The 109,763-nt window shown below is 62.9% G+C and carries 110 protein-coding genes, 2 pseudogenes and 1 riboswitch (2 of these 113 cut by a window edge); of the genes and pseudogenes, 60 read left to right on the top strand and 52 right to left on the bottom strand.

Going from position 1 to position 109,763, the window contains the following annotated elements; translation table 11 throughout:
* Nucleotides 1-249, bottom strand: partial view of a FecR family protein gene (locus tag LHFGNBLO_RS28435; protein WP_258602595.1) — the beginning only. Its footprint begins 282 nt before the window's first position; the window shows 249 of its 531 coding nt (coding positions 1-249); its start codon is at nucleotides 247-249; its stop codon lies beyond the left edge, outside the window.
* Nucleotides 250-799: 550 nt separating this feature from the next.
* Between LHFGNBLO_RS28435 and LHFGNBLO_RS28430 the strand changes: the two genes are divergently transcribed.
* A complete protein-coding gene (locus tag LHFGNBLO_RS28430; RefSeq protein ID WP_258602594.1) occupies nucleotides 800-1,054 on the top strand; it encodes a DUF680 domain-containing protein in 255 nt (84 codons plus the stop codon).
* Nucleotides 1,055-1,246: 192 nt separating this feature from the next.
* On the opposite strand, the gene LHFGNBLO_RS28425 is transcribed toward LHFGNBLO_RS28430, so the two are convergent.
* The gene (locus LHFGNBLO_RS28425) at nucleotides 1,247-2,635 is read right to left on the bottom strand and encodes an FAD-binding oxidoreductase (RefSeq protein ID WP_258602593.1); all 1,389 of its coding nucleotides are present in this window, start codon (nucleotides 2,633-2,635) and stop codon (nucleotides 1,247-1,249) included.
* Between LHFGNBLO_RS28425 and LHFGNBLO_RS28420 the strand changes: the two genes are divergently transcribed.
* The 14 genes from LHFGNBLO_RS28420 to LHFGNBLO_RS28355 all read left to right on the top strand — a co-directional run bounded on the left by LHFGNBLO_RS28420 (nucleotide 2,625) and on the right by LHFGNBLO_RS28355 (nucleotide 17,859).
* Entirely contained in the window at nucleotides 2,625-2,906 is a 282-nt protein-coding gene (locus LHFGNBLO_RS28420; protein ID WP_258602592.1) for a hypothetical protein, read from the top strand. The two genes, LHFGNBLO_RS28425 and LHFGNBLO_RS28420, sit on opposite strands and share 11 nt — an antisense overlap.
* Before the next feature lie 342 nt (nucleotides 2,907-3,248).
* Nucleotides 3,249-4,154 carry a restriction endonuclease gene (locus tag LHFGNBLO_RS28415; protein WP_258602591.1) on the top strand — a complete coding sequence of 302 codons (906 nt, stop codon included), beginning with the start codon at nucleotides 3,249-3,251 and terminating at the stop codon, nucleotides 4,152-4,154.
* A gap of 202 nt (nucleotides 4,155-4,356) precedes the next feature.
* Entirely contained in the window at nucleotides 4,357-4,887 is a 531-nt protein-coding gene (locus LHFGNBLO_RS28410; protein WP_258602590.1) for a sensor histidine kinase, read from the top strand.
* Between the two features lie 18 nt (nucleotides 4,888-4,905).
* Complete coding sequence (locus LHFGNBLO_RS28405) at nucleotides 4,906-5,355, top strand: hypothetical protein (protein ID WP_258602589.1); 450 nt, start codon at nucleotides 4,906-4,908, stop codon at nucleotides 5,353-5,355.
* A 145-nt stretch (nucleotides 5,356-5,500) separates the two neighbouring features.
* The gene (gene minC, locus LHFGNBLO_RS28400) at nucleotides 5,501-6,235 is read left to right on the top strand and encodes a septum site-determining protein MinC (protein WP_258602588.1); all 735 of its coding nucleotides are present in this window, start codon (nucleotides 5,501-5,503) and stop codon (nucleotides 6,233-6,235) included.
* A 73-nt stretch (nucleotides 6,236-6,308) separates the two neighbouring features.
* A complete protein-coding gene (minD, locus tag LHFGNBLO_RS28395; protein WP_258602587.1) occupies nucleotides 6,309-7,124 on the top strand; it encodes a septum site-determining protein MinD in 816 nt (271 codons plus the stop codon).
* Nucleotides 7,121-7,393 carry a cell division topological specificity factor MinE gene (minE, locus tag LHFGNBLO_RS28390; RefSeq protein ID WP_258602586.1) on the top strand — a complete coding sequence of 91 codons (273 nt, stop codon included), beginning with the start codon at nucleotides 7,121-7,123 and terminating at the stop codon, nucleotides 7,391-7,393. Before minD ends, minE begins: the two co-directional genes overlap by 4 nt.
* A 499-nt stretch (nucleotides 7,394-7,892) precedes the next feature.
* Entirely contained in the window at nucleotides 7,893-10,091 is a 2,199-nt protein-coding gene (locus tag LHFGNBLO_RS28385) for a diguanylate cyclase (protein WP_258602585.1), read from the top strand.
* A gap of 369 nt (nucleotides 10,092-10,460) precedes the next feature.
* Entirely contained in the window at nucleotides 10,461-11,540 is a 1,080-nt protein-coding gene (locus LHFGNBLO_RS28380; RefSeq protein ID WP_258602584.1) for a histidine kinase dimerization/phosphoacceptor domain -containing protein, read from the top strand.
* Between the two features lie 404 nt (nucleotides 11,541-11,944).
* On the top strand, nucleotides 11,945-13,603 hold the full coding sequence (locus tag LHFGNBLO_RS28375) for an outer membrane protein (RefSeq protein WP_258602583.1): 1,659 nt from the start codon (nucleotides 11,945-11,947) through the stop codon (nucleotides 13,601-13,603).
* A gap of 455 nt (nucleotides 13,604-14,058) precedes the next feature.
* Nucleotides 14,059-14,340 carry a hypothetical protein gene (locus tag LHFGNBLO_RS28370; protein WP_258602582.1) on the top strand — a complete coding sequence of 94 codons (282 nt, stop codon included), beginning with the start codon at nucleotides 14,059-14,061 and terminating at the stop codon, nucleotides 14,338-14,340.
* A gap of 185 nt (nucleotides 14,341-14,525) precedes the next feature.
* A complete protein-coding gene (locus tag LHFGNBLO_RS28365; protein ID WP_258602581.1) occupies nucleotides 14,526-15,407 on the top strand; it encodes an EamA family transporter in 882 nt (293 codons plus the stop codon).
* Between the two features lie 17 nt (nucleotides 15,408-15,424).
* A complete protein-coding gene (locus tag LHFGNBLO_RS28360; protein WP_258602580.1) occupies nucleotides 15,425-16,531 on the top strand; it encodes a sugar-transfer associated ATP-grasp domain-containing protein in 1,107 nt (368 codons plus the stop codon).
* Nucleotides 16,532-16,902: 371 nt separating this feature from the next.
* The gene (locus LHFGNBLO_RS28355) at nucleotides 16,903-17,859 is read left to right on the top strand and encodes a hypothetical protein (protein ID WP_258602579.1); all 957 of its coding nucleotides are present in this window, start codon (nucleotides 16,903-16,905) and stop codon (nucleotides 17,857-17,859) included.
* 411 nt (nucleotides 17,860-18,270) lie between these two features.
* On the opposite strand, the gene LHFGNBLO_RS28350 is transcribed toward LHFGNBLO_RS28355, so the two are convergent.
* The 3 genes from LHFGNBLO_RS28350 to dinB form a co-directional block, all read right to left on the bottom strand.
* On the bottom strand, nucleotides 18,271-18,366 hold the full coding sequence (locus tag LHFGNBLO_RS28350) for a putative RiPP precursor (RefSeq protein ID WP_258602578.1): 96 nt from the start codon (nucleotides 18,364-18,366) through the stop codon (nucleotides 18,271-18,273).
* 283 nt (nucleotides 18,367-18,649) lie between these two features.
* The gene (locus LHFGNBLO_RS28345; RefSeq protein WP_258602577.1) at nucleotides 18,650-19,093 is read right to left on the bottom strand and encodes an SRPBCC family protein; all 444 of its coding nucleotides are present in this window, start codon (nucleotides 19,091-19,093) and stop codon (nucleotides 18,650-18,652) included.
* A 99-nt stretch (nucleotides 19,094-19,192) separates the two neighbouring features.
* On the bottom strand, nucleotides 19,193-20,440 hold the full coding sequence (gene dinB, locus LHFGNBLO_RS28340; protein ID WP_258602576.1) for a DNA polymerase IV: 1,248 nt from the start codon (nucleotides 20,438-20,440) through the stop codon (nucleotides 19,193-19,195).
* Nucleotides 20,441-20,612: 172 nt separating this feature from the next.
* Here dinB and LHFGNBLO_RS28335 point away from each other — a divergent pair, with 172 nt between their 5' ends.
* On the top strand, nucleotides 20,613-21,026 hold the full coding sequence (locus tag LHFGNBLO_RS28335) for a YkvA family protein (protein ID WP_413774652.1): 414 nt from the start codon (nucleotides 20,613-20,615) through the stop codon (nucleotides 21,024-21,026).
* 47 nt (nucleotides 21,027-21,073) lie between these two features.
* Here LHFGNBLO_RS28335 and LHFGNBLO_RS28330 read toward each other — a convergent pair whose 3' ends face one another.
* Nucleotides 21,074-21,895: an alpha/beta fold hydrolase gene (locus LHFGNBLO_RS28330; RefSeq protein ID WP_258602574.1), complete on the bottom strand. Its 822-nt coding sequence runs from the start codon at nucleotides 21,893-21,895 to the stop codon at nucleotides 21,074-21,076.
* Between the two features lie 297 nt (nucleotides 21,896-22,192).
* Here LHFGNBLO_RS28330 and LHFGNBLO_RS28325 point away from each other — a divergent pair, with 297 nt between their 5' ends.
* The 4 genes from LHFGNBLO_RS28325 (at nucleotide 22,193) to LHFGNBLO_RS28310 (ending at nucleotide 24,762) form a co-directional block, all read left to right on the top strand.
* Complete coding sequence (locus tag LHFGNBLO_RS28325) at nucleotides 22,193-22,675, top strand: MarR family winged helix-turn-helix transcriptional regulator (RefSeq protein WP_258602573.1); 483 nt, start codon at nucleotides 22,193-22,195, stop codon at nucleotides 22,673-22,675.
* Between the two features lie 111 nt (nucleotides 22,676-22,786).
* The gene (locus tag LHFGNBLO_RS28320; protein ID WP_258602572.1) at nucleotides 22,787-23,023 is read left to right on the top strand and encodes a hypothetical protein; all 237 of its coding nucleotides are present in this window, start codon (nucleotides 22,787-22,789) and stop codon (nucleotides 23,021-23,023) included.
* Between the two features lie 251 nt (nucleotides 23,024-23,274).
* Nucleotides 23,275-24,162: a hypothetical protein gene (locus tag LHFGNBLO_RS28315; protein WP_258602571.1), complete on the top strand. Its 888-nt coding sequence runs from the start codon at nucleotides 23,275-23,277 to the stop codon at nucleotides 24,160-24,162.
* Between the two features lie 192 nt (nucleotides 24,163-24,354).
* The gene (locus LHFGNBLO_RS28310) at nucleotides 24,355-24,762 is read left to right on the top strand and encodes a hypothetical protein (protein ID WP_258602570.1); all 408 of its coding nucleotides are present in this window, start codon (nucleotides 24,355-24,357) and stop codon (nucleotides 24,760-24,762) included.
* Nucleotides 24,763-24,964: 202 nt separating this feature from the next.
* Here the strand turns inward: LHFGNBLO_RS28310 and LHFGNBLO_RS28305 are convergent, their stop codons facing one another.
* A complete protein-coding gene (locus LHFGNBLO_RS28305) occupies nucleotides 24,965-25,573 on the bottom strand; it encodes a cysteine hydrolase family protein (protein WP_258602569.1) in 609 nt (202 codons plus the stop codon).
* 735 nt (nucleotides 25,574-26,308) lie between these two features.
* On the opposite strand from LHFGNBLO_RS28305, the gene LHFGNBLO_RS28300 reads away from it, so the two are divergent.
* The gene (locus LHFGNBLO_RS28300; protein WP_258609935.1) at nucleotides 26,309-26,530 is read left to right on the top strand and encodes a hypothetical protein; all 222 of its coding nucleotides are present in this window, start codon (nucleotides 26,309-26,311) and stop codon (nucleotides 26,528-26,530) included.
* Between the two features lie 463 nt (nucleotides 26,531-26,993).
* Here LHFGNBLO_RS28300 and LHFGNBLO_RS28295 read toward each other — a convergent pair whose 3' ends face one another.
* Both LHFGNBLO_RS28295 and LHFGNBLO_RS28290 read right to left on the bottom strand, forming a co-directional pair.
* Nucleotides 26,994-27,983 carry a glycosyltransferase gene (locus LHFGNBLO_RS28295; RefSeq protein WP_258602568.1) on the bottom strand — a complete coding sequence of 330 codons (990 nt, stop codon included), beginning with the start codon at nucleotides 27,981-27,983 and terminating at the stop codon, nucleotides 26,994-26,996.
* A gap of 121 nt (nucleotides 27,984-28,104) precedes the next feature.
* Entirely contained in the window at nucleotides 28,105-28,389 is a 285-nt protein-coding gene (locus LHFGNBLO_RS28290) for a hypothetical protein (RefSeq protein WP_258602567.1), read from the bottom strand.
* A 152-nt stretch (nucleotides 28,390-28,541) separates the two neighbouring features.
* Here LHFGNBLO_RS28290 and LHFGNBLO_RS28285 point away from each other — a divergent pair, with 152 nt between their 5' ends.
* A complete protein-coding gene (locus LHFGNBLO_RS28285; RefSeq protein ID WP_258602566.1) occupies nucleotides 28,542-28,856 on the top strand; it encodes a hypothetical protein in 315 nt (104 codons plus the stop codon).
* A 31-nt stretch (nucleotides 28,857-28,887) separates the two neighbouring features.
* Here LHFGNBLO_RS28285 and LHFGNBLO_RS28280 read toward each other — a convergent pair whose 3' ends face one another.
* The gene (locus LHFGNBLO_RS28280; protein ID WP_258602565.1) at nucleotides 28,888-29,241 is read right to left on the bottom strand and encodes a DUF982 domain-containing protein; all 354 of its coding nucleotides are present in this window, start codon (nucleotides 29,239-29,241) and stop codon (nucleotides 28,888-28,890) included.
* Between the two features lie 210 nt (nucleotides 29,242-29,451).
* On the opposite strand from LHFGNBLO_RS28280, the gene LHFGNBLO_RS28275 reads away from it, so the two are divergent.
* The 3 genes from LHFGNBLO_RS28275 to LHFGNBLO_RS28265 all read left to right on the top strand — a co-directional run bounded on the left by LHFGNBLO_RS28275 (nucleotide 29,452) and on the right by LHFGNBLO_RS28265 (nucleotide 30,476).
* Nucleotides 29,452-29,784, top strand: coding sequence for a DUF1236 domain-containing protein (locus LHFGNBLO_RS28275; RefSeq protein WP_258602564.1), 333 nt, complete (start codon nucleotides 29,452-29,454; stop codon nucleotides 29,782-29,784).
* 147 nt (nucleotides 29,785-29,931) lie between these two features.
* Nucleotides 29,932-30,150: a hypothetical protein gene (locus tag LHFGNBLO_RS28270; RefSeq protein ID WP_258602563.1), complete on the top strand. Its 219-nt coding sequence runs from the start codon at nucleotides 29,932-29,934 to the stop codon at nucleotides 30,148-30,150.
* 74 nt (nucleotides 30,151-30,224) lie between these two features.
* Nucleotides 30,225-30,476, top strand: a complete 252-nt coding sequence (locus LHFGNBLO_RS28265; protein ID WP_258602562.1) for a DUF2934 domain-containing protein — start codon at nucleotides 30,225-30,227, stop codon at nucleotides 30,474-30,476.
* Nucleotides 30,477-30,600: 124 nt separating this feature from the next.
* Here the strand turns inward: LHFGNBLO_RS28265 and LHFGNBLO_RS28260 are convergent, their stop codons facing one another.
* Nucleotides 30,601-30,951: a hypothetical protein gene (locus tag LHFGNBLO_RS28260; protein ID WP_258602561.1), complete on the bottom strand. Its 351-nt coding sequence runs from the start codon at nucleotides 30,949-30,951 to the stop codon at nucleotides 30,601-30,603.
* A gap of 169 nt (nucleotides 30,952-31,120) precedes the next feature.
* A riboswitch (TPP riboswitch) is annotated at nucleotides 31,121-31,234 on the top strand.
* On the opposite strand from LHFGNBLO_RS28260, the gene LHFGNBLO_RS28255 reads away from it, so the two are divergent.
* The 4 genes and pseudogenes from LHFGNBLO_RS28255 (at nucleotide 31,225) to LHFGNBLO_RS28240 (ending at nucleotide 34,683) form a co-directional block, all read left to right on the top strand.
* Complete coding sequence (locus tag LHFGNBLO_RS28255; RefSeq protein ID WP_258602560.1) at nucleotides 31,225-31,833, top strand: Ykof family thiamine-binding protein; 609 nt, start codon at nucleotides 31,225-31,227, stop codon at nucleotides 31,831-31,833. It overlaps the preceding riboswitch by 10 nt.
* A 316-nt stretch (nucleotides 31,834-32,149) precedes the next feature.
* Nucleotides 32,150-32,932, top strand: coding sequence for an ABC transporter permease (locus LHFGNBLO_RS28250; protein WP_258609934.1), 783 nt, complete (start codon nucleotides 32,150-32,152; stop codon nucleotides 32,930-32,932).
* Nucleotides 32,929-33,689, top strand: a pseudogene (locus LHFGNBLO_RS28245) (ABC transporter ATP-binding protein). Before LHFGNBLO_RS28250 ends, LHFGNBLO_RS28245 begins: the two are co-directional and overlap by 4 nt.
* Nucleotides 33,682-34,683 carry an ABC transporter substrate-binding protein gene (locus LHFGNBLO_RS28240; protein ID WP_258609933.1) on the top strand — a complete coding sequence of 334 codons (1,002 nt, stop codon included), beginning with the start codon at nucleotides 33,682-33,684 and terminating at the stop codon, nucleotides 34,681-34,683. Before LHFGNBLO_RS28245 ends, LHFGNBLO_RS28240 begins: the two are co-directional and overlap by 8 nt.
* Nucleotides 34,684-34,851: 168 nt before the next feature.
* On the opposite strand, the gene LHFGNBLO_RS28235 is transcribed toward LHFGNBLO_RS28240, so the two are convergent.
* Entirely contained in the window at nucleotides 34,852-35,511 is a 660-nt protein-coding gene (locus tag LHFGNBLO_RS28235) for a helix-turn-helix transcriptional regulator (protein ID WP_258602559.1), read from the bottom strand.
* Between the two features lie 81 nt (nucleotides 35,512-35,592).
* Here LHFGNBLO_RS28235 and LHFGNBLO_RS28230 point away from each other — a divergent pair, with 81 nt between their 5' ends.
* The 4 genes from LHFGNBLO_RS28230 to LHFGNBLO_RS28215 all read left to right on the top strand — a co-directional run bounded on the left by LHFGNBLO_RS28230 (nucleotide 35,593) and on the right by LHFGNBLO_RS28215 (nucleotide 38,708).
* On the top strand, nucleotides 35,593-35,958 hold the full coding sequence (locus tag LHFGNBLO_RS28230; protein WP_258602558.1) for a hypothetical protein: 366 nt from the start codon (nucleotides 35,593-35,595) through the stop codon (nucleotides 35,956-35,958).
* Nucleotides 35,959-36,044: 86 nt separating this feature from the next.
* Nucleotides 36,045-36,704, top strand: a complete 660-nt coding sequence (locus LHFGNBLO_RS28225) for a GcrA cell cycle regulator (RefSeq protein WP_258602557.1) — start codon at nucleotides 36,045-36,047, stop codon at nucleotides 36,702-36,704.
* A 316-nt stretch (nucleotides 36,705-37,020) separates the two neighbouring features.
* Nucleotides 37,021-37,878, top strand: coding sequence for a YdaU family protein (locus LHFGNBLO_RS28220; protein WP_258602556.1), 858 nt, complete (start codon nucleotides 37,021-37,023; stop codon nucleotides 37,876-37,878).
* Between the two features lie 242 nt (nucleotides 37,879-38,120).
* Nucleotides 38,121-38,708 carry a DUF6456 domain-containing protein gene (locus tag LHFGNBLO_RS28215; protein WP_258602555.1) on the top strand — a complete coding sequence of 196 codons (588 nt, stop codon included), beginning with the start codon at nucleotides 38,121-38,123 and terminating at the stop codon, nucleotides 38,706-38,708.
* 168 nt (nucleotides 38,709-38,876) lie between these two features.
* On the opposite strand, the gene LHFGNBLO_RS28210 is transcribed toward LHFGNBLO_RS28215, so the two are convergent.
* From LHFGNBLO_RS28210 to LHFGNBLO_RS28185, 6 genes are all read right to left on the bottom strand, one after another.
* Nucleotides 38,877-41,036, bottom strand: coding sequence for a cellulose synthase (locus tag LHFGNBLO_RS28210; protein WP_258602554.1), 2,160 nt, complete (start codon nucleotides 41,034-41,036; stop codon nucleotides 38,877-38,879).
* The gene (locus tag LHFGNBLO_RS28205; RefSeq protein WP_413774651.1) at nucleotides 41,033-42,088 is read right to left on the bottom strand and encodes a glycosyl hydrolase family 8; all 1,056 of its coding nucleotides are present in this window, start codon (nucleotides 42,086-42,088) and stop codon (nucleotides 41,033-41,035) included. Before LHFGNBLO_RS28205 ends, LHFGNBLO_RS28210 begins: the two co-directional genes overlap by 4 nt.
* Nucleotides 42,085-44,421: a cellulose biosynthesis cyclic di-GMP-binding regulatory protein BcsB gene (locus LHFGNBLO_RS28200; protein ID WP_258602552.1), complete on the bottom strand. Its 2,337-nt coding sequence runs from the start codon at nucleotides 44,419-44,421 to the stop codon at nucleotides 42,085-42,087. The genes LHFGNBLO_RS28205 and LHFGNBLO_RS28200 overlap by 4 nt, the downstream gene beginning before the upstream one ends.
* The gene (bcsA, locus tag LHFGNBLO_RS28195; RefSeq protein WP_258602551.1) at nucleotides 44,418-46,613 is read right to left on the bottom strand and encodes a UDP-forming cellulose synthase catalytic subunit; all 2,196 of its coding nucleotides are present in this window, start codon (nucleotides 46,611-46,613) and stop codon (nucleotides 44,418-44,420) included. The genes LHFGNBLO_RS28200 and bcsA overlap by 4 nt, the downstream gene beginning before the upstream one ends.
* A gap of 194 nt (nucleotides 46,614-46,807) precedes the next feature.
* A complete protein-coding gene (gene bcsN, locus LHFGNBLO_RS28190; RefSeq protein WP_258602550.1) occupies nucleotides 46,808-47,878 on the bottom strand; it encodes a cellulose biosynthesis protein BcsN in 1,071 nt (356 codons plus the stop codon).
* Between the two features lie 205 nt (nucleotides 47,879-48,083).
* Nucleotides 48,084-48,215 carry a hypothetical protein gene (locus LHFGNBLO_RS28185; protein ID WP_258602549.1) on the bottom strand — a complete coding sequence of 44 codons (132 nt, stop codon included), beginning with the start codon at nucleotides 48,213-48,215 and terminating at the stop codon, nucleotides 48,084-48,086.
* Between the two features lie 193 nt (nucleotides 48,216-48,408).
* Between LHFGNBLO_RS28185 and LHFGNBLO_RS28180 the strand changes: the two genes are divergently transcribed.
* Nucleotides 48,409-49,290, top strand: coding sequence for a transglutaminase family protein (locus tag LHFGNBLO_RS28180; protein WP_258602548.1), 882 nt, complete (start codon nucleotides 48,409-48,411; stop codon nucleotides 49,288-49,290).
* 195 nt (nucleotides 49,291-49,485) lie between these two features.
* Here the strand turns inward: LHFGNBLO_RS28180 and LHFGNBLO_RS28175 are convergent, their stop codons facing one another.
* Both LHFGNBLO_RS28175 and LHFGNBLO_RS28170 read right to left on the bottom strand, forming a co-directional pair.
* On the bottom strand, nucleotides 49,486-51,435 hold the full coding sequence (locus LHFGNBLO_RS28175) for an acyltransferase family protein (protein WP_258602547.1): 1,950 nt from the start codon (nucleotides 51,433-51,435) through the stop codon (nucleotides 49,486-49,488).
* 179 nt (nucleotides 51,436-51,614) lie between these two features.
* Nucleotides 51,615-53,594 carry an acyltransferase family protein gene (locus tag LHFGNBLO_RS28170; RefSeq protein ID WP_258602546.1) on the bottom strand — a complete coding sequence of 660 codons (1,980 nt, stop codon included), beginning with the start codon at nucleotides 53,592-53,594 and terminating at the stop codon, nucleotides 51,615-51,617.
* Nucleotides 53,595-53,998: 404 nt separating this feature from the next.
* Between LHFGNBLO_RS28170 and LHFGNBLO_RS28165 the strand changes: the two genes are divergently transcribed.
* The gene (locus LHFGNBLO_RS28165; protein ID WP_258602545.1) at nucleotides 53,999-54,541 is read left to right on the top strand and encodes a hypothetical protein; all 543 of its coding nucleotides are present in this window, start codon (nucleotides 53,999-54,001) and stop codon (nucleotides 54,539-54,541) included.
* 81 nt (nucleotides 54,542-54,622) lie between these two features.
* Here LHFGNBLO_RS28165 and LHFGNBLO_RS28160 read toward each other — a convergent pair whose 3' ends face one another.
* Nucleotides 54,623-54,898: a hypothetical protein gene (locus tag LHFGNBLO_RS28160; protein WP_258602544.1), complete on the bottom strand. Its 276-nt coding sequence runs from the start codon at nucleotides 54,896-54,898 to the stop codon at nucleotides 54,623-54,625.
* A gap of 166 nt (nucleotides 54,899-55,064) precedes the next feature.
* Nucleotides 55,065-55,256 carry a hypothetical protein gene (locus tag LHFGNBLO_RS28155; RefSeq protein WP_258602543.1) on the bottom strand — a complete coding sequence of 64 codons (192 nt, stop codon included), beginning with the start codon at nucleotides 55,254-55,256 and terminating at the stop codon, nucleotides 55,065-55,067.
* A 257-nt stretch (nucleotides 55,257-55,513) separates the two neighbouring features.
* Here LHFGNBLO_RS28155 and LHFGNBLO_RS28150 point away from each other — a divergent pair, with 257 nt between their 5' ends.
* The 3 genes from LHFGNBLO_RS28150 to LHFGNBLO_RS28140 all read left to right on the top strand — a co-directional run bounded on the left by LHFGNBLO_RS28150 (nucleotide 55,514) and on the right by LHFGNBLO_RS28140 (nucleotide 56,828).
* Nucleotides 55,514-55,687 carry a hypothetical protein gene (locus LHFGNBLO_RS28150; RefSeq protein ID WP_258602542.1) on the top strand — a complete coding sequence of 58 codons (174 nt, stop codon included), beginning with the start codon at nucleotides 55,514-55,516 and terminating at the stop codon, nucleotides 55,685-55,687.
* 51 nt (nucleotides 55,688-55,738) lie between these two features.
* The gene (locus LHFGNBLO_RS28145) at nucleotides 55,739-56,221 is read left to right on the top strand and encodes a pyridoxamine 5'-phosphate oxidase family protein (protein ID WP_258602541.1); all 483 of its coding nucleotides are present in this window, start codon (nucleotides 55,739-55,741) and stop codon (nucleotides 56,219-56,221) included.
* A 118-nt stretch (nucleotides 56,222-56,339) separates the two neighbouring features.
* Nucleotides 56,340-56,828, top strand: coding sequence for a nucleoside deaminase (locus tag LHFGNBLO_RS28140; protein WP_258602540.1), 489 nt, complete (start codon nucleotides 56,340-56,342; stop codon nucleotides 56,826-56,828).
* Between the two features lie 462 nt (nucleotides 56,829-57,290).
* On the opposite strand, the gene LHFGNBLO_RS28135 is transcribed toward LHFGNBLO_RS28140, so the two are convergent.
* The 7 genes from LHFGNBLO_RS28135 to LHFGNBLO_RS28105 form a co-directional block, all read right to left on the bottom strand.
* Nucleotides 57,291-57,581 carry a hypothetical protein gene (locus LHFGNBLO_RS28135; RefSeq protein WP_258602539.1) on the bottom strand — a complete coding sequence of 97 codons (291 nt, stop codon included), beginning with the start codon at nucleotides 57,579-57,581 and terminating at the stop codon, nucleotides 57,291-57,293.
* Between the two features lie 134 nt (nucleotides 57,582-57,715).
* The gene (locus tag LHFGNBLO_RS28130; protein WP_258602538.1) at nucleotides 57,716-58,186 is read right to left on the bottom strand and encodes a hypothetical protein; all 471 of its coding nucleotides are present in this window, start codon (nucleotides 58,184-58,186) and stop codon (nucleotides 57,716-57,718) included.
* Nucleotides 58,187-58,892: 706 nt separating this feature from the next.
* A complete protein-coding gene (locus LHFGNBLO_RS28125; protein ID WP_258602537.1) occupies nucleotides 58,893-59,453 on the bottom strand; it encodes a group I truncated hemoglobin in 561 nt (186 codons plus the stop codon).
* Between the two features lie 95 nt (nucleotides 59,454-59,548).
* Complete coding sequence (locus LHFGNBLO_RS28120; protein ID WP_258602536.1) at nucleotides 59,549-59,758, bottom strand: hypothetical protein; 210 nt, start codon at nucleotides 59,756-59,758, stop codon at nucleotides 59,549-59,551.
* A gap of 106 nt (nucleotides 59,759-59,864) precedes the next feature.
* The gene (locus LHFGNBLO_RS28115) at nucleotides 59,865-60,032 is read right to left on the bottom strand and encodes a hypothetical protein (RefSeq protein WP_258602535.1); all 168 of its coding nucleotides are present in this window, start codon (nucleotides 60,030-60,032) and stop codon (nucleotides 59,865-59,867) included.
* A 427-nt stretch (nucleotides 60,033-60,459) separates the two neighbouring features.
* Nucleotides 60,460-60,792 carry a response regulator gene (locus tag LHFGNBLO_RS28110; protein ID WP_258602534.1) on the bottom strand — a complete coding sequence of 111 codons (333 nt, stop codon included), beginning with the start codon at nucleotides 60,790-60,792 and terminating at the stop codon, nucleotides 60,460-60,462.
* A gap of 25 nt (nucleotides 60,793-60,817) precedes the next feature.
* Complete coding sequence (locus LHFGNBLO_RS28105) at nucleotides 60,818-61,879, bottom strand: HWE histidine kinase domain-containing protein (RefSeq protein WP_258602533.1); 1,062 nt, start codon at nucleotides 61,877-61,879, stop codon at nucleotides 60,818-60,820.
* A 292-nt stretch (nucleotides 61,880-62,171) separates the two neighbouring features.
* Between LHFGNBLO_RS28105 and LHFGNBLO_RS28100 the strand changes: the two genes are divergently transcribed.
* The gene (locus LHFGNBLO_RS28100) at nucleotides 62,172-62,348 is read left to right on the top strand and encodes a hypothetical protein (protein WP_258602532.1); all 177 of its coding nucleotides are present in this window, start codon (nucleotides 62,172-62,174) and stop codon (nucleotides 62,346-62,348) included.
* A 1,020-nt stretch (nucleotides 62,349-63,368) separates the two neighbouring features.
* On the opposite strand, the gene LHFGNBLO_RS28095 is transcribed toward LHFGNBLO_RS28100, so the two are convergent.
* A complete protein-coding gene (locus LHFGNBLO_RS28095) occupies nucleotides 63,369-64,439 on the bottom strand; it encodes a sensor histidine kinase (protein ID WP_258602531.1) in 1,071 nt (356 codons plus the stop codon).
* A 145-nt stretch (nucleotides 64,440-64,584) separates the two neighbouring features.
* On the opposite strand from LHFGNBLO_RS28095, the gene LHFGNBLO_RS28090 reads away from it, so the two are divergent.
* Nucleotides 64,585-64,752 (top strand): hypothetical protein, encoded by a 168-nt coding sequence (locus LHFGNBLO_RS28090; protein WP_258602530.1) that lies wholly within the window; start codon nucleotides 64,585-64,587, stop codon nucleotides 64,750-64,752.
* Nucleotides 64,753-64,899: 147 nt separating this feature from the next.
* Nucleotides 64,900-66,877, top strand: a pseudogene (locus LHFGNBLO_RS28085) (AI-2E family transporter).
* 695 nt (nucleotides 66,878-67,572) lie between these two features.
* Here LHFGNBLO_RS28085 and LHFGNBLO_RS28080 read toward each other — a convergent pair.
* Entirely contained in the window at nucleotides 67,573-67,848 is a 276-nt protein-coding gene (locus LHFGNBLO_RS28080) for a hypothetical protein (RefSeq protein WP_258602529.1), read from the bottom strand.
* Nucleotides 67,849-68,154: 306 nt separating this feature from the next.
* Here LHFGNBLO_RS28080 and LHFGNBLO_RS28075 point away from each other — a divergent pair, with 306 nt between their 5' ends.
* From LHFGNBLO_RS28075 to LHFGNBLO_RS28050, 6 genes are all read left to right on the top strand, one after another.
* Nucleotides 68,155-69,039 (top strand): AraC family transcriptional regulator, encoded by an 885-nt coding sequence (locus LHFGNBLO_RS28075; protein ID WP_258602528.1) that lies wholly within the window; start codon nucleotides 68,155-68,157, stop codon nucleotides 69,037-69,039.
* A gap of 262 nt (nucleotides 69,040-69,301) precedes the next feature.
* A complete protein-coding gene (locus tag LHFGNBLO_RS28070; protein ID WP_258602527.1) occupies nucleotides 69,302-70,366 on the top strand; it encodes a sugar ABC transporter substrate-binding protein in 1,065 nt (354 codons plus the stop codon).
* 91 nt (nucleotides 70,367-70,457) lie between these two features.
* Nucleotides 70,458-71,291, top strand: coding sequence for an ATP-binding cassette domain-containing protein (locus LHFGNBLO_RS28065; RefSeq protein WP_258602526.1), 834 nt, complete (start codon nucleotides 70,458-70,460; stop codon nucleotides 71,289-71,291).
* Entirely contained in the window at nucleotides 71,288-72,547 is a 1,260-nt protein-coding gene (locus tag LHFGNBLO_RS28060; protein WP_258602525.1) for a sugar ABC transporter permease, read from the top strand. The genes LHFGNBLO_RS28065 and LHFGNBLO_RS28060 overlap by 4 nt, the downstream gene beginning before the upstream one ends.
* Nucleotides 72,548-72,626: 79 nt before the next feature.
* Nucleotides 72,627-73,355: an SDR family oxidoreductase gene (locus LHFGNBLO_RS28055; RefSeq protein ID WP_258602524.1), complete on the top strand. Its 729-nt coding sequence runs from the start codon at nucleotides 72,627-72,629 to the stop codon at nucleotides 73,353-73,355.
* 136 nt (nucleotides 73,356-73,491) lie between these two features.
* Nucleotides 73,492-75,120 (top strand): FGGY-family carbohydrate kinase, encoded by a 1,629-nt coding sequence (locus tag LHFGNBLO_RS28050; RefSeq protein ID WP_258602523.1) that lies wholly within the window; start codon nucleotides 73,492-73,494, stop codon nucleotides 75,118-75,120.
* A gap of 106 nt (nucleotides 75,121-75,226) precedes the next feature.
* On the opposite strand, the gene LHFGNBLO_RS28045 is transcribed toward LHFGNBLO_RS28050, so the two are convergent.
* The 7 genes from LHFGNBLO_RS28045 to LHFGNBLO_RS28015 are packed head-to-tail and all read right to left on the bottom strand — an operon-like array spanning nucleotide 75,227 to nucleotide 82,327.
* The gene (locus LHFGNBLO_RS28045) at nucleotides 75,227-76,159 is read right to left on the bottom strand and encodes a phosphatidate cytidylyltransferase (protein ID WP_258602522.1); all 933 of its coding nucleotides are present in this window, start codon (nucleotides 76,157-76,159) and stop codon (nucleotides 75,227-75,229) included.
* Nucleotides 76,160-76,165: 6 nt separating this feature from the next.
* Complete coding sequence (locus tag LHFGNBLO_RS28040; RefSeq protein ID WP_258602521.1) at nucleotides 76,166-76,834, bottom strand: lysophospholipid acyltransferase family protein; 669 nt, start codon at nucleotides 76,832-76,834, stop codon at nucleotides 76,166-76,168.
* 8 nt (nucleotides 76,835-76,842) lie between these two features.
* Nucleotides 76,843-77,277, bottom strand: coding sequence for a hypothetical protein (locus tag LHFGNBLO_RS28035; RefSeq protein WP_258602520.1), 435 nt, complete (start codon nucleotides 77,275-77,277; stop codon nucleotides 76,843-76,845).
* Nucleotides 77,274-78,605, bottom strand: a complete 1,332-nt coding sequence (locus LHFGNBLO_RS28030) for a serine/threonine protein phosphatase (protein ID WP_258609932.1) — start codon at nucleotides 78,603-78,605, stop codon at nucleotides 77,274-77,276. The genes LHFGNBLO_RS28035 and LHFGNBLO_RS28030 overlap by 4 nt, the downstream gene beginning before the upstream one ends.
* 35 nt (nucleotides 78,606-78,640) lie before the next feature.
* Entirely contained in the window at nucleotides 78,641-80,419 is a 1,779-nt protein-coding gene (locus LHFGNBLO_RS28025; protein WP_258609931.1) for a bifunctional alpha/beta hydrolase/class I SAM-dependent methyltransferase, read from the bottom strand.
* Nucleotides 80,420-80,457: 38 nt separating this feature from the next.
* On the bottom strand, nucleotides 80,458-81,060 hold the full coding sequence (locus tag LHFGNBLO_RS28020) for a CDP-alcohol phosphatidyltransferase family protein (protein ID WP_258602519.1): 603 nt from the start codon (nucleotides 81,058-81,060) through the stop codon (nucleotides 80,458-80,460).
* A gap of 16 nt (nucleotides 81,061-81,076) precedes the next feature.
* Nucleotides 81,077-82,327 carry a flavin-containing monooxygenase gene (locus tag LHFGNBLO_RS28015; RefSeq protein ID WP_258602518.1) on the bottom strand — a complete coding sequence of 417 codons (1,251 nt, stop codon included), beginning with the start codon at nucleotides 82,325-82,327 and terminating at the stop codon, nucleotides 81,077-81,079.
* 242 nt (nucleotides 82,328-82,569) lie between these two features.
* Between LHFGNBLO_RS28015 and LHFGNBLO_RS28010 the strand changes: the two genes are divergently transcribed.
* From LHFGNBLO_RS28010 to LHFGNBLO_RS27985, 6 genes are all read left to right on the top strand, one after another.
* Entirely contained in the window at nucleotides 82,570-83,571 is a 1,002-nt protein-coding gene (locus tag LHFGNBLO_RS28010; RefSeq protein WP_258602517.1) for a sugar phosphate isomerase/epimerase family protein, read from the top strand.
* A 47-nt stretch (nucleotides 83,572-83,618) separates the two neighbouring features.
* Complete coding sequence (locus LHFGNBLO_RS28005) at nucleotides 83,619-84,671, top strand: substrate-binding domain-containing protein (RefSeq protein WP_258602516.1); 1,053 nt, start codon at nucleotides 83,619-83,621, stop codon at nucleotides 84,669-84,671.
* 184 nt (nucleotides 84,672-84,855) lie between these two features.
* Nucleotides 84,856-86,379, top strand: a complete 1,524-nt coding sequence (locus LHFGNBLO_RS28000; protein WP_258602515.1) for a sugar ABC transporter ATP-binding protein — start codon at nucleotides 84,856-84,858, stop codon at nucleotides 86,377-86,379.
* Entirely contained in the window at nucleotides 86,380-87,357 is a 978-nt protein-coding gene (locus LHFGNBLO_RS27995; protein WP_258602514.1) for an ABC transporter permease, read from the top strand. It abuts the gene before it with no gap.
* Nucleotides 87,354-88,229, top strand: a complete 876-nt coding sequence (locus LHFGNBLO_RS27990; RefSeq protein WP_258602513.1) for a MurR/RpiR family transcriptional regulator — start codon at nucleotides 87,354-87,356, stop codon at nucleotides 88,227-88,229. Before LHFGNBLO_RS27995 ends, LHFGNBLO_RS27990 begins: the two co-directional genes overlap by 4 nt.
* Nucleotides 88,226-89,116: a ribokinase gene (locus LHFGNBLO_RS27985; RefSeq protein ID WP_258602512.1), complete on the top strand. Its 891-nt coding sequence runs from the start codon at nucleotides 88,226-88,228 to the stop codon at nucleotides 89,114-89,116. Before LHFGNBLO_RS27990 ends, LHFGNBLO_RS27985 begins: the two co-directional genes overlap by 4 nt.
* 21 nt (nucleotides 89,117-89,137) lie before the next feature.
* Here LHFGNBLO_RS27985 and LHFGNBLO_RS27980 read toward each other — a convergent pair whose 3' ends face one another.
* Both LHFGNBLO_RS27980 and LHFGNBLO_RS27975 read right to left on the bottom strand, forming a co-directional pair.
* A complete protein-coding gene (locus LHFGNBLO_RS27980) occupies nucleotides 89,138-91,252 on the bottom strand; it encodes a catalase (protein WP_258602511.1) in 2,115 nt (704 codons plus the stop codon).
* A 270-nt stretch (nucleotides 91,253-91,522) separates the two neighbouring features.
* The gene (locus LHFGNBLO_RS27975; RefSeq protein ID WP_258602510.1) at nucleotides 91,523-91,804 is read right to left on the bottom strand and encodes a DUF4242 domain-containing protein; all 282 of its coding nucleotides are present in this window, start codon (nucleotides 91,802-91,804) and stop codon (nucleotides 91,523-91,525) included.
* Nucleotides 91,805-91,971: 167 nt separating this feature from the next.
* Here LHFGNBLO_RS27975 and LHFGNBLO_RS27970 point away from each other — a divergent pair, with 167 nt between their 5' ends.
* Entirely contained in the window at nucleotides 91,972-93,681 is a 1,710-nt protein-coding gene (locus LHFGNBLO_RS27970) for a BTAD domain-containing putative transcriptional regulator (RefSeq protein ID WP_258602509.1), read from the top strand.
* A 114-nt stretch (nucleotides 93,682-93,795) separates the two neighbouring features.
* Nucleotides 93,796-94,254, top strand: a complete 459-nt coding sequence (locus LHFGNBLO_RS27965) for a GNAT family N-acetyltransferase (RefSeq protein ID WP_258602508.1) — start codon at nucleotides 93,796-93,798, stop codon at nucleotides 94,252-94,254.
* Nucleotides 94,255-94,287: 33 nt separating this feature from the next.
* On the opposite strand, the gene LHFGNBLO_RS27960 is transcribed toward LHFGNBLO_RS27965, so the two are convergent.
* The 4 genes from LHFGNBLO_RS27960 to LHFGNBLO_RS27945 all read right to left on the bottom strand — a co-directional run bounded on the left by LHFGNBLO_RS27960 (nucleotide 94,288) and on the right by LHFGNBLO_RS27945 (nucleotide 98,751).
* The gene (locus LHFGNBLO_RS27960; protein WP_258602507.1) at nucleotides 94,288-94,767 is read right to left on the bottom strand and encodes a hypothetical protein; all 480 of its coding nucleotides are present in this window, start codon (nucleotides 94,765-94,767) and stop codon (nucleotides 94,288-94,290) included.
* Nucleotides 94,768-95,000: 233 nt separating this feature from the next.
* The gene (locus tag LHFGNBLO_RS27955) at nucleotides 95,001-97,295 is read right to left on the bottom strand and encodes a xanthine dehydrogenase family protein molybdopterin-binding subunit (protein WP_258602506.1); all 2,295 of its coding nucleotides are present in this window, start codon (nucleotides 97,293-97,295) and stop codon (nucleotides 95,001-95,003) included.
* The gene (locus LHFGNBLO_RS27950) at nucleotides 97,292-98,275 is read right to left on the bottom strand and encodes an FAD binding domain-containing protein (RefSeq protein ID WP_258602505.1); all 984 of its coding nucleotides are present in this window, start codon (nucleotides 98,273-98,275) and stop codon (nucleotides 97,292-97,294) included. The genes LHFGNBLO_RS27955 and LHFGNBLO_RS27950 overlap by 4 nt, the downstream gene beginning before the upstream one ends.
* Nucleotides 98,272-98,751: a (2Fe-2S)-binding protein gene (locus LHFGNBLO_RS27945; RefSeq protein ID WP_258602504.1), complete on the bottom strand. Its 480-nt coding sequence runs from the start codon at nucleotides 98,749-98,751 to the stop codon at nucleotides 98,272-98,274. Before LHFGNBLO_RS27945 ends, LHFGNBLO_RS27950 begins: the two co-directional genes overlap by 4 nt.
* A gap of 391 nt (nucleotides 98,752-99,142) precedes the next feature.
* Between LHFGNBLO_RS27945 and LHFGNBLO_RS27940 the strand changes: the two genes are divergently transcribed.
* Nucleotides 99,143-99,787 carry a TetR/AcrR family transcriptional regulator gene (locus tag LHFGNBLO_RS27940; protein WP_258602503.1) on the top strand — a complete coding sequence of 215 codons (645 nt, stop codon included), beginning with the start codon at nucleotides 99,143-99,145 and terminating at the stop codon, nucleotides 99,785-99,787.
* 77 nt (nucleotides 99,788-99,864) lie between these two features.
* Here the strand turns inward: LHFGNBLO_RS27940 and LHFGNBLO_RS27935 are convergent, their stop codons facing one another.
* The 4 genes from LHFGNBLO_RS27935 to LHFGNBLO_RS27920 all read right to left on the bottom strand — a co-directional run bounded on the left by LHFGNBLO_RS27935 (nucleotide 99,865) and on the right by LHFGNBLO_RS27920 (nucleotide 103,174).
* Nucleotides 99,865-100,872 (bottom strand): hypothetical protein, encoded by a 1,008-nt coding sequence (locus tag LHFGNBLO_RS27935; RefSeq protein ID WP_258602502.1) that lies wholly within the window; start codon nucleotides 100,870-100,872, stop codon nucleotides 99,865-99,867.
* A 254-nt stretch (nucleotides 100,873-101,126) separates the two neighbouring features.
* Nucleotides 101,127-101,399, bottom strand: coding sequence for a hypothetical protein (locus LHFGNBLO_RS27930; protein ID WP_258602501.1), 273 nt, complete (start codon nucleotides 101,397-101,399; stop codon nucleotides 101,127-101,129).
* A gap of 247 nt (nucleotides 101,400-101,646) precedes the next feature.
* The gene (locus LHFGNBLO_RS27925) at nucleotides 101,647-102,534 is read right to left on the bottom strand and encodes a DUF2182 domain-containing protein (RefSeq protein ID WP_258602500.1); all 888 of its coding nucleotides are present in this window, start codon (nucleotides 102,532-102,534) and stop codon (nucleotides 101,647-101,649) included.
* Between the two features lie 7 nt (nucleotides 102,535-102,541).
* Nucleotides 102,542-103,174, bottom strand: a complete 633-nt coding sequence (locus LHFGNBLO_RS27920) for a DUF1326 domain-containing protein (RefSeq protein WP_258602499.1) — start codon at nucleotides 103,172-103,174, stop codon at nucleotides 102,542-102,544.
* Between the two features lie 278 nt (nucleotides 103,175-103,452).
* Between LHFGNBLO_RS27920 and LHFGNBLO_RS27915 the strand changes: the two genes are divergently transcribed.
* From LHFGNBLO_RS27915 to LHFGNBLO_RS27900, 4 genes are all read left to right on the top strand, one after another.
* On the top strand, nucleotides 103,453-104,808 hold the full coding sequence (locus tag LHFGNBLO_RS27915; RefSeq protein ID WP_258602498.1) for a selenium-binding family protein: 1,356 nt from the start codon (nucleotides 103,453-103,455) through the stop codon (nucleotides 104,806-104,808).
* Nucleotides 104,805-105,176: a 2Fe-2S iron-sulfur cluster-binding protein gene (locus LHFGNBLO_RS27910; RefSeq protein ID WP_258602497.1), complete on the top strand. Its 372-nt coding sequence runs from the start codon at nucleotides 104,805-104,807 to the stop codon at nucleotides 105,174-105,176. The genes LHFGNBLO_RS27915 and LHFGNBLO_RS27910 overlap by 4 nt, the downstream gene beginning before the upstream one ends.
* 5 nt (nucleotides 105,177-105,181) lie before the next feature.
* Nucleotides 105,182-105,631 carry a CoA-binding protein gene (locus LHFGNBLO_RS27905; RefSeq protein ID WP_258609930.1) on the top strand — a complete coding sequence of 150 codons (450 nt, stop codon included), beginning with the start codon at nucleotides 105,182-105,184 and terminating at the stop codon, nucleotides 105,629-105,631.
* A 276-nt stretch (nucleotides 105,632-105,907) separates the two neighbouring features.
* The gene (locus LHFGNBLO_RS27900; protein WP_258602496.1) at nucleotides 105,908-106,786 is read left to right on the top strand and encodes an ankyrin repeat domain-containing protein; all 879 of its coding nucleotides are present in this window, start codon (nucleotides 105,908-105,910) and stop codon (nucleotides 106,784-106,786) included.
* A gap of 43 nt (nucleotides 106,787-106,829) precedes the next feature.
* On the opposite strand, the gene LHFGNBLO_RS27895 is transcribed toward LHFGNBLO_RS27900, so the two are convergent.
* The 4 genes from LHFGNBLO_RS27895 to LHFGNBLO_RS27880 all read right to left on the bottom strand — a co-directional run.
* A complete protein-coding gene (locus LHFGNBLO_RS27895) occupies nucleotides 106,830-108,059 on the bottom strand; it encodes an NAD(P)-binding domain-containing protein (RefSeq protein WP_258602495.1) in 1,230 nt (409 codons plus the stop codon).
* A gap of 59 nt (nucleotides 108,060-108,118) precedes the next feature.
* On the bottom strand, nucleotides 108,119-108,676 hold the full coding sequence (locus tag LHFGNBLO_RS27890; RefSeq protein ID WP_258602494.1) for an OsmC family protein: 558 nt from the start codon (nucleotides 108,674-108,676) through the stop codon (nucleotides 108,119-108,121).
* 106 nt (nucleotides 108,677-108,782) lie between these two features.
* Nucleotides 108,783-109,109 carry a hypothetical protein gene (locus LHFGNBLO_RS27885; protein WP_258602493.1) on the bottom strand — a complete coding sequence of 109 codons (327 nt, stop codon included), beginning with the start codon at nucleotides 109,107-109,109 and terminating at the stop codon, nucleotides 108,783-108,785.
* Nucleotides 109,110-109,195: 86 nt separating this feature from the next.
* Nucleotides 109,196-109,763 carry the 3' portion of a DUF899 domain-containing protein gene (locus tag LHFGNBLO_RS27880; RefSeq protein WP_258602492.1) on the bottom strand. 182 nt of this gene lie beyond the right edge of the window, so 568 of the gene's 750 nt are visible here — the last part of the coding sequence; the start codon falls outside the window, past its right edge; it ends in the stop codon at nucleotides 109,196-109,198.

Raw genomic sequence — 109,763 nt, 5'->3', positions numbered from 1 at the left:
CAGCAGCGCCTTGCGCCGCAACCTGACCGCATCGGCATTGCCGTTTCCATCGCGGTCCACCAGCGTAAAACGAGCGCCATCCTCGACAATGATGGTAAGGCCCTCCTGGCATCGCAGAATCTGTCGAGACGTACCCGCCACCGGCTCGAACGTGCACCCTGCGTCCTGGGCGAGCGCGGTATCGACCCAGAACACACCGGCAAACAGGCCAGCCACCAGGCTGCGGAAATATCGGCCCCTTGCGGTCATGAACCCCTCCTTGCTTATGCGAAAATCGCGGCAGGAAAATCCTGGAACCGGCACTTGCAGCCATTGCCCTTGGGGTGCCGGCCGGCAATCCTAGCACGATAAGCTGCTCCGACACCAAAAGGCCACGCCGTCGGCCGGGATGCTGATATCGGCGAGACGGCAGGATGGCGAGGAACCCAGGTTCTGAGAAAGCCGCCCCCGCCATCGCGGACCGCAGACAACCTTCCCGGAACCGCGTATATTTCCGGGGTCGAGCCGGCCCTTTATGGCGTTTCGCAGCGCTCCCTGGCTGATTTCAACGCAAAATCCCACACTTTCGGCGGTTCTTACCACGCCGGCTACCACGCCCGCGCAAACGCCACCCCCCTATGAAGTGGCCCTCGGCGCACCAATGGACCAAGACGGCCGTGCGCTGAACAACCTGCCACCGCAAATCCACTGAGATAGCGGTTGGTGGGTTTGCCCAAAGGGGCATGAAATGACGGCCAATGCGGGTGCGGGGCACGGCGTATTGAGGCCGAATGTCAACTTTTAGAGATGGAGAATTGAAATGAAGAAGATCATTCTTACCACTGCCGCGTTCCTGTTTGCCTCCGGCATGGCTTTTGCCGGCAGCGACCACTATGGCTCGGGCTTCGTCCCTGGCGCCGATGCCTATCCGAGCACCGGCAACCATTCGATGTCGTCCGACAGCGGTTACACGGTCGACCTGGGCAGCACGGCGAGCATCGGCACTGCCGAGAGCGCAACGGGCGGGCATTCGATCCCCGCACCGGGCTATGGCCAGGGCATCTGGGGCCGCTGATAGGCGCTGATGACAAAGTCGGCCAGCACGGCCGACATGTGACTTCCAGGCGGCGGGCTTGCCCGCCGCCTGGAATTGTTTTCGCGGCCGGCGGAGCAAGATCCTCGCCGGTCTTGAACCGTGGCCGGAGTTCCTCTCCCCCGCTTCCGCGGGGGCGAGGAACCCAGGTTCTGCGAGCTCGGCCCTCCGGCGTCACTCGCTGGAAATAACCTTGCCGGGATTGAGCATATTGCTGGGATCAATCACGCCCTTGATGGCGCGCGCCATCGCCTGCTTCACCGGATCGGCGTAGCGCTCGTAGGCGTCTCGCTTTTCGATGCCGACGCCGTGCTCGGCCGAAAACGATCCGCCGCTTTCGCGCAGGTCCGCATAGAGCACGTCCTCGATCGCCTCATGCAGCGCATGCGAAACCGGTCCGTCGGTGTTGATCGAAATATGCAAATTGCCGTCGGCAAGATGGCCGAACACATAGGGCGCATAGGAAGCGTCGATGCGCTTGAGGCCGGCTTCGATGCGCGCGACATAGGCGTCTATGTCGCCGCCGGGCACCGACACGTCGAAGGACGGCGGCAAATGGTGCATGCGCTCGATCATCTCGGTCTCCTCGCGCAGCCGCCAGATGGTCGAGGCCTGGGCTTGCGAGCTGGCGACCAGCCCATCGATGATGCCGGCCTCCTCCCAGATCGCCGCCAGCCCGTCCTCCAGCGCTGATGTTGCGCCCTCGATGCTGTCGGCGCCGAGTTCCAGCACCAGCAGGCAAGGCGCGTCGAGCGGCAGCTGCCCGGGCGCGAAGCCGAGCATCCTGTTCATGGCGATGGCGAAGCGGTGCCACAGGATCTCGGCGGCGCGCAGGCTGGCGCCTGTGCTCCCGAGGAAATGACGCACGATGCGCTGCGCGCTGGCCGCAGCCGGCACGCCGACGAGCGCCGTGGCACTGGCGCCCGCCACCGGATCGAGCCTCAGGGCGACACGGGTGACGATGCCGAGCGTGCCCTCGGCGCCGATGAACAAATGTTTCAAATCATAGCCGGCGCTGGTCTTGAGCACGCGGGTCAGGTCGGAAAACACGCTTCCATCGGGCAGCACCGCTTCGAGGCCGAGCACCCGATGGCGCATCGTGCCATTGCGAAAGGCCATGATGCCGCCGGCATTGGTGGAAACCATGCCGCCGATGGTGCAGCTGCCGCGCGCGGCGAGATCAATGCCCGGATCGAGGCCCTGCGCCAGCGCTGCCTCCTGCAGCGTGCTGAGCGGCGTGCCTGCCTGCACGATCGCGACGCGCGCGAGCGGATCGATCTCCTCGACGCGGTTCATCGCTCCGAGGTCGCAAATGATCTGGCCGGGAACGGTGGAGGCCGCACCCGTGAGCCCGGTGCGCCCGCCCTGGGCGACGAGGCTCAGCCCATGCGCGGCACAAAACCCCACCAGCGCCACCACCTCGGCGATATCGGCGGGGCGCACAAGGGCGGAGGCGCCGAAATTGCGCTGGTCGAAGCCGGGATCGCGGCCGGCGAGCTCGGCCTGGTCCCAGACCTTGCCGGTCACCTTGCGCAGTTCGGTGATCAGTGTCGTGTCGTTCACGCGTTCAAGCTCCATCATAGCGCTGGCGCACCGCTATCACGCCCGGGCGACGCCGAACATGGATTTGCGCGCCTGGCGGGGCGGCGGTAATGCCGTGCCGGAAGGTGCCTATTGGTGCGTCCTATGGCAAGGTGCTGGAGGGACGGACTGGCTGCTGGCGCTGGCAAGGCAGGAGCGGTTTGCGTGCCGGCGGTGCGCGAGGGAGGTAGCCTACGGCTTGCTCGCCAGTGTCATGATCGCGACCGCCCGCGAGGTCCAACTCGCGCTGTGAGGGGTGGCGCGCACGATGCACCGCTGACGAATCGTCATGCCGCCCGGCGTCGGAACAAGTAGTATTTCCCGCCGGCGGGAACCACACTGCAGAAAATGGCCTGGTTGGCGTGATGGGTGGTTGTTGATCCAAAGAGGACGTTTGCTCGCCACAGCGAATTCGCACCCTAGTCCTACAAGGGGTGGATGTGAGCGATAGGCGGAGTACTGAATCAAAAGGTGCACCAATGGAACATAGCGCACCAAATGTCGAACACGACTAGCTGGCAGAAGGGCGGCTCAGGGGTAAAGGGGTGCCTTGACCTAGCTGGTCAAGGTCGCGATGCTGCGCTAGTGCTTGACGATGAAAATTTCCGATCTATCACCTAGTCAATTTGAAAACCTGACCTTCGATCTCCTTCAAGCTGCAGGCCTAAAAAGCCTAGTTTGGCGAACACCCGGTGCTGACGGCGGACGGGATATCGAAGGTGTATTCGAAGCCGCGGACTTTAGTAATTACTATCACCACCAGCGATGGTATATCGAGTGCAAATTATATAGCTACTCTTTAGATTGGCCAACTGTTTGGAAAAAAATTTCGTACGCTGATAGTCGTGGTGCTGATTTTTTACTGATTGTCACAAACTCAAACCCTTCTCCTGCGTGCGAGACTGAGATATCAAATTGGAATGCCAATAAGAATAGGCTAATAGTACGCGCGTGGCGTGGGTATGAATTGGATTACATTTTATCAAATTACCCAGCTGTGGCCGGAAAATACGGCCTAATTGGTAAATCTATTGATGCCGAACTAAGCCTTCAGGGTGTTATGCTAGAGGTCATGAAAACCGCCCAGGCCTCGCATGTGGCTCATCAGTTGGGTCAACCAGTTTCTACGCCATTGGAGGCCGGCGCCGCACTTGCAGAACTAGTCTCTGCGCGCCAAGATCAGCTACGAACATACGGAAGAATTGTTTCGTCAAAAACCATAGCTGCTCCTCCTGATTTCGACTGGCTCCGATGGACCGGACCTCTAGAAAACTGGGAAGAGGTCGGGATAAGGTCATTGTTGACCATGGTGCGGTACATCACCGGATCGGAGACTGTGGTCGCCCGTTCCGAAGGTGCTAGTGTCGAATTGGTTTTCCAGGAGGCCCGATTTCCTGTGACCCCAACAGGGGAGAAGACGCTCGCTGCTGTCGCTCTCTGGGCGAACATCGAGCTGACCAGTCTATCGAACGAAGGCGCGATGTTAAACAAACGCGGCTGACGAGTGGTAGGAGAAGATATTTGCCCCAACCTGTTGAACCTGAGAACAATCTCGACCTTACACTCTTAGCTAATTTCGTACATCAGGTGGTAAACCCGTTGAATGGCGTGGCCGGAACTCTAGATAATCTGGCAGAAGGTCTCATAAAGGGGGAGTCTCGGAAAGTACAGCGCCTAAATGCTGCCCGCGCGCAACTTGAGCAGTGCATAACGCTTATCCGGAACCTTTGTTCCTAGCCCAAGGCAGCGGGGGAGTTGCCAAAGACGATCGCCGCAAGATCGTGCTGCCGCAAGTCATAATCGAGTCGGCAATGTTCTTTCAAGAAGATGGAAGGTCGAAGGGAATTGAAATAAATCTAAGTGATCGGGCGACGCAAAATACGATAAGTGGTCATCCGGAATTGATTCGACAAGTTCTTATGAATATTTTCGACAATTTCATAAAGTATGGAAAAAGAAACAACGGTGTGGAGGTGGATCAGAGAATTCAAAAGTCAACTGGTATGGCCATCATTGAAATACGCGGGTTGTCGGAAATACCTTTAGACCAGTCCGATCTTAAAAAGATAGGGACGCTCGGATTTCGTGGTCAAAATGCCAAAAGAATTGTCGCGTCCGGAAGCGGTTTAGGGATTTACATATGTAAAAAGATTATCCAGGAGCAGGGCGGAAGCCTCTACATAGAAGCCGGCGCGTTAGGAAAAATGCTTTTCGTCATAAAGCTGCCAATCTGACAAGTATAGGATATCTTGATGGCAAAAACAACAAAATCTGACACAATTGTTTTGGTCGATGATGAAATCCATAATATGAGTTGGATGATAGACTATCTCGAGGCGGATGGTGTCAAGACTGTAATTGCTTCAAACGTGAATGACGCTCTTGTGGTTCTTGACAAAGAGATTTACCGAGCCGTCATCGTAGACTTAAATATCCCGGTCCTCGAGCCGATCGTTGGCAGCGTCACCGCGAAAGGCGATGTGTACGGAAGATATCCAGGGCTCTACGTTGCTTACTACGCGCGAAACAAGGGACATCGTGGCAAGCAGGTGGTTATCTATTCGGTACATCGCGACGCAGCGGTCTCAGAGGAAGCCGCAAGGATTGGATGTACGTATATTATTAAGGGTCGTCCAAAGGAGATAAAGCGAGAGCTTGAAGAGGTCTTGAGCTTTGATCCGACAACCCCTGTCTGTGACTAATAAAGCCCCAAATTGCGCGTGGCAGACTTTCGAATTCCTGCGACAGGCTGTCAGCCCTCCCGACGCACGCAAACACCCCCTCGCATTAACCTTTCGTTAACCATGCCCGGCCTAGCGTTTACCTATCAGTAAGGAATCGCTGTCCGTGACCTTCGCCGCTCCCGTCGAGACCAAATCCATTCGCTTTCGCGCCCGCTCCTTCGTCGCCTTCACGCTGACGCCGGAGGCGCCTTTGGACGTTTGGCTGGAGAGCCTCGATCGCTGGATCGGCAACTCGCCGGGTTATTTCGCCGGCCGCCCGGTGCTGCTTGATCTCAACACCTTGAAGCCCGATGTCGGCGAGATCGAATCGCTGGTCGGCGTGCTTGGCCGGCGCGGCATCCGCATCTATGCCGTCGAGCTTGACGGCCATGCAGAACTCGGGGCCAATTTGCCGCCGGTGCTCGTCGGCGCCAAGGAGGCGACCACTGACGGCCTGCTGGTGCAGCCCGGCCGCAAGGCCGCCGTCGAAGAGACGGGCAAGGCGGAAGTGGGCAAGCCGCAAGAGCCGCTCGCCACGTTGATGATCAAGGCGCCGATCCGCTCGGGGCAGGCGGTCTATCATCCGCATGGCGATGTCATCGTGCTCGGCTCCGTCGCCTCCGGTTCGGAGATTATCGCCGCCGGCTCCATCCACGTCTACGGCACGCTGCGCGGGCGTGCCTCGGCCGGCGCGCTCGGCAATGCCGCGGCGCGCGTCTTCTGCCGCAAGAACGAGGCCGAGCTGCTGTCGGTCGACGGCTGGTATTGCACCTCTGAGGAGATGGAACCGTCCTCGCGTGGCAAGGCGGTCCAGGCCTTTCTCGACAATGGCGCGCTGCGCATCGCCCCATTCAACTGACAAAAAGTTCACCTGACATCTGACGACAAACTGACAATCCGGCAATGCAACGAACAGTAATGGAGGCGTTTTCATGGGCAAGGTAGTGGTGGTCACCTCGGGCAAGGGGGGCGTCGGCAAGACGACCTCGACGGCGGCCCTGGGTGCTGCGGTCGCCAAGACCGGCAAGAAGGTGGCCCTCGTCGACTTCGACGTTGGCCTGCGCAATCTCGACCTGATCATGGGCGCCGAGCGCCGCGTGGTGTTCGACCTGGTCAACGTCATCCAGGGCTCGGCAAAACTCTCGCAGGCGCTGATCCGCGACAAGCGGGTCGAAACGCTGTTCCTGCTGCCGGCCTCGCAGACGCGCGACAAGGATGCGCTGACCGAGGAAGGCGTCGGCGAGGTCATCGACAAGCTGCGCTCGGTGTTCGACTACGTCTTCTGCGACAGCCCGGCCGGCATCGAGCGCGGCGCCCAGTTGGCCATGCGCTTTGCCGACGAGGCGGTCATCGTCACCAACCCGGAAGTGAGCTCGGTGCGCGATTCCGATCGCATCATCGGCCTGCTCGACGCCCGCACCATGAAGGCCGAGAAGGGCGAGCAGATCGCCAAGCATGTGCTGGTCACGCGCTACGATGCAGCGCGCGCCGCACGCGGCGAAATGCTCTCGATCGACGACGTGCTGGAAATCCTGTCGACGCCACTGCTCGGCATCATTCCCGAAAGCCAGGATGTGCTGCGCGCCTCCAACCTGGGTTCGCCGGTGACGCTCTCGGATCCGCTGAATTCCGCGGCCAAGGCCTATATCGACGCCGCCAGGCGGCTTCAGGGCGAGGACCTGCCGGTCGTCGTGCCCTTCGAACGCAAGGGCTTCCTCGACCGGCTGTTGGGAAGGAGGGCGGCATGAACCTGCTCGACCTCTTCAAGCGGCGCTCCAGCGCGCCGGTGGCGCGCGAGCGGCTGCAGGTGCTGCTCGCCTATGAGCGCCGCAACCGCAGCCAGCCCGACCTCGTCTCCATCCTGCGCGAGGAGATCATGGCGGTGATTGCCCGCCATGTGCAGATCGACCAGGATTATCTGCAGGTCTCGATGGATCGCGGCGAGACCATGTCGACGCTGGAAATCGACATCCAGATCCCCAACAAGAGCCCGATGCCGCTGGCGATGGCGGGCTAGGACCCGGTTCCTCGCCCCCGCAAAGCGGGGGAGAGGTGGCCGCGAAGCGGCCGGAGAGGGGGGCGGCGCCAGCACCCCCGCCCGGACCTGCGGTCCGACCTCCCCACAAGGGGTGGTGGGGAGCCCAGTCTATCCACGCTTCGACGCCGCCGGACCTTTTGACGCCGGCGGGACAGCACCCCCTCTGTCCTGCCGGACATCTCCCCCGCAAGGGGGGAGATTGGCAGCTTCTGTGGCGACACTCTCCTTGCAAACGTCGGCGATTAGCGAAACCAATGGCGACATCCGATCTCCCCCCTTGCGGGGGAGATGTCCGGCAGGACAGAGGGGGGTGGGACGGATCGCGGCGCTGCTGTTTTCAGCCGGCGACTTCTCCAACGCCCCAACACCCCGGCCCACGCCGTTAGCAGGTTAATAAGCATTTGGTAATAAACACAGGAGATGAACCGCAGGCTCGATCCGGCGTGTAAGATGCCGTCGTTCGCAACGAATCGGTAACATGCGCATCAAGAGCCAGATCATTCTCTCCATGGTGGCCGCCGCGGCCTTGATCGGGCTGGTGGGCGGCGTTGGCATTTTTACGCAGATCGCCGCGACCCAGTCGCTGGGATTGACCGAGGCGACCAACGTCGCGCGCGAACTGGCCGACACCATCGTCTTCAAATCATCCGATGGTTCGCCTTCGCTGCTCGAGCGCCCCGACGCGCTGCGCGAATTTCTCGAGCATCAGCACCATCGCTCGCGCAGGGATTTCCTGATCGTCGACCGCAACAGGGTCCTCCTGGCCCATGCTGCCGACGAGGAACACAAGGTCGGCGACAAGTTCGATCACGACCGCGGCGACGAAGTCGGCAAGACTTTGGCCGATGGTGTCCCGCGCAAATTTACCGATCCTGACGAAGGCATCGACATACTGGCCGTGCCGATCGAACATCCCGAGGATACGATCATCGGCGCCGTGCTGCTGGAATACGATCCCCTGCTGCGCGCCGCCGAGCAGCGCACCAACAACATGCTTTGGCTGGTTGGCCTCAGCGCGGCAGCCGCCGTGCTGGTTGCGGCAGGCTTCGCCTGGCTGCTGCTGCGCCGTTTCAACGCCGGCCTTGCAGACATGACCGGAGGCATGGAAGCGCTGGCCAAGGGCAATGCCATGACCCGCATCGATCACACCCGCAAGGATGAGTTCGGGCAGCTGGCGCAGGGCTTCAACACGATGGCGGCCGAGCTTCAGTCCGCGCGGGCCCATATCGAGGATATCGTCGAGACGGCGGCCGAAGGCATTGCCGTCCTCGACAGCGATGGCCGCATTGCCAGCGTCAATCCGGCGGCGACGGCCATGATCGGTCGGCGCGCCGACAAGATCGTCGGGCAGGCGTGGGATGCGGTCATGACCATGCATGATCCCAAAGGCGGCGCGTTCGCCGTCGGCACGTCTCCCGTCGAGCGGGCCTTGACCACGGGCCGCCAGCACCAGAGCGAAGTGCGCCTGACCAAGGCGGATGGCTCGCACGTGCCGATGATTGCCAGTTGCAGTCCGCTGAGCCGGTCCGACGGAGGTCTGGTGCTGACGCTCAACGACATCAGCGAACTGCGCCGCGCCGAAGGGGTCGTGAGCGAGCGTGCCGATCAATTGGCACTGCTTAACCTTGCTTTGCACGAGAAGTCGGAAACCACGAGCCGTCTGGTCAAGCTTGGCGAACTGCTGCAGGCCTGCGTGACCTTCCCCGAAGCGTTTTCAGTGGTTGGCACCGCCATGGCCGAGTTCCTCGGCGGCTTGAGCGGAACCGTCCACCTGACCAGCGCGTCGCGCAATCTGGTGGAGGAGGTGGCGCATTGGGGCGCCGTGCGCTCGAGCGCCACGCAATTTGCGCCGGAAGATTGCTGGGCGTTGCGGCGCGGGCAGGAGCATGTCGCCGGCCCGGGCATGCTGTCGCCGCGCTGCGCCCACATCAACGAGAATGGCGGCAAGGGCTATGTCTGCATGCCGCTGGCGGCGCAGGGCGAAACGCTGGGCATCCTGCATCTGTGCGAGCCCAATGCCGCCGAGAAGCCGCAATGGCTGGCTGAACGGCAGCAGATCCTGCGCGGCGTCGTCGACACGCTGGCGCTGGCGCTCGCCAATCTGCGCCTGCGCGAGACGCTGCGGCAGCAATCGATCCGCGATCCCAACACCGGCCTCTTCAACCGGCGCTATCTCGAGGAGACCAGCAGCCGTGAACTGCGCCGGATGGAGCGCTCGGGTCAACCGCTGGTGATCATGATGCTCGACGTCGATCATTTCAAACAGTTCAACGACACGTTCGGCCACGAGGCCGGCGACCTGGTCCTGAAGCAGGTCGCCGCCACCTTGATCGAGCATGCCAGGGACAGCGATGTCGTGTCGCGCTACGGCGGTGAGGAGTTCGCCATCGTATTGCCGGGATGCTCGCTCGAGGAAGGCGCCGAGCGGGCCGAAGCGCTGCGGCAGGCCATCCGGCAGCTTCACCTGACGCATCGCGGCCGCACGCTGGGCACCATTACCGTCTCGTTCGGGGTCGCCGCTTTCCCCGAGCATGGCGCGGGCTGGGCCGAGCTCACCAATGCCGCCGATCACGCGCTCTACGAGGCCAAGGGCGAGGGCCGAGACCGGGTCCTCGTCGCGCGCAGCCACGCCCCCGGCGAGCGGCAAATCCAGTTGGTACCAGTGCCGAAAAAGTAGAGACGCTTGCGGGCAGGGCAAGCGTTCCGCTGATCGCCGGTTCGGAAAAGATCACGTTTGAACAAGAAGATAGAACCGCATCTTGATTCAATTGGTGCAAGTTCTGGATAGCTCGCCCTCCTGATCTGTTTTGCGGCATTCCCTGGCTGTTCGATCCCCCCGAAGGTGGCTCCGGGCAAGGTCAGGACCGTCGTCCCGTTCCTCTGCGACGGCTTTGCGGATGCGATGTTCAGGGTGTGAGGCTGACACGAAAAACCATATTGCCATCATGAGCTTGAAGGTCGGCCGCAGACCCGGTCGGCGTTTGGTGATGGCGGGCAGGGTGCATCGCTGATACTGATGACCCCCCATGCACAGCACAGGCCCCAGATGACATTGGATCCAGAGAAGGCCGAGGCGGTCGAGCAACTGCTCGATACACCTGACCTTGCCACCGCGCTGGAAAGCGAACAGTTCAAGAGATTCCTCGACCAGGTGCCGATCGCCATTGCGGTTTCAGACCTGAACGCGAACGAACGTGTCGTCTATGCCAATCCGGAATTCGAGAAGCTGTCGGAGCTGAAGGCAGCCAGGCTTACCCGCGAAAACTGGGCGGCCCTTTCAGGCACGGGCCTCCACCAAAACAAGGACCGGCCGCTGGCCGAGGCCGTTGTCGAGGAGACCGATTTTGTTGGCACCTTCCGTCTGGAGCGCGACGACAAGCCGGCGATCGTCGACGTTTACTCCAATGTCATCGAGGACGACAACGGCAAGGTCTGCTTCCGGCTGGTGGCGCTGGTCGACGTATCGGCTCATGGCGAGACGGAGGATGCGCGGTCTGTGGAGGAGCGCGTCCGCGAGAAAGACACGCTGCTGCGCGAACTGCAGCACCGGGTGAAAAACAATTTGCAGATGATCACCGCGCTGATCCGCCTGGAAACCCGCAACGCAACAGAACCGGATCAGAAGCGCTTCGAGAGGCTCGCAGGCCGTGTCGACGCGCTGGCGATCCTCTACCAGACGCTGTCGGCCGACGAGCAGAAGGACGAGGTCGATCTCGGCGTCTATCTCAGCCAGATCGCGTCCGCGGTGATGGCCTCGCATGCGGTTGAAGGCATTCGCCTCGACATGAAGGTGGATACCTATCCGGTCTCGATCAACGTCGCCATGCCGACCGGGCTGGTCGTGAACGAACTGCTGACCAATGCGCTCAAACATGCCTTCCAGGGGCGCGAGGGCGGCACGATAACGCTGCACAGCATCGTCGATGGCGACGGCTGCCGGGTCATCGTTGCGGATGACGGGATCGGCCTGCCGGAAGGCCAGACATGGCCCAAGGCCGGCAAGCTCGGCGCGCTCATCGCGCGCTCGCTGACCGAGAACGCCAAGGCGCATTTCGACGTCAATTCCAGCGCCAGCGAAGGAACGAAGGTCACGATCGTCTTCAAGCGATCGGTTGCCGCCGCCTAGGTCAGACCTTCGCGCAGTCCTGCACCGCCTTTCCGGATGTAACGTCCAGCGCGCGATGGCTGCAGGTCACGCTCCTCACCCGCGTCTCCGGCCGGATCGTTGCTGCGATCACTGACGATCCATCATCTCGCCCGGCCGCCATTCCCGTTACATGCAAGGATTCTTAAATAAGCATTTGCTTTTTTACTTTATCGATTCAAATATTGCTCATCGAATACAGTCGAAGGTAGTTCATATATTTCCGAGTTTAGTGGTGTCGGGAAGTCGAATTTTGAAGCAACGTTTTCTGATCTTGTAATAGGAGCACTCAGTCTATCCTCGGCTTTTGCAACTATGTGTGGCATTTTCGTCATACCGGACTCGCGCGACCGCATGCTACCACGACAGAATTGTCGGGGGACATCATGAGATATTTTAGCAGAATTGCGCTGGCCGCTGCATTGCTGATGTCAGCTGCCTGTCCTGTCACAGCTGGCGACTGGTCGGGCGTCTATGTCGGTGGCGGCGTATCCCTGCGGGAAAACACCGTCGCTTTTCCCAACGGTATCGACCGCATGACAATGGTCGACACCACCCCGCCGAGCCTCGGGAACTTCGAGCAGGTCCCTGACCTCGATCACGTCGGCAACACCATCGGCGGCCATGTGCTGGCCGGCTATTTGTTCCAGAAGGGCCGGTTCGTGTTCGGCGCCGAGGCCGACTACGAGTTCGGGCCGTCCTTCTCCGCCGGCCGCACCCCCGGCATCCCGGCTTGCGGCAATACGCCCGTCTTCACGCCAGGCAATTTCGGCTGCGTCGGTCTCAGCACCTTCTTCGACGATGTCGAGACGCTGGGCCATGTCCGCGGCCTGCTCGGCGTTGAGGTGACGCCGACGGTGCTGGCTTTCGCGACTGGCGGCCTCGCCATCGGCAAGAGCCCGGAGGTGATCGGCGCCAGCGCCGGCGGTTTCGTCCTCGACTCGCCGAGCGCACCGCTTGTCGGCGCTGCGACCGTCCAGAGGTCCAACATGGGCGAGACCATCTATGGTTTCACCGTCGGCGGCGGCCTGCAGGTCAAGGTCGGCCACGGGCTGATGCTGCGCGGCGAATATCTCTACGACAGATACCAGGGCCAGGACATTGCAGTTGGCGGCGCCGGCTTCGGCGGCACCATCGGCGAGGTGACGACCAACGCCTTCACCAGCCCGGGCAATCGCGTCGACTATTCCAGCCACACCGTGCGGCTTTCCGCCATCTACCAATTCGCCGAGGAGCAGCCGGCCGAAATGCCGGCCTATCTCATGAGCGACTGGTCGGGCGTCTATTTCGGCGGCGGCCTGTCGATGAACCGCCAGAAGGTCGGCTTTCCCAACGCCACCAACCAACTCCATATGCAAAACAACGTCACCGGCGGCTCGCTCGATGTCAGGCCCTCCAACGAATATGAGGGCGATTCGACGGGCGGCCACCTCGTCGCCGGCTATGCCCATCAATGGGGACGCATCGTGCTCGGCGTCGAGGGCGACCTCGAATTCAAGAACGGCTTCAGCCGCCCACGCGATATCGGCGGCCCGGAATGCCTGACCCCGCTGATCAATTTTGTCGAGCTCGGCTCCGGGCATGCCGAGTGCATCGGCACCAAGCTGTACTTCGACGAGGTCAAGACGCTGGGCCATGTCAGGATGACGGCTGGCTACGAGATCTCGCCGGCGCTGCTCGGCTTCGTCTCCGGCGGCCTTGCCGTCGGCAAGAGCCCCGATCTCTATGGCGCCAGCATTTTCGGCGTCGTCGTCGACTCGCCAAGCACGCCGCTGGCCGGCGCCGCGAGCGTCCAGAGGTCCGGTCTCTCGGAGACCATCTATGGATTTTCGATCGGCGGCGGCGTCGAGCTCAAGGCCAGCGAGCATCTGAGGTTGCGCACCGAATATCTCTATGACCAGTACAAGTCGATCGATATCGCCGTCGGCGGCGCCGGTTTCGGCGGCACCATCGGCGACATCACCACCAACGCCTTCGTCAGTCCCGGCAGCAAGGTCGACCTGTCCAACCAGACCGTTCGCCTGACCGCGATCTACCAGTTCTGAGGACGGCGCGGCCGGGCTGAGACGGCGGCTGCGATCACCGTTCTTTCAAGTGGCGGGGGCGGCAAGTCCTCGCCCCTCCAACGGGCCGAATGTTCCAATCACACACCGAACGACCGGAGAGATCAGGCAGACTATCCGCGGCGCCGGAATCGAAGTCGTTGAGGGAGTCCGCTTCTGGCGCAAGGCGAGCCTACCACGTCGCCACCAAACGCTTAGGATTCGAGCGTTCCCGTTAACCATCAATTAACTATGTGATCGCCTTTAATTGTATCTTGGAGGATACTGATTGGTGAAGAGGCGAGCTGCTCCAGGAGCATGAGACAAGGGAGCATTGTTCCACTGGCGCACCTGCCGCTTTCGCTCGTGCGCGACAGCCGAAATTGAAAAAAGGAAGCGACGGAATACCGTCGTCTCACCGGGAGGCGCCACCATCATGTTCGATGAGGAGCGCCAGAATGAAGATCGAAGAAGCAGTTGCAGCGGCGACAGCCGAAGCGAGCACGCTGTTGTCTTGCCTCGGCCAGCCTGTCGTGGCCTACCACGTCATGGAAATAATGCGAGAGCCAGACGTAGACCACGCTCGCGAGATGCAGCACGCCTTGATGCGACGAAGCATTGAGGCTCTTGTCGATGATGGCTTGGAGAACGTCGCCGCCAAACATTTTGCATCTCTGTTCAACGGTCGTGTCGGCTCGACCTGGAGACTCCTGCACTCACCCGGCGGCGCGCCGCACTGATATCGACCAAACCGGCCTCGCTCCAGGGCCCATCTTGATTCCGTCGGAGATGGAGCAGCTTCTGGTTCGTGCTGGACCTTCGCACGCTTGCCCCATCAGGCAGTCTCCCGTGCCTCACGACAGGCACGGCGGACGAGGCCATAGCTCCCACGCTCGCTCAAGGCGGCATGGGAGGATGAAACCAATTGACGTCGACGCCAACCGCCGAACCCGAAGCGGGACCTTTGCCCATCGCCGCACTGCTCGGCGCCATGGTGTCGATCCAGATTGGCGCCACCTTCGCCAAGGGCCTGTTTCCGCTGGTCGGCGCTCAAGGCACCACGGCGCTGCGGCTTGTCGTCGGCGCGCTGATACTGGCCGCCGTGCTGCGGCCGTGGCGGGTGCGGCCGTCGCGCGCGGTCTGGCCCTGGCTGCTCGCCTACGGGGTGACGCTCGCCGCGATGAACCTTATGTTCTATGCGGCGCTCACCACCATTCCGCTTGGCATCGCGGTGGCGCTCGAATTTTCCGGCCCGCTTCTGGTGGCGACGTTCTCGTCCCGGCGCGGCGTCGACTTTGCCTGGGTGGCGCTGGCTGTCGCCGGCATCGTGCTTTTGTCGCCCTTCGTCCATTCGCGCCAGGCGCTCGATCCGACCGGCGTGATGCTGGCGTTGGCGGCCGGCGGCTGCTGGGCGCTCTACATCATCATTGCGCAGAAGGCGGGCCCCGAACTTGGCGGCCTGACCACGGCCTACGGCATGGCCATTGCCGCCGTGCTGTCGCTGCCGTTCGGCGTGGCTGAGGCGGGGCCGGCGCTGGTCGCACCGTCGATCCTCGCCAGCGCGCTGGTCGTCGGGCTGTTCTCCAGCGCCCTGCCGCTATGGCTGGAGATGCTGGCGCTGACCCGGATGTCGGCCAGGCTCTACGGCACGCTGACCTGCCTGGAGCCGGCGCTGGGCGCGCTGGCAGGCTTCCTGTTCCTGCATGAAATCCTGGGCGGCCTGCAACTGGCAGGCATCGCCGCCGTGGTTGCCGCGGCCTTCGGCGCCGCCGTGACGACGAAGCCGCCGGTGCCGTCGCCCGAATAGGCGAACCGGCGCGACGGATGGCGCGTGAATTGTCTGCGAAAATCGTTAATCTGCCCCGGGGCACGGGGGTGGACATGTCGATTGTGCATCGATGGTTGTTTTACAAAGCGTTTCTCAAGGTGGAATTTTCCGGTTCCGCTCCGACGCTTGGCTGGCGGCTGCGCAGCCTGCTCAAGGGCCATCCATCCAAAGGCCTGGTGATGCTGGAAGACCGGGCCTACCGCGAGCATGACTTCTTCAACTTCACCCTGGAAAGGCGACGCAAGGCGACCTTCAACGCCCGCCTCGCGCAGGCACTTTTCAACAAGCTGGATCAAAAACTCTGGCTCGACCGTGTCATGCCGTCGGTGGCGCCGCCGACCACCCACTATCTTGCCGGGCGACAGCTCATAAGCCTCACTGGCGAAATCCTCGAGCTGGATGCGCTGTTGTCGCTTCTCGCCGAAAAAGGCGAACTGTTTCTGAAACCCGCAGGCGAGGGCAAAGGGAAAGGTGCCATGAGGCTGGTCCAGGTGCCGGACGGCATCCTCGTCAACGGCGATCGCGTCGAGCCACGACAATGGCTGGATGGCTTTTCCCGGAGCGATCCCACCGGCTATATCGTCTCGGACGTCATCGCGCAGGGACCGTGGAGTCAAGCCTATTTTCCCCGGACATTGAACACGCTGCGCGTGCTGACCGGCACGCACTTTTCGGACCACCGGGCAGCTTTGCTCGCGGCCACGATGAAGATGGGCCGGCCGGCAACCTATCCCACCGACAACTGGCAAACGGGCAGGGGCGGCCTCGCCGCCCGCGTGGACGTCGACAGCGGCGTTCTGGCTGCCGGCCTGTTCTACAATGCGCGGACCAGACGGCGGGATTCCCTTGAAGCGCATCCCGAAAGCGGCGTCCAGATTCGCGGCGCCACCATACCTGACTGGCAGGCCGTCAAATCGGCGATGCTGAGGCTAGCGGGCCTGTTGCCTTATCCCGGCCTCGTCGGCTGGGATGTTGCCCTGACGCAGGCCGGCATCGTCATCGTCGAGGCCAACACCGGCCCGGGCCTGGACATCCATCAATGCCACGGCAGCCTGAAACAGACCGCCGAGCAGCGCGGCTTCTGGGCCGAAATGCGCATGTAAGGCCGCGCGGTCGGTGGCGGGGGCCCTGTCATGCTTCGCCTGCACGGTCGGCGGCTCGATTGGTCTGCAAACGGGAGAATCGATGTATGAACATGGCCCATCGCAGGAGGTTCGAATGAGCACGCCGGGGACTGACAACTGTGCCTGAGCCAACCGTCTTCGCCGCGCTGGCCCTCGCCGTCATCCTGGCGGGTCTCGCCTGGTTCTGGCGGCACGCGCGTATTCGTCGCAAGGCCCGGCTTCGTGTAAATCCGGCGCACGACTACCCCTTGCGCCAGGATTGGTCGCGCAGCCGAAGCATCCTCAACCATTCGTCATTTGTCTATTTCGATGTCGATCGCGATGGCAGATACGGGCTTGGCGACCGGCCCATGGCCGGCATCATGGTCAGGCTGCACGACAGCAGCGGTCGCTTCAAATCGGCGGCGAGGACCAACAACAACGGCTTTGCCAATTTCGGCGTTTCCTACAAGCGCAGCAAAGTGCCCATCCATTCTCCTGGTACCTACCGGTTCACGGTTTCGATCCCACCCGGCTGGCGCACGAACAGCGCCAACGAGGTCCAGTCGCAGCACTTTCAGCCGCTGGCCGGCTCGCCCACGGGATTGGTTTCGGACGCGATGCTGCAGCCGGTCGGTCTTTTCCCGATACGGCGCCTCAGCGGGCGCGTGGCGGACCATGTGGCGGCGACCGTCTCGGCAACCAGGAACGGTAAGGTCGTGGCGGTGCATTCGCTTGGCGATGCAGCCGATTTTCGCCTGGATCTCCCAGACGATGCGGACGCGATCGACGTCGCCGGCCGCGGCGTCGCGCGCAGGCTGGCCCTGTCACCCTATCCGACCGACCTTGGCCTGCTCTCGCCCGAAATCGCCGTCATCGCCAACGACGCGCCGCTGCAAACGATCGGTTTCGACGATGTCACCACGCGCGGCTTGCGAAAAGTGCCATCCGGTTATGCCGGGTTCACCTGGTTCAACCTGAATGCGATTTCGCGCGACTACGTGAACAACGCCGAAGGCTATGTGAACGGCAACGTGTCGGGAGAGCACTCCTGCTATACCAGCAGCGGACACCCGGCCGAATTCGGCAGCGATATGCCGTTCGGATTTCACTCGGTCGTTCTGGCTGCGGCGAGTTCAAAGTCCGAGGGGGAAGTTGCCCTGGTGGAGAGCTGGCTTGGAGACCGGCTGATCGCCAGCGATGCCGTCACGCTCTCGGCGCTGACGCCCGTTCGCTACGCGCCGATGCTCGCGCAGGTGACGCGCGTGCGCTTTTCCACGAGGCACTACTGGCAACTCGTGCTGGACGATCTGGTGGTTACTCGCTGAGCTTAAATCGTAACGGAGGCTGGAGCATTTGCCGTGATTTGCGACAGCTTGCCGCTTTTCACAAGCAGCTTTGAGTAGGTCTTCTTCATTTTCAAAAGCTCCTTGTCGCGGGGAATATCGGACGTCAGCTGATACTCAAGACAGTGACGCACATCCTATCCCAAGGTCACCACAGGCAACCCTTCCGGACGATCCGGGTTGCTTGCTAGACTTATCCCGGAAGAATGACGGAAGCCGGAGCGTTTGCCGTGATTTGCGACAACTTGCCCTTTTTCACAAGCACTGGCTTCGAATAGGTCTTCTTCATTTTCCCACTCTCCAATGTCGCAGGATAATGTCGGACGCCAGCTGAGTGGCGCACATGCTATCCCAAGGTCACCACAGGCAACCCCTCTGGGTTGCCCGCTAAGCTTAAGCCGGAAGAATGACGGAAGCCGGAGCGTTTGCCGTGATGAGCGACAGCTTGCCCTTTTTCAAAAGCACTGGCTTCGAATAGGTCTTCTTCATTTTTCCCACTCCAATGTCACGCGATAATGACAGACATGCCGGTGCTGTCAACCGCGCCGCCATGCTCCGTCCACCAGAAGTAACGAGGAGGCTTAACTACAACCGCATGCCGCGGAGCCATTCTGACACCCCGGATTCTGCCTCATTTGCATCTTCCCCTGGGGTCGCAAGAATGGTGCTGTCGGGGCATAAATCTTCGAAATCGCGCCAGAAACCCGCTAGGGGCCGACTGAGACATCCTCCAATGTCACAGTCGGGCCGCATGGCGTTTCGCGATCATCCTCTATTGATTGATCTCGGGTTCGACGAGCTTTGCCAGGTTTCGCAGCGACTCCTGCCAGCCGAGATAACAGGCCTCGGCTGGAATGGCGTCCGGTATGCCCGCCTGCGTGATGTCCAGCTCCGTGCCGACAGAGACTTTCTTCAATGTCACGGTGACCTGTATCTCGCCCGGCAGGTTGGGATCGTCGAATCTGTCCGTGTAGCGAACGCGTTCACCCGGAACGAGCTCGAGATACTCGCCGCCAAATGCGTGGCTGTTGCCCGTCGTGAAGTTTCGAAAGGACATTTTGAATGTACCGCCGACTTTTGCCTCCAGATGATCAACCGTGCAGGTGAAACCATTGGGCGGAAGCCATTTCGCCAGCGCATCCGCCTCTATGAATGCGCGATAGACCTTTTCCGGGCTGGTTGTCAGAACGCGGTGCAGGCGTACGGTGCTGGGCATATCGTTTCTCCTATGATTAGCGATTTGTACTCCTAGGACGAGCGGGACTCGGCCAATCCGACACGAGTGGCGAATTTTTTGAAAGCGTGTCCGCAGACCTCACAGCTCTTTCTCCGCCAATTCCCGGAACGCGTCGGGCACCGAACGCGCCGCTTCCAGCGCCACCGCGCCGTAGCCGACGGCGTCCTTGCCGAAGCGCTGGCGGATCTTGTCGACGGCGCGGTCGGCGCCAAACCGCGCCAGGCCCTTTTTGGTGCCGGGCCTCCGCTTGTCGTCGTCGAGACCGAGCGGCAATTCCAGCTGCAGCTCGGCACTTTCCTCGAGCTGCGACACCGAAATCGCCAGCAGCGATATGGTCTTCTCGCCCGGGTGCGCGGCAAGCACGCCGCGCACCAGATCCTCGGCGATCTCGGCCAGCATCGCGGTGGCCGAAATCGGCTGGTCTGATGTCACCGAGCGCGTCACCGCGCGAAGGTCGGCGAAGCGCACGCGCACCGTCACCGTGCGGCCGGGCCGCGCCTTGGCCCGCAGCCGGCTGGCGACGCGGTCGGCCAGATGCAGCAGCACCGGCACGAAGATTTTTTCTTCGGCCGGTTTCCTGCCAAGCGCCGACTGGGCGCCGGCCGAGTGCGCCCGGCGATGTGTCACCAGCTTTCGCGGGTCGCGGTTCCACGCCAACGCGGCGAGCTTTTCGCCGGCGGCCGGACCCAGCAGCCGCTGCAGCGCCCCGCTGTGCGTCTTCGCCAATTGCCCAATGGTCTCGACGCCGATCTCGGCCAGCCGCGCCTTGGTCGCCGGTCCGACGCCCCACATCAGCCCGACCGGCAAATCGTGCAGGAAGGCGAGCTCGCCGGCGGGATCGACCACCACCAGCCCGTCGGGTTTTGCCACTTGCGAGGCGATCTTGGCCAGATGCTTGGTGCGCGCCACGCCGATCGAGATCGGCAGGCCGAGTTCCGCCCGCACACGGCGCCGCACCGTGGCGGCGATCTCTTCCGGCGAACCGAACAGATGCGTGCAGCCGGCGACGTCGGCAAAAGCCTCGTCGATGGAAATCCGCTCGACCAAAGGCGTGAAATCGGCGAGCACTTTTATGGCGGCGTCGCCGAGCCGCTGGTAGTCACTGAAATGACCGCCGACGAAGAGCAGCTGCGGGCAGAGTTCGCGGGCCTTGCGCCCAGGCATGCCGCCACGCACGCCGAAACCCCTGGCTTCGTAGGAGGCTGCCAGCACCACACCGCCGCCGACGGCAATCGGTTTGCCGCGCAAGGATGGATCGAGCAACTGCTCGACCGAAGCGTAAAAGGCGTCGAGATCCGCATGCAGGATGGTAGCGCTGGTTTCCATCCGACCGTTCGCCTTTGCGGCGTTGCAGCATGAGCCGCGTCTGTTTTGAAGGGGCAGTTTTGCGAACAAATAGAGAACAAACAGGACTCGTTGTCAAGCAGGCGATCCAGCGATACGCAGCCCGTTTGAAATTCCGGGGATGGTCGGCTATTGCCGAACTGCATCCCGTTCGATGAAGCGCGGGCGTTGCAGACCGACGGCAGTTTGGGCAGTGCTTTCCTCTCTCAAGACTTGGGCGCGCGGCATCAAGCGCGACGTGGTTGCGCTCTGGATCGCAGCCCGGGATCCGCGCGTGCCCTGGTATGCAAAATTTGCTGCCGGCGCCGTTGCCGCTTATGCGCTGAGCCCGATCGACCTGATACCGGATTTCATTCCGGTGCTCGGCTACCTCGATGACCTCATCATCGTGCCGCTCGGCATCCTGCTTGTGGTCAAGCTCATCCCCGCATCGCTGATGGACGAATTCCGGCAAGAGGCGATCCAGCGCGAGGCTCGACCGAAGAGCTATCTCGGCATGGCCGCGATAGCACTCATCTGGCTGGCGTTGGCTGCCTGGTTGGCCTGGCTGTTCTGGCCCCGTCGCTAGAACACCGGGAATGACGCCGCGCGCCCAGACGCGCGGCGCCTGGGTCATCAGCCCTTGATGAAGGTGAGGAGGTCGGCGTTCACCTCATCCTTCTGGGTGGTGCACAGGCCGTGCGAACCGCCCTTGTAGACCTTCAGCGTCGCGCCCTTGACCAGCTTCGCCGACAGCAGCGCCGAGTCGGCGATCGGCACGATCTGGTCGTCGTCGCCATGCAGGATCAGGGTCGGCTTGTCGAACTTCTTCAAATCCTCGGTCTGGTCGGTCTCCGAAAATGCCTTGATGCAGAAATAGCTGGCGGGCATGCCGGCCATCATGCCTTGCAGCCAGAAGGCATCGCGCACGCCTTCCGAAACTTTCGCGCCGGGCCGGTTGTAGCCGTAGAACGGCATGGTCAAATCCCTGAAGAACTGCGAGCGGTCGCTCAGCACGCCCGTGCGGATGCCGTCGAAGACATCGATCGGCAAACCGCCGGGATTGGCCGCCGTCTTCAGCATCAGCGGCGGAACCGCGCCGATCAGAACCGCCTTTGCCACCCGCCCGGTGCCGTGGCGGCCGATATAGCGGGCGACTTCGCCGCCGCCGGTGGAATGGCCGACATGGATGGCGTCCTTGAGGTCGAGTTGCTGCACCAGTTCGGCGAGGTCATCGGCATAAGTGTCCATGTCGTTGCCATGCCATGGCTGGCTCGACCGGCCGTGGCCGCGGCGGTCATGGGCGATGACGCGGTAGCCATGCGAGGCCAGGAAGAACATCTGGTCTTCGAAGGCATCGCTGCTCAACGGCCAGCCATGACTGAAGACGACCGGCTGACCCGCTCCCCAGTCCTTGTAGTAGATTTCGGTTCCGTCCTTGGTGGTGATGGTGCTCATGGTCCTTGCTCCTTGCTGATGAGAGGTTGCGGAACCGCCGGTCGCGGCGGTCGAGCCGAGTGCGGCAATCAACGGCAGCGTCGCCAAACCGGCGAGCATGACCTGCCGCCGCGAGATGGTGCCGGTGGGTCGAGGTTGATCGGACGAGGTGACGGGCAGGGCTTCCTCCTGTGTGGTCGTCTTGTTTTTATCGCACGATTAGATCGTGCGCGATATAAAATGCCGCTGCACCGATGTCAAGCGCTTGCGATAAGATCGCGCACGATATATATTCACGAACGCTTGATGAGGTTCAGCATGGCCGCCCAGAAAACTCCGCCGAAATCCGATGCCCAGGATCAGGACGACGCGTTGCGACTGAGCGAGTTCCTGTGTTTCGCGGTCTATTCCGCCAGCCATGCCTTCAATCGCGTCTACAAGCCGCTGCTGGACGAACTCGGGCTGACTTATCCGCAATATCTGGCGATGGTCCTGCTGTGGGAGCGGGACGATCAGACGGTCGGAAGTCTCGGCGAAAAGCTGTTCCTCGAATCAAGCACGCTGACGCCTTTGCTCAAGCGGCTGGAGGCGTTGGGCCACATCAGGCGAACCCGTGATCCGAACGATGAACGCCAGGTGCGGGTGCGGCTGACCGACAAGGGGCGAGCGATCCGCGAAAAGGCGAGGGCGGTGCCCGCTTGCATCCTTGAAGCGTCGGGCCTGGAGATCGACGAACTGCGCCGGCTCCGCAGCGAGATCGCCGCTCTTCGCAATGCCCTGGAAGACCATAGCCGCGCCTGAACGGGGGCGCCGCACCCACCGCGCAACAAAGAGTGTTCCACCGGGAACATTGTCGATCGCAGCAGCGTTCATAGCATGGAAATGAAGGGACGTTGTTTGTGGAGCCTGACCATGGGCGACTTCGAAATCATCGATCTTGTTTGCGTCGTCGACGCCTGCGCGACCGGCCGCGCCGCCGGGCACTTGGTGTCGATGGCCAGGGCGGTGGAAGAGTTGCGGGTGCTGACCGGGGATTTCGTGTCGCCGGACGAGACGGTGGCCAACGCCCTGTCGACGGTGGCGCTGGAGCGCGGCTGCGCGGTTCTGTTCGACGAACAGGCGGGCGCCGACATCCTGCGAACACCGTAGGCCTCGTCCACGGCCACCCGCGAATTGCGGCGAAGTCCGATCCGGATGCGCAGCCAACTGCTGAAGCGATTGTGACTTCAGGTGTCGCCGACATTTATAAGCAATTTCAATCGGTTGTGGCGATTTGCCGAATCGGTTTGGCAAGCAGCCCAGCGTCGCATTTGTCTAAAGTTTCTACGATATGCATTAGCATTTCGATATGTTCGTGTTCTACATTGATCCTGCGGTGGTGCGATCCAGGAGGAGGAATCATGACATCCAGAAAGACACTTTTCGCCGCGCTTGCCGCGTTCGCACTCATGGCATCGCCGGCATTGGCCGGCGCCGGCGGCAATGGTGGTGGTAACGGTGGTGGCCACGGCAACGGCGGTGGCAATGGGGGCGGGGGCGGCAACGGCGGCGGCAATTCCGGCAAGAGCGGCACGCACAGCAATTCCGGCAAGAGCAGCGCGCATGGCAAGTCGGCATCGGCCAAGTCAGCATTGACCAAGTCAGCATCGACCAAGTCAGGCAAGAAGGCCGCGACGGTGGTCGCCGTGGATGACGTTGAAGTCGCCGCCTTGCCCAAGGAGAAAAACATCCACGCCAAGCTTGGCCGGCTGAACTCGCTGCAGCGCAACGTCAACGCCTATATGAATTCCAAGAGCCCGAAATTCGCTGCCGTCCAGGCCTTTGTGATGGCGTCCGCCAGCGCCCAGCTCGCCGTGGCCGCGGCTGAAAAGGCGGCCGCTGCGGCGGTCGACGCCCAGGCCAAACTGGACGCCCTGAATGCGAAACTGGACGAGGTGAATGCGCTGACGCCCGAACAAGTCGCCGCACTGCCGGAGGATGAGCAGCCGGCGGCCCTGGAAGCGCAGATCGCGGAACAGGAAACCGCGGTCTCGGATGCCGAAGCAGCGGCTGCCGCGGCCCAGAAAGAGGCTGACGAAGCAGCTGTCGGCACCGACGACGCATCGCTTGACGCAGCACTTGCCGACATGGCCAACAAGCCCGTCGACGCAGAGGTCACGGACTGGGCCAAGGATGTGCTTGCCGACAAGATCGACGAGGTGGCCGACAAGCTGGAAGCGGCTCAAGCGGCAGCGGCAACCGATCCGGTTGCTCCGGCTGATCCTCTGGAGCCGACGACCACCGAATAGTGCCTGAGACCAAGATTTGCCGCCGGGTTTCGACACGGCGGCATTTTTGTTGGCTGGCTGCGCCACTTCATTCCCGTTTCGCCATGCGATCACGGGGGGAAGAGGCTGCTAACCCCAGGTACGGCATGGAAAATCTCTGATCGCTGATATACTCTCCCCAATGTCGGGGTTCGACATTGGGGAGAAAATGACATGCCTAGAATTTCGGAGCTTTTTTTCAAAACAGCCGTGGTGTTTCTCATCGTGGGGATCGCGGCCGGCCTGGAGATGGCGATCTCTGGCAATCACGGCACCTTCCCGGCGCACGCGCACATCAATCTTCTGGGATGGGTCACCAGCGCGATCTTCGGTGGCTACTACGCGCTCAATCCGGCAAAGGCCGAGCGCCGGATCGCCATGATCCACTACGGGCTCTACACGCTTGGCCTGGTGATCATGTTGCCGGCTCTGTACCTGATGCTGCAGGGCAACCCGGCGCTTGAGCCGATCGTCGCCGGCGGCTCGCTGATTGTCGCCGCTGCCGTGCTGGTCTTTGCTTTCGTGGTCTTCTCGCCCGAAACCCAGCGCTCGGCCTCGGGGATACCTTCGGCCTTGCGCTGAAGCCACGTCAGGACGCGGGGCTGAATCTATCGGTCATCCCCGCGCTTCTTGGCCTGATCATGACGCGACGTGGCGACGCTGCGTGACGCCGGTGAAACATTGATCGACTGGCCACACTCAAGAGGCACTAGCGGCACTGCGTCCGCGCCGGCGTTCTCGTCCAGCGGTCCTGGAGGACAGCCCGTTTGCTCAGGATCAGGACTTACGGCCAGTTTGACAGCAGTGTCTCCATCTCGACCGTCTCGACCTGCTGGCCAAATCTTTGGTGATAGACCGTCAGCAACGCGTCATGGGTCGCGTCCGAGGAACTGCACAGCGCGTCAGTAACAAGAACCACCCGGTAGCCAAGGTCGATAGCACCGAGCACGGTGGCAAGCACGCACACATCCGTCTCGCCACCGGTGACGATCACCGTGTCGACGCCGCGTGCCGCCAGATGCGCTTGCAGCTTGCCTTCAGGCCATGGCGAATAGACATGCTTGTCGACCACAATTGCCGGCGGGCAATACCGCGCCAGCGACGGCAGCAACTCGATCATCTCCGGCCCAATGGTCTCGATCGTCATCGAAGCCCAGCGCTCATAGTAGCGCTTCCAGGTTCCCACGCCTTGCCCGGGCCGTTGCGCCGGCAAGAAGCGTGTGAACACGGTCTCGCGGCGATGTCTGTCGACAATGGTCTCGATGACGGGAAGAACGCGTGAAATCCACGGGGTTGCCCATTGCGAGGGTTCGGCAAATAATCTCTGCATATCGACGCACAGATGGACGCTGCGATCCCCGATCGGTCCGTATGCAAGGCCTTGAGCGGACATCCGTGCGTCTTTCCGATTGCGGCTTGGAGGAGATTGCTGAAACGCCGACGGCGTGCCCTCGTTCCTTGCCGCAGCGGTGGCATTGCCTGTTGCGATGCCTGAACGGCGGTTAACCACTTCGCCATGCCAGACCGAACCATCGGTTGTCCTGGCCGTTTACCGCCATGGAAGATCGCCAACCTAGATTTCGCTGTCACCCGGAACCGTCCGGCACATGGACGGTGTGGGATGACGTCGCCGATGCGCCGGCGGCCCTGGGAGGATGTATCCTTCTCGGTCGCCCATGGCAGCGCGCCAAGGCGGCCCGCGATGTGCTGAGGCGGATCTACGACAGTCACCTGGAGGCACGGTCGCTTCGCCGGCTAGCGAAGCCCTCAACCCCGGCGGTGCAGCGGGTCGACGAGCTGATCTCCTCGATCCGTGCCCGCTCTGTGGAAGATGCAAAATAGGGCGATTGCGATATTGGGCGGGGTCCAAGTCGAATCGGAAAACTCCAAGAACGAAATGCCACGCCGGCACAGGGATACTTGGCCTGGACTGCAGCCTGTGGTTGTCACGCAAGTCGTCACCGCGTCGCCGACCCCCGACCGCTGGGCTTCTTCTGTATTATTTCGTGACCGTTTGACCGGAACCATCCATCGCAACGCACGTTCGGGCCTATTCGCGATGCCTCAGGCAGACATGGCAAGCGAAGAGGGCGGGGAGGCAAAACAGGTGGGGGAGGAGCAATACACCATGTCGAAACGAGAAATCGGAACGTCTCCCGCATTGGGGAAGCGTGTCGTCGATCTGACGGCCAGGATGCGAAACGCCCGGATTACCGAGAATGAGATGAAAACCTTCCACAAGGTTGCTGCCATCATGGGGAATGGCGAAGGCTCCCTACGCCTCGATCCCGACGACCTGATCGCCGCGTCCTTCGTTACCGAAGCGCTGGGCGATACCCCGTCGAATTGACAGCCGGTTGCACGGCGATCATCCCCCCTGAAAATGCGAGGATTTGTGCCGTTGGAGCGTCATTGCTCGTCGATGCCTGGCCGGCGGCTTGACAATGCGGTTGCCGCGCGTGTTGCTCCTCGCAACCGAAACGGGTGGGGGTGGCGATGAAAAGAATCTACGAAAAGCCGGTGCTGACCAAGCGCGAGAAGCTATCGACGGTGATTGCGGCGATATCGTCCCGCTGATCGAACGCAATGCATGTCGCCCAAAAGCAGCGGTTTTGGGACAACGACATGCGTAAAGACAAAGGCTTGAAGCGCGTCGACTGAATCCGTTTCAGCGCGACGCGCTTTAAGTTCGGCTGGCCGTTGCTCTTGCCTGAGCGACGGAAAGGTCGAGCGCATTGCCGATCCGGTAGCGTTCGCCCAGAGTTCACCCCGCTGGCCCAGCCGGCGGGGTTTTTGCTTGTCGATGGTTGCGGTCAGCTGTGGCCGACAAAAGCCGGAATCCGTTCGACATCGTCTCTCGTCAGGCCGGCCGCCAGGCCGAACTGGCCGACGAAAACCAGGCTGTTGAAAGCCAGGCCGGCGGCCATGGCCAAAGGCACCTGCCAGACCGGCATGCCGGTGCCGGGCGCGTGGACGGCAATGCGCAGGCTGACGCGCCAGGATTCGGAGGCCAAGCGCCGCAGCGCCTTCGCCATGCGCGCGGGGCGCGAGATGGAGGTCAGGGCGGCGTATTTGCGGTCCGCGTCGCGGCCGGTGACCAGCGCCCGCCACACAAAGAACCTCAAGCCGCGCGGCGGATAGTGGCTGGCCAGCGCCTCGACCCTGACCATGTCATGGCCCTCTGCCCGCAATTGCTGGTTCAGCAGCGTGCAGGAGACCTTGAAGCCGTTGTTTTGCGGAAAGGGATGGCTGGCGAGCCAGCTTCGCCTGAGCGCGCAATTGTTGGCATTCATCGCGCGTTTGGCGGCAAAGCGCCGGTCCTGGTCGCGAAGTGGAAAGATCCACAGCAGTGCGAAGGTCCGCGAGGCAAAGTCGTCATGGCCAAGATAGGTATGGCCGTTCACCGCCACCGTGCGCGCATCCCGGAACGGCTGCAGCAAGGCCGGCAGCCAGCCCGGCTCGGCGACGGTGTCGGAATCGTTGAAAATGACGATGTCGCCCGTCGCCTCGGCAATCCCGCGGTTCTTCAGCTCGTAATAGCGCCCGTCTGGCAAAGCGGCGAAGACCACCGTCGCGGCCATGCCGAGCTCCGGCACCCTGGCGGTGATCTCGCCTTGCAGAAGCGGCGTCTCGCCGACCTCTCCGGGATGGACGAAGATCACTTGCGGCTTTGCCGCATATCCGAGATCGGTCGCGGCTTTTATCTCGCGGGCAAGTGCGGCGATGCCGACGCCGACCTCATGCCAGTCGATGGTCCCGGCATTCTCCATCTCGACGACGATCGAATAGCTTTCGCGCACCATGTCTTCGTTACCCCGGCCCTGAGGCCGCAGCCATACCCGATTGCGCCGGCCTTTGCAGCCATCCGCACGAAAAAGCTGCCAGCGTTCCCGTCAGACCCTGTAGCGCAGGCTGACGCTTCGCTCACACTTCATCGAAAGGCCTGCCGCGCCTGGCAGGGTCGCGTGCAATGGCGGCTTCCTCGGCGTCGTCAGGCAAGGCCTCGTCGCTGTTCTGGTAGGCATTGTCGTCGTCCTCGTCGGGTAGTTCGCCGTCTTCGTCTATGTCGGCGCCTTCGTCTTCCGGCACGCTATCGGGCAGGATTTTCGCGCCCCGGATCGGGTCCCGCTCCGTTGCTGGCCAGTCCTGCTGCTCCGGCGCTGGGGCTTCGACCTCGTCGTTGGTTCGCGGCTTTCTGCGCGGTTCCATCTTGGCCTCCTTGTCTGGAACTTGCCTCGTCTTTGAACTCATGATTGCGCCTGCCGGTTCCATTTGGAGGAACCGGCGGCGTTGCCGCATACGGGAACCAAATGCTTCGGTCTGCCTTGGCAAGGGAGACTATCGCGAGAAAGGAGCCCGACATGAAACCGCTCGCCCTCTTGCCATACGCGCTGATGCTGGCGCTGGCCGCCCCGGTGGCCGCTCAGACCAACGACCAAAGCGATCAGGCGCCTGCGCAGTCCGGAGATTGCCAGGTCGAACCGCAGGGCCAGAACGGCGTGCAGAAGCCGCCGGACGACGCCAACAGCAATCTGACGGGAAAGCTCGATCCCTGCGACGGCGTGTTGCAGCCGCCGCCCACCGGCGACCAGGGCATGACCGCGCCGCCGCCGGACCAGGGCAGGACCCCTGTGATCAAGCCCGGCGAGGTGCCGGCGCAGCCGCCGAAGCAATAGACCCCCGAACCTTGGTTCGGAACGGTCATGGTCAAACAAAAGGCTTTGCGACTGCCGACGAATCGTCAGGCGCGGTCGTTGCTTGCATTGCGCGCGCGTTGCGGGCGGCCTTGGCTTCGCGCAGCGCCGTCACCGGGTCGACGCCGGTCCACAGGATGCCGGCTGCCTCGGCGAAGCTCATGAACGCCCGCCGCGCCTGGTCGGTGGTGAGATGCCCGGCGCGCGCCGCATCGCAGGCCCGCAGCGCCGTGGCATGGATCGGCCCGCGCCGCGCCGGCGGCCATTCCTTCAGAAAATTCTGCATCTGCGCCAGCGAGGCAATGTCGCGTTTGAAGCCGGCACCGACGGCAATCGCCACAGGGGCGTGGAACAGCATTTCATCCATATCGAAGACCTCCCGCAAAGTATTTGCAGCGCCTTCAATGCGGATGGGGCCGATGCGGTTCCCGCAGGGGATGACCGACCGATCAATTAGCCGTCTCTGACGGAACAAGAGGCTTGCCTTGGCGTTTGCCTATCGAGCTCGTCAACTGACCAATGAATATCCCTGCCCAAAAGCGGGGAAGGCGAAGCTTGCGTTAAACAGGAGAGAACCATGAAAACCATTTTGATTCATAGCGTTGCCGGGCTGGCTCTGTTGGCCGGTATCAGCACGGCCGTTGCCGACGAGGTGATTGTCGTGCCCTCACAGCAAGAGGTGATCGTCACGCCTGAACAGCAGACGGTCATCCGCGAATATGTGCAGAAGAAGCCGCTGGCCTCGGTCAGTCTTCTGGGTGTGGAACTGAATGTCGGCTCCACTGTGCCTGATACGGTCGAGCTTCAGCCGATCGATGTTCCCGAAGTCCAGTACAGATATGTGGTCGTCAATGATCGCACCGTGCTGGTTGACCCCGGCACACGCAGGATCGTTCAGGTTATTGAATGATCGGACTATGATCCCAAAGAGCGGAAACCGGTTTTTGGAAAAAGATCATGATCAAATGCTCCGCCCGCCGTTTCCTACCAAGAGGGAGCGGCGGGCGTTGCCGGAACGGTCGATCGTTTCGTCTCAGGATGGAAAGGAGCTGTTCCCATGTTGCCGCATATCGAGAAGTTGCCGCATGTTGAGAACGTGGCCGCGTCCGTCGACAAACTGCTTGCCGAAAAGCGCACTGCCCTTTTGTCGATGAGGGATGCGATTGCAATATTGCGCGAGCGCACCGGAACCGAGCGCTCGGACGCGGATCTGGCAGGGCTGATCACCAAGAAGGCCGCACTCTTCGGCGTTGCGGTTTTGTCGGACAGAGACTGAGTTTGCCACTCAAGACGCCGGTCGAAAATTCGGCTAATGTTGCTGGGGATTTGGACCCAACCACGGAGGCAACAGTGACGGACGACAGGCAGGAACGCATTCGCCAGCGGGCACACGCAATCTGGGAAAAAGCTGGCCGGCCCGAAGGCGCGCATCAGCAGCATTGGGACCAGGCCGCGGCCGAGGTCGACGGTGAAGGCAAGAAACCGAAAGCCAGGGCGGCTCCGAAGAAAGCTGCGGCTGCGACGGCTGCCAAGCCCAAGGCTGCCGCGAAGCCGGCTGCCGCTGCCAAGCCCAGCAAAGCCAAGCCCAGCAAAGCCAAGTAAGGCTAGCCGGCTCTGCCATCCACAATGGGCTGGAGTGTGGTCTGCCTAAGCCGCTGATCTGCAGGCGGAACGGCGCGATCTCAGGCCGCAGCCGATCGGCATGAGCGCGCGAAGGCCAGGAAGATCACGCCTCCCAGGCGTAGCTGGAGAGCGCGAAGCGGATGCCGGCCGCTGCCATGGCCAGCTCGCATTCGGTGATCCGGCGCAGATTGCGGAGATAGCGCGCCACGGTCTCATGCAGCCGGTTGGTGCAGGCTTCGACGTAAGCGAGGCTATGGACGAGGATGCCGCTCGACAGCCTCTCGTCCTTCTCGGCAATGACTTTCCGGTACTGGCGGATGAAGCGGATGTCGTCGGCGATGTCCTGGCTGGCCATGCGCCAGGCACCCGCGAGACGTTCCCTGCGGTCGATCGATAACGTTGATATCAGTGGACGGGAAAGGTCGGCGAAGGCTGAGTGGTTTGCGGTGCTCATACAGGTCTCCCGTGGGATCGGGCATAGTACGTAATGTACGAAATTGAGTCAAGCAGATCTCGTACAATTTGAACGAATTTGGTTCAATTAGGGAAGGCCTGGCCCAGACATTTTCTGGCGCCATCGGCAAAAAACACCTTCCCCATCGCCGCGAACAGTGCTTTAACGCCCGCATCCACAGGGGTGCTCCGTACGGTCGGGGCTGAGACGGGGGCGGCAAGCCCACAGACCCTAGAAGCTGATCTGGGTAATACCAGCGGAGCGAGGCGGGCGATGTTTTCTGGCGCACAGATTTCCCTATACCCCATGGCCGACGATTTCGTCGGCGTCATTCTTGGCGCGCTCGGCGCGCTCGATCCTTATCGAGACCGGCTGCGGATCGAGACCGACGACATCTCGACCTTGCTGGTCGGGCCGCCCGAAGCGCTGTTTGCGGCCATGCGCGATCTATTTGTGGCGGCGGCCGCCAGCGGCAAACATTGCGTTCTGTCGGCGGCGATCTCGCGCGGTTGCCCAGGCGAACCGGACGATCCGATTTGCCGCACGGACGCGCTCAGTGAACCTGTCGGGCCGCTTGGCATGCGCAAGGATGCCGCCATTGCAGCGGTGCGGACGTCAGGCGCGACCGGCCAGCCGGCGGCGGCACAATTCTCGCTCTATGTCATGGGCACCGACGACCACATGGACGAGATCTACGGCTGCATCGACTTCCTGAAACAGTCCGGCGTCTACGAGCGCTCCAAAAACTTCTGCACCAAATTGCGCGGCGACGCCGGCGCGGTGTTTTCGGCGCTGAACGAAGCCTTCTGCCGCTTCGGGCCGGGCGCCGGCCACGTAACCCTCGACGTCACGGTATCGGCCAACAGCCCGTCCGCTGTCTGAGCTGCTTCTTACGCGCGCTGTCGAGGATCCTGCCGTGGCTGTTACGCCCGCTTCATTTCATGGGGGAGATGCTCCCGCTTCTGACCTTGCCCCACAAGGGAGCGGGGGAACTTCGACAATTGGCGAAAGCCGCGGCGACATCCAATCTCCCCCCTTGTGGGGGAGATGCCTGGCAAGGCAGAGGGGGGCGCTGTCCCGCCGGCTTGTCAACTGGTTGCATCTACGGCCTTCGGGACAATGTTCGAAAGTCGGCATTCCTTCGCGCCCCCCTCTGTCCTGCCGGACATCTCCCCCACGAGGGGGGAGATCGGCTGTCATCGCCGCAATCACCAGGGCAGCACCGGCCATCGTCTCGGTCGGGCTGCTCATCCTGGCGTGGGAACTTTATGCCCGCTTCTCCGGCATCAAGCCGACGATATTGCCGGCGCCGTCGCGCGTGTTCGAACAGGCGCTGTTGAACCGCGACGCGCTGCTCGACAATGCCATCCCCACCATCCGCGCCACATCAGCCGGTTTTGCCTGTTCGCTCAGCGCTGCATTCCTGCTGTCGGTGCTGGTCGATTTCTCGCCGTCGCTGCGCCGCGCACTGTTTCCGCTGCTGATCGTCAGCCAGACCTTGCCGCTGATCGCCATCGCGCCGCTGGTGGTGCTGTGGTTCGGCTTCGGCCTCACGCCGAAGATCATGCTGGTCGCGCTCGTTACCTTCTTTCCGATGATGGTGGCGCTGGTCGAGGGCTATGAGGCGACGGAGAAAGAAATCGGCCAGATGCTGCGCGCCATGGGGGCTGGGCGCAGGCGCGTCTTCCTCCTGGCGCGGCTGCCTTCGGCGCTGCCCTATTTCTTCGCCGGCCTGCGCATTTCCATCACCTATGCCGTCGTCGGCGCGATCTTCGCCGAGTATGCCGGGGCGGCGAAGGGACTGGGCATCTACATGCTCAACGCCAAGAACAATTTCCGCCCCGATCTGGTGCTGGCCGCCGTCGGCGTCAGTGCGGCGCTGACGCTGATCCTGTTCGCTATCACGGTGCTGGTTCAGCGCCTGGCCATGCCGTGGCAGCGAGCTGGGAAAGAACCGGCCGGGGAAGGGCCTTCGCGATGACCCGGCTCGAACTGCGCCACGTCAAAAAACGCTTCGGCGCTCTCGACGTGCTGGCCGACATCTCGCTGACCGTCGGCGCCGGTGAATTCGTCTCCATCCTCGGGCCCTCCGGCGCCGGCAAGTCGACGCTGTTCCAGCTATTGACCGGCGCGCTGAAAGGCGAGGGCGACATGCTGTTCGACGGCGTGCCGCTCGACGACCATGGCAGGCACTTTGCCTTCATGCCGCAACGCGACGCGCTGATGCCGTGGCGGCGCATCATCGACAACACCACGCTCGGCCTCGAGGTGCAGGGCGTCGGACGCAAGGCTGCCCGCGCCCGCACAGCACCCCTGTTTGCCGAGTTCGGGCTTGAAGGCTTCGAGCGGCATTATCCCTCGGAACTTTCCGGCGGCATGCGCCAGCGCGCCGCGCTTTTGCGCACGGTGGTGCAGCAGCGCGAGATGCTTTTGCTCGACGAGCCGTTCGGCGCGCTCGACGCGCTGACCCGTGCGGCCATGCAGCGCTGGCTGCAAGGCATGTGGCAGCGCCACCGCTGGACGGCGCTGCTGATCACCCATGACGTGCGCGAAGCCGTCTTCCTGTCCGACCGCATCTATGTGCTGTCGGCGCGCCCAGCCCGCATCGTCAGTGAGATCAAGGTGCCGCCGCGCGGCTCCGGCGCGGACGCTGAGCGCGACGCCGCGGCGCTCGAAGCCGAGATCCTCGACACGCTGCTCAACCCGCCTCGCCATTCCAAGGAGATGATGATGACTGAATTCACACGCCGCCAGGCCCTGCTGCTGACGCTGGCTGCCGGGCTGCCCACACGCGCTTACGCGGCGCCGCAAAAGGTCACCGTCGCGCTCGACTGGACCGTCAACACCAATCACATCGGCCTCTTCGTTGCCCGCGACAAGGGCTTTTATGCCGAAGCCGGGCTGCAGGCCGAAATCCTGCCCTATGGCGACACCGGCGCCGGCACGCTGGTCGCCAACCGCATCGCCGATTTCGGCATCGCCGGCGCCGGCTTCTTCACCCAGCGCGCCGCCGGCGCCGATCTCAAGGCGGTCTATGCAGTGGTCCAGGCCGAGACCGGCCGGCTGGTGTTCAACGCCGCGCGCACCGACATCAAGAGCCCCAAGAATCTCGACGGCCTGACCTATGGCGGCTTCGGCAGCGCCTGGGAAAACACGCTGATCTCGACCATGATCCGCCATGACGGCGGCAAGGGCAATTTCGAGACGGTGACGCTCGGCACCTCCGCCTATGAGGCGCTGGCCAACGGCTCGGTCGATTTCACGCTGGAGGTCTCGACCTGGGAAGGCGCCAAGGCCGAGCTGGAAGGGGCGAAGCAGCGCACCTTCCGCTACGCCGACTACGGCGTGCCCGACGAGCACACCACCTTCATCGCCTCCAGCGATGGTTTTCTCCAGGCAAACCCGAAGGCGGCCACTGCATTCGTCGAAGCGACGCGGCGCGGCTATCAGTTCGCCGTCGATCACGCGCAAGAAGCAGGCGATCTGCTGATCGCTTCCAACAAGGACGCCTTGACCGACCCGGCGCTGATCCACGCTTCGCTGAAAATGCTGGTCGACGGTCACTTTTTGCGCAGCCAAACCGGCGTCATCGGCACCATCGACAAATCGAAGGTCGAAGCGATGGGCACCTATCTCTTCAACGCCGGCATCCTGCTTGATGGAGACGGGAAGGCGCTGAAGGAACGTCCGGATTTTGCGTCGTATTTCAGCAACGCGTATCTGGGCGCCTAATCTCCCCCCTTGAGGGGGAGATGGCCGCGAAGCGGCCAGAGGGGGTTGGCCCGACTGGGCTCGACTTACTCCTGCAGATGGAGGTCGGCGCTTCACGCGCGGCGACCCCCTCTGTCGCCTCCGGCGACATCTCCCCCTCGAGGGGGGAGATCACGCCGTCACCGCGATCTACATATCGATCATCGAGCGCTTCACCCGCCCGATGATCGTGATGGCGCCTTCGAGTTCCGGGGGCGGGATCTTCATGTAGGAGGCCGGCTGGAACGGCGGGTTCTCGTTGGGGCGGTAGCGCTTGTAGGTGGCCTGGCCGCTTTCGTCCGAGATGACATAGCAGCCATTGGTCACCAGCCGCTTGTCCCTGAGGTTGACGAAGATGATCGAATCCGGCGGCGAGATCTTGTTCATCGACGGGCCGTCGACGCGCAGCGCGATCCATTCGCCTTGCTCGAGGTCGGTGGTGGGGATGGTCGGATAGTCGCTGAGATTGACCACCGTGTCCTGGCTGCCGAGCTCGCCGGCGCTGATCCATGAGATAACAGGCACGTCGACGGTGGCGGGCATCGGCATGACGATCGGCGCGCCGGCCTGGTCGAAGCCGAAATGGCCGTGGCCGCCGGCATGGTCGCCGTTGAACAGCAGCCAGCCGGGATCGACGCCGAACAGCCGGCCGTATTTCTCCGCCGCCTTGCGCGACAGCGGCCGGTTGCCGTTCTCGTGGCTGATCAGCGTGTTCTTGTTGATGTCGCGCAATACCCGCGCGGCATCGCTCGGCGAGGCATAGCCCGCCTCGGCCCGCGCCTGCTGCAATCTGTGCTTCGGTTCCTGCATTCGTACATTTTGCCTGAATTTTATCGTCCAAGGTGTACGATTTTGCTTGCGCAATGTTCGTACATATTGTACGAACAAACCATGAACGAGGCAAAAATCATTTCCGGCATGCCAAAAATCATTTCCGGCGTGAACGCGCGCTTCGTTCTTTCCCATTCGTCCGGGCCGTCCTCCTCCCCGGCCTGGACGAGAACCGGGGCTGATGTCCCGGATCCGGTCGTGTCACCCCTGGCGACCGGAACGGCCGGAGCCGTTCCTCCCCCGGCTCCGGCCACCCTTTTTGGCGAAGGTACCGCCGGCACTCTCGCGCAGGGCACATCCTGCATCCGCACCGAGGACGGCACCGTCATCCTGTTCGACCGGCGCACGGGCAGGGCGGTGTCCGCCGCCACCAGGCACGCCGCCGAAGCGGCCATGCTGCGCCTCGCGAGCCCCAGCACCGCCTGACGGGCCGGCTCCTCCATCGATTTTCACCCACGGTCCTCGGGCCGGGCGTGCCTTCGCGTGGCCGCGCGCAACCAATGGATATCGACATGACCGCCTACACCGACACCGAACTGCACGAGATCGCCGTCTGGCTCAGGGACGGCCTGTCGGCGTCGAAGATCGCCACCCGGTTTTCCACGCTGCGCGGCAGCCCGGTGTCACGCAATGCCATCATCGGCATCGTCCACCGCAACCAGGCGCTGAAGACTATCGGCTTTGCCAACCCCAAGGGCGGCCGGTCCGGCGGCCGGCCGAAAAAATTCGCGGCTGGCCACGCGGGCAAACCGGCAAGGCTTGCCGCACCGCCGGGGCAAGCAAAGCTGCCGGGGCAAGTGAAAGCCGCTGGGCAGTCCAAGCTGCCGGCGCAAGCAAAGCTGCCCGGGCCGGCCTGGCTGCCGCCGCGCCTGTTCCTGCGCGAGGCAGGCCTGGTGCCCGAGGGCGAGGCCTATCGCTTCAAGGTGCCGGCGCCGCGCCCGCGCGTCATCGGGCGCCAGCCGCATTTTGCCGCCATGCGCTTCATCGACTGCCTGTTCGGCCGCTGCCGCGCGCCGCTCGACCTGACGCTGGAGGAAGACCCCGACAACGACGCCCCCGGCAGCCGGCCGGGGCCGGACATGCTGTGCTGCGGGCTGCGCACCCGCGCGCTGAAGAGCTACTGCACCTATCACCAGGCGCGCTTCCGCCGGCCTGTGCCGGAGGCGGCATGAGCACCGCCGGCGGCATGTCCTGGGGCGAGCTGGCGCTGCTGCCGGAGCTGCCAATCTCCCCCCGTGTGGGGGAGATGCCCGGCAGGGCAGAGGGGGGCGCGAAGGAACGCCAACTTCGCTGTGCCCCGTTGCCGAGCGAAACTGGCGATGCGCGACTCCGAATGATCGACAGGTCGGCGGGACAGCGCCCCCCTCTGTCCTGCCGGACATCTCCCCCACACGGGGGGAGATCGAGCCTTCATCGCGGCCTTCGCATACCTTCAATTAGCTGCTCCGGTGCAAGCAGCAACCGTGGCGGCCAGCTCAGGAGGCCACGATGAGCGAGCGGCCGTTCATGCAGCTCTATGTCTCCGATTTCGTCGGCGACACGCTGCAGCTCTCCACCGAACAGATCGGCGCCTACATGCTGCTGTTGATGGCGATGTGGAATGCCGGCGGCAGCCTGCCGGACGACGACACCAGGCTGGCGCGCGTGGTGCGCATGTCGCTCAAGAAGTGGCGCGCCATCAGCGCCGACCTCTTGGTCTTCTTCGAGCGCGCCGATGGCGTCCTTTGCCACAACCGGCTGACCCGGGAGCTCGCCAAGAGCATGGTCAAAAGCGAGGCGAGGGCTGCCGCCGGCGCGCGCGGCGGTGCCGCCAAGGCCTTGAAAACACGAGGCGTGGGCGTGGCAAATGCCTGCCCTTCGCCACAGCATCTTCCAGAGTCCAGAAACCAGAAGGAAAAAGCTGCCGCTTTTTCCCGGGAAAACGCTCAGCGTTTGTCCCCCGAAAACGCCAAGCCTTTTCCAGAGCGTACTCCAAGGCCAAGAAAACCCGGCTGGCATCAACCAAAGACCCATACCGACGCCGCCAACACCATCATCGAGGAGATCAAACCCATGACCGCAGCCGAATTGCAGCAGGCGGCCAAAGCGCTGGCGGCGATGTTCTCATGCTTCCCGCAATCCGCCCTGGCTGATGTCGAGATGCAGATGCGCGGCTATCTGGCCGCCGTGCAGGATGCCGAGCTCGCCGACGTGCAGGCCGCCATCCAGCGCTTCATCCGCGGCGAGGCCAAGACCGACAACGCGCAGTTCTGCCCCTCCAGCGCGCAGCTGTCGATCGAGGTGCGCGAGCGCCGCCTGATGCGCGAGCTGATCGCCAAGCGCAGCGTGACGCTGGTGAAGGCGTAAAGCACCTCTACGACAAGTCGGCGGGACAGCGCCCCCCTCTGTCCTGCCGGACATCTCCCCCACAAGGGGGGAGATTGGCAGCCTCGCCCGCGCCGCCTTTCCCGCAACGTTGGCGATTGGCGAAAGCCGGCGCGACATCCGATCTCCCCCCTCGTGGGGGAGATGTCCGGCAGGACAGAGGGGGGCGCGAAGGATCGCCAGCCTCGCCAGCCATCGGCCACAACTCCACAAGGACCCCACCCATGAGCAAAAAAACCGCCCAGAAAACCAAACCCAAACCGCCAAAGCTGCCCAGGGGCGAGGCCGAGCAGGTGCGCATCCGCAAGGAGGTCGGGCATGATTTCGCGCTGAAGGACGATGCCTTCGGCCGCAAGCGGCTCGCCACCGGCACGCTGGAGGCGCGGCGCGTCTACGAGGTGTCGAATGACGGCTACACCTCGACCGGCGGCATCGTGCGGGTCACCGGCATCACCTCGCTGTCGCGCCAGCAGCGCGAGGCGGGCATGCGCTACCGCGAGGACTTTCGCTCATCAGCGCAGGATGGCGTCAAGCCGATGACCTGGACCGAGCGCGTCGACGGCGGCCGCTTCGGCGGCGGCGTCGCCGACCGCATCCTGTCCGCCGGCCGCGCCCACGCCGACGCCACCCGGGCGCTCGGCCACTGGGAGGTGGCGGGCGTGGTGCAAAAGGTCTGCTGTACTGGCGAGTCGGTGAAGAGCCTTGCGCAACAGAGCAGCGAACCGCGCGACGTGGTGACCAAGCTGCTCAAGATCGGACTGGATATTCTGGCCGTGCACTATGGGATGATGCTGATGCGCAAGCCGCGGTGAGGTTTACTCGCAGGCAACGCGATCAAACCGACCCAGGCCGTCCGGATCATTCGACCACTCACCGTGGGTCAAAATGTGATGTAGCTCGGCGGCACGTTTGCGCCACAACCTGACATGGAAGAAAAGAAAAGTGGAACAAGCGTGTTCAGCTCCGCAGTGATATAGCGGCTACTGGATCTTACTGTCTCGAGCCGCCTTAACATCGTTGAGCCCCCTCAGGGCATCATGATTACCGGTGCCAGCGGCGGCGCGGAAAACCTGTTCAGCGTCGCTGAAACGTCTTAGTTTCAGATAGGCATAGCCACGCATCACCATCAGGCCGGTGCGCTCGGGCGCGATGCGCGAGCGCTCGTCCAGCGCCATGATCGTTTCGACATAGCGGCCCTGGTCGAAAGCGCTGCTCGCTTGCGCCTCGAGCAGTGCGGTTCTCACTTCCACGCTGCGTTCGGGATCGAGCGGCGCTTTGGACGCCGCCGCCGCCGCCATGTCGGACAGTCCGGCGCGCAGATAGGCCAGGCTTTGGCCATAGGCCGCGTCAGTGCGGGTCTTGCCGGAGCCGTGGAGCGCGGCTTCAAAAGCTGCTGCGGCCTCGACCGGTCGATTGGCCTCCATAAGACACCAGCCAAGGGTCAGCGCCTGTTTCGGCGCAAGCGTGGTCGGGTCAATGCTGCTCGAGCAACCTCGGACCTGCTTTCTTGTCCTGGCGCCCGAACCCGATCGTATCGTGTCCTGGGCGGTAGCTGCCTGGTCTTGAGCTGCCTGATCTTCAGCCTGGTCCTGCTTTGCACGCGCGTGCGTCCGAGCTCCCGCTTCGGTACCCTTCCCAACCGCCGCCGTCTCGATGCTGCGCTCACTGACCGTCGGTATCCGCTCGGATCGCCCTACCCAGGCGGCCTGTATTTCCCGCGCACCCGCCTTGTCGCCGATTTTCCAGCGTGTGAGCGCCAAGCCATAGGCGGATGGTTCGTCATCCGGCTTCCAATCCAGCGCAAGCTTGAACCATTGCGCCGCCGTTTGGGACTGGTTCAATGCATCAGCATACCAGCCGAGCTGTTGCGCTGACGCTGCATCCTTTGCGGCGTAAATCTCTTGCACCATCCGCTGCAGCACCTCCGCGCTCAGCGGCGCCGGCGGCGTGACGGCCAGCAGGTTTGCGGCCGCCGCAAGATAGACGCGCCGTATGTCATCGTTGGTGTCGCGCCATTGGTAGAGGACGGCCTCGGCATCCGCGGGGCGGCTCAGGTTAATCAGGGCCAGTGCCAAGCCCTGCGAGGAGCTCGCAGTGTTTTCCTTGTCACGGGCCCTGCGGAACCAGGCTTCTGCTTCCTGGGGATTGTTGCGGCCCACATGGTACCAACCCAGCAGCAAATCGTCGGAGGCAAGTCCGCCTTCCTGAGCCAGCATCTTGACGGTTGCGAGGTCTTCAGGCGCGACGACAAGCTTGGGATCGGCATCGGCATTGGCGAGGCTCTGCCTTGAAATGTCGCCGCGAACCGCTGCAAATTCGCCCTTCCCGTCGGCCGCCTTCTGCTCTTTGGCCAGAAGCTGGTCGAGACTTGGCCGCGACAGCAGCGGCAGGGCTTTCTGAATCGTGGCGACGCGCTCCTCGGGCTTCTTGCAATTGTTGAGGACGTAAAGGTAGGCGTCGCGCGCCCGGTCCTCGCGGTTCGTGTGCGCAAAGGCCTCGGCAACACGCCACAGGACATCGACATCACCGCATGTCAGCAAGCTTGAATTGGTCGAACCGATGCGGATCACGGCATCGTATTGTTTGAGTTCGGAAGCGTTGACCAGCTGCTCCCTGGCCTCCGCGGCCGCCAGCCTGTCGAGCAGGTCCGCCGGCGGCTGCCAGCTAGCTTCAGCTGTCTGCCTGTCGGCAATCGCCTTCCTGACATCGGCGAGCTTGCCTTCCGAATAGAGCTTCCACATCTGTTCGAGCTGCGGGTCACCCTCCTGACGAACGGCAAGCGGGTTTTCCGGCGGCGTCCAATCCGGATAGAGCGCCTTCAATCGGGCAATTTCGGCTTCCAGGCGTCTGGTGTCGCCCTTGGCCGCAAAATAGCGGAGCGCCGTCTCATCGACCTTTGGCGGCGGAACTGATCCGCTACTAGGCTGCGTGGGCACGGTCGTCGCCGGCGCCAACTGCGCAACATTGGTCGGTTGCGAATATGCGGCCTGGGAGCGGCCATCATCTGCGGTGTGCTGGGCGCCAGCGGCCTGGGTCACGGCGGAGGCTGGCGGCGGGGCGGCGTCCAAATAGCCGCCGTTCCGGATCACCAATATGCCAAGCGCGACCACGCCTGCCGTTATGAACACCACCGGTTTCACAGGCACTCTCGGTGGTGGCGTCGCACATAGGACAGCGCAAGCAGTTGCAGGGTCGAGGGATAATACTCGGTCGGCGTGAAAGCCTGCAGTTCGGCGCCCAATCGCGAGCCATCGAGCACGCAGGACACGAGCGCGGGAATGATGCGGTAGCCATTGTCGGCAAGCAGTTCCCTGGTTTGCCCTGTCGCGATATCGACGATGCGTACGCGCCCGTCTGGATCCGGCATCTGGGCCAGGAATGGCTCCAACAATGCCCGGTCGCGACTTCCCGAGCGGACAAGGTAGAGCGGGATGCGGACGGCGTTGTAGCTGAATTCCTGAGGGAAACCGTCGGCAGGCCGCGGCTTGGCCTTCAACGAAACCCAATCCGGCGGCAAGTTCGACGGGCCGATTTTCATACTGCGGACAAGCAAAGCCTTGCCATTGTCGGCCAACTCACGCCAGGGGCCGTCTGGCACCAGCTCGGCCATGACCGGCAGAGCCTCGAACACCCAATAGGATGGGTTGACCACCGGACCATCCGCCCGGTCGCCGGCTCCGAAACCCGAATTTCCCGGTTTGAGCAGCACAAGATCGCCCACCGTCTCCAGGCCTCCGTCGGCGAGCGCGGTGGCAATGTTGATGGCCGAACCGGTGAGATCAGGACGGTGCCAGGCGGAGCCGGCGAGCGCCAGGCCGTAGGCAATCAGCAGGTCGCCATCGGTGGCATTGTTGGTGTCGGTCACATGCGGTGCCGTGCCAGGATCCCACTTCCAAGCCGCCAGTCCGTCGTCCCGTACCAGCATCTCCGTGCGGGTAAACGCCCAGATGCGATCGAAATCACCCCGGTTGTCGGCAAGATAAGCCAAGAGCAGTCCGTATCCCTGTCCTTCACTATGACTGATGTTTCCATTGGCGTTGTCGACGATTCTCCCTGCCGGGTCGAGGAACTTTTCTTTGTAAAGGCTCCATTCCCCGGCCGTTATTGCGCCAGCCGCCATGGCTGGCTGCACCGCTACAACTGGGAACAGTGCGGCGAGAAGCAGAAGGAAACATCGAGCCGAACGTCTCACTTTTTCCTGCCCAGCGAACCCAGCAGGCCGGCTGTTGCGAAACCGAGCAGGATCGACAGCAGAGTCAATATGACCGCATAAGATAGAGCATTGGCCGATAGCCAATTGGCAATGATGAGGCGGTAGTTCGAAAGCGAGAATGGCTGCGTCTCAACGAAATCGAAACGCGTGACGTCGACCGTGGCTACCTTGTTGTCAGCGGCATCGACCGTCGTGAGGTGCCCCCCCATCTGCCGCCACGTGGCCTGTTCCGTCAGCGCACGAACCCCATCGTGCAACGCGCCGACGGTAGGTGCGGTAACAACTGTCCAGGTGCCGCCATCCACTGGGCTGGCTTCCTGGGCGACGACAAGACTGGCGCTGCCTTGCGGCGTGAATTCCGCGGCGGAGCCAGGAAATATCCGAAAGGAACTCATCGATATGTTGAAGGTCCTGCTCATCCAGTCCTCAAGCGAACTGATCTGGCCGCGCCAGCCGCTGCCACGCAGCTTTTCACGCCATTGGTCGAATGTCGCTTCGGTGTTCGGGTGAATGGAGGCGACAGTCTCGCCCCAGGTGGAGGAACTGTCGCTCGAAACGCCAACCTGCGCCAGCACAGCAGGCGGCACTTGCGAAATCGCACTAACGAAAAGTGCGTTCCTGTCGCCTACGGCCGCGGCCGCAGTTGAGGAATCAACAGGAATAAGGCGCCCTGCGGCCACCGACATTCGCGCCATCAGCGTCACCCCAGCGGAAACAGTTTCAGGCTGTGTGCGATCCATGATCAACGGGATCGCGTATTCGGACCTGCCATAAGGAAAACCGGTTCCGCTGATTGCGGCAAGGTTGGGAGTCCTGGCGACACGCGCGAAGCTCGGCATCACGAACTCAGAGCTGTCAAAGACAACGAAACGTTGACTAGCCTGTGCCGGCGCACCAGGCGCACAAGTCGCATCTGCCTGGGTCATGAGAATGGCTTCAAGCGCGATGGTGTTGTCGCCCGGCCTAAAGTGCCGCATCGTAACTTTGATCGGCAGATGACGCAGGATTTCCCCGCCGGAGGTCGTGATTGGTACCGTCGCGGCGATGTTGTCGTTAACATACACGTCGATGTGGCTTCCCGGCAGGACCTCCTCCGAATAGGCGGCATCCAGCAGGATGGTCGCTTCGCCATATGCCTCGGCATAGAAGTCCGAAGGCACTCCCACTGCGAAATCGGTGCGTAGTCTGCGTCCGGCGAATTCCAGCGTGCTCACGCCCAGTTCTGAAAATTTGAAACTGCTGGCGCTCAAAAGCATCGGCACGTCAGGCGTGCGCCATGCGCGCGTGGAAAGGCTGGTCCGCAGGCTGCCGGCCGGCCGATCGACCTGCTTGGCAATGTCGTCGATCGCCATGTCGACAGCTTGCCAGTTTGGACCACTGACGACCAGGGTCGACGGACCGAGCCTGGGATCGTCTACCAGCGTCGCGATCGGCCCCGCTTCTGCGCCCGCGGGTATGTTCACCAGTGCTTTTGAGAGTTCCGAGGCCGGCCCCAGAACGATTGTCGCCACACCGGGCCTGACCGCCGGCGATCCGGCCTCGCTGACCTCGAAGGACTGATTCGGCATGTTGGCAATCAGGGCCAACGCTTCGCCCAATCGCACTGCCGGCGATGTCGAAATGGTCTGTCCCATGGACGGCACAATCAGATTGAAGGTCGTCGTGCCGGATTCGTCGACGCCGATCGCGCGTAGATCCTCGACCCGCTTCCAGCGACCAGCTTCAGGGCCGTCAAACGACAGAAAAGTCTTGGTCGTGTCGACTTGTGTCCACAGTTCATAGGTCGACTCAATGGTGCAATCGGTGCGATGCCGCTGCACCGCGGATATGGCAATGTCATTCAGCCCGGCATGCAGAAGCTTCGCCGGAACGCTGACTGAGATGTCGGAAGAATTGTCCGACGAGGCGATCGGCGCGTCTACGACTTCGCTGCCGTTGATGAATACTTTCAAACGCGACGCCTCAGGAGCGACGATGACAGCGTTCTGATAGCCCAGATGAAACTCAGCCTTCGACGCCGCCTGTTCCGGCGTCAGAAAAATTGACCAGGAGCGCTGCGAGTACTCTCCGGAAAACACAAGCTCGACGAATGGGACGATGTATCGTCGCGCCGATGTCCCGGTCTGCTGCACGGTACCACTTTGGGCAGGTGTCAGACCGGCTGGGGGTGCGGAAGGCGGAGTTGCCGGCTGACCAGGTGCGGGAATAGCCGGCTTTTCGGTCGACATGTCGAACGGGCTTGTCTGAGAGCTTGCGGGCGACACGCCCAGCACCAGCAGAAGCAATGAAAGGGATGCGAAACCGGCCCTCATTGCCGCTTCTCCGCGAGCTTTCCCAGGGGCTCGGCGCCAGAGCGGCCGCGGATGTCACGCCAGAAGTAGACCAGACCCCGGGAGGTCTGAAAGATCGCCAGCCGCAGGAACCAGAATGTCCCCCGCAGCAAGCCCGGGTTTCCTCTGCGCGAAAGCTGGAACTGTTCCCACTGCTTGGAGTTCGCGAAGATTAGATCGGCCACGAGCCGATGGTGCACGGCTTCCGTTGGCATGTAGAGACAGCCGACCGCAATGCTGTCTGTCGTCCGTTCGAAGTTTCGGATTGTAACGGGCAACACGGCTTCAGTGCCGTCGGCGAACAGCTTGAAGCGAATGCCCGCCTTGGCGTCCTTTGCCAACTCCTCCATGTCCCCACCGAATACCAAGACCCTAGCGCCGTTGGCCGACACATTTTCGATAGTACCCTGAAGCCATTTGCCGGAGACCTGAAAATCGCAGCGGCGGCTGACCTTCACCCGTCGCGTGGCGGTACGCTCTCCGCGCTCGGACACGACGCCGAGCGCGCAACCGGCGATAATCAGGTTGAGCAGGTTCCAGCCCCCTACGACGAGCGTCACATCGGCTTTGAACGGCTCTGCATAGACCTTGTAGACAGTCATCGCCACGCCAACGAGCAGGATGCCGAAGATGGCGAAGAACGGCTTGCCGATTTCCGAAAGCCGACTTGTCGCGATCGATTCGTCCTTGGCGGTGACCTTGAACGTCGGCTTGCTCGGGTTGAGAATCACGGAAATCACGGCGGGAAGAAGATGGACCGTCTGCACATACTCGTAGAGCTCGGAGACCCATGGCCAGCGGAACGCGCCATAGAGGTAGTTCTGCATCATCAGGTTCACGATCATGTAAGTGAGCGTGTAGGCCATGAACTCGCCGCCGGAGGCGGTAAATATCTGTAGATCGAAAAACAGATAGAACAGCGGCGCGACCAGAAAGATCGTGCGCGGGAAGGGAAACAGCCAGAACAGCGTCGACGACATGTAGCAGAGACGTTGCGGTATCGAGAGCCCGCGCTTGAAGAGGGGGAATCGAAAACGCAGGATCTGCATCATGCCCTGCGCCCAGCGGCTCCTCTGACCTATGAAACTGGCGAAGGTTGCCGGCTGCAATCCCGCGATCAGTGGCTTGTCGACATAGACACTGTGCCATCCGCGTGCATGAAGCTCGATAGCCGTCTCGCAGTCCTCGGTAATGCTGACGCCGCTGAAGCCCTGTGTTTCCAAAAGGGCTGCGCGACGCAGCACCGCGGCAGATCCGCAGAAAAACGCGGCGTTCCATTTGTCGAGACCGCGCTGGATGATGCCGTAGAACATCTCGTTCTCCGACGGCATATTTTCAAAGGTTCGCAGGTTTCGCTCGACAGGATCGGGATTCAGAAAGAAGTGCGGCGTCTGGACGAGAAAAAGCTTGGGGTCCTCGTCGAAATAACCAACGGTTTCCTTGAGAAAATCACGCGCCGGCGCATGGTCAGCATCGAACACCGCGACAAGCTCGCCCGTCGACTGTGCGAGACCATTGTTGAGATTGCCGGCCTTGGCGTGCTCGTTGCGATCGCGAGTCAGATAGGTCACGCCCATCTCGGCGCTCAATTTCTGCAGTTGGGCGTATCGCCGCTCGGCATTGTTGGCGTCGCCGATCTTGTCCGCATTGCGCTTTTGAACAGTGCCGCCATCATCAAGGAGCCAGACGTGCAGCCTGTCGGCCGGATAGTCCATGCCCTTGGCTGCAGCCATCGTGTTGGCTAACAGCTCGGGATCTTCATTGTAGGTGGGAATGAAGACGTCGACGGAAGGTAGACGGTCATTGGAATTTGCGCGTGAAGGACGCGGCGCCAGTGGAAGGGCAACCACGAAAAGGCTGAGCGCCAACATCATCACGCTGTACATTTCCGCCAGGTAAAGCAGAAAGCCGGGAATGAAGTTTTCCAGCTGGTTGACCGGCGGTAGCGTGCTTGTCGTGCGCCAGTACACATAGCGCATTACGATGGCGGTGCCGAAGGCAAGGGCCACCAGACGCCAAATGCCATCGGGCCGGATCAGCTTGAGCACCATCATCGCAAAGAGCACGCACATGCCGGCAACCAGCTGGGTTTCCAGGCTGATGGGCAGCGTCACCATCGTTATCACGCATATGGACGCAAACGCCCATTGCACGATGGTCAAGAATTTCTGCATTCAATGCGCCTTTGTCTTCGGACGCCTGCCGGCCACCGGTCGATCGCATTTCGCCACCGACTGCGAACCGGGTGCGCTTCCTTCGATGGAGCGCCTCACCACCGGGCAGGCAACACACTGGAACGCGCAACGGTTGATATCGGCTTCCTGTCCGACACCTACTCATGCTGACGGTTAACGAATGGTTTACGGCATCAATTGCAGCTGCCTGTCGCATCACTGGGGACGCAAGGTGGCGGCGGAACAATCGGCACTGTGCGCTTGGCCCCGGCGTCCGTAGGAAGAGTCGTTGTCGCAGGTACAGGGGCCATGGCAGCCGGCAGCGCGGAATCGGCACTCTTCGATCCCGGCGGCGGCGGCACGATCGGACCCATCGCCACGGGCAACTCGGGCGCCGGTAACGGCTCGGTCGAAGCTTGCCGTTGCGTGCTGCGAACACGACGGGGTGGCCGTGTTGCAGGCGGCGTGGTTACCGTTTCGAAGCGCGACACACCGACCGGATAGATGGGCTGCCCAAGTTTGCCCAGTGACGGATCGGGCGCGGCGGGTTCGCCGTACGGGTTCCAGTTGCGCGTTTTGAAGTACGAGGTAATGGTATAGCCGTACATGACATCGAGAAGTCTTTGCTCAGAAGCGCTCTGGTCGCAGAGGCGCAGGCGCACCTGGATAGATCCTTTGTTGCCAACCCAAGTCTGGGTGATGCCGGTGGAACTGATGCGTTGCCAGCCGTAGAGACAGGTGTCGCCCGATGCGGAACGACCCGCCGCATAGCCGAAGGGTCCATATTTGTTCTGAACGTAATAAGGCGACCGTACCATTCGGATACCCGGCAATACTTGCCGCATTTCCGAGCCAACGTCGCCGAGGGGAAGGTAGCCTTCGCGAAGCCGGCTCTCACCCGCTATGGAACTGTCTACTGGTCCGAAAAATTGAACCCGCAACATGTTCTGGCCCGGCGTGCGCGCCGAAGTCGCCAGCAAGATGTCCTGCTGTGTGGCATTGGCGAACCGTCGTTCGACCACTGCAGTGATGGCTGGGCCGCCTGGTGCCGGAAATGCGAATGCTGCTTGGGTCGAGACCAGGCTCGTTCCTGACGGATTCACGAGTGGCGGCGGTTGGGCGCAACTGCCAAACGCCAGAACTGACGCCAGACCTACCGCTTTCAGGATCGACGCCGCGCGAATGCCAAATAGTCTGGCTCCTCGAATTGGAGCAAAAAGCACCCGTGATGGCGGGCAGGCATTGAGAAGCCCGGCAAAGTCCATGAATGGGACGCTACGAGATTCGCTATGGTTGCCGAAGGATTAATGCCAGCAAACCTCAATTTGCCCCCAAATAAAGCCGGGACCGAGTCCAATTTGCCACGGGTCCGTCATCAGATTTTCCATATCGCACGATCTGGGCCAGCGATGCCGAAGCGGCGTTCACCCAAAGTCAGCTATGGGTCATTTGACGCCCCCTCGACGCCCGCTATCTCCCCATCTCTTTCAGAACCGCCCGTTCCACCGCCGGCTCCGGCATCTCCGCGAACGGCGTAGCCAGATGGTGGCGGTAGCTGCCGCCGATGAAGACATGGAGGTCGTCGCAGAAGCGGTCCGTCATTTAACTGGCGTTGGGAACGGCGCGCGCGATGTCGCGCTCCACTGCGGCGTCGTGACGGGAGGGCGAGGCGCTGCCCCTTTGCGCCCGCGAAAGGTCGCCTGTAGCGGAAGCAGTTCGGGCAGGCTCCAGTAGCCCCCATCGGATGCAAAACACGATATGATCGCGCCCCAGGCCAATTCGCCGACGGAAGCCGATGCCCATCTTTTCAGTCAAGCACACCACCGTCTATCGCTACAGCCAGCCCGTGAGCTTTGGCGAGCACCGGCTGATGTTCAGGCCGCGCGACAGTTTCGACCAGCGGCTGCTGGACCACGCTTTGTCCGTGGACCCCGCGCCGCAGGAGGTTCGCTGGATCCATGACGTTTTTGGCAATTGCGTTGCGGTGATCGATTTCGAGCATTCCGCCAGGGAATTGCGTTTTGAAACGGACATCCGGCTCGACCACACGCCGCAGCATGCGCCTGAATTCCGCATCGACGAGGCGGCGCTGAACTATCCGTTCTCCTACGATCCCGACGAGGCGGCCGACCTCGCGCAGACCATGGAGCGCCATCATCTCGACGATGGCGACGAGGTCGGCAAATGGGCGCGGCAGTTCGTCAGTGCGGCGGGAAACACCGAGACCGGCACATTGCTGATGACGCTTTGCTACGCCATCCACGAGAGTTTCGTCTATTCCCGCCGGGTCGAAACCGGCACGCAGCCGCCTGTCATGACCTTGCATCTGCGCAAGGGCACGTGCCGGGACTTTGCGCTTTTCATGATGGAGGCGGTTCGCTCGCTCGGCTTCGCCGCCCGCTTCGTCACCGGCTATGTCTATGTGCCGAGCCGCGACAGTGCCTCGGTGCGCGGCGGCGGCTCGACCCATGCCTGGTGCCAGGTCTACTTGCCAGGCGCGGGCTGGGTTGAGTTCGATCCCACCAATGGCATCGTCGGCAACCGGGACCTGATCCGGGTTGCCGTGGCCAGGCATCCCCAGCAAGCCATACCGCTTTCCGGAAGCTACTCCGGAAGCGCCGCGAGTTTTCTGGGGATGACCGTCGAGGTCAAGGTGGCGAAGGAAACCGGCGCATAGGGGCTCCCTCGGCGTGGGTTTCCGGGCGTCCGCAACAATCATTGGCGGCTGGAGCCGGGTGAGAGGTGCTCCCGCCCGGGGCCCCTCTCACCCGCATTTGCCCGATCCGGGAGGGGACGGATCGGGGCAATGTGACCTCTCCCTCGAAGAGAAAGGTCAGGCCGCCAGCGCCCCCGCTGTCTCATCTCAACGCCCCTAAAAGAGCGCCCGTTCCACCGCCGGCTCCAGCGATTCCGCAAACGGTGTCGCCAGATGGTGGCGGTCGCGGTAGGCGAGCTTGCCGCCGATGAAGACGTGGCAGGTCCGGGCGTCGCAGAACAAATTGGTCATGTCGATGTAGCTGGCGCCGGGAACGCCGAGCACGATGTCGCGTTCCACCGCGGCGGTGGCGTCGTTGGCGGCGTAGGCCCGCGTCTGGTCGCACAGCGACGGCGCCTGTCCCTGCCACAGCGCGCGCGCCACGCAGGTGTCGACATGCTCGTCGTTGAAGGGCACGTCGCGGATGAAGGCGACCTTCAGCCCGGCCTTGCTGAACGCCTCCAGGGTGGAGCGCAGGCCGGCCCGCCAGTCCGCGTCCTGGCTGTCGGGCACCTGCATGCCGATCGCCATCTTGCGCGAGCTCGCCAGCGCGATCTCGGAGATCACCACCAGGCTCGGCCGCGCGGCGATGATCTCCTTGATCGATTGATCGCGCCATTGATCGCACTCGGTGTAGTCGCGCTTCAGCTGGGTCACGTAGACCGTCAGACGCGAGGCCCGGCAGGAGGATTTGAGCCAGGTGACGACGCGATAATTGTTCTTCTGCGCCGCCTCGATCAGCGGCGTCGACCAGTGGTCGGCATGCGAATCGCCGAACAGCGCGATCGACCGTTCAGCGTGCCTGGCGCCGAACACGCAGGGCTTCGGCTTCACGGTCGCGTAGCTGAGGACGCAGCCGGCCCGGCGCACGGTGGAAGGTCTGGCGGCACTTTCGGCAACGAAGCGCTGCTGCGCGTCGAGATCATGCACGGCCAGCCGCGCATTGGCGTAGGTGGCAGCGACGCTGGTGCCGGTGAGGAGGACGGCCGGCACCAGCGCCCGCGCCGCATTGGCCATCAGCCAATTGTTGCGGCGGATCGGGTTCTCGATGAAATGGTAGGTGAAGATCGACAGCGCCAGCGTCAGCGCCAGGCAGGCAAGCCGCTCCGGCCCGGAAAGGTCGGGCACCAGCATCGTCGCATAGACGATGACCGGCCAGTGCCAGAGATAGAGCGAGTAGGAAAGCTTGCCGACCCATTGCAGGGGCGGCAGCGCCAGGACGGCACTGAGGCCATTGCTGGCCCCATTGTTCTCGCCCGCCCCCGCCAGCAGCAACAGCACGGTGCCGGCCACCGGCACCAGCGCCATGAAGCCGGGGAAGGGCGCCTCCTCGGTAAAGCTCAGATAGGCGGCGCCGATCAGCGCCAGGCCGAGCCATGCCAGTGGCGCGCCGAACCGTGGGCGTTCTTGCCAGAATCTTTGCGGCACCATGGTGGCCAGGCCACCGGCGGCGAATTCCCAGGCGCGCAGCGGCGAGAAATAGAAGGCCCAGGGCTGCGCCACGGTGGTCAGCCAGGCGCAGACGGCGAAGGAGACCAGGCCGGCAACGCCGATCACCAGCATCGCCATGCGCTTGCCCGGGCGCAGCCATGCCGCCAGCAAGAGCAGCGCCGGCCAGGCAAGGTAGAACTGCTCCTCCACCGACAGCGACCAGAAATGGATGAACGGGTTGCTGGTCGCGTCCGCGGCGAAATAGTCGAACGACCAGCGGATCAGCCACAGATTGATCGCATAGGCCGAGGCGAACATGGCGCCCTTGGAATAGAGCGACTGTTCCTCCGGCGACAGGATGAAGGCGCCGGCCACCAGCGTGGCGAGGATGACGAACAGCGACGCGGGCAACAGCCGCCGGGCGCGACTGGCGTAGAAGCGCCACAGGTCCAGCCGGCCGGTCTCTGCGATCTCGCTCACAAGATGCTTTGTGATGAGATAGCCGGAGATGACGAAGAAGATGTCGACGCCGACAAAGCCGCCGGGCAGGCCGGTCAGGCCGAAATGAAAGGCGACGACGCCCGACACCGCCAGCGCACGCAAGCTTTCGATATCCGGACGGAACGATGCTGACACGATGAAAACCTCGTGTAGTTCGTTGAAAGCCTACCCATGCGCAGACTCGACCGTATAAGCCGATATCGCAATGCAACAAATCTATCGCAGTGCAACATTAGTGGAATTGGGCGCGGGAAGCTGCCAATCTCCCCCACAAGGGACCCACAAGGGGGGAGATTGCTTGTCCCCCGCCTAGGTCACCGCTGCGCCACCGCGCTCGAGAACAGCGCCCGTTCCACCGCCGGCTCCAGCGATTGCGCGAAGGGCGTCGCCAGATGGTGGCGGTCGCGGAAGGCCAGCATGCCGTCGATGAACACGTGGCAGGTGGTCTGGTCGCAGAACTTGTTGGTCATGTCGATGTAGGTGGCGTTGGGCGTGCCGCGCACGATGTCGCGCTCCACCGCGGCGATCTCGTCATTTGCGGCCGTCGCCCTCGGTGTGTCGCACGCCGCCGGCTGCTGCCCGCGCCACAGCGCGCGCGCCACGCATTTGTCGACATAGCTGCCATTGTAGGGCACGTCCCTGATGACCGCGACCTTGATGCCGGCCCGGCTGAACGCCTCCAGCGTCCAGCGCAGACCGTCCCGCCACTCCTCGTCCCAGTTGGCGTGCTTCAATTCGTCAGGCGATTCCCGCATCACATTGCCCATCGAGAATTCCGAGATCACCACCAGTTGCGGATGGAGCGCGATGATGTCCTTGATCGATTGGGCGCGCCACTCATCGCACTCGGTGTAGTCGCGCTTCATGCGCCAGTTCCAGGTCGTCACCCGCGAGGCCCGGCAGGAGGATTTGAGGTAGGTCACCACCTGGAAATTGTTGTTCGCCGCCGCCGCGATCAGTGGCGTCGACCAGTGGTCGGCATGCGAGTCGCCGAACAGCACCACCGAGCGCTCGGTGTTCCTGGGGCCGAACACGCAGGGTTTCGGCTGGACGGTGGCGAAATCGAGCACGCAGTCGACGTTGCTGGCGCGCACGGTGGAATTCTGCGCCGCACTTTGGGCGATGCTGCGTTGCTCGGGGCTGAAATTGTGATCGGCAAAGCGCGCATTGCCATAGGCCGCGATCACCCCGGCGCCGGTCAGCACCGCGGCCGGCACCAGGGCCCTGGCCGCTCCCGCCATCAGCCAGCCATTGCGGCGAATCGGGTTCTCGATGAAACGATAGGTGAAGGCCGACAGCGCCAGCGTCAGCGCCGCGCAGGCAAGGCGCTGGAGGCTGGAGAGGTCAGGCACCAGCATCGCCGCATAGACGATGACCGGCCAGTGCCAGAGATAGAGCGAGTAGGAAAGCTTGCCCAGCCATTGCATCGGCGGCAGCGACAGGAAGGCGTTCGGCAGGTTCTGCGCCGCGCTTTGGCCGGCACCGCTGCCGCTGAGCAGCACCAGCACCGTGCCGACCACCGGCACCAGCGCGATCACCCCGGGGAAGGGGGACTCCTCGCTCACCATCAGGTAGGCCCAGGCGATCAGCGCCAGGCCGATCAACGCCTGTCCGGTGGCAAGCAGCGGCCGGTCACGCCAGAATTTTGCCGGCGCCATGGTTGCCAGGCCACCGGCGGCGAATTCCCAGGCGCGCAGCGGCGAGAAATAGAACGCCCAAGGCTGCGCCACGGCGGTCAGCCAGACGCAGGCGGCGAAGGAGACGATGCCGGCCAGGCCGATCACCAGGATCGCGGTGCGCCGGCCCGGGCGCAGCCAGGCCGCGAGAAGCAGCAGCGCCGGCCAGGCGAGGTAGAACTGCTCCTCCACCGACAACGACCAGAAATGGATAAACGGGTTGTTGGTCGCATCCGCGGCGAAATAGTCGAACGACCAGCGGATCAGCCACAGATTGATCATATAGGCCGACGCGAACATGGCGCCTTTCGAGTAGAGCGACTGTTCGGCCGGCGACAGGATGAAGTAGCCCGCCACCAGCGTGGCGAGGATGACGAACAGCGCCGCCGGCAACAGCCGCCGGGCGCGCCTGGCGTAGAAGCGCCACAGGTTCAGCCGTCCAGTCTCGCCGATTTCGCCCAGCAGGTGCTTTGTGATGAGATAACCGGAGATGACGAAGAAGATGTCGACGCCGGTGAAGCCGCCGGGCAGCGAGGTCAGGCCGAAATGGAAGGCGATGACGCCCGTCACCGCCAGCGCACGCAAGCCTTCGATATCCGGACGGAACGATGTTGCCACTCGTGAACCTTTGTCCTGGCGCAGACCGTAGATCGCGCCGATCAAACTGCTGCGGCGCGCATGCCGAAGCAACGCGCAACGCCGTAGTCGTTGAAAGCCCACCCATTGCGGAAACTCGGCCCTGTGCGCCGATATCGCAATGCAACAAATCTATCGCAGTGCAACATAAAGAGAAGGTCGGCGGGTGCCTCTTTGCCGGCTCTTGTGGGAAGGGCCGGATTTATTCTTCACGATCGGATGGCAATCCCGGGGCGAGCATGCGTTTGACGCCAGGATATTAGGAATCGCTAAAACATAAATTGTCCGGATGCGTGCAATCTGCTAGGATTTGATCACCGACAAACGGCTCTGGAAAGCCGCGCGTCCGACATCATGCACAAGATCAACTCAACCGGAGAATGGCCATGAAACGGCTTCTGACGGTCGCTGCCCTTATGGCGGCGGGCAGTTTGGTTACGATGCAAGGCGCAGCCGCCGATGACGCTGCGATGATCAAGAGCGCTGAATCCGCCGCACCCGCCGCTGTAGCAAGCGGCGCTGCGGTCTACGCCGCGGATGACAAGGGCGCGATGCGCACGCTGCGCGAGGGCAAGAACGGCTACTGGTGCATGCCGGACCACCCGGCCACGCCTGGCCCGGATCCGATGTGCGGTGATGCCAACTCGATGGAATGGGCGATGGCGTGGATGGAAAAGAAGGAACCGCCCAAGGGCAAGGTCGGCTTCATGTACATGCTGTCCGGCGGCAGCGACGGCAGCAACACCGATCCCTACGCGACGAAGCCCGAGGAAGGCAACAATTGGGTGGAGACTGGCCCGCACGTGATGATCGTCAACGCAATGGAGGTGATGCATGGCTATCCAACGGACGCCAAGCCCGACACGTCCAAGCCATATGTGATGTGGGCGGGTACGCCCTACGCACATCTCATGATCCCTGTTAAGTAGCTGAAAGACGGCGCCACGCCGGCGCAGAAAAATGGCGGGCATCGCTGCCCGCCATTTCCGACTGTGCCGAACTGGCTGCGTTTAGTTGGCGCCGCCGAGTTCCTTGGTCATCTTGCAGAAATCGTCGTGCTCCTTGGCAATAGCCTCGTCGCCGCATTCCTTGGTCATGCCGGCGCGATCTTCTTCGGTCAAGGCCATCCAGGCGGCCTTGAATTCTTCCGCCGGCTTCATGGTCTTCATGCCGGCATCGGTATAGAAAGGCGTCATCTTCGCCGGATCGTCGAGCGCGCCGGCAAAGGCGGCGCCGGTCACCATCGTAAGCGCCATCGCGCCCATGCAAAGCATCTTGATATTCATGATCATTCCTCCGGTTGCTTCTGAGATCGTCCAAGCTGCGATCGAAGGAAAAACGGATCGTTGGTGCAAAGGTTCCGCAGATTTCCGCAAAGTGAGAATAGTATTGCAGAAGATGGCAACCGGATAGGAAATTTGTTCTGGAATAGAGTTGACAGGGAAGCTGCTGCTATCTCCCGATGATCCGGTTGACGAGGGTTTCGTCGGCATCTTCATGGCCGGTCAGTTCGCGCACCAGATCCCTGGCATGCTGAATCCAGCGCGATTCCGCGATCAGACCTTCGGTTACCGATGACCTGAAGGCATTTCTGAGAATGTCGAAGTCATGAGCGGATATGAAAGCGTTGCTGTCGTCTTGCATCGTAAGGCTCCCGCAGGGCGGGAGTACGGTCTGCGCTCTCAAGCGCCGGTGCCCGTGACATGGCCGGCGACACTTGGCTTTGTACGCTCTATCAGGAATTTAGCGAGTCATTCCGCTCGGGCCGGGTTTGTCGCTCGAAACCGGGCCCCGGAAAACAGGGGGTGCCGCCATTCTCAACCAAGGCTCGATCGTGGTTCAGGCAGGCTTGTGCGGAACCGATCGCCCTGTGAGGCTGTTGTGTCGCAGGAAGGCGACCCATGCCCCTTACGGTTCGAACCACACTCTGCGACATTCGCGAAGACCTGCATGCCTTGCGCAAAGTGGTGGCAGCGCGCGGCCACATCGAGACGATCCAGGCCATCGACGCGCTGATCGGCGTTGCCGAGCTGGAGGCGATCCGGGCCATCCGGCGGATCGATCTGGGAGCCTAGATCACGGCCTGACGCAAGAGGAAAACAACACCAACGGAAAGAACAATCGGTATGAACATCAGGGAGATGACGCGACAGGAATGCACCGCCATGTTGAAGTCGTCCCGGCTTGGCCGCCTGGCCTGCGTCAGGGACGACCGGCCTTACGTGGTGCCGATCCATTTTGCCTTCGGCGACAATTTCATTTTCAGCTTCTCGCTGCTCGGCAAGAAGGTCGAGTGGATGCGGCAGAACCGCCATGTCTGCCTGCAGGTCGACGATGTCGGCAGCGTCCATGGCTGGAAGAGCGTCGTCGTCGACGGCCTGTTCGAGGATCTGCCCAAGGCACCCGATCCGGACTGGACCGTTCCCGCCAACGACCAGCAGGCGCTGGTGTCCGATCGTGAGCGTGAATTTGCCTGGTCGTTGCTGCAGAAGCACGCCAACTGGTGGGAGCCCGGCGCCCTGAAGCCCGGTGAGACGGCCGGTTCGGGCGGCCATCTGTTCTACCAGATCAGGATCGAGACAATTTCGGGACGGCAGGCGTTTCGCTAGGCTCAGGACCCATTACAGGGAATCACGGGGATAATGGCGGCGGCGCAAGGGGGTGCTGCCAGCCGACTTGAGCCGGCGGATTGTTCGGCACTATGGTCAGGTGCAGGAGGATCGGCCGATGCCACAACGCCCCTATGATGAGCGCCTGCTCCGTCAAGCATTCGAAGTCGCGCGCAAGGCCCGCGATGCTGGTGAACATCCCTTTGGTTCGCTCCTCGCCGACAAGGACGGCAATGTGTTGCGCGAGCAACTCAACGCCTACAAATCCGGAGGGGGCGACCGCACCGCTCATGCCGAAAGTCTGCTCGCCCGGTGGGCGGGGATGAATCTCAGCCTCGAATATCTGGCCTCTTGCACACTCTACACTTCGGCCGAACCTTGCGCGATGTGCTCCGGGACAATCTATTGGGCGGGCATCGGACGGGTCGTCTTTGGACAGAGCGAACATGACCTCAAGGCGTTGACGGGCGCGCACGACGAGAATCCCACGCTCGACCTGCCCTGCACGATCGTCTTCGAAGCAGGGCAGCGTCCGACCGAAGTCGTCGGCCCGCTGCTTGCCGATGAAGCGGCGCAACTCCAGGCCGATTTCTGGAAAGACAAGTAGCTCAATCCGCGCGGAAACGAGTGAGTGCAGCAGCCCTTGTCGAGGCGAATCTCGATCGCCGCAGGCAGTTCACGGCATTGCCTGAAAGGCCCGGCTCTCGCCTGGCTTTGGCCGTATGCTCAATGTCCTGGATCGCCTGATATTCTACCGGAATCCAAAGAAACCAAGTATAGCCAAGACAATGACGACCGCTCCAACTAGCCAGATGATGTTGTTCATGATTTCCTCCGTGTCGCAAAGTGTGCAGCCTTCAAAACTACGTGCTGCCACCTAACGTCAATCAACGTTCCGCACGGCATTCTTGTTCCGATGGAAATATGTGTGGCGCGGTGATCGTTTCGAATACGCTATCGGGATCGTGGTCGATCGCCTGGCTTTTTCTGCATCTTTGCAAGGAAAAGCCCACCGGCTTTGATGCCGATGGGCTGCGATTCCTCGCCTCTGTTGGAACGGCGATCAGCCTCAGTTGGCCGGTGCAGCCGGAGCTGGTGCAGCCGGTGCCGGAGCGGGCTCGGCCGGAGCCGGGGCAGGGGCCGGTTCAGCCGGAGCCGGTGCGGCTGGTGCCGCCGGGGCTGATGCGGCCGGCGCGTCGACCTTCACATTGATGTCCTGTCCGCCACCCCCACGGATGTCGACGATACCCGTAACGAGCAGCAGCCCGACAATCACGACGAGTGCCAGAATGATTGCTACAGCTGTGGTGCCACCGCCTCCACCTCCGCCTGTATTGATGACAGTTGGGCCTTCAGCCATTTTTTCCTCCTTTTAAACCTGTAAACGCAAGTCACAGCCAAAAGCCGTGGCGCGTGTCAGGAGATAAACGGACGATCCCGGCTTCCGTTCCTTGCGCGTCGACGGGTGACATGCTCCCAGTCGATGCAGGCGCTTCAGAAACGCGGCCTTTTGTCTGTCACGACTCTCAATGTCCCGCCAACGCGCTGGCATCGTGGGCAGCGCACCTTGGATGATATCCGCCTGTCATTGCGGTAGCCGTAGTGCGTTCCGTAAAGCTCTATCAGCACGTCGATGTCGAGCGACCAGGCTTGCCCGCAGGACGGCGCGCCGCAATAGGCCATCAGGCCTTGTCCGTCTGCTTTGAGATCTGCCAGCGTCGGCTCTATCGCGGTCGGCAGGACTATCGCCATGCCTTCGGATGGCAGGGGCAGGCCGACAATCCGACTGATCAGGCCTTCATCGACGTTTTCGCGGCCAGTCAATTCACGCACCAGTTCCCTTGCATGGTCCAATCGCCGTGTTTCATCGGTTAGCCCTTCCGCCACCGACGACGCGAAAGCCTTGCGCAGAATGTCGAAATCGTGAGTGGAGATGAAACCGTCTGAGCGGCTGTCGTTTTCCATCAAATAGCTCCCGCCGGGCGGGAGCACGATCTACGCTCTCAAGCACCAGAGCCCATACAATGGCTGGTGACAGCGGTTCAGTACACTTTTACAAAAGGTTTAGCAAAGAAAGAGTCAAGTCGCGCGCGGATAAAATGATTTCGGAAACCATGCCGGAGACTTGTGAGGAACCACCCGGCCGCCCGATCTCTTTAGCGGCATGAAGCAACCTGGCGCGCTCGGAATGGAAGATCACAATCTTACTGGCTCAGTCGGTCCCGAACAGCCGTCGCTACCCCACGACCAAGCGCCTGAAGGCGATTTCGGCGGGCCATTTGGATATGGGCATCCTGCTCACAAGCCAGACCCATCCGCCACCTATACGTTTCAACCTGGGGCGGTTCGTCCTCTGCCGATCCAAAGCCAGAGAAGAAGGCGATAGTGAACGGCACGGTGCAAAAACCCTATGAACCCGCCTATTTCGCCAGGAAACACGGGATCACACAGGCCCAGGCACGACGGATCACCAAGAATTTTGGCCCCTCACGTGTCAGGTGCGACACTGCAGCCCAGGATCTCAACCTGGCGCTGACCGGATCATCGCTTCTGCATGAGCGGCCGCCGGCGTCAGTTTCTTCGATGCCGAAGAAATAGCGTAGCCGACGCCCAGCCAAACAATCGCCGCCCCTGCCAAGGCTGGGTGGATCGACCGGGCATACAGGATGGCTCAACCCCGCTTGGCGACGTAGCCGGCAGTGACCTCTTCCTTGTGGGCAGCGAAGGCTGCCAGGACCTCGGCTGTCTCGGGCTTCGGGACCTTCAGGAAGTCTAGGGTCCGTCCGAGTTCCGCTGCGACCTCATCGAATTCCGCGGGGGAGATCAGGAGGTCCCGGTGAGCCTCCTCGAGGCCGAGCGGTGTCGTGCCGGGCTTGGTGGCCGTGAACTTGAAGGGCCCGCCGGAAACTTCGCAGACCCACAGCGTCCGCATGAACTTGAGGCCGGGCAGCCTTTCAAGGTTCTTGGTGTGCCATTCGCGCAGCTGCGGATTCTCGGATTTCTGGCCGACAATGGGGTTCTTCACGACGGCGTCGCTGAAGTGATCCACCACCGCTGCGATGGCGAAGACGCCACCCAGCCGCTCGTACAGACTCTTCTCTGGTGTGGTGGTCTGCTTGGTCTGCGCGTGCGCCTGGTCCGCCGCCGCCAATACGGCTATCGGGGCGGCAGTGGCCGCCAGCGCTGCAACCACGCTTCGTCTTGTGATGGAAGTCGAGACAGCCTGTGCCATCGTCACCCTCGCGATAGCCTAAACGGCTGCCCCGAGAGATTGTTCCAGTACGGAATAAAAAAGCCCGCGCCTCCGGTGCTCAGGGCAGTAAGGACTTACCGACCAGGCGGCTGCCGCGACAACGCCAGAAGCTCCGCCTCATCCGTGATTCCGGCCATGTAGTTGGCGACGATTCGAGACGCCAGTGCTTCCCGATGCGCTTCAGATTGACCTTTCCGCTTGGCCCGCTCGAACACGCGTCCAAAGAGCCTTAACTCGGAAGGCGTGAAAATGCGGGGCTCTCTGATCTCGCGGTTGATCGACATGCCCACCCGCCTTTTTCGGGTGCTGAAAACAAGCGCCGATCCTGACGTACAGCTATGGACTCCGTGGGCCGGCGCTCAGCGCCAATCAGTGTGTTCTCGATGCCGTTTAGTACCAGCGTCCACGGCCGTAGAAGCCGCCGCCGCCTAGCAGCAAAACAATAAGAACGATGACCAGAATTGTGGTGATATCCATATTCGCCTCCATGAGCGCGTCCGGCGGTGTTCGCCGTTCGCCGCTCTTGCCTGAGCAGTGCATCACTTCGTGCCCTGTCAACTTCTCCAACGTTCCGCACGGCATTGTTGTTCCAATGGACGGACCAGGCATCGGCAGCCCCATCGAGGCGGCCAGGCCAGCGTGCCTTTGGTCGGGCACAAATCATCAACGTAGCCATTTTCTGAACCGCGCGGCTTTGTTCCTCACGAATGCAGCAGCTGCCGCATCACATGCCCTTCGCGATGGTCCATTTGCGGCGATGATGAACTTGGCGTCTCTCAGGGTCAGGCCGTACTTCTTCGCAAAAGTGAATGCTCCGTAAGGCTCGTCTTGGGGTATACCCTCGTTCGTGTAGGCCATTTGTGCCTCGCATGACGAATCGTCTGGCTCGGCTTCGGCCTCCGTCCGTCCTGTCTGGCATATCAACCTTCGGCGACGGGCGAAGGTTCCGGAACGCTCCGCCTCGAAGGGATGCGCGCGTGCTCGATCAGGGAGAGAGAAGGCGCTCAAGCTTGGTGGCCAGTTCATCAAAGCTGAACGGTTTGCGAAGCACGGCACGGTTGCTGAAGCCTTCGCGCATGTCGCGACTGCTGTTGCCGGTCGAGTAGATGAAGGGCACACCGCGCTCGGCGAGCGCATCGGCCACGGTATTGCTGTCGGCGCCGTCCAGATTCATGTCCAGCATGGCGGCATCGAAAATCTGTGCTTCGATCAGGGCGATCGCCTGTCCGATGGTGGCGGCTGAGGTGACGGACTCGCAGCCAAGATCGCCCAGCATGTCCTCGATCATCATCAGGACCAGGATCTCATCCTCGACCACGAGGAAGCGCCGGCCGGACAGGAGTTTATCCATCACGTGCCCCTGGTACCGGAATGTTCATCGTGCAGATCAACCCATCCGGGCGATAGTCGAGTTGCACGGTGCCTTCGAGTTCGTACGTCAGGCCGCGCTCGATCACACGCGAGCCAAACCCTTTTCGCGACGGTGGCGTAACCGGCGGCCCGTCCTTCTCTCGCCAGGACAGGATCAGTCGGCGGCCATCCGACGTCGGCTCGATCGTCCAGTCGATCCGGATCGAGCCCTTGTCGTTGGAAAACGCACCGTATTTCACCGCGTTGGTCGCGAGCTCGTTGAACGCGATGCCAAGCGCCAGGGCCGCCTTTGTCGAGAGGCGGATGTTCTCACCTGCAATCACCAGCCGCTCTTGCCGCCCGTCGGTGACGCCGAACGGTTCCAGGGCATCGTGCAGCACTTCGAGCAGCCCGGCGCTGTGCCAGTTTTCACGGGTCAGCAAATTGTGCGACCGGGAAAGCGCAAACAGCCGGGACTCGACGGCTTCGCGGATCACCTTCGGATCGGAATTGGCGCGCGACGCCTGCCAGACGATCGATTGTACCGTTGCAAGCGTGTTCTTTACCCGATGGTTCAGTTCGTCGATGAGCATCTTGGATTGCGCCTGCTCCTCCTTGTGTCTGGTGAGATCGACGAAGGAGGTAAAATACTGGACGACGGCGCCGCTCTTGTCGTGGACAGGATTGGCCAAAAGACCCGCCCAGAACCCGCTGCCGTCCTTGCGTCTGCAATGGATTTCCGTGTCCGCCGCACCCGCCGCCGAATTGGCTTCGAACTCGAGCTTGATGCGTTTCAGCGCCCCGGTGTCGGTACCGTCCGCCATCAGGAAATTGAAGGGCTGACCCAGGACCTCTTCCCTGGCGTATCCGGTCAGGGCGAGGAAGGCGTCATTGGCAAAAATGATCGGGTTGCCGGGTTCCTTCGCATCGGTGAAAACCATGGCCATTCGCGTCGTCTCGGCGGCAACCACGAACGGGCCAAGGTCGTCGTGAAAGCCCTCGACTTCGGCTTCGGCGTCCTTTTGCTCTTCGGACTTGCGAACTATTTCCGACATGTTGAATATCGATCCCGCCCTTGGCGTAAATCCACAGTGATAGCGTAGCTGAGCCTGGGGCTCCCTGCCATAGGCATCGAGTTCCTCGCGAGAAGGCGCGCAAAAAAGCCCGCATTCCGGAGGGGGGATTGGGAAGCGGGCTCTTTGAGACCGAACGCTCGGGGGTTCGGTATGTCAAATAACACAGCAGCGAAGAGTTGGTTCCATCCGAAGCCGCCAATTCGCTTCTGGGCGCGGGTGAGTTGTGCCTGTCTTAACCCGCAAGCATTCTTATTCCAGGAACGGATCAAGCATGGCTGCTTCGCTCTTGGTCGACACATTCATCGATCAAGGAGAATTATCGCTTGGCTGCGATCATTTCCGAGCGCTCCATTCGACGCACGAAGCCCTGCTAAAGTCGACTAAGGACATCACCGGCAAGGATGCGCCGTTCATTGGATGGAACGGAACAGGGCCGGTGCAGAGGTAGCGCTACAGAAGATGGGACATGCTCTCTATTGCGTCCCATCCATAGGTCGAACCGGACTTGGTGACGATGCTGGCGCGTCGAGGCCGGTCGGTAGCTGGGATGCTTACCGCGTGGCGCACAGCATCCGCGAACGTGTCGAACGGAACACCAATGCCGCCCGGGTCCTCATACCATGTGGCAGGCTCAATCAATCTATGCGACACAAGCCTTACTCCCATCTTGGGGGCGGAAAGCTTGAGCTGCTTTGCTAGCCAATCTGTGATGGCACGACAGTACGCCGTTGTGTCCCGGAGTCAAAATGGCGTCGGACCATCCAAAGAATCGTCGGTGCGGCAGCCAACAATGGCTCCGCCATAGGAGCCTTTAAGGCCGAAGCATTTCTAGTCCGTGCGCTTGCCGTACACGCGGCGCTGACGTCAAGTCAGTGATACGAGGGGCCGTTAGCTGAGCCCGATCAATCCACCAGCTTGGCGTAAGCATGGTAGGTGGCTCTTCATGCGATTGGACTTACGTCAGGCTCGCGTTCCGGGCTAAGGCACAAATTGGAATTCTTCGGTCGCCGTGCGCCCCATTGCGGACGCGTTTTCCAGCTCGGCACGAGGTGCCAGTGGCTTCTGCTCAGACTTGAATAAGGATCCAGCGGGCGTCCTTCCCGATCGAAATGCACCGCCAGTCCCTGGTCGACTGCGCACAGCACGGTGTACCGCTCGATCTGGTCGTCTGATAGCTCGCAATCGGGAACTTCATCCCGCACTGACTGCGCTGCCGCAAAAGTTGAAATGATGCGTCCGGGAGCGCAACGGTCGATATACCCCTGTACAGCGCCTATGACTTCGTCAGGAATAAGGAAGTTGAAGTGCCGCGAATTGGTGGAAACTACGGTCCGGTTTAGCATTTCGCCCACCTGAAAGCCCCGAGCGACGCTATCAGGTGGGCTGCTGTCTGCAAGGACGGATCGGCAGCCTGAGGCGGTTATTCACCGATTTCTAATATAAGCGCCGGTGAGCCTGATGGATCAGGCTATGCCGCCCGCGGCACGCGCGAGGTGAACGTCGCCCTGGTCACCGACACGCTGGTGCCGTTCTTGTCGCTGATGACCTCGATCTTGGCCTCCAGCTGCTTGACCAGCGCCTCGACGATGGCTGTTCCCAGGCCCACGCTCGGCACCTCGCCGGAGGTCTTGCCGGCGCCGTTGTCCGATACCGTCAGCTTCCAGTCGCTGCCCTCGGTTTCGTAGGTCACCTGGATCAGCGCCTTGGCCTTCTCCATCGGGAAGGCATATTTGATCGCGTTGAGAACGAGCTCGGTGACGATCAGGCCGAGGCTCACCGCCTTTTGCGAGTCTATCCTGTCGCCTTGCGCCGTGACGTTGACGGCGATCGGCTGGTCTTCGCCGACCATCGAGGAGGCCAGGCTGCTGCACAGTTTCGACAGGTAGGACACGACGTCGATCTCTTCGAGACCGGCCTCCGTGTGAAGATGGCGCTGCACTTCGGCCACCGACAGCACCCGCTGGTGGGCATCCCTGAGGTGCTGGCGGGTTTCCTCCGAGGTGACGGAGCGGGCCTTCAGCAACAGGATGCTGGCGATGATCTGCAGGCTGTTGGCAACCCGGTGTTCCATCTCGCGCAGCAGCACATCCTTCTGCCGCAGCAGGTCTTCGGTGCGGGCGAGAAGCTCTTCCTTCTCCTTCTCGATCGTACGGCGGGCCGTGATGTCGTTGAAGGCGAGCAGGATGGTGATGGCCGAGCTGTGGTCGTAGAGCACCTTGCGGGCGTTGAGCAGCATCGTGCGCGGACCGATGTTGGGGAAATCATGCTCGACCTCGAAACCGTCCATGGCGGTCTTTTCGGGGATGATCGTCTCCAGGAGCAGGCGCAGCGCCGGGATGTCCCATTGGCCGTCGCCCAGCGCATAGAGCAGGGCGCCGTGTGTCTGCTCGGGGTCGACCTTGAAGGTTTGGTAGAAGGAGCGGCTGGCCGCCAGCACATGAAACTGCTCGTCGAGCACGAGGAAGGGCTCGACGATCGTATTGACGATCGCCTGCGCCAGCGTCTGCACGTCCTCGACATTCGCGATAGGGTGGAACAAGGCTCAAAGCCGATCTGGAGGCGCTCTGCCTCCGTTCAGGCTTTACAATATACCGTTGCCGGGCCTGTGTCGCGAATTGAATCGATCCGGACATTGAGGAACCAGGTAACCGCGAGTTGCGTTACGCCGGTAAGGGATTGTTTCGATGACTGACGAACAAGGCAAGCCACAGGCGATGGACGGCCTTGTTCACCGTTTGGTCAAGGAGTCTGGCATCACCGAAGAGCAGGCCCGCGAGCTGATCGCCCTTCTTGGGGCGCACAATTGGCCGTCGCTCATGCGGGAAGCCCGCATTCTGGCTGGAAAACGCTAAATTTCAAATTGACGGTCGGCGGCACGCGCGACGACGGCCATATTTCGCTTAGGGGGCTTCCCGTACGGAAGTTGCACGCCAGCTAAATATACCTGATCATGGCGGTTGGCGGGGCGGAGACGGCAAGTGGGAAATCGTAAAAACGGCATGCACCCGCCAGGCCCCGGGCTGGGGACTATACTTTCCGCTGCCACGGCCCCGCGCATGTCATTGCCCACCGTCGCTACCGGTCGTGGCGGCGGTGGCCGCCCTGTATTTCGGGCGCGAGGTTTTCCTGCCGATCGCCATCGCGCTGCTGCTTACCTTCGCGCTTGCCCCTGTGGTTTCCGCCCTCAAACGCATAGGCATTCCCCGCATTCTTGCCGTCATCGCCAGTGTGCTCAGCGCATTCGCGGCACTCGCTTTGTTGTCCTTCATAGTCGCCTCGCAGGTCAGCGAACTGGCGCAGAACATCCCGACCTACCAGACAAACATCCTGACCAAGGTCAGATCCCTCAAGGAAACCGGGGTAGGGGGCGGGATCATCGCCAGATTGAGCAAGGTGATCGAGCGCGTCGGCCAGGAATTCGACCAGCCGGAGCCGTCGCCCCCCACCGCCGAGCAACCAAAGCGCCAACCGGTGCCGGTCGAGATCGTCGCGCGCGAACGGCCGCTCCAGGTTTTGCAGAACCTGGTCGGCCCGATGATCAGTCCGCTGGCCTCGGCCGGGCTGATCATCGTCGTCGTCATCTTCATGCTGCTGGAGCGGGAGGATCTGCGCGATCGCTTCATACGCCTCGTCGGCTATGGCGATCTGCATCGAACCACCCAGGCGCTTCAGGATGCCGGCACGCGGGTCGGCCAATATCTGCTGATGCAGCTGGTGGTGAACATCGTCTACGCCATACCCATAACCATCGGGCTCTGGGTCCTGGGCATTCCCAATGCACTGCTGTGGGGATTGCTGGCGCTGGCGCTGCGCTTCGTCCCCTATATCGGCCCGGTGATTGGCGCGCTGCTGCCTCTGTTCCTGGCGCTGGCCGTGGCGCCCGGCTGGTCGCTGGTGCTGTGGACCGCCGGGCTGTTCGTGGCGATGGAGATGCTTACCGGCAACGTCATCGAACCCTGGCTCTACGGCTCGCGGACGGGGCTGTCGCCGCTCGCCATCATCGTCGCGGCGATCTTCTGGACCTGGCTGTGGGGTCCGCTCGGGCTGGTCCTGTCGACGCCGCTCACCGTCTGCCTGGTCGTGCTCGGCCGGCACGTGCCGCAGTTCGAATTCCTTGACGTGTTGTTCGGCAACGAGCCGGTGCTCGAACCCCATGCCAGGCTCTACCAGCGGCTGCTGGCCGGCGATCCCGACGAAGCCACCGACCACGCCGAGGAGATGCTGGAGGAGAAATATCTGGTCGAATTCTACGCCAAGGTCGCCATTCCAGCGTTGCTGCTCGGCGAGCAGGACCGCGTCCGTGGCGTCATGGACGACCAGCAAATGCGGCAGGTGGCGGCCAGCGCGGCGACGCTGGTGGCAAACCTCGACGACAGCGCGCAGGAGGAAGCGGACGAAGAAGACGAGCCGGCTGTCGCCGGAGACGCGGATGCCGGAAAAGAGGCTGCCCGGGACGGCAAGGATAGCGAGGACGAGGACGACATCGAATTGCCTGATGGCACCGGCATGTCGGTGCTGTGTGCCGGTGGGCGCGGCGAACTCGACGATGCTGCCGCCGCCATGCTGGCGCAGGTGCTCGAAGTCCAGGGCGCGACCGTGTCGAAGGCGAGCTTTGCCGACCTGGAGCCGACAAACATTCGCCAGCTCGAGCTCAAGGCCGTCGACACCGTCGTGGTCGGTTTCCTCAACCGCGATTCCGTCAAGCACGCCCGCTTTCTGGTGCGCCGGTTGAAGCGCGCCAAGCCGGCGCTGCGGGTCGGCATCGTGTTCTGGTCCGAAACCGGCAACGACGACAAGGAGGCGGGCGCCAAGCTTGCCGGCGACATCAATGCCGATTTCGTCGCGCACGACATGGTCGAGGCAGCACTTGGCGCCTTGTCCAACGATCCGCCGGTTGTACTCAAGCTCGCCGCCAAACGCCGCCTGCGCCGCCGGCCGCCGGCCCGCAAGAAAGTGCCGCTCGCGGCCGCAAGCTGAGCGCCGCGTGACCGGTCTCGACTATGTTGCAGGAGAGATACTCGCCATTTGGACTCTCCCGCTGGGAGAAAGGCTGGCAGGCCAAGAGCGGGCGGTACCCTTGCGAGTGCCCGCCCGTCCGGCGCCGCCGCCAATGCTGTTGTTTGCGAAACCCCTCAGCCCCAACCCCAACAGCCACGGTTATGGCGTGACCCGTGACTTTGCGAATATCCATTGGTGGTACGCGCTGTCAACGCCGCCTGCCGCGGCGTCAGCCCGGCGATTTCGTGCCCCCCCGGCACCCGCGCCAACGCAGTGCGCCCGCGTCTTCTCCGCCATGAAAAGCTTGGAAAAGGCGGTTTTCCGGGCTTTCCAAGGGCTCCGGGTCGTACGGAATGGCAGTGCATCAGCACCGATCTAGGCTCTTGAATCGATTTGTTTTTCGCTGGCCGGAGCTCCTTGCGGGCGTCTTTTCAACTTGACTTTTTTTGGGTGTATTTTTCCGGCGGTGGTTTTGGGCCCGTTGCGGCCGTCATCCCACTGACTTGCGCGATTGCTGACGTTGGAGATTTACCGACGGCCGCGCGGCGACCGATCCAGCACGGCCATCGACGGGTGCCGAAAACGGGACTGCCGACGGTGGGATCGCGCTGGCCGGGAAGAAGAAAATGGCGAGCCTTGGCCCGCCATTTTCCGTGCTGAAATCCTGTCGAAACCTAGTTGGCGCCGCCGAGCTGCTTGGTCAACTTGCAGAAATCATTGTGCTGCTTGGCGATGACCTGGTCGCTGCATTCCTTCCACATGTCGGTCCGGTCCTCCTCGCTCATGGCCGTCCAGGTGGCCTTGAACGCGGCCTTCGACTTCATGGTCTTCATGCCGCTGTCGGTGAAGAAGGGCGTCATCTTGGCCGGGTTGTCGAGCGCGCCGGCCAGAGCCGCACCGCTCATCATCGAAAGCGCCACAGCGCCCATGCAAAGTGTCCTGATAATCATGATCAGTTCCTCTCGTTGAGATTGAAGATCGTCCAAGCTGCGATCGAAGGGAGGAACGAGGGTCTCGCCGGAAAAGTTTCCAGCCGAGTGACGCATCGATCAGCCGGTCGGGCTTGCTGCGTGCTCGTAAGCGCGTTGCTCGACCGCAAAAATGTCAAAAAAGTATCAGTCAGGTGGACAGACCGTGGTGGCGGCTGCATCAATTGCCGCCTAAGCTTTGATCACTGCGGAGAGCGGCTTACGCGGCCTGCGGGACAAGGCACTGCAACTGGTCGCAAGACCGGACCGGCGCCGGGAGGTAGGAAGATGAATCCGGACTTGGAAGTTGTCCAGATCAGACGTGGCGAGTCGTTCAAGGCCTGGGCCCACGGCTATCCCTTCCACACCGTGCGCTGGCACTTCCATCCCGAATACGAAATCCACCACGTCGTCGCCACCACCGGCCGCTATTTCGTCGGCGACTTCATCGGCGAATTCGAGCCCGGCAACCTCGTGCTCACCGGCCCCAATTTGCCGCACAACTGGGTCAGCGACGTGCCGGCCGGCTCCTGCGTGCCGCTGCGCGGCCGCGTCGTCCAGTTCTCGCAAGAGTTCATTGCCGATGCCACCACGGCGCTTCCCGAGCTTGCCGGCTGTACCGGCATTCTCGAGCTCAGCCGCCGCGGCGTGCTGTTTTCGGCTGCGACGGCCGAGCTTGCCGGGCCGGTGCTGGCGGAGCTTGTCGAGGCGCAAGGGGTACGCCGCATCGCGCTGTTCATGACGCTTGTCGATATCCTCAGCCGCGCCGCCGATGTGCGGCCGCTGACCAGCGCCAATTATCTGCCCGATCCCTCCGGCTTCATGTCGGCCGGCGTCAACAAGGCGCTTGCCTATATCAACGCGCATCTGACCGAGCCGTTCAGCGAAGGCGATCTCGCCACCATCGCCGGACGCAGCCCGAGCGCGTTTTCGCGCAGCTTTCGCCGCCACACCGGCATGGCGCTGGTCCAGTACGTCAACCGGCTGCGCATCAATCTCGCCTGCCAGTTGCTGATGAGCGAAGCCGACATGTCGATCACCGAGATCTGCTACGCCGCCGGCTACAACAACATCTCGAATTTCAACCGCCAGTTCCTGGTGCAGAAGGCCATGTCGCCTTCGCGCTTCCGGGCCTTGCTGGCGGAAAACATAAGCGCGGAGATTGCCGCCTAACAGGGAGGACCGGGAGGAGCCTGACATATGCAGAAGGAAAGAACGCGGGGTGCGTTGGAGGCGCCCCGTGCTGGAGATCGCTTGTCCTGAAATCCAGCAATATCAGTAGGATAGGCGTGCGGCTGGCTGGGGATCAAGGCAAGATATGCCAGATGTCGCGAGCCGTTAGTCCTGTCAACTGTTCGACTTGCAGTCAAGGCCTGGTGCGCCATTTGGCGTTCAGCGCCTTCATGAAACCATTCCTTGAAACGGAGATATTCGAATGACCAATTTTGCATGGAAATCGACTGGCGCAATTGCGCTGGCACTTTCTCTCCTTGGCGGCACCGCCGCCTTTGCCGCCGAGGTCACCGACGCCACGGTTGCCTTCCTGATGCCCGACCAGGCCTCGACGCGCTACGAGCAGCACGACTATCCCGGCTTCGTCGCCGAGATAAAGAAGCTCTGCCCCGGCTGCAAGGTGATCTACCAGAATGCCGATGCCGACGCCTCGCGCCAGCAGCAGCAGTTCAACTCGGTCATCTCGCAGGGCGCCAAGGCGATCGTGCTCGACCCCGTCGACTCGACCGCCGCCGCCTCGCTGGTCAAGCTGGCGCAGAGCCAGGGCATCAAGGTCATCGCCTATGACCGGCCGATCCCGACCGCACCGGCCGATTTCTACGTCTCGTTCAACAATGAAGGCATCGGCAAGGCGATCGCGGATTCGCTGGTCGAACATCTGAAGGCGCTGAAGGTCGATCCGGCCAGCGGCGGCGTGCTGCAGATCAACGGCTCGCCGACCGATGCGGCGGCGGGGCTGATCAAGAAGGGCATTCATGCGGGCCTCGACAACAGCGGCTACCCGATCCTGGCCGAGTTCGACACGCCGGAATGGGCGCCGCCGAAGGCACAGCAGTGGGCGAGCGGCCAGATCACCCGCTTCCCCGGCAAGATCCTCGGTGTCGTCGCCGCCAATGACGGCACCGGCGGTGGCGCCATCGCCGCCTTCAAGGCAGCCGGCGTCGATCCGGTGCCGCCGGTCACCGGCAACGACGCGACGATCGCCGCCTTGCAGTTGATCATCGCCGGCGACCAGTACAACACCATCTCCAAGCCGAGCGAGATCGTGGCGGCCGCCGCCGCCAACGTCGCCGTCAAGCTCCTGTCGGGCGAGACGCCGAAAGCCGAAATGACGCTCTACGACACGCCCTCGCAACTGTTCACGCCGGCGGTGGTGACGCAGGAAAACCTCAAGGCCGAGATCATCGACAAGAAGATCAACACGGCCGCCGAGCTTTGCGTCGACCGTTATGTCGAAGGCTGCAAGAAGCTCGGCATCACCAATTGATCGGACTATCCTGATCCTCGGCATCCGGCCGCAATCGCGGCCGGATGCCGACAACCACTCTTGACCGGTCCTCCGGAAAGGTTTGCCCCCCATGACCGACATTTCTGACGGACCGGTTTCGGCAGGCGAGCTGGTGCTCAGCCTGCGCGGAATCTCAAAGAATTTCGGCGCCGTTTCGGCGTTGACCGATATCGATCTCGACGTGCATGCCGGCGAAGTGGTGGCGCTGGTCGGCGACAATGGCGCCGGCAAGTCGACCTTGGTCAAGATCCTCGCCGGCGTCCATCAGGCAAGCTCGGGAACGATCAATTTCCGCGGCACGCAAGTGACGCTCGCCGACCCCAGTGCGGCGCTGACGCTCGGCATCGCCACCGTCTTCCAGGATCTGGCGCTGTGCGAGAACCTCGACGTCGTCGCCAACATCTTCCTCGGCAAGGAACTCAATCCGCTGCGGCTGGACGAAGTGGCGATGGAGATCCGCGCCTGGACGCTGCTCAACGAATTGTCGGCGCGCATTCCGAGCGTGCGCGAAGCGGTCGCCTCGCTGTCCGGCGGCCAGCGCCAGACCGTGGCGATCGCCCGCTCGCTGCTGCTCGAACCCAAGCTCATCCTGCTCGACGAGCCGACCGCCGCCCTTGGCGTCGCCCAGACGGCGGAGGTGCTGAACCTCATCGACCGTGTGCGCGAGCGCGGCCTCGGCGTGCTGATGATCAGCCACAATATGGAGGACGTACGCGCCGTCGCCGACCGCATCGTCGTGCTGCGGCTTGGCCGCAACAACGGCATCTTCGATCCCGACGCTTCCAACCAGGAGCTGGTCAGCGCCATCACCGGCGCCTCCAACAATGCGGTGTCGCGCCGCGCCGAGCGACGCAAGGCTGAGCAAAAGACCGGGCAAGAGCACAAGCAGGAGCAGCGGCCATGAGCGCAGAGCCCAAACAGGACACATCGTCTTCGACGGCGCTGGACCGCAGCGACGTGCGCGTCAAGCACGCGACGGGGGTTGGCGGCACGATCAGCGCCTTCCTCGACCGGGTGCGCGCAGGTGACCTCGGTTCGCTGCCGGTGGTCGTCGGGCTGGTCATCATCTGGACTGTGTTCACCGCCCTCAATCCGGTCTTCGTCTCCTCGAGCAACCTCGTCAATTTGCTGTTCGATTGCTCGACGGTCGGCGTCATCGCGCTCGGCATCGTCTGCGTGCTGATGGTCGGCGAGATCGACCTGTCGGTCGGCTCGATCAGCGGTTTTGCGTCGGCACTAGTCGGCACGCTGTGGGTCAATCAGGGTTTGCCGGTGGCGCTCGCCATCGTCGCCGCCGTTGCGTTTGGAGGGTTGATCGGCTCGCTCTACGCGCTGCTGTTCAACCGGCTCGGCATGCCGAGTTTCGTGTCGACGCTGGCCGGCCTGCTCGCCGTGCTCGGCCTGCAGCTCTACATCCTGGGATCTACCGGCTCGATCAACCTTCCCTATGGCTCGAACCTGGTGAATTTCGGCCAGCTGCTGGTCATGCCGGACTGGCTCTCCTACGCGCTGTCGGCCCTGCCGGGCATCGTCATGCTGGTTTCCGGCCTGCGCACCGTCAACCGCCGCCGCGCCGTCAATCTGTCGGCGCCCTCGATCGGTGGCCTGGTCGTGCGGGCGCTCGCCATCACCGTGGTGCTGGAGCTGATCGTCGCCTATCTCAACCAGTCGCGCGGCATCCCCTGGATGTTCGGCCTGTTCGTCGGGCTGGTCGTGGCGATGAACTATGCGCTGACCCGCACCAAATGGGGCCGTTCGATGACCGCCGTTGGCGGCAATCGCGAAGCGGCGCGCCGCGCCGGCATCAAGGTCCGGTCCATCTATCTCAGCGCCTTCGTGCTGTGTTCGATGTTCGCAGCCCTTGGCGGCGTGCTGTCGGCGGCCCGCCTTGCCTCGGCCAGCCAACAGGCCGGCACCGGCGACGTCAATCTCAATGCCATCGCGGCGGCCGTCATCGGCGGCACCAGCCTGTTCGGCGGCCGCGGCAGCGCCTATTCGGCGCTGCTCGGCATCATCGTCATCCAGTCGATCGCCAGCGGGCTGACGCTGCTCGATCTGTCGTCTTCGCTTCGCTACATGATCACCGGCGCCGTCCTGGCGATCGCGGTCATCGTCGACTCCCTGGCGCGCCGCTCGCGGGCTTCCCACGGCCGAGCCTGAACCCAGAAACAGGGAGCTTGATCCCGAAAAGTGGGAACCGGTTTTCGGAAAAGATCATGCTCAAACAGGAAATGCAGAAATGGCTCAGGATTTGAGTGGAAAAGTCGCGGCAATCACCGGCGCCGCGTCGGGCATCGGCCTGGAATGCGCCAAGGCGCTTATCGCCGCCGGCGTACGGGTCGTGCTGGTCGACCGCGACGAGGCCAGGCTGAAGGAGGTCTGCGCCGAGCTCGGGCCGCAGGCGATCCCGCTGGTGATCGATCTGATGAAGCCGTCGAGCGTTGCAACGATGATGCCGCAAATCCTGGAGAAGGCCGGCCAGCTCGACATCTTCCACGCCAATGCCGGAGCCTATGTCGGTGGCGAGATCCTCGGCGGCGATCCCGATGCCTGGGACCGCATGCTGAACCTCAACATCAATGCGGTGTTCCGCTCCGTGCACGCCGTCCTGCCGCACATGGTCGAGCGCAAGACCGGCGACATCATCGTCACCAGTTCGATCGCCGGGCTTGTTCCCGTCGTCTGGGAGCCGATCTACACCGCCTCCAAACATGCCGTGCAGGCCTTCGTCCACACGGTCCGCCGGCAGGTCGCCAAGCATGGCCTGCGCGTCGGCGCCGTGGCCCCCGGACCCGTGGTAACGGCGCTGATCAGCGACTGGCCGAAGGAGAAGCTCGACGAGGAGCTGGCAGCCGGCGGCTTGATGCAACCCGTCGAGGTCGCCGAAGCGGTGCTGTTCATGCTGACGCGCCCGAGGAACATCACCATTCGGGATCTGGTGATCCTGCCGCAGAGCAATGATTTGTGAGGGGAATAGGGGAGTAAGGGAGTAGGGGAGTATGTAAGCAAATTGGCACATTCGGCCGATGGTTCGCAGACTATTTTCCCTACTCCCGTACTCCCGTACTCCCCTACTCCCCTACTCCCTTAAGCAGAGGTTCCCCATGCCCTCCCACTTCCTCGGCATCGACGTCGGCACTGGCAGCGCCAGGGCAGGGGTGTTCGATATCAAGGGCACCATGCTGGCCTCGGCCAAGCGCGACATTGCCTTGTTCATCGAGCCCGGCGAGATCGCCGAGCAGTCGAGCGAGGACATCTGGCGCGCGGTGTGCGCCAGCGTGCGCGAGGCGGTGGCGAAGTCCGGCTTGGGTCCGCGTGACATTGCCGGTATCGGCTTCGACGCGACCTGTTCGCTGGTCGTGGTCGGGCAGGGCGGCGCACCTCTGGCCGTTGGCCGTTCGGGCGACAGCCAGCGCAACATCATCGTCTGGATGGACCATCGCGCGCTCGACCAGGCGCAGCGCATCAATGCCGGCAAGCACCGCGTGCTCGACTATGTCGGCGGCACCATCTCGCCGGAGATGGAAACGCCCAAGCTGTTGTGGCTGAGCGAAAACCTGCCCGAGAGTTTTGCTGCGGCCGAGCATTTCTTCGACCTGACCGATTATCTGACCTGGCGGTCGACCGGCAGCCTGGCGCGCTCGATCTGCACGGTGACCTGCAAATGGACCTATCTCGGCCATGAGCGGCGCTGGGACGAGGCCTATTTCCGCGCCATCGGTCTCGGCGTGCTGGCCGACGAAGGCTTTGCCCGGATCGGCACCGAGATCGTCGAGGGCGGCACGGCACTCGCCCAGGGTCTGACCGAGACGGCCGCCAACGAACTCGGCCTGCTGCCTGGAACGCCGGTTGCCGCCGGGCTGATCGACGCCCATGCCGGCGGCGTCGGCACTGTCGGCGGTCAAGCCCCCAATCAAGGCAAGGGTTCCGCAGGAACACTGCAGTCGCGCATGGCCTATGTCTTCGGCACTTCGGCCTGCACCATGGCGAGCACCAGCGAGCCGGCCTTCGTGCCGGGCGTCTGGGGTCCCTATTTCTCCTCGATGGTGCCGGGCTTCTGGCTCAACGAAGGCGGCCAGTCGGCGGCGGGTGCGGCGATCGATCATCTCCTGGGCCTCCACCCGGCCTCGGTCGAAGCCGCCGCGCAAGCCAAGGCGCAAGGCCTCAGCCTCGCCGCCTGGCTTGGCCAGCAGGCGGAAACGTGCTCCGCCGACCTGTCCGCGGTAGCGCGCTTGGCGGAAGGGCTGCATGTCGTGCCGGAATTCCTCGGCAACCGCTCGCCCTTCGCCGACCCCGAGGCCAAGGCACTGATCGCTGGGATGAGCATGGACAATTCGCTCGACAGCCTCGTAGCGCTTTATGTCGCCGGTCTGTTGGGGCTCGGCTATGGCGTGCGCCAGATCGTGGCGGCGATGGCCGCGAAAAAAATAGCCATCGACACCATCGTCGTCAGCGGTGGCGCCGCACAGAGCGAACTGGTGCGCCAACTGCTGGCCGACACCACAGGGCTGACCGTGGCCGGCTCGACGTCGCCCGAACCGGTGCTGCTCGGCTCGGCGATACTCGGCGCGGTGGCGGCGCGGAATTATCCCGAGGTGATATCGGCCATGACCGGCATGTCGCGCATCGGCGAGATCTATCGCCCAGCCGGCGGGGATCTCGTAGCCTGGCACGACAAACGCTTCGCCGCCTTCGAATTGCTGCAACAGGCAGGACGGGCGATCCGCGACTAAATATTGCTTCAGCGCGGTTGCCGCGCCTTCACCACAGCCACCATCTGGGAGTTGTTACCGTTTTCGCGAAAGCGGTAACAACTCGCGGATTCGGACGTCGCGGTGCTCACGTCCAGAAATACCTTACCGTGTGGAAGAACACCGGGGCGGCGAAGACCAGGCTGTCGGCGCGGTCCATCATGCCGCCATGGCCTTCTATCAGATGGCCCCAGTCCTTCACCCCCTGGTCGCGCTTGATGGCCGACGCCACCAGCCCGCCCAGAAATCCCATCAGGCAGGCGATGAGGGCGACGCCCGCCGCCTGCAGCGGCGAGAACGGCGTCAGGAACGACAGCAGCGCGCCGAGCAGGCTCGACGCCGCCAGCCCGCCGACCAGTCCTTCCCAGGTTTTTGACGGTGACACTGTCGGCGACAGCAGGTGTTTTCCAAACAGCTTGCCGAAGATGTATTGCAGCACGTCGCTGCCTTGCACGGTGATGATCAGGAAGGCGATGAGCAGCAGGTTGCGGCCTTCGAAGCCTGGCACGTCGAGCGTCAGCAGCGCCGGCACGTGGCTGACGAAATAGACCGAGATCATGATCGCCCATTGCTGCGCCGAGACGCGCTCGAGAAAGCGCTCGGTGTCGCCGTTGAGCGCGGTGATCGCCGGCATCAGCAGGAAGCAGTAGACCGGGATGAAGATGGTGAAGAGGCCGTACCAGGCGGTCCACACCAGCCAGTACTGGAACGGGATGACGATGCCGAACATGCCGAGCAGCACCCAGTGGTCGCTGCGCCGGCTGTGCGTCAGCGTCACGAATTCGCGCAACGCGGCAAACGAGATCAGCGCGAACAGTATGGTCATGCCGTAGCGGCCGAAGAAGAAGGCGACGGTGATCGCCAGCACCATCACCCACCAGGCGTTGATGCGCTGGTTGAGGTTGATGAGCGTCGAAGACAGCGGTTTCGGCGCACGCCACGACAGTATGCCGGCGACCAGGCTTGCCGTTATCAGCACCACCGCGAGGCCGATAACCAGAATGAGGGTTTCGTGCATCATTTGATATTAATCGTCCCTCGACGGGCGGGGGTTGAGGGCAAGCAGGGTTTCGCGGGCGCGCTCGAGAAAGGCGCGGCGTTCCTCGCCGGGTGCGATCGTCACCGGCGGTCCGAAGACGACGCGGCAAAGCAGAGGCACCGGCACGAACTGGCCCTTGGGCAGCACCCGCGACATGTTCTCGATCCAGCACGGGATGAGTTCGACCTCGGGTCGCGCCATCGACAGATTGTAGAGGCCGGAGCGGAACGGCAGCAGCGTCTCGTCGGACATGTTGCGCGTGCCTTCGGGAAAAAGGATCAGCGAATGGCCGTCGTCGAGCACCGACAGCATGATGTTGATCGGGTTCTGCGCCTCGTCGGTCCACTGCCGGTGGATGAGCACGGAGCACAACATGTCCTCGGCGATGAAGCGGCGCAGCCGCGACTTGCCCCAATATTCGGCCGCCGCCACGGCATGGGTGCGGGCGCGCACCTTTTCGCTGAGGCAGGCTGACAAGAGGATGAAGTCGCCATGGCTGGCATGGTTGGCGAAGTAGATGCGCTGCCGTTCCGACGGCTGGCTGCCGTTCCAGATCGGCCTGACGCCAGTCACCACCCAGGCCAGCGCCGACAGGCCGACCGAGGTCACCGTCTGCAGCAAGGTGAAGCTGTTGGCGCGAATGTGAAGCTTTGTCATCGATGGGCTCAAACAAATGCCGCGACGAGCGACGCCGCCGCAAACAGGGCGAACGCGATGCGCTGCTTCGTAAGCAGCCGGCGCGTGCCTGCCATGCGCTGGTCCAGCGTGCGGCCGCCGGCAGGGGTGGGTTTCAGCTGCATGCGCGCCAGCACATCGTCGACCGCGGCACCGCCGCCGGCCTCGCTGGCGTGGCTGGCCATCAGGCGGAAAAGCAGCGCGTCGAACAGCAGCAAGGCAGAGACAGCGAGGGTGGCCACGGCGCTCACTGCGGCAACCAGCCAGGCCACCGCTGACACTGGCGCCGCCTGCGGTCCGGCCACCAGGCCGATGACCGGCGCCGCCATGACCGCAGCAGCGACCAGCAGCACCGGCCACGCCGCCTGCACCATCAGCCCGGCGGCGAATGCCTCGGCCTTCTCGGGATAGTGCTCGGTATTCATGCTGGTTCGTCCACCCCGGCGTGAAGATGCACTGGCCGGCCGGACGCGGCGAGCTTTTTGCGCGCCTGCGCCGGGGTGTGCGAGCGGCCGGTCACAACCAGCCAGTCGGCGATAGCGGCAGCACTGCGCTGGAAGCCGAGCGCGCAGCAGACCAACACCGTGCCGCGCCTGCGCGCCAGTTCGATCGACGCCTCTGCCCGGTCCAGCATGTCCGCATGCGGTGGCAGCAGGTCGAGCATGTCATGGCTGACCCAGCGACTGGTGACGCCGCGCGGCCGCTCCAGTTCGGCGGCAAGGTCGATGACCGTGCCGAAGCCGTTGGCCTCGTGGACGGTTGGATAGCGGCCGAGGAAGACGCCGTCGGCAACAGCCACCTGCGGTGCAAGCTTGCGCGTCCACGCCCAGATATTCACCTTGGCGCCGAGCCGGAAGGGCCAAAGCAGAACGCGGCTGGCCAGCGACACGCTGCCATCGGCCGCTTTCTGGAACACGCGTGTGCCGGCCCCGGCATAGGCGAAGGCGACGATGGCCAGCGCCAGCGCCGGCCACAACAGGATGAGCGAGACGGCCGAGAAAAAGGCACCGGCAGCCGCTACAGCCAGCGCCAGCGTTGCACCCAGGCCATAGAACAGCGCCAGCCGCTGCGCCCTCGCATCGGCGGTCAGGCGGAAACCGGCGAACGGCAGGTCGCCCTTGGCCGGGAACAGCCAGAGCGCAAAAAAGCCGAGCAGCGCGCCGGTCGGGATGTCGATGAAATGATGCTGCCATGTCGTCAGCACCGAGGCGCCGATCAGGAAACACCAGGCGTGCCAGACGGGTTTCAGAACGCCGCCGAGACGGTGGCGTCCCAGGGCTTGGCGCCAGTGATCCCAAATGATGACCAGCAGCGCGATGTGCAGCGAGGGCGCCTCGTTGAATGGCTTGTCGAAGCCGCCGAGCAAGGTGAACAGAAAGCCCGACAGGCCGGTCGTCTCCGGCCGCACGAAGGTCGCGGTCAGCGGGAACAGGATGAAACAGGGGAAGGCGACAGCTTGTGCCGTGAGGTAACGCCCCGCCAACCTGTCTACCCCTTGCCTGTTGTCGTTGAGCAGCAGCGACAGGCAAAACAACAGATTGATCGTCCAGTAAGGCACGATGGTCCAGGCGACGAACGGGATGTGGTGCTCCCAGGAGAACACGATGCTGCCGACATGATCGCGCTGCGACGCCAGCCAGTTGGTGAAGCCGTAGCTGAGGTAGAAGAACGGTCCGAAGAAGGCGAGCCACAGCGCTGCCCTGACGACGATGCGGCCATAGGGCTCGGCGGCTGTGCTTGATGGAGGCTGCATGGTGTCGGCACTGGTCGGCATGCTGCGGCCGGTTCCTACAGACGCCGCGCCAGCGAGACGGTGAAGATGCCCCACTGGTCGATGCGCTGGTCGAGCTTCTCGAAGCCGGCCGCCGTCACCAGCTGGTCCATCTCGCCTTGCGTGCGCCGCCGCATCACCCAGGCCTGGCCACCGCGATGCGAGGTCAGGCTGCGCGCGATCATCTCCAGCTGCGGATGCCACGGCTGGTTGGTGTAGAGGAGCAGGCTGCCGGGCTGCATCGCCTTGGCCAGTCCACCCAGCGAACGAGCGATCAGCGCATTGTCGGGAAACAATTCGTAAAGTCCGGAAACGATGGCGAGATCCGGTGCCGGATCGAGCCCGGCGAGCATGGTCGCATCAAAGGCATCGGCCTTGCGGAAGGTGACGCTGGTCGGCAAATGCCGGCCGGCGATCATCTTCGAGCCCAGCCCGACATTGATGTCGGAATAGTCCTGCAGCCTGACACTCGCCGGCGGCTCGGCGCATTTGGCCACGGCGTCGAGCACATAGCGGCCATGGCCGGCGGCGATGTCGACGATGTGGACGGGTCGGCCGGCCGCCTTCAGCGTGGCGACAGCGTTGCCGATCAGCTCTTCCAGATGCAGCTTGCGCTGGCGAATGCCGCGCCAGCCGATGGCGTCGAGAAAGGTGCGGTCGATCATGCGGCCGACGAAGCCGATACCCCGCGCCTCGTTCTCGTAGACATAGTCGAGCGTCGAGCCGGAATCGAAGCCGGTGACGATGCCTGTCTTCATGCCGGGCGACAGCCAAGCGCCCGTGCGGATCGAGGCGCGGCTCATCGCCCAGTAGAGACCTTTTGGCGACAAAAGCGACAGCGGCGAGGCCAGCTTGTCGGCTTCGTCGCGTGTGTAGCCGGCACGGTCGGCGCCGGTCAGGTCGATCTTCTTCTCCGGTGCGGCGAATTGCTTTTCCAGGAACGGTCGGATCAGGTCGAGCGCCTGGCTGCGGTCACGCTCGCCCAGCGTGTCGTGGAAGAAGCCGGGCAGCACATGCCGCTCCTTAGCCGGGCTGGCGAGATTGACGAAGAATTCGTGCTGCGGCCCGTGCCGCACCACCCAGTCGCTGCCGGAGATCAAGAGCTGCGTCGGCACGGTGATGGCGCGGGCATCCGAGACGATGCGGGCGGCGTGGTCGTAAAGCTCGACAAGTATGTTGGAGGCGATCGGCCGCGTGATCAGCGGGTCGGCCTCGAAGGAGGCGATACGCTCGGGGTCATGCGTCAGGAACTTCGCCTTGACGTAGGAATTGACGAAGAAGCGGCCCTTGATCTTTTGCCACAGGGCAATGCCCTCCTTGGCGAAGGGCACGTAGAGCTTCACCGAAAAGGCCGGCGAGGCCACCACCAGCGCGCGGATATCGGGCGCATAGTCATGCACCCAGGCGGCGGCGAGCACGGCACCGAAGGATTGCGCGATGAGTGCTACGTCGCGCGGGCCAAAATCGTCCTTGCCGATCTCGCGCACGAAACAGTCAATGTCGCGCACCAGGGCGGCAAACGACGGCGCATAGCCGCGTTCGCCGGCCGAGCGGCCATTGCCGCGCGCGTCCCAGGCATAGAAGGCATGGTTTGGCATGGCCAGTTCATCGACCAGATGCGCCATGCGGCCACCATGCTCGTGGCCGCGGTGGAACAAAAGGATGGCGCCCTTGGCGGTCTCACCGACCGCCGGCCAGTAGCGGTAGAAGATCTCGGTGCCGTCATGCGTATGGAAGCTGCGTTCCTGCGCCACCCGCTGGGTTGGCGAGGCGGCGATGTTCTGTTCGTGGAGCATGTAGTCCCTCTGGCGGTCGGGTCTCTGACGATTTGTCATCAGTTGCCGCCCGCTCTAAGGCCGCTGCGTATCCGGTTGATGGCGGTTGCCAGCGACAGTGTAGCCATGGCCGGAAACACAAATGGCGTTATCGCCTCGACCCACAGGCCGCAGGCGATGAGGAAGGCGATGACGCCGAGCGCCAGCGCCCGGTCGCTCTTGCCGAACGGCCCGGCATAGTTGCGCCCGCTGCCGGCGGCGACGCCGAGGACGCCGGTGAATTCGACGATAACCGCGGCGATGGCAAAAGCGACGACGCCCCAGACCGGGAAGAGGACGGCAAAGGCCAGGATCAGCGCTAGGTCGGAGACGACGTCGCAGAGTTCGTTGAGATACATGCCGAGCTTTGAGGCCTGGCCATGTTCCCGCGCCAGCATCCCGTCGATGGCATTCAGCGCCATGCGCGCGAACAGCACCACCGGCATCAGCAGGAAGACCGCGCGATGCTCGGCAAACACCGCGACCACAAAGCCGGTGGCGATGGACAGAACAGCGGCAAGCAGCGTGATCTGGTTGGCGGTGACGCCGCCCGCGGCCAGCCGGTCTGCCAGCGGCCGCAGCTTGGCCTGGAAGGCCGGTTTCAGTGCATAGAGCGTCGGCATATGCGATCCCTGCAGCTCATGACAGCGTCCGCCCGGCGATGTGTTCGGCAAGGCGGGTGGCTTCCTCGGCGATCGCCAATATGATGCCGGATTTGCGCGTGGCGGCGAAATCCAGGCCGGCGAAATAGATGCCGGGTAGCGCCGCGAGGCCGTTCTCCAGCATTGGCTGGCCCTGCGCGTCCAGCAGGCCGGCAAGCCGCACCCAGCTGAAATCGCCGCGGAAGCCGGTGCACCAGATCACCGTAGTGATGCCGGAGCCGGCGAGGTCGAGCGAGCGGATAGGCGGGTCCGGCAGCTGGGCGGCGATGGTCTCCGCCGGGTCGGGCTCCGCAGCGGGGGCGTCGGTTTGAGTCCGCTGGATATAATCGTCGATAAGACGTTTGACATTGGCGGCGGCCTCGTCGGCAAAGCGGACGTGCTCCTTGGCGTCGTCGGCAAAGGCGAGTCGGCTGCGGTCGACGAGGCCGGTGAACCTGCCGAGCAGCACGACGCCTTGGGCGCTCAGCGATTGCAGGCTGAGAGTCTGGGTTGCCCCAAGCAAAGCCCTTGCTGGAATCTTGCCCGAAGGCTGGATGAGTTCCTTTCGCGGCACGTCGAGTATTCCGCTCAGTACCAGCCAGATCATGATGTCGCGGCCCCGGTAGCGGCGTGGCAGGCGTCCGAGCCGGCTGGTGGCAAGGAAGACGCTGCGTCCAGCCTCCGCCAGATCTTCGGCTATCTGGGCGCCCGACTGGCCGCTTCCGACCACCAGCACGGCACCGCTGCGCAGATCGGCCGCGCTGCGGTAGCCTGAAGCGTCGATCTGATCGAGGCTGTGGGGTAACGCAGCCGCCCAAGACGGGCGCACCGCACAGTTCAGATTGCCGCTGGCGATCACCACGTTGCGCGCCCAAAGCGTGCCGCGCGTCGTGGTTATGCGGTAGGCGCCGTTGTGCTGGTCGCCAGCAAGCTCGGTCACCGGTGTGTCAGACTGCACGGGCAGGGCGTTGCGCCCGGCAAAGTCCTCCAACAGCGCGACGAATTCGTCTCGCGTGAGAACGCCGTCGGGGTCCGAACCCTGGTAGCTGTCTCCCGGCATGACGGTCTGCATATTGGGCGTGTTCATCCGGAACGAGTCCCAGCGCTGCGTGCGCCAGGTCTCGCCGATGCGGCCGCGCTCCAGCAGGCGATGACGCAGGCCCTTTTTTGCCAGCGCATGGCTGACGCCAAGTCCGGCCCAGCCAGCGCCGATCACGACGGCATCGAGAATATCGGCCTTGCTGCTCATCTGCGACCCCCCAACCGCGGCTCATGACAGTGTCGGTGAGATTGGTCAATCGGCGGCCATGACGCAAGGGCCGGCACTGCTATCCGCATCGTTGCGCCGCTCTGATGTCACGGCATGGATGCCGTGGCATCAGCCGAAGAGTGCGGCTATGCAGGATGTGCGCGCTGTGCACCGTTCCCAAAAATGAGAACTTTACAAATAGTCGTATTTATGTGAAGTAACAAACCGCTGAAGGGTCAACCATGACAACCAACCGTTTCGCCACCCGCCTGAATTCCTTTGCCTCGCGGCCGCAGGCCGAATGGCCTGATCTCGCTGGCAAGCCATCCATGCTGCAGATGGCCGCCCGGGCCGCCAAGGTCGCCGGGCTGACCGACCTCGATCTCAACTTTCCCGACCATGTCGGTGAAAAGCCTACGGAAATCGCCCGCGCGCTCGGCGATCTCGGGCTTTCCATCAATGGCTTTGCCATGCGCTACTACTCCAACCCGGCCTTCAAGCTCGGCGCCTTCACCAATCCGGACCCGGTTGTGCGCCGCGAGGCCATCGACCTGACCAAGGCCGGCATCGACGCTGCGCGTGAGGCGGGCGCCAATCTCATGACGCTCTGGCTCGGCCAGGATGGCTTCGATTACGCCTTCCAGGCCGACTATGCGACGCTCTGGCAACACGAGATCGATGGGATTCGTGAAGTTGCCGCGCATGATCCCGATTGCCAGATCAGCCTGGAGTACAAGCCCAACGAGCCGCGTTCCTACAGCCTGATGCCGGATGCGGCGACGACCTTGCTGGCGATCCGCGATGTCGGCCTGCCCAATCTGGGCGTCACGCTCGATTTCGCCCACGTGCTTTATGCCGACGAACAGCCGGCGTTCGCCGCAGCCCTCATCGCGCGCCACAGCAAGCTTTTGGGCGTGCATCTCAACGACGGCTACGCCAAGCGCGACGACGGCCTGATGGTCGGCGCGGTGCACACGCTGCAGACCATCGAGCTGCTGCGCCAGATCCGCCGCGACGGCTACGCCGGCGCCATCTACTTCGACACTTTTCCCGACATGACCGGGCTCGATCCGGTGCGCGAATGCGAAGTCAACATCGCCACCGTCAAGCGCATGCTGCGCGTCGTCGACCGCCTGGAAAAGGACAACCGCCTGTCCGCCGCCATGGACAGCCAGGACGCCGTCACGTCGCAGGCCATCGTCCAGGAAGCCATGCTCGGTCCGGAGACGTCAGGAGACACCTGAAGCGCCCGGCGTCGCCATACGCCGTTTTCACCAAGGGAGGAATGACCATGAAACTTCTGCTTGCCGCCGCCACCGCTGCCCTGATGGCCTTGTCCATCGGCTCGGCATTCTCGGCCGACCTCGCGCCGCTGAACTCCGATAGCGAGAAGGACCGCATCGACTGGTCGCAGCTGGAAGCCAAGTTCGGGGCCTTCCCCAAACTGCCCGACGGCACCAAGGCCGGCGCCGTTTCCAAGACGCTGACCAACGAGTACTGGCGCTCGCTGGGTGAGGGCTACAAGTCCTTCGGCGATCGCGTCGGTGTTCCCGTCGTCTATCAAGCGGCGCAGAGCGAAGGCGATCAGCTCGGACAGCTCACCATCGCCGAAGGCCTGGTCACGCAGGGCTACAACGTGCTGCTCGTCTCGCCGCAGACCGACTCCAATTTGCAGCCGATCATCGAACAGGCCAAGGCCGCCAACGTGCCGGTGGTCAACGTCAATGACGCGGTCATCCCGCAGGCCGAACACTATGTCGGCAACGTCCAGCGCGACAATGGCGTGCGCGTCGCCAAATGGTTCATCAAGAACCGGCCGGATGGCGGCAAGGTCGCTATCGTCGAAGGCCAGGCCGGCGTCTATGCCGCCGTCCAGCGCACCGACGGCTTCAAGTCCACCATCACCGAAGGCGGCAAGTTCGAGGTCGTCGCCAGCGTGCCCGGCAACTGGGACCGCCAGACCTCCTACGACGCCGCCACCAACATCCTGCAGCAGCACCCTGACCTGATCGGCTTCTATGCCAACAATGACGGCATGGCGCTGGGCATCGTCGAGGCGGTGAAGGCCGCCGGCCTGCAGGACAAGGTCGCCGTCTTCGGCACCGACGGCATCTCCGACGCCTATGCCTCGATCCGCGCCGGCGAACTGACCGGCACGGTCGACAGCTTCCCGGTACTGACCGGCGAAGTGGCGCTGGAATCGGCGCTGCGCCTCGTTGCTGGCCAGAAGCTGCCACGCGTCGTCGCCACGCCGCAGGCGCTGATCACCAAGGACAATGCCGACCGCTATTCCGGCCCCGGTGCACGCAAGGCGCTGCTCGAGGACGCGGCGGCGGGCCAGTAGAGCGGATCGGCAACCGGGGCTGTCGCATTCCCCTCATCCGGCCGCTTCGCGGCCACCTTCTCCCCGCTGGGGAGAAGAGGCTGGCGCTAACGCTGGCGATCTCCTCTCCCCTCGGGGAGAGGTCAGCCGAGCGAAGCGGAGGCTGGGTGAGGGGGCTTTGACGGATCCGCCTGGAGAAAAAACAATGTCACCTCGGCTGCAATTCGCAGGTATTTCCAAGCTGTTTCCGGCCGTACGGGCGCTCAGTGATGTGTCCTTCGCGGTCGGCGCCGGCGAAATCCATGGCCTGCTCGGTGAGAATGGCGCCGGCAAGTCGACGCTGCTGCGCATCCTGTCGGGGGTCTACCGGCCGACGACGGGAAGCGTGCTGATCGACGGCAAGCCGGTGACGCTGAACAACCCGGTCGCGGCCCGCGCCGCGGGCGTCGCCATGATCCACCAGGAATTGCAGCAGGTACCGCGGCTCAGCGTCGCCCAGAATATGTTTCTCGGTCATCCGCTGACGCGCGGCGGCATCTTCGTGGCACGGCGCGAGCAGGAGCGCCGCGCCGCTGAAGCCCTTGCGGCAATCGATCCATCCATCGATCCGGCAGCGCCGCTCGGCAGCCTGAAGGTGGCGCAGCGGCAGATCGTCGAGATCGCCCGCGCGTTGCTCGACCGCGCCAGCATTGTGGCCATGGACGAGCCGACATCGAGCCTGACGCCGAGCGAATTCGAGCGCCTGGCGCAAGTCATCGCCGGGCTGGCCCGCGACGGTGTCGCCGTCGTCTATGTCTCGCACAAGCTGGACGAAGTATTCGGCATCTGCCAGCGCGCCACCATCATGCGTGACGGTGTCGTCGTTGATTCAGTCGATCTCGCGCAGGTGTCGGAGAAAGCCGTCGTCGCGATGATGGTCGGGCGCGAACTGGCGCAGGAACAGCACCACTCCCATGCGACCACTGATGTCAGGCTCAGCGTGCGCGGCCTGGCCTCAGCGACCAAGGTCCGCGATGCTTCCTTCGACCTGCATCGCGGCGAGGTGCTAGGCATTGCCGGCCTGGTCGGATCGGGCCGTACCGAACTGTTGCGGCTGCTGGCCGGCGCCGACTGCGCCTCGGCAGGCACCGTCGAGATCGACGGCAAGGCCACAAAACTTTCCACCCCGCGCGACGCCATCGCCGCCGGCATCGGCCTGGTGCCGGAGGAGCGCAAGCGCGAAGGCATCGTGCCGCTGCGCTCCATCTCGAGCAACATGGCGCTGGCTTCGATGGGCGTGTTCGCGCCGCGCGGCGTCATCGATCATCGCCGGCTGAAACGGGTGGCTAGCGAGAAGATGAGCCGCGTCAATCTGCGGCCGTTCCTGCTCGACCGGCCGATCCGCCTGTTCAGCGGCGGCAACCAGCAGAAGGCGATCATCGGCCGCTGGCTGGCGGCGGGAACGCGCATCCTTTTGTTCGACGAGCCGACGCGCGGCATCGATGTCGGCGCCAAGGCGGAGATTTATCATTTGATCGAGGAGCTCGCCGCCGAGGGCCATTCGGTGGTCGTCGTGTCGTCGGAGCTTCCCGAGGTGATCCGGCTTGCCGACCGCGTGCTGGTCATGCGCGACGGCACGGTCGCTGCCGAGCTCGACCGGGCAAGTCTCAGCGAACAGGCGATCGCGGCGCATGCCATACCACAAACGCAAATGCAGGCCGGCAAAACCGGACCGCAGGCAAGGCAGTAGATGACGGACATATCGGAAAATACAGCAACGCGGCCCAAGGCGGATTTCCTGCACCGGTTTTCCATGCGCGACGCCGGCACGCTGATCGGCCTGATCGTCATCCTCGCCGTCTTCGGCGCGCTGGTGCCGGGCTTCTTTGCCGAGCGCAATCTGATCAACATCCTGCAGCAGTCGAGTATCAATGCCTGTCTGGCGCTGGGCATGACGCTGGTGATCATTTCCGGCGGCATCGACCTCTCCGTCGGGCCGACGGCGGCCCTTTCGGCCGTCATCTCGGCCTCGATGCTGGTCGCCGGCGTGCCGTTTCCACTGGCCATCGCCGCCGGCTTCGCCATCGGTCTGCTGTGCGGCCTGCTCAACGGCGTGCTCGTCGCCTATGTCGGGCTGCAACCCTTCATCGTCACATTGGGAACGCTCAGCACCTACCGGGCGCTGGCGCTGATCTACACCGGCGGCAATCCGGTGCTTGGTCTGCCGGCCGATTTCCGCGCCATCTTCAACGGCTCGCTGTTCGGGCTGCCGCTGTCGGTCATCATCGTCGCCTGCGTCGCGCTGATTGCCTGGATCATCCTCAAGAAGACGCCGTTCGGCGAATATCTGCTCGCCGTCGGCGGCAATGAGGAGGCGGCCTACATCGCCGGCGTGCCGATCGCCCGAACCAAGATCGCCGCCTACATGATCTCGGGCCTGCTGGCAGCACTTGCCGCGCAGATCTTGATTGGCCGGCTGGGTGCGGCCGAGCCCATTTTGGGCAATCTCTGGGAGCTCGACGCCATCGCCGCGGCGGCCATCGGCGGCGCCTCGCTGATGGGCGGCAAGGGCAGTGTCGTCGGCACCATTCTGGGCGCCGTCATCCTCGGCACCATGCGCAACGGCCTGACGCTGATGAATGTCCAGTCCTTCTATCAGCTGCTGGCAACTGGCCTTATAATCCTCGCCGCGATGCTTATCGATCGCGTGACGAGGGGACGTGGATGACGTTGAGCAATCTCGATCTGAAAGCCGTAGGACCGCGCATCCGCATGATGATGCCGCATCTCACGCCGCTCGAGGCCAAGGTGGTGGAAACCGTTTTTGGCCGGCGCGGCTTCGACGAGACCATTCCGCTGAAGCAGATCGCCGAGGAGGCCGGCGTGTCGGAAGCGATGGTGGTCAAGATCGCCAAGAAACTCGGCTTCTCCGGCTATCGCGACTTTCGCACCGCCGTCTATGAATACAGCCGCCTGCCGACCGCCGAGATGCACCAGGAATTGTCGGTCGACGACAGCTCGGCCGAGATCGTGCAAAAAGTGTTCCGCACCTCGATCCATGCGCTGGAGGAGACGCTGGCGATCCTCGACATGGAGGATTTCGACCGCGCCGCCGATCTGCTCTACCGCGCCAAAAACCGCGACTTCTACGGCGTCGGCGGCTCGGCCCAGATCGCGCGCGACGTCTCGCACAAATTCCTGCGCATCGGCATCCGCGCCTCGGTCTATGACGACTCGCACATGATGCTGATGTCGGCCTCGCTGCTCGGCGCCGACGACATCGCCGTCGGCTTTTCACATTCCGGCAACACCTCAGCCGTCATCGACGCCATCCATCTCGCCCGCAAGAGCGGCGCGCGCACGCTGGCCATCACCAATTACGACAACTCGCCGCTGGCGCAGATCGCCGACATCGTGCTGTGCTCGACCGCGCAGGGCTCGCCGCTGATGGGCGAAAACGCGGCGGCGCGCATCGCCCAGCTCAACATTCTCGACGCGCTGTTCGTGGCGGTGGCGCAGCGCGACTACCAGGCGGCGGAACGCAATCTCGGCCGCACCATGTCGGCGGTGACATCGAAGCGGAAAGACCGGGGCACATGACGCCGCCTTTGGTGACCGTATTCGGCAGCCTGCATTACGACATCATGGTCGAGGCACCCGACCGCCCACGCAAGGGCGAGACGGTGACTGGCCACGCCTGGCATCCGAAATGCGGCGGCAAGGGCGGCAACCAGGCTGTCTCAGTGGCCCGCGCGGGCGTGCCCGCAGCGATGATCGGCGCGGTCGGCGATGACGATTTCGGCAAGGCGCTGCTGGACAATCTCGACCGTAACCGCGTCGACCGCCGCTTCGTGCGGGTGGCAGTCGGAGCCGGCTCGGGCCTGAGCGTGGCGATCTTCGACGAGGGCGGCGACTATGGCGCCGTGATCGTCTCCGGCAGCAATCTCACTCTGGGCGAAAAGGACATCGCAGCGGCGGCTGACGTGGTGGTGCAGACTGCGGTGCTGCTGCAGCAGAACGAGGTGCCCGAAGCCGCCAACATCGCCGCCGCCCGCGCTATCAAGGCAGCCGGCGGCCGCGTCGTGCTCAACGCCGCACCGGCGCGCAAACTCTCCGACGACCTGATCGTGCTGGTCGACATCGTCATCGTCAACGCCATCGAGGCGGAATTCCTTGCCGGCGTTCCGGTGGTCGACACGCTCGACGGCGCGGGGGAAGCGGCTCGCCGTCTGGTCGATGTCTATCCGGCCGCCATCGTGACGGCGGGTGGGGAGGGCGTCGCCTATTGCCACCGCGATGGCCAGGCGTTCGCGCTGGCCGCCATCCCGGTGAAAGTCGTCAGCACCCATGGCGCCGGCGACGAATTCGTCGGCGCCTTTGCGGCAGGGCTTGCCCGTGGAGAGCCCATCGAGGCGGCCATCGCCGCGGCCAATGCCGCGGCGGCCTTGCTGGTCTCCACGCCGGAACAGGAACGCGGCGCGCTCTGAGCGGCGGCTCTACCGATCGCTCTAGGACATCTTCACCTTGGGTTCCCGATCCCACAAACGCAGGGCGCCGAGCTTGGTCATGAAGCCGGCGACATCTTTCGGACCGGACAGTGCAACGACGCCGTCATCGAGACTGTCGGCGATGCCCGCTTTCTCGAACAGCGGCGTAGCGGCCTCGACGTAGCCGATGAATTTGCAATGCGCAAAAGCGTCGGCGACGAAGTCGCGGGCGGTCGATTCCTTGATCAGATCCGCCATGACGCTTGCCGACGGCAGCAGCGCAATCGCGTCGTAGAGGACGGATGGAGCGCCCGCGAGCATTTGATCCGCTTCGATGAGGCTGCCGTCACTGGCTTTCGCGCCGCCAACCTTCGGAGCGATGATCTCGAAACTGGCGCCGGCCTTGGCCAATGCCGACGTCAGCGCCTTGACGAGCGCGGCGTCGGTGCCGTCGGTGACGAGGATTCCGAGCTTGCGGCCCTCGAAACGATCGGGACCGTTTGCCAGGATGCTGAGCGAGGGCGCGGTGGCCAGATCCCGGCGGGTGGCAATAGCCGCATCGGCGGGTTTCGGCATCGCCTTAAATCCGAGATCGGCGCTGACCTTCTTGGCAAGCCCGTCATCGATGTTGAGAAGGTGCGAAACCATGCGTTCGCGAATGACCGCAGTCTTCACCTTGCTCAGTTCGAAGGTCAGGGCGGCTGCGATGTGTCCTTGCTCCGTCGGTGTCTGACTGATGTAGAACTGCCGGGCCTGACTGTAGTGATCGGCGAAACTCTCGGCGCGGATGCGCTGCTTGGGACCTTGTTCGGCCTCGGCAAACGGGCGGAAACCGCGTTCCGGAGACTCCCTTGGGCCTTCACCGAAGGAATTGGGCTGGTAGTTCACCCTGCCGACCGGATTGCGCATCGCCATGTGGCCGTCCTGCTGGAAATGATGGAACGGGCATTTTGGCGCGTTGATCGGGATATGCGTGAAATTGGGTCCGCCGAGCCGCTTCAGCTGGGTGTCGAGATAGGAAAAATTCCGCCCCTGCAGCAGCGGGTCGTTGGAGAAGTCGATACCGGGCGGGACATTCTGCGTCATGAACGCAACCTGTTCGGTCTCGGCGAAGAAATTGTCGGGCATGCGGTCGAGCACCAGGCGACCGACCGGGATTGGCGCCAGGATTTCCTCGGGGATCAGCTTGGTGGCGTCGAGCACGTCGAAGTCGAAGCTGTCGGCGAACTCCTGGTCGAACAATTGCAGCTGCAGCTCCCACTCCGGAAAATTGCCGGCCTGGATCGAGTCCCACAGATCGCGACGATGGAAGTCGGGGTCGGCGCCGTTGATCTTCACCGCCTCGTTCCAGGCCACCGACTGCAGGCCGAGCTTCGGCTTCCAGTGAAACTTGACGAAGGTGGATTCGTCCTTGGCATTGACCATCCGGAAGGTGTGGACGCCAAAACCCTCCATGAAGCGGAAGGAGCGCGGAATGGCGCGGTCCGACATCACCCACATGATCATGTGCATGCTTTCGGGTGTCAGCGAGATGAAATCCCAGAAATTGTCATGTGCCGACTGCGCCTGTGGGAAGGCACGATCGGGCTCTTCCTTGACCGAATGGACGAGATCCGGAAACTTGATGGCGTCCTGGATGAAGAACACCGGGATGTTGTTGCCGACAATGTCCCAGTTGCCTTCCTGCGTGTAGAGCTTGACCGCGAAGCCGCGCACGTCGCGCGCCAGATCGACCGAGCCTTTGCTGCCGGCGACAGTGGAGAAGCGCACGAAGGCCGGGGTCTTTTCGCCGGCGCGCTGGAAGATGTCGGCACGCGTGTATTTGGCCAGGGAATCATAGGTTTCGAAATAGCCGTGCGCGCCGTAGCCGCGCGCATGGACCACGCGCTCGGGTATGCGCTCGTGATCGAAATGGAAAATCTTCTCGCGGAAATGAAAGTCTTCGAGAACCGTCGGACCACGTGCGCCGATCTTCAGCGAGTTCTGGTCATCCGAGACCGGGCCGCCTTGCGCCGTGGTCAGCACCGGCACATCGCCCTCGGCGGTCTGGTGAAGTTCGCCGCCTTCGCCGCGCATCAGCTTTTGATCGTGAATGGCAGCAAGCGTGCCGTTCGGGTTGCGCGACGACTTTGCCATGGCATGTTCCTTGTGAGCGGTGCGGGATTGCACCTCTTCACAATGCTTTGCACATCGTAGGGTTCCGCGATCGATGGTCTGTAATTGCAGGCTGCCATGCATCGCGACGTGGTGGCTGTCGGAGGCCGATGCCGCGGCCGGTTGTGGTTCTGAACATGGTGGTCATGGTCTCTCGATTGGAATGCAGCAGGCCGATTGGGGTCGGCCTTCTGCAAAAGGATCGCGGCCAATCAATGCGATCGCGCCGGGCCTGATTCAGTCTGGGATGGCTCAGCCCCTGGCTTGCGCCGTCTCCGGTCCGATGAACGCAGCGATCTTCGTGACCTTGTTGGCGGGGAAGCCGCCCTCGCGGGCATGCCGCTCGACGGTGTCGGCGCTGTCGGCTTCGTGGACGCAGTATATCTTGTCGCCGGCGACATAGCTCGTCACCCAGGTATAGGGCTCGCCCAATCCGGCCACGACTTCGTTGGACTTCGCCGAAATATCCCTGAGCTCGGCCGGGCTGAGCTTGTCTGCGCCCGGGATCTCGCGCTCGATGATGAATGTTGGCATGTGTCGATCTCCATTGTTACGATGACGTTTGTTACGTTGACGCCACCTTGGAACCGGCCGCCGTTGGACCCCGCGTGCCGGGCTCGCGAAAAAACTGCACAAGGCCGTCACACGTTTGGTCACACGGGCGACGGGCAGGGCGGTTGCTGTCGAATGGTGGGAACTTGATGGGCAGGAAAATCAGGCTTCTAGGCGAACCTGCGATCTTCGATACCGATGGACAAAGCCAGTCGGTGCGCGGCCATCAGGCCTGGGCGCTGCTTGCCCGCGTGGTGCTGTCGCGCGCCCCGCTCGACCGCCGAGGCCTGGCGTCGGAACTGTTTCCCGAAACCATCGATCCACTCGGGTCGCTGCGCTGGTGCCTGGCCTCATTGCGCAAGGCGCTCAACGCTTCGGAATGCCTGAACGGCGATCCGGTCGAATGCAATTTTGCGCCCGATATCGAGGTCGATGTACTGCGGCTCGACCGAGACGATCTCGACGTCGAGGTTGCAGGCCCGCTGCTCGGTACGCTGGAGCCGCGCTGCAGCCCGGAATTCTCGACCTGGTTGCTGGTCGAGCGCCAGCGCATTTCCGGCATTGTCGAAGCCAGGATCAGGCAGGAAACCATCCGCGCGATGGCGGTCGAGGATTATGAACGCGCCGTCAGGCTGGCCGGGCTTGGGGTGCGGCGCAGCCCCTATGATGAGGGCTCTCATATCCTTCTGGTCAAGAGCCTGGCGCTGGCCGGGCGCTACCCGGCAGCGCTCGAACAGGTCGAAGCAACCGAGGCGGTGTTCCTGGCCGAGCTTGGCGAAAAGCCTTCGGCCGCCCTGCGCAGCGCGGCGCGGCGCACCATAGCCTCGCAGCCTGGCGGCATTTCACCGGAAGCCTTCGTCAAGTCGCTGGTGCAGTCCGGGCTTGCGGCGCTCGCCGCCGGCGCGGCCGACGCCGGCATCGACTGCTTGCGCCGCGCCGTCCGCGACGCCGAGAAAATCAACAACCCGCATCTCAGCGCCAAAGCCACTTTCGAGCTCGGCACCGCGCTGGTGCATTCCGTCAGGGGCTATGACGATGAGGGCTCGATCCTGCTCAGCCAGAGCACCGAGCTGGCACGCAAGGCCGGCAGCGCCGGCATCGCGTCGGCGGCCTTTCGGGAACTCGGTTATGTCGAGGCGCTGGCCGGGCGCCGGCCGACGGCCGCAGCCTATCTGGCGCAAGCGGAGGAATTGGCCGCGGACAGCGACGCGTTGGCCGGCATCCATGGCGTCATCGGCTTCAACCTGGTCGACTGGGGCCGGCTCGAAGACGGCATGGCCCACTATGCCGTCTCGCTGGAGCATGCCCGCTCGGCTGGCAATCGCCGCCGTGAGATCTGGTCGCTGGGCCTGGGCGGCTGGGGCCTGCTTGCGGCCGACCGGCTGGAGGAAGCCGACAGCTGGCTGGCCGATTGCCTGACACTGGTCGACGAGCAGCACTGGATTTCGTTCCGGCCGTGGCCGGTCGCGGTGCTGAGCGAATCCCGCACCCGCCAGCAGGCGCCCGCACGGGAACTCAGGCCCAGGCTAGAAGAGGCCTTCGCGCTGAGCTGCCAGATGAACGACCCGTGTTGGGAAGGGGCGGTGGCGCGCGTGCTGGCGCTGACTTATGCCGCCGAGGGTGCACTGCCGCAAGCGATGGAGTGGCTTGGCGAGGCCGGCCGACGCTGCGCGCGCGATACCGATGTCTATGCCGCGCTGCAGGTGGAGATTCTCGCCAGCCAGGCTGAGATCAGCCTCAAACAGGGCCGCCCGGAAGTCGCTGACGCTATCGGCCGCGAATGGCTGGCGCTGGCCGCCCGCACACACAGGGATGCGCATGTCGTGCGCGCGGCGGCGTTTATTGGTGGGCAGGGGTAGGGGCGGCTTGCCCGGTAGTTTGCCCGATGCCAACCGTCCCCGACCGCCCATCCGCGATCTTGCCAATCAAGCACCTCTTGCCACGTCCAAACCCCCGCCGTATGTCTCCTCTCGATGAGCGAAATCGAGTTCCGTCGCGCGCAAGCGCTCGACCTATCGGCGATCGTTGCCATGCTCGCCGACGACGCTCTCGGCGCGGCGCGCGAAGACCCGTCGACGCCGCTCGCGTCCTCCTATCTCGATGCCTTCCGGGCCATCGACGCCGATCCCAACCAGATGCTGGCCGTGGCCGTGGAAGCCGGGCAGGTGGTCGCAACCCTGCAGCTCACCTTCCTTCCGGGGATTTCCAGGAAGGGCGCCTGGCGCGGCCAGATCGAATCGGTTCGCGTCGCCCGGCCATGGCGGTCTCGCGGCGTCGGCCAGCTGATGATCGAATGGGCGATTGAACAGTGCCGCGCGCGCGGCTGCAGCGTCGTCCAACTCACCACCGACAAGGACCGGGCGCAGGCGCACGCTTTCTACGAGCGCCTCGGCTTCACCGCCAGCCATCTCGGCTACAAGATGGCGTTGTAGGTCGAGCCTTGATGAGCCAGCATTCCGCTGGGCTCAGTTTCCGTCGTCGGAAACCTTGCCGCATTCGGCCAGAACCTTGCCGATGGCGGCGCTGGAACCCGCGAGCGGAAAACTGTTTTCGCCATATTTGTCCGCGGCGACCGTGACCTCGCCCTTGGCGCGCAGCAAGGCCAGCAGCGGGTCGGCGCTGTCCAATTGCACCGTGAAGTAATTGTACATCGCCTCGAGTTGGAGCGTCTTGGTCACGGCCTTGCCACCGGCCTTGAACACGAACGAAGCGTTGATGCCAGGCTCCAGCTCCTGGCCGGTGGGGCCGAGGTCGTAGCTCAGCGTCGGCTTGCCGAAACAGGTCAGCATCAGGTGCGCATCGGCTTTCGGCCCGCCGCAGACCGAAGCCGTCAGCACACTGCCGCCCTCGTCTTCCTCCATCTTCGCGGTCCAGCCGCACGGCGCCGCAAACGCCGGCTGGGTGGTCACCAGCGCCAGGATGACTATCGCCAGTTTGCTTTTCATGAGTTTCCCCCGTCGAGAACTTGTCACGCTGAGGAGATCATACAGAGATTGGCGAAACGGGCGAGCGCGTAATCTCCCCCCTCGAGGGGGAGATGGCCGGTAGGCCAGAGGGGGTTGGTCCGACTGGGCTCGACCTGCTGCGGCAGAAGAAGGTTGGCGCTCTACACGCGGCGACCCCCTCTGTCGCCTTCGGCGACATCTCCCCCTCAAGGGGGGAGATAAGGTCGCGCGCCCTAGATCAGCTTCTCCAGCGTGATCGGCAAATCCCGAACCCTCTTGCCCGTCGCGTGGAACACCGCATTGGCGATCGCCGGCGCGACGCCGACGATGGCCAGCTCGCCGACACCCTTGCCGCCGAGCACCGAGGAATGCAGGTCGGGGATGCCGACCGAGATCACCTCGATGTCGGGGATGTCGGCATTGGTCGGCACCAGATAATCGGCGAGGTTGTTGTTGACGATGCGGCCATGGCGGCGGTCGACGATGCCTTCCTCCAGCAGCGCCTGGCCGATGCCCATGATGATGCCGCCCTTCCACTGGCTTTCGGCGAGCTTGGGATTGTAGAGCCGGCCCGAATCCAGCGCCGACACCACGCGCGACACGCGCACCGTGCCGAAGTCCTCGTCGACCCGCACTTCAATGAAATGCGCGCACCAGCTGTGGCGGGAATAGTCGCCCTCGGTATGCGGCAGCGCCATGGCGATGGTGGTATAGTTCTTGTAGCGATCCTCAGCCGTCGAATTGGCCGGCATGGTGTCGCCCTTGGCCTCGATATGGTCGCGCCCGACGCTGGCCAGCAGCTCGGCGATCGAAACCTCCGGTCCGTCGCCGCGGGGCGATGAGATGCGGCCACTGGCGACGACCAGTGTGTTGGCCTGCAGCGCGTGGAAGGGCGAGCGGGGATCGGAGATCGCCAAGCCCACCAACTGGTCAAGTGCAGCACTCGCCGCCTTGTAGACCGCGCCGGTCATGACGCCGGCCAACCTGGAGCCGCCGGTGACGCCGGCGCGGGCAAAGCGCGAGTCGCCGAGCTTCACCACGACGTTCTCCGCCGCCACGCCGAGCGTCTCGGCCGCCGTCTGCGCCAGGATCGTGTAGGTGCCCTGGCCCATGTCGATCGAGGAGCTTTCGACCTCGACCGAGCCGTCGGCGAGGATGCGCACCATCGCTTCGCCATAGGCCCGGCGCACCGGGTAGGTGCCGGCGGCCACGCCCCAGCCGATCAGCTGGTTGCCGTCGCGCATCGAGCGCGGCTCCGGGCTGCGCCGCGACCAGCCGAAGGCTTCCGCACCTGCGGCGAAGGCCTCGCGCAACTGCCGTGTCGACCACGGCTTTTTCGCGTGCGGATCCTGTTCGGCATAGTTCTTCAGCCGGATCGCCAGCGGATCGATGCCGACCTCATGGGCGAGCTCGTCGATGGCGCATTCGATGCCGAAGGCGCTGGGGTTCTCGCCCGGCGCGCGCATGGCGCCCGGCACCACCGAATTCACCCGCACGACATTCTGCCGCGACGAGAAATTCGGCGTCGCATACATGACCGAGGTGACCGAGCCCAGCGGCTCGACCCACATGCCGTCCATCGAGGTCTCGTTGACGCCGCGATGCACGATCGACTGGATCTGTCCCTCGGGGCCGGCGCCGAGCGCCACCGTCTGGCGCGTCGCCGCGCGTCCGCCATAACCGGTGAAGGTCTGCGGCCGCGTCATGACCAGCTTCACCGGCCGTCCCAGCATCTTTGCCGCAACCGCCGCCACCGCGCTGTGGCCGAGCGCCAGCGCCTTGGAGCCGAAACCGCCGCCAATATAGGGCGAGACCAGCCGCACATTTTCGAACGGTACGCCGAACCATTCGGCATAGGTGCGCGCCATCCCGTCGAGCCACTGGCTCGGCTCCCAGACAGTGAGCTTGTCGCCCTCCCAGCGCGCGATCAGCCCATGCGGTTCCATCGGCGCCTGGTATTCGCGCGGCGTGTTGTAGGCGGCGCAGATCCTGACGGGAGCGGCCGCGAAAGCGGCTTGCGCGTCGCCCCATTCCTTGGTCATGGCGTCGATCGGGATGCCGTCGCCGGCCTTGCCATCGCTGAGGTCGACGATGGAAGGCGTCTCATCATAGAGGACCTTGACCAGCGCTGCCGCCGCCACCGCCTGCTCGAAACTCTCGGCCACCAAGGCCGCGACATGCTGGCCCGAGAAGGTGATATCGCGCGCCAGCGGGCAATAGGGCACATCGGGCGGCGGCGTGCCGAACCAGTCCGATGCGGTCTTCAGCGGCGCGATGGTGTCCGGCGTCAACACCTTGAGCACGCCGGGTGCCGCCTCGGCAGCCTTCGTGTCGATCGAACGCACCTTGCCTGATGCGATCGTGCTCTCGACCAGCACGGCATAGGCCAGCTCGTCGAGCTGCTGCTCGACCGCATATTTGGCCGCGCCGGTGATCTTGGCCGGACCGTCGACGCGCGACAGCCGCCCACCCACGGCATCGGCGCCGCCGTCCGAGGCGTCGCCATGTCTTGTTATGTGAACGGTCATGCCGTTTCTCCCATTTTGATTATGGCGCGGGCGACGACGCGCGGCGCCAGCTCGATCTTGTAGTGGTTGGCGCCATGGTCGACGGCGCCCTCGACGGCGAGCAGGCTGGCGCGCCGGACGGTGTTCGCCTCCAGCACCTTGCCCTTCAACGCGTCTTCCACCGCTCGCGCCCGCCACGGCTTGGTGGCGACGCCACCGAGTGCCACGCGCAGATCACGGATCGTGCGGCCGTCGGCGTCGAATTCGATGCCGACGGCCGCACTGGCGGCGGCGAACTCATAGGATTGCCGGTCGCGGACTTTGAGATAAGTCGAACGCGCGGCAGCGGCCGAAGCCGGAATGCTGACCGCAGTGATCACCTCGCCCGGCTGGATCGCGTGTTCCCGTCCCGGCGTGGTGCCCGGCAGCAGGAAAAAGTCGTCGACAGCCATCTGGCGGTCGCCGAGATGGATTGTTGCGCCGAAGGCGACCAAGGCCACGGCCAGATCGCCGGGATACATGGCGATGCAGGCTTCGCTGGTGCCGAGCACGGCATGGCCGCGGGTGACGCCGCCGATCGCCGAGCAGCCGCTGCCGGGCGAACGCTTGTTGCAGGCGGGAAAGTTTTCGGGGTCGCGGAAATACGGGCAGCGCGTGCGCTGCATCAGATTGCCGCCGATGGTCGCCATGTTGCGGATCTGCGGCGAAGCGGCTTGCCAGAGCGCTTCCGAGACGGCGGGAAAGCGGCTTTTGATGTCGGCATGGTCGGCAATGCTGCTCATCTTTGCCAGGGCGCCGATGGTGGCGCTGCGCTCGTCGACAGTGATCACGTCGAGCCCCCTGAGATGGGTGATGTCGACGATCGTCTCGGGCTCAGCGACGCCGCATTTGGCGAGATCGACGAGCGTGGTGCCGCCGGCCAAGAGCATGGCGCCGGGCAGGGCGGCCGCCTGGCGTGCGGCATCGACCGAACCGGCGCGAAGGTACGAAAAATCCCTCATGATGCAACCTCCAGTGCTGCCTGGCGCACGGCGGCGACGATGTGCGGGTAGGCGCCGCAGCGGCAGAGATTGCCGGCCATGTATTCGCGGATCTCGTCATCCGAGCCGGCATGGCCCTCGCGGATGCAGGCCACCGCCGACATGATCTGGCCCGGCGTGCAATAGCCGCACTGGAAGGCGTCCTGTTCGAGGAAGGCGGCCTGCACCGCATGCAGCGTGCCATCCGCCTCGGCCAGCCCTTCGATGGTGGTGATGGTGCGGCCGTCAACCTGGGCGGCCAACGTCAGGCAGGCCAGCACGCGCTGGCCGTCGACATGCACGGTGCAGGCGCCGCATTGGCCCTGGTCGCAGCCTTTCTTGGTGCCGGTCAGGTCGAGACGGTCGCGCAAGGCGTCGAGCAGCGTGACGCGCGGCTCGACCTCCAATTCATGGCGGTGTCCGTTGATATCGAGATGGATGGGGATCTGGCTTGTCATGGGCGTCTGGCTCCAGTTGCTTGACGCTGAGGGGGGATGGTGTTGAGGCAGGCGAGGGCAAGGGCGGGTGTATTCTCCCCCCTCGAGGGGGAGATGGCCGCGAAGCGGCCAGAGGGGGTCGCCTCGCGTGGAGCGCTAACCCCCATCTGCTGCAGGAGGTCGCGCCCCGTCGAACCGACCCCCTCTGTCGCCTTTGGCGACATCTCCCCCTCAAGGGGGGAGATTATGCGCACATCGGCTTTCGCCATTCTCCAGCGGGCAGGGAAAGCTTTCAGTTCTTCTGTACGTGACATACCGGCTCCCCTGATTATATGATAAGGCTGCTCCACTAAAACGGAGGCACCTCCGTTTATTTAATTGGGGGCTTACCCCTCAGGGTTCAAGCCCCCATATGTCGACAGTGGAGAAAAAATTGGACGACCAGGAGACAGCAACCGCCCAAGGCGCGCCCGAAGCCGCAGCGCCAAAGCCGCTGCGCGCCGACGCGCAGCGCAACCGCGACCGACTGGTCGAGGTTGCGGCGGCGGCTTTTGCCGAGCAGGGCGTCGATGCCTCGCTGGAGGAGATCGCGCGCCAGGCCGGCGTCGGCATCGGCACGCTCTACCGGCATTTTCCGACGCGCGAGCATCTGGTCGAGGTGGTCTACCGGCGCGAAGTGGAGGCGCTGTGCCACGCCGCCGACGAACTCGCCGGCCAGCATCCGCCTGACGTCGCGCTCGAACAATGGATGCAGCGCTTCGTCGACTACATCGCCACCAAGCGCGGGCTATCAACGAGCCTGCGCATCCTGTTCACCACCAACTCAACCTTGTTCTCCGACGTTTCGGGCAGGGTGACGCTGGCCCTGCGGCGGCTGGTCGAAGCGGCGGTGGCCGACGGCTCGATCCGCAGCGACGTCGACAGCTCCGATGTGCTGCACGCGCTGGGCGGCATCTATTCGGCGCCCGACACCAAGGACTGGCGCGACCGCTCGCGCCGGCTGGTCTCTCTGCTGATGGACGGATTGCGGTTTGGGGCGGCCAAGGGCGGTGGGTGAGGGTTGCGCTAAGCGGGCGAAACCGCCGAAAGCGCGCGAAGTCCGCTCAGCGGCCAGTTCGGGGCGTTCGTGAGGGATCACTCAATTTCGATATTCCTCTCCGGATGCATCGCCCATACAGCGCAGACCACGCCCTGACCACTGTTGCCCCAGACCTCTTGCACGAGCTGCCCTTTGATCTGACCATAGGCGGCCAGGAACTCCGTACGATCCTTGGCAAGGCAGGCAAACCTGGCATACGCGTTGAAATTCGTCTGCTCCGGATATCGCCTGACCAGGTCCTGGAAACCTCGATCGACATCAGGCCAGTTCGCCTTCAACGACCTCTCAATATCCTTGCCGCGGCCCGCGACAAACCAAAGGGCGCGCGCGATGAACGAGTCGCCGTCACGTTCCCTAGTGTAACCTGCCGCGCGCGCAATCAGCGCATTTATCTTTGCTGGGCTGCCGCCCCATTTTGGAAGATTACGGTCAATCGCAGCGAAATAGGTCTGATAGTAGTATGGTTCACGGGCGACGGCTTCGGCAAGCAAGCGATCAAACGCATCATCGGGCCATGCCTCTTCCATCGCAACGTAAACCATCTGCGTGTACCAATTGGGGTCTGCAGAAGCCTCATCTTTAGTTGCGACTAGATGATCACGCGCCTTTATATGGTATTTTGTGTAGCCGGCCCGCTGTTCATCAGTGAGTTCGTAATAGTAACCGCCTCCGCGCAGGAACCAAGCATGGTGTGAGAGTATGAGGGCATAGGCTAGTTTCGCTGCTATGGATTTGGGTTGTGCCCCCATCCACGCCATTGCCTGAGCTTCAAACCGATCGAATGACGCACCATTGTAGTTTGGATCAAGCGACTTCGGCCAGAAACCACCGTAGAATATGGACAGTTTCCAGAGGCCACTTTCGGTACGTTCACCCTCCCGAAATTGATTGGCCATCGCATCAAGCTCGCCAAAGCGTCCATTGTTGAATGCGGACGCGACGGCTTCTTGGATCGCTTCTCGCTGAGCACTCTCGTCTGCGCGGGCTACGAACGAACTAAAAGTCATCAAAATAAGAAGAGCCGCCACAGAAAGACTACGCATCACACACTTCCATCTTGCGATTCTGAGGTCGACCATGGCTCAGATCAGTAGAGATGAAATTAACCCGATTGGCAAAATTTGAACGGGTTGCCCCGAAGTTGTGACGGACCGATTGCGGTTTGGCGCGGCCAAGGGCGCGAAGGGTGGGTGAGGGTTACATGGTGCTGAGGCGTAGCCGGACCTTCAGCGCATGTGACCAGTGACCGGCGCGACCGCTCGCGCCGGCTGGCACCGCTGAAGACCGGGCGGAGCGACTACCCCTTCGATTCCACCAGGATCACCAGCGACTCCGGCACCACGCCATCGAAGGCCATCGCGTCAGCGGCTGCCTGGCTCTGCATCTGTGCGGCCCAGGCATCCATATCCGGAACGTCCATCATGATCGCCACCCGTTTCGGGTTCTGCGGATCGACGAATGTGCGGATGTTGGTGATCCCGAGTGCACCGAAAACCTCCTTGCGCTTCGGTGAATTGAGCCAGTGCTTGGTGTCCTTTGTAATGTTGTGATGGCCAATAATTGTTGGCATGGCATCCTCCCGAGGTGACGCCGCGGGTCGATATCGCCCGCCTTTTACTGCGTTCCACCTACGCAAGCCAGTGAGCGCCGTCTCGATTGGACTGTCAATCAGCTGCTGGCGGACATCGATGGCGTGGAGTGGAGGCGGCCGTGACCATCACGATGCTGGTCCACGTCTTCGGCAAGGCTTGGGTTGTTGTCGGCCGATGCAAGCTGGTGAGGGCAGGGGCACTGCCGCCTCGTCGTTTCCGGCCTGGTCAGACCATAAGCGTTGCGCTGCCCCAGGCGATCAGGGCGATGCCGGCCGCGCGGCCGACCCACTGGCCGGCTGGAAACACCTTTTCCGCCAGCACCAGGACGGCGAGCGCGGCGATCCATACCAGGTTCATTATGCCGCCCACGAACAACAAAGCCATCAGCATCCAGCAGCATCCGACACAAAAGGCCCCGTGCAATGCGCCCAGACGCAGCGCGCCAAGAGCATGAGGACGCCAGTGGCGGGAAAGGAACGCCGTCGGCGTCCGGCAATGCGACAGGCAGGCGTTCTTGAGCGGCGAGAGCTGATACAGGCCCGCGGCGATCAGGACGATGCCTGAAAGCCAGCGGCTTTGCGAACTCATCGTTGTCGTGGAGACGATTGCTTCCCGTTCGAGCAGCCAATGCAACGCGGCAGCCGCGACGGCGAACCCCAGCCAGACCAGGAGGTAGCCTGCCACAAACATGCCGGTGGGCGCGAGCTTGTCCTGGATCTGACCCTGTGCGAGCGCATGGCGATGCACGCGCGCATAGAGCAGGACGGTCGGCGCAGCGCTCGGCGACATCATGGCGACCATCATGATCCACCACATGGCGATCATCAGCGCCCAGACTGCCGGCCCCCAGATCCGCGGCTCCGTTGCCATGTCCATCGCGCCCATGTCAATCGCGCCCATGTCCATGCCCGACATGTCCATGCCGGGCATGTCGGGGGCCGCAGCCTGCTGGTGGGGGAACAGCGCGAGCCTCGTCATCTCCCACGCATTCATGCCGAGACCTGCGCCGGTGACGATGTAAAGCCAGGCCAGCACGCACATGGCAACCAGCCCTGCAATCGTGATGACGCGGTCGCGTTTGAGCAGGCGTTCGAGCGCTGACGCGCCGGTCATGCGTGCGTCAGGCCCGCACCACTCCATGATTGTTGAGATGCAGCCGCGCGAACTGGCCGTAGCTGTCCTTCGTGTTCACAAGAACCGGCCCGCTGGTCTTGCTCGAAGCACTGCCGATCTCGGCGAGCGTATATTCGAAGCCGTTCGGCAGCAGGATCTGCGCGCGCGAGTCCTCGCCCGTCACCTTGTTGCGGATCGGTTCGCCGACCGTGTCGATATAGTCCTTGACGAAGAGGCGGCCCCTGCGGCCGTCGATATCAAGATCGAGATCGATCTTCGTAAAGACCGGCTCATTCATTTTCGTCACGGTTGAGGCGTAGACGGCGAACATCGTCGCGAACGGGTCGGTGTCCTGGCCCGTCATGATGCGCAGCAGCGCATCGCGCTGCCGGTCGGTTGCGTTCTCGTCGACGAAAGCGATGGCTTCGCCATTGCCTTCGTGGATCGGGCCGGGCCATTTGAAGATCGCAGCGATCCGCAGGCCATCGAGACCGGTTTCGCCATGATGACCTTCATCGATCTGGATGCCAGCGACCGCATGGCAATGGCCCTTGTCGGGCAGCGCATTGAATTGACAGTTGCAACCGTATTCGCAAGTGCAATTGACCAGTTCTCGTCCCTTGATCTCCCAAGACGTCATAGCAACCTCCCTGATCTCTAAAATATTAGCTTTATCTTACACCCGCGCCCGCCGCGCCGCCACCCTGCCGCGCGAAGCGGTGGCAGGCCACGGCGTTGGCGCGCGCAAGTTGAAAGCTGCTGGCACCGATTGGTGCTCGCGTTGGACGGTCCCGTGGCGTTCTGTCGCCGAGTTGTAGCACCCCACCCGGCCGTAGCGCCAATGCCAAGCATGGACTAACATTCCAGCTTGCCCCCGTTGGGGCTGGCCAGCGATCTGTTCAAATTGGGGACGTACCCATGACCAATCATTGCTGTGGACCGGGCTATGCGTCTCCAGCCGAGGCGATGAGGGCACCTCGCGAAAAGCTGCTCTATACGATTGCCATCTACACCGGCACCGGCATTCAGAAGCCGGACTATTTGTGCACCATTGATGTCGACCCTGAGAGTTCGACCTACAGCCAGGTCATTTCACGTTTGCAAATGCCCGGTATTGGCGACGAGCTTCATCACATGGGCTGGAATGCCTGTTCGTCGTGCCATGGCGATGCGAGCATGGAGCGGAAATATCTGATTGTGCCCGGTGTGCGCTCGACCAACCTGCATATTGTCGATTGCGGTACCGATCCCCGCAATCCGGCACTGTTCAAGGTCATAGACGGCGCTGAAATCAAAACCAGGACCAATCTGTCGGCGCCGCACACAGTGCATTGCCTCGGCTCGGACATCATCGTTTCCATGCTTGGCGACGCTCAAGGCAATGCCCCCGGCGGCTATTTGCAACTCGATAAGGAGTTCGAGATTGTCGGCCGTTGGGAAAACTCCATGGGCAGTATCAAGTTTGGTTATGATTTCTGGTACCAGCCGCGACACAACGTAATGGTCAGCTCGGAATGGGCCGCGCCCAATACCTTCATGCCTGGCTTTGACCTCGAAGAGGTTGGCCATCTGAAGTATGGCCGGGAGATCCATTTCTGGGATTTCGAAAAGAAGGAGCCAAAGCAAACATTCTATCTCGGTGAAGATGGCCTGCTCCCGCTGGAAGTGCGATTCCATCACAATCCCGACAGCAGTCACGGCTTTGTTGGCGCGGCCCTTTCTGCAAACATCATCCATTGGTGGAAGGATGCGGCGGGTGATTGGCAATGGGAAAAAGTAGTCGATGTCGGCAATGAGCCGCATCCCGAATGGCCGATCCCGATACCCGGCGTGATCTCGGTCATTCTGCTCAGCATGGACGATAGATACCTCTATCTCTGCAACTGGTTGCATGGCGATATCCGCCAGTACGACATCTCGGACCCTCACAACGCCAGGCTCACCGGACAAGTGTGGATGGGTGGCCTTCTCGGCCGTGCGCCTGAGGTCAATGGCGTGAAAGTGACTGGCGGGCCGCAGATGATACAGCTCAGCCTCGACGGCAAGCGCCTTTATGTGACGACCTCACTCTTCTCGACCTGGGACAATCAGTTCTATCCGGAAATCCGCACCAATGGCGGATGCATGCTGATGGTCAATTGCGATACGGAAAACGGCGGCATGGAAATTGATCCGCTGTTTGTCGTCGATTTTGGCAAGGAGCCAAATGGACCAAGCCGCTGCCACGAAACCCGTTATCCCGGCGGTGATTGCACGAGTGACATCTGGGTATGACCAGCTTCACCATCACTCTCGCCAACCAAGGCGGTGCGGCCTTTGACGTCGATCACCGCAAGCCTCTCTTGCAGAGCTTGCGCGAGCAGGGCGTGGACCTGCCCTACGGGTGCAAGTATGGCGGCTGCATTACCTGTGCGGCCAAGATGCTCAGCGGCAAAGTCAATCAAAAGGCGCAGCGGGCGCTGAACAACCGCCAGATCAACAATGGCTACATAATCCTCTGCGTTGCCCGCCCTATGAGCGACTGCACGCTGGAGGTCGGCGTTGAAAGCCACGACAAGCTCTATCGCAACCCTTTCCTTGATCCCTTGGCCGCACATGAATTGAAAGCCGACATTGCGACCCCGTTGGAAGCAAAGAAATGACCCATATGAATCATGATGAGCCCTATTCGGAGGCTTATCTGCAAGACATTCTGAAGTCGGTCAAAACCATCGCGATGGTGGGGGCCAGTCCCGACAAGACCAAGTTTTCCTATGGTGTTCTCAGGGTGCTGCACGAAACCGGCTATGACATGATCCCGGTCAACCCCACTCCCGGTCTGGATGAAATTCGAGGGCTCAAGGTGTACGCTTCACTGGCGGCCATCGACCGGCCTGTGGATATGGTTGAGGTTTTTCGCCGCTCCGAAGATCTGTTGGAAGTTGCACACGAGGCCATCGCCATTGGCGCCAAGGTTCTGTGGAGTCAGATTGGCGTGCGCGATGATGCTGCCGCCCGGTTGGCGGAGGAAGCGGGCTTGAAAGTGGTGATGAACCGCTGTCCCAAGATCGAATTGTTCCGCCCCTTCTGGAAGCCGAAGTTGCACTTGGGAATATGACTGCAAGGGTCACGGAATTCGGCGTTGTTTTCGTACTCAAGGCGGACGTCTGACGCAACATGCGCTCATGACCCGGATGAGACCTTACGGCCCGCTGCCAGACGGCCAGTAAGAACATGGCCGGTCTTCCTGAAAACGTTCATTCTTTCAAGGGCCGCCACCATTCATTGAACCATCGATGGCGCTGTCACGACCAGGGATTTTGAGGTAGACTTTGCCGTTTTGAAATCGTGCCGATCCTCAGGCCTGCCTTGGGAGATGCTAATGCGCGGGTTCTTGCTTTTCATCCTGTTGGTGCTTGTACACATTCCATTTGTTTCGCATGCCGCCGACATTCACGATGCCGCCATGGCGGGCGATGTCGCGGCGATCACGGCGGCGCTCGATGCAGGCGCCGGCATAGATGAGAATGATGGAACCGCAACGCCGCTCTACTTTGCGGTCTGGATGGGGCACATCGAAGCGGCAAAACTGCTCATAGAACGTGGTGCGGACGTCAACGCCCAGACGACTGGGGGTCCTCCGCTGATCATAGCTGTGGGGCCAGGCAAGATCGATCTGTTAAAGCTGTTGCTGGAGCGGGACGCGGATCCAAATTCCAACCGTGGTGGCGAATTCGCCCTTCATGTCGCCGTCACTCTCGATTGTTTCGACTGCGTGAAGGCACTGGTCGAGGCCGGCGCAGACGTGAATGCGAAGACAATGGACGGCAAGACACCGCTCCATCTGGCAAAAAGCAGGGGGCAACGCGAAGTTGCCGACTATCTCATGTCGCACGGCGTCGTCTTGCCAACACCAGCCCCAATCTCGATGAAGTTGGCTTCTGCCGATGTCGAGAAAGGCCGAACCTACTTCACCGGCCGGTGTACCAATTGCCACAGCGCCGAGCCACAGGGAGGGAACAAAATAGGACCGAACTTGTGGAGCGTCGTCGGCCGCGACAAGGCATCCATGGCAGATATGCGCTACTCCGACACCTTGCTGAGCTGGGAAGGCGTGTGGACGTATGAGGACCTGAACAGGTTTCTCTTCGGGCCCATGCTCACCACGCCGGGCGTCAAGATGGAGACTCCCGGTGTTTCGGACGAGACCGAACGGGTCAACCTGATCGCCTACTTGCGCACACTCAGCGACAAGCCGATCCCGCTGCCCTGAATCGATGGTATCTTGTGCAACTGCAGCTACGGGCCTGCGTCGGCTAGCCGGTCGAATTTTGCCTGAGGTACGATGCCAGATGGTCGCTGAGATCACGCGCGTCGTCGCCGGCGCCGTCGATCAGTGAAGATTTGCGGCGGCGCAGAAACTGCATCCCCATCAGGTACATGCCCGGATGTTCCGCAACACCGCCGTCGTGGCGGACGTAGCCCTTGCGGTCGAGGACCGGCAGTTCCAGCCAGGAGTAGTTCGGCCGGTAGCCAGTGGCCCAGATGATCGTCCTGATCGCGCCTCCGGCAAGGTCGAGGCCGAGCGGCGGGCTGTCCTCGACACGGGTCGGCGGCAGGCGATCCGGCGGCTCGACCGTCGCGTCCAGGCCGTTGGCGCGCGCCCATTCATCGATGAGGTCGAGCAGCCGGGCCATCTTGAGATCGGAAAGCGCGCACATGTTGCGCAACGACCCCGCAAACTGGGCCTTGCCATCTTCGGTGATGCCGGCCAGGCGGCCGACGAGCCTGACGCCGATGTCGACCAGCGCATTGAGGTCGAGGGTCGTGCGGTCGGGTGTGCCGGCAAGCTGCAGCGAAGGAACCCTTCGCGCCCGCCTGATGTCGTCTACCTCGTCGTAGCGCTCGTCGAGCACGCCGGCGGCGTCCATCCACCATTCCAGGTCCTTGCCGCGATAGACGCGGGGCGCCCTTATGTGCTCGCCCACCGACAGGGTCACCTGACGTCCCGAACGCTGCAGCTCCTGTGCGATCTGCGTGCCGCTGGCCGACGCGCCTGCAACCAGCACGCCACCGTCGGCGACCTGACCCGGATTGCGATAGGACTGCGCCGTCAGCATGGCGACCGACGGCGGCACGCGGACGGCGAAATCGGGCAGGCGCGCGACGTTGCACGCGCCCGACGCCAGCACCACCGTCCGGCACCGCCACTCGCCGCGGTCCGTGCGCACGAGATATCCCGCCCCGTCGCTGCGAACCGAGGTAACGGTCGTGTGTGTTTTGACCGGAGCCGAGATCGCCTTGGCATAGTTCCCGAGGAAGTCGATCACCTCAGGCATCGTCCGGTAGCCGTCGGGGTCGTCGCCCTCATAGCGGAAGCCCGGCAGCCGGCTCTGCCAGTTCGGGGTGAGCAGCCGCAGCGAATCCCATCGCTCGGTGCGCCAGGTATGGGCGATCTCGCCGCGCTCCAGCAGCACATGGTCGATAGAGCGCTCCGCGAGGCAGCGGCTCATCGCGAGCCCCGCGTGCCCTGCGCCGACGATCACTGTGCTGACGGAACTAATCGCGCCCTCTCATCAGGAGAGTCTACGGTTCGAAGCGCCTTTCAATTCACCACGACCGTGACGTTCGTCGGATTGGTGACAATGTCATAGACCGCCGACCGCTTTTGCGACTGAGCGACGAGAGCCTCGATGTCCTCCTGCTTGGCGTCGGCGTCGATGTTGTACTTCACCGTGATGCCGCTGAAGCCGTTGCGAACGTCGCTGTCGATGCCGAGTATGCCCGCAATATCCATGTCGCCTTCGATGGTCGCCTTCACCGACTTCAACTGGATGTTCCGGTTCTGGGCAACCGCGGCGATGCCGGCGGTCAGGCAACTCGCCAGCCCGACCAGCACGTATTCGACAGGCGTGGCGCCCTGATCCAGGGAAGCGAAGACCTCCGGATGGTCGGCGTCGAATGTGAAGGTGGTCTTGCGATGCTGGTCCTGGCCGAGACCGTAAAAGCTCTCGACCGTCGAGTGGCTGTGGGTGCCATCCTTCCATTCGCAGGCCGCGCGCCACTTGAACTGCGCGGCCTCAGGGGCGTTGGTAAGCGCTTCGCGTGCGCCGAGCAGCGCCTCGACGTTAACGCCATTGTTTGCCTGTACTTCGGAAGCCATATTTATCCTCCCTACTTTGCACTGGCTTAGAAACCCGACCGATCCCACCGACCTCCTGATCAGATTTCGCCAGGGGAGGGCATGCTATGGGCAGCGAAGCGTTTCTTCAAGTTGTTTCCGCAGCGGCATGGTCTTCCGTCGTGTGCCGAGGTGTGCTCCATTGTTGCGGGACCTGCCGGCCGGAAATCACCCTCAGCCAGGGCGCCAGATGGAAGGCGCTCATCAAGAGATACATCGCCGCCATACCGGTCAGCGGCGAGGCATTGGCGCCCATGCACAGCATGGCCGCATCGCCACCCTGAATGCAGGTCAACAGCGCCATCAGAGCGAAGGTCGGCGCCGCGGCAAGGCACAGCCAATCGGCGACGCCAAGGGTGGCCGCATCGGTGTTTTCAGGGATCGTCTGGCTGGCGCCTGTATGGGTATCGCTCATGGTCCTTTTCCCTTGATGATTAGACTGAGGGCCGTCTCATGTGGAAGTACCCACCGGGCGGTCCCACGACGCGACCCGCCAACTCCTTACTGGTCCTTGTCGCGGAACGCCGCCTCCCCGGCAGCCGATACTTCGGCCCATTTCTGGTCGGGCGCGGCGTCGTAGTTGTCGTGCCAGTTCCACCAGCTGTAGAGCGGGGTCTGCGGATAGCCTTCGGGCGAGTCCTCCCAGACCTCCTGGCGGCCGAGCGGCGTCGCGTCGAGGTAGCTCCAGACGGTGCCCATCGCCTCGTCGCCGCGGCTGTTGATGAAGTAGGTGCGAAACACGCGCTCTCCGTCGCGGATGAACACGTTATGGCCGTGCCACTCGTCAACGCCGAAGTCGGCGTCGAAGCTGTCGGTGATGGTGTACCAGGGCATCGTCCAGTTCATCCGCTTCTTCAGCCGCGCGATGTCGGCCTGCGGTGCGCGCGAGGCGTAGGCAAGCGTGGTGTTCCGGGCGTTGAGATGGGCGAGATGACCGACCTGGTCGGCCCCGAGCGAACAGCCGCGGCAGGCGTGATCGGGCCAGCCATGGACCCCCGGTTCGAAGAAGGCGCGGTAGACGATCAACTGACGGCGGCCTTCGAACAAATCGAGCAGGCTCGCCTTGCCA

Origin of the sequence: Mesorhizobium sp. AR10, from assembly GCF_024746795.1 — a bacterium.
GTDB lineage: Bacteria > Pseudomonadota > Alphaproteobacteria > Rhizobiales > Rhizobiaceae > Mesorhizobium.
Note: the sequence above shows the minus strand (reverse complement) of the source record. Positions and strands in the feature narration are given on the sequence as shown.

Excerpts from the sequence above, each read along its gene's own strand:
- LHFGNBLO_RS28015 (WP_258602518.1), bottom strand. The coding sequence starts at position 82,327 with ATGAGCAGCAAGGCCGATATTCTCGATGCCGTCGTGATCGGCGCTGGC.
- LHFGNBLO_RS27890 (WP_258602494.1), bottom strand. The coding sequence starts at position 108,676 with ATGGCTTCCGAAGTACAGGCAAACAATGGCGTTAACGTCGAGGCGCTG.
- LHFGNBLO_RS28080 (WP_258602529.1), bottom strand. The coding sequence starts at position 67,848 with ATGATTATCAGGACACTTTGCATGGGCGCTGTGGCGCTTTCGATGATG.
- LHFGNBLO_RS28230 (WP_258602558.1), top strand. The coding sequence starts at position 35,593 with ATGAACGAGGCAAAAATCATTTCCGGCATGCCAAAAATCATTTCCGGC.
- LHFGNBLO_RS28025 (WP_258609931.1), bottom strand. The coding sequence starts at position 80,419 with ATGCTCCACGAACAGAACATCGCCGCCTCGCCAACCCAGCGGGTGGCG.
- LHFGNBLO_RS27915 (WP_258602498.1), top strand. The coding sequence starts at position 103,453 with ATGACCAATCATTGCTGTGGACCGGGCTATGCGTCTCCAGCCGAGGCG.
- LHFGNBLO_RS28150 (WP_258602542.1), top strand. The coding sequence starts at position 55,514 with ATGCCCCTTACGGTTCGAACCACACTCTGCGACATTCGCGAAGACCTG.
- LHFGNBLO_RS27920 (WP_258602499.1), bottom strand. The coding sequence starts at position 103,174 with ATGACGTCTTGGGAGATCAAGGGACGAGAACTGGTCAATTGCACTTGC.
- LHFGNBLO_RS28055 (WP_258602524.1), top strand. The coding sequence starts at position 72,627 with ATGGCTCAGGATTTGAGTGGAAAAGTCGCGGCAATCACCGGCGCCGCG.
- LHFGNBLO_RS27995 (WP_258602514.1), top strand. The coding sequence starts at position 86,380 with ATGACGGACATATCGGAAAATACAGCAACGCGGCCCAAGGCGGATTTC.
- LHFGNBLO_RS28320 (WP_258602572.1), top strand. The coding sequence starts at position 22,787 with ATGGGCGACTTCGAAATCATCGATCTTGTTTGCGTCGTCGACGCCTGC.
- minD (WP_258602587.1), top strand. The coding sequence starts at position 6,309 with ATGGGCAAGGTAGTGGTGGTCACCTCGGGCAAGGGGGGCGTCGGCAAG.
- LHFGNBLO_RS28415 (WP_258602591.1), top strand. The coding sequence starts at position 3,249 with ATGAAAATTTCCGATCTATCACCTAGTCAATTTGAAAACCTGACCTTC.
- LHFGNBLO_RS28370 (WP_258602582.1), top strand. The coding sequence starts at position 14,059 with ATGAAGATCGAAGAAGCAGTTGCAGCGGCGACAGCCGAAGCGAGCACG.
- LHFGNBLO_RS27965 (WP_258602508.1), top strand. The coding sequence starts at position 93,796 with ATGAGCGAAATCGAGTTCCGTCGCGCGCAAGCGCTCGACCTATCGGCG.
- LHFGNBLO_RS27980 (WP_258602511.1), bottom strand. The coding sequence starts at position 91,252 with ATGGCAAAGTCGTCGCGCAACCCGAACGGCACGCTTGCTGCCATTCAC.
- LHFGNBLO_RS28295 (WP_258602568.1), bottom strand. The coding sequence starts at position 27,983 with ATGGTGCGCGAAAGCTATTCGATCGTCGTCGAGATGGAGAATGCCGGG.
- LHFGNBLO_RS27910 (WP_258602497.1), top strand. The coding sequence starts at position 104,805 with ATGACCAGCTTCACCATCACTCTCGCCAACCAAGGCGGTGCGGCCTTT.
- LHFGNBLO_RS27990 (WP_258602513.1), top strand. The coding sequence starts at position 87,354 with ATGACGTTGAGCAATCTCGATCTGAAAGCCGTAGGACCGCGCATCCGC.
- LHFGNBLO_RS28300 (WP_258609935.1), top strand. The coding sequence starts at position 26,309 with ATGTCGAAACGAGAAATCGGAACGTCTCCCGCATTGGGGAAGCGTGTC.
- LHFGNBLO_RS28225 (WP_258602557.1), top strand. The coding sequence starts at position 36,045 with ATGACCGCCTACACCGACACCGAACTGCACGAGATCGCCGTCTGGCTC.
- LHFGNBLO_RS28040 (WP_258602521.1), bottom strand. The coding sequence starts at position 76,834 with ATGACAAAGCTTCACATTCGCGCCAACAGCTTCACCTTGCTGCAGACG.
- LHFGNBLO_RS27975 (WP_258602510.1), bottom strand. The coding sequence starts at position 91,804 with ATGCCAACATTCATCATCGAGCGCGAGATCCCGGGCGCAGACAAGCTC.
- LHFGNBLO_RS28355 (WP_258602579.1), top strand. The coding sequence starts at position 16,903 with ATGGCCGGCATCATGGTCAGGCTGCACGACAGCAGCGGTCGCTTCAAA.
- LHFGNBLO_RS28045 (WP_258602522.1), bottom strand. The coding sequence starts at position 76,159 with ATGATGCACGAAACCCTCATTCTGGTTATCGGCCTCGCGGTGGTGCTG.
- LHFGNBLO_RS28220 (WP_258602556.1), top strand. The coding sequence starts at position 37,021 with ATGAGCGAGCGGCCGTTCATGCAGCTCTATGTCTCCGATTTCGTCGGC.
- LHFGNBLO_RS28160 (WP_258602544.1), bottom strand. The coding sequence starts at position 54,898 with ATGAATATCAAGATGCTTTGCATGGGCGCGATGGCGCTTACGATGGTG.
- bcsN (WP_258602550.1), bottom strand. The coding sequence starts at position 47,878 with ATGGACTTTGCCGGGCTTCTCAATGCCTGCCCGCCATCACGGGTGCTT.
- LHFGNBLO_RS28200 (WP_258602552.1), bottom strand. The coding sequence starts at position 44,421 with ATGAGGGCCGGTTTCGCATCCCTTTCATTGCTTCTGCTGGTGCTGGGC.
- LHFGNBLO_RS28430 (WP_258602594.1), top strand. The coding sequence starts at position 800 with ATGAAGAAGATCATTCTTACCACTGCCGCGTTCCTGTTTGCCTCCGGC.
- LHFGNBLO_RS27970 (WP_258602509.1), top strand. The coding sequence starts at position 91,972 with ATGGGCAGGAAAATCAGGCTTCTAGGCGAACCTGCGATCTTCGATACC.
- bcsA (WP_258602551.1), bottom strand. The coding sequence starts at position 46,613 with ATGCAGAAATTCTTGACCATCGTGCAATGGGCGTTTGCGTCCATATGC.
- LHFGNBLO_RS28375 (WP_258602583.1), top strand. The coding sequence starts at position 11,945 with ATGAGATATTTTAGCAGAATTGCGCTGGCCGCTGCATTGCTGATGTCA.
- LHFGNBLO_RS28280 (WP_258602565.1), bottom strand. The coding sequence starts at position 29,241 with ATGGATGAAATGCTGTTCCACGCCCCTGTGGCGATTGCCGTCGGTGCC.
- LHFGNBLO_RS28050 (WP_258602523.1), top strand. The coding sequence starts at position 73,492 with ATGCCCTCCCACTTCCTCGGCATCGACGTCGGCACTGGCAGCGCCAGG.
- LHFGNBLO_RS28330 (WP_258602574.1), bottom strand. The coding sequence starts at position 21,895 with ATGAGCACCATCACCACCAAGGACGGAACCGAAATCTACTACAAGGAC.
- LHFGNBLO_RS28325 (WP_258602573.1), top strand. The coding sequence starts at position 22,193 with ATGGCCGCCCAGAAAACTCCGCCGAAATCCGATGCCCAGGATCAGGAC.
- LHFGNBLO_RS28155 (WP_258602543.1), bottom strand. The coding sequence starts at position 55,256 with ATGCAAGACGACAGCAACGCTTTCATATCCGCTCATGACTTCGACATT.
- LHFGNBLO_RS28270 (WP_258602563.1), top strand. The coding sequence starts at position 29,932 with ATGTTGCCGCATATCGAGAAGTTGCCGCATGTTGAGAACGTGGCCGCG.
- LHFGNBLO_RS28240 (WP_258609933.1), top strand. The coding sequence starts at position 33,682 with ATGACTGAATTCACACGCCGCCAGGCCCTGCTGCTGACGCTGGCTGCC.
- LHFGNBLO_RS27885 (WP_258602493.1), bottom strand. The coding sequence starts at position 109,109 with ATGAGCGATACCCATACAGGCGCCAGCCAGACGATCCCTGAAAACACC.
- LHFGNBLO_RS28180 (WP_258602548.1), top strand. The coding sequence starts at position 48,409 with ATGCCCATCTTTTCAGTCAAGCACACCACCGTCTATCGCTACAGCCAG.
- LHFGNBLO_RS28215 (WP_258602555.1), top strand. The coding sequence starts at position 38,121 with ATGAGCAAAAAAACCGCCCAGAAAACCAAACCCAAACCGCCAAAGCTG.
- LHFGNBLO_RS28140 (WP_258602540.1), top strand. The coding sequence starts at position 56,340 with ATGCCACAACGCCCCTATGATGAGCGCCTGCTCCGTCAAGCATTCGAA.
- LHFGNBLO_RS28070 (WP_258602527.1), top strand. The coding sequence starts at position 69,302 with ATGACCAATTTTGCATGGAAATCGACTGGCGCAATTGCGCTGGCACTT.
- LHFGNBLO_RS27950 (WP_258602505.1), bottom strand. The coding sequence starts at position 98,275 with ATGAGGGATTTTTCGTACCTTCGCGCCGGTTCGGTCGATGCCGCACGC.
- LHFGNBLO_RS27935 (WP_258602502.1), bottom strand. The coding sequence starts at position 100,872 with ATGCGTAGTCTTTCTGTGGCGGCTCTTCTTATTTTGATGACTTTTAGT.
- LHFGNBLO_RS28105 (WP_258602533.1), bottom strand. The coding sequence starts at position 61,879 with ATGTCGGAAATAGTTCGCAAGTCCGAAGAGCAAAAGGACGCCGAAGCC.
- LHFGNBLO_RS28315 (WP_258602571.1), top strand. The coding sequence starts at position 23,275 with ATGACATCCAGAAAGACACTTTTCGCCGCGCTTGCCGCGTTCGCACTC.
- LHFGNBLO_RS28385 (WP_258602585.1), top strand. The coding sequence starts at position 7,893 with ATGCGCATCAAGAGCCAGATCATTCTCTCCATGGTGGCCGCCGCGGCC.
- LHFGNBLO_RS28350 (WP_258602578.1), bottom strand. The coding sequence starts at position 18,366 with ATGAAGAAGACCTATTCGAAGCCAGTGCTTTTGAAAAAGGGCAAGCTG.
- LHFGNBLO_RS28035 (WP_258602520.1), bottom strand. The coding sequence starts at position 77,277 with ATGAATACCGAGCACTATCCCGAGAAGGCCGAGGCATTCGCCGCCGGG.
- dinB (WP_258602576.1), bottom strand. The coding sequence starts at position 20,440 with ATGGAAACCAGCGCTACCATCCTGCATGCGGATCTCGACGCCTTTTAC.
- LHFGNBLO_RS28305 (WP_258602569.1), bottom strand. The coding sequence starts at position 25,573 with ATGTCCGCTCAAGGCCTTGCATACGGACCGATCGGGGATCGCAGCGTC.
- LHFGNBLO_RS28060 (WP_258602525.1), top strand. The coding sequence starts at position 71,288 with ATGAGCGCAGAGCCCAAACAGGACACATCGTCTTCGACGGCGCTGGAC.
- LHFGNBLO_RS28345 (WP_258602577.1), bottom strand. The coding sequence starts at position 19,093 with ATGCCCAGCACCGTACGCCTGCACCGCGTTCTGACAACCAGCCCGGAA.
- LHFGNBLO_RS27925 (WP_258602500.1), bottom strand. The coding sequence starts at position 102,534 with ATGACCGGCGCGTCAGCGCTCGAACGCCTGCTCAAACGCGACCGCGTC.
- LHFGNBLO_RS27955 (WP_258602506.1), bottom strand. The coding sequence starts at position 97,295 with ATGACCGTTCACATAACAAGACATGGCGACGCCTCGGACGGCGGCGCC.
- LHFGNBLO_RS28065 (WP_258602526.1), top strand. The coding sequence starts at position 70,458 with ATGACCGACATTTCTGACGGACCGGTTTCGGCAGGCGAGCTGGTGCTC.
- LHFGNBLO_RS28030 (WP_258609932.1), bottom strand. The coding sequence starts at position 78,605 with ATGCAGCCTCCATCAAGCACAGCCGCCGAGCCCTATGGCCGCATCGTC.
- LHFGNBLO_RS28360 (WP_258602580.1), top strand. The coding sequence starts at position 15,425 with ATGGCGCGTGAATTGTCTGCGAAAATCGTTAATCTGCCCCGGGGCACG.
- LHFGNBLO_RS27960 (WP_258602507.1), bottom strand. The coding sequence starts at position 94,767 with ATGAAAAGCAAACTGGCGATAGTCATCCTGGCGCTGGTGACCACCCAG.
- LHFGNBLO_RS27905 (WP_258609930.1), top strand. The coding sequence starts at position 105,182 with ATGAATCATGATGAGCCCTATTCGGAGGCTTATCTGCAAGACATTCTG.
- LHFGNBLO_RS28120 (WP_258602536.1), bottom strand. The coding sequence starts at position 59,758 with ATGTCGATCAACCGCGAGATCAGAGAGCCCCGCATTTTCACGCCTTCC.
- LHFGNBLO_RS28260 (WP_258602561.1), bottom strand. The coding sequence starts at position 30,951 with ATGAGCACCGCAAACCACTCAGCCTTCGCCGACCTTTCCCGTCCACTG.
- LHFGNBLO_RS28135 (WP_258602539.1), bottom strand. The coding sequence starts at position 57,581 with ATGGCTGAAGGCCCAACTGTCATCAATACAGGCGGAGGTGGAGGCGGT.
- LHFGNBLO_RS28290 (WP_258602567.1), bottom strand. The coding sequence starts at position 28,389 with ATGGAACCGCGCAGAAAGCCGCGAACCAACGACGAGGTCGAAGCCCCA.
- LHFGNBLO_RS27930 (WP_258602501.1), bottom strand. The coding sequence starts at position 101,399 with ATGCCAACAATTATTGGCCATCACAACATTACAAAGGACACCAAGCAC.
- LHFGNBLO_RS28405 (WP_258602589.1), top strand. The coding sequence starts at position 4,906 with ATGGCAAAAACAACAAAATCTGACACAATTGTTTTGGTCGATGATGAA.
- LHFGNBLO_RS28020 (WP_258602519.1), bottom strand. The coding sequence starts at position 81,060 with ATGCCGACGCTCTATGCACTGAAACCGGCCTTCCAGGCCAAGCTGCGG.
- LHFGNBLO_RS28310 (WP_258602570.1), top strand. The coding sequence starts at position 24,355 with ATGCCTAGAATTTCGGAGCTTTTTTTCAAAACAGCCGTGGTGTTTCTC.
- LHFGNBLO_RS28335 (WP_413774652.1), top strand. The coding sequence starts at position 20,613 with ATGAAGCGCGGGCGTTGCAGACCGACGGCAGTTTGGGCAGTGCTTTCC.
- LHFGNBLO_RS28235 (WP_258602559.1), bottom strand. The coding sequence starts at position 35,511 with ATGCAGGAACCGAAGCACAGATTGCAGCAGGCGCGGGCCGAGGCGGGC.
- LHFGNBLO_RS28010 (WP_258602517.1), top strand. The coding sequence starts at position 82,570 with ATGACAACCAACCGTTTCGCCACCCGCCTGAATTCCTTTGCCTCGCGG.
- LHFGNBLO_RS27985 (WP_258602512.1), top strand. The coding sequence starts at position 88,226 with ATGACGCCGCCTTTGGTGACCGTATTCGGCAGCCTGCATTACGACATC.
- LHFGNBLO_RS28100 (WP_258602532.1), top strand. The coding sequence starts at position 62,172 with ATGGCTGCTTCGCTCTTGGTCGACACATTCATCGATCAAGGAGAATTA.
- LHFGNBLO_RS28075 (WP_258602528.1), top strand. The coding sequence starts at position 68,155 with ATGAATCCGGACTTGGAAGTTGTCCAGATCAGACGTGGCGAGTCGTTC.
- LHFGNBLO_RS27940 (WP_258602503.1), top strand. The coding sequence starts at position 99,143 with ATGTCGACAGTGGAGAAAAAATTGGACGACCAGGAGACAGCAACCGCC.
- minE (WP_258602586.1), top strand. The coding sequence starts at position 7,121 with ATGAACCTGCTCGACCTCTTCAAGCGGCGCTCCAGCGCGCCGGTGGCG.
- LHFGNBLO_RS28090 (WP_258602530.1), top strand. The coding sequence starts at position 64,585 with ATGACTGACGAACAAGGCAAGCCACAGGCGATGGACGGCCTTGTTCAC.
- LHFGNBLO_RS28275 (WP_258602564.1), top strand. The coding sequence starts at position 29,452 with ATGAAAACCATTTTGATTCATAGCGTTGCCGGGCTGGCTCTGTTGGCC.
- LHFGNBLO_RS28005 (WP_258602516.1), top strand. The coding sequence starts at position 83,619 with ATGAAACTTCTGCTTGCCGCCGCCACCGCTGCCCTGATGGCCTTGTCC.
- LHFGNBLO_RS28130 (WP_258602538.1), bottom strand. The coding sequence starts at position 58,186 with ATGGAAAACGACAGCCGCTCAGACGGTTTCATCTCCACTCACGATTTC.
- LHFGNBLO_RS28185 (WP_258602549.1), bottom strand. The coding sequence starts at position 48,215 with ATGACGGACCGCTTCTGCGACGACCTCCATGTCTTCATCGGCGGCAGC.
- LHFGNBLO_RS28000 (WP_258602515.1), top strand. The coding sequence starts at position 84,856 with ATGTCACCTCGGCTGCAATTCGCAGGTATTTCCAAGCTGTTTCCGGCC.
- LHFGNBLO_RS27945 (WP_258602504.1), bottom strand. The coding sequence starts at position 98,751 with ATGACAAGCCAGATCCCCATCCATCTCGATATCAACGGACACCGCCAT.
- LHFGNBLO_RS28285 (WP_258602566.1), top strand. The coding sequence starts at position 28,542 with ATGAAACCGCTCGCCCTCTTGCCATACGCGCTGATGCTGGCGCTGGCC.
- LHFGNBLO_RS28145 (WP_258602541.1), top strand. The coding sequence starts at position 55,739 with ATGAACATCAGGGAGATGACGCGACAGGAATGCACCGCCATGTTGAAG.
- LHFGNBLO_RS28165 (WP_258602545.1), top strand. The coding sequence starts at position 53,999 with ATGAAACGGCTTCTGACGGTCGCTGCCCTTATGGCGGCGGGCAGTTTG.
- LHFGNBLO_RS28125 (WP_258602537.1), bottom strand. The coding sequence starts at position 59,453 with ATGGCACAGGCTGTCTCGACTTCCATCACAAGACGAAGCGTGGTTGCA.
- LHFGNBLO_RS28255 (WP_258602560.1), top strand. The coding sequence starts at position 31,225 with ATGTTTTCTGGCGCACAGATTTCCCTATACCCCATGGCCGACGATTTC.
- LHFGNBLO_RS28380 (WP_258602584.1), top strand. The coding sequence starts at position 10,461 with ATGACATTGGATCCAGAGAAGGCCGAGGCGGTCGAGCAACTGCTCGAT.